The sequence below is a fragment of the Pseudomonas sp. WOUb67 genome (genome assembly GCF_050058005.1).
Taxonomy (GTDB): Bacteria; Pseudomonadota; Gammaproteobacteria; order Pseudomonadales; family Pseudomonadaceae; genus Aquipseudomonas; species Aquipseudomonas putida_R.
Genome location: NZ_CP170112.1, coordinates 1490365 through 1605707, shown reverse-complemented (window position 1 = coordinate 1605707; position 115343 = coordinate 1490365). Strand labels below are relative to the sequence as shown.

Genomic DNA, 115343 nt, shown 5'->3' with positions numbered 1-115343 from the left:
CGGTTTCCAGTGCAGGCCGGTAGCGGCCCAGGGTGCGCAGGTAGCTGCGATAGCCCTGCGGGCCTTCGGCACCGCGGTTCAGGCCGTCGAGCAGCAGGCGGTCGAACGCACGGTCCTGCTCGTGCTTGAGGGCAAGGCTGTGCACATCGGCCGGCGGTTTGGCCAGGAGGTTGCGCGCCGCGTGGGAATCCTGGCGGTTGACCAGCCGCGCCAGCTGGCCAATGCCGCTGCCTTCACCGAAGCGCCGCGAAAAACGCAGCATCACCAATTGCTGGGCCAGTGGGTTGCGCTGCTCATCACCGGCCTTGAGGCCGCTGGCGGCCAGCGACTCGCCACTGATCTGCTCCAGCCACGCTGCAGTCGCTGGCGAGTAATAGCCCTCTTCGGCATCCCGGCACAGGTCGCCCAGTACCGCACCGGCTTCGACCGAGGCCAACTGGTCCTTGTCGCCCAGCAGCACCAGGCGCGCGCGCGGTGGCAGGGCATCCAGCAGGTTGGCCATCATTTCCAGGTCGATCATCGACGCTTCGTCGACCACCAGCACATCCAGCGGCAGCGGGTTGCCGGCATGGTGGCGGAAGTGCCGCGAGCCCGGGCGGCTGCCGAGCAGGCGGTGCACGGTGCTGACGTCAGTGGGGATTTGCCCGCGTACTTCGGCACTGACTTGCAGGCGCTCGACCTGCTGGCCAATGGATTCGGTCAGGCGCGCAGCAGCCTTGCCGGTCGGCGCGGCCAGGCGGATGCGCAGCGGCCTGCCCTGCTCCACTGCCGGCCCTTGCAGCAAAGCCAGCAGGCGCACCACGGTGGTGGTCTTGCCCGTGCCGGGGCCGCCCGTAATGATGCTGAAACCGGCGCGGGTCGCCAGCGCACAGGCGAGCTTCTGCCAGTCCACCTGGCCATCTGGCGCACCGCCCTCGAACAGTTGCGCCAGGCGATCTGACAGGTCGGGGAGCGGTGCTTCGGCCTGGGTCAGGCGCTGGCGCAGGGTATGGTCGATCCGCCGCTCGTAGCTCCAGTAACGGCGCAGGTACAAGCGCTCGCCGCTGAGTACCAGTGGCCGGGCTTGCTGGCCCGGGGTATCGCCAGCGGCCACCAGCGGGCTGGCGGCGATGCGCTGGCGCCAGGCATTCAAATCGAGGTTGGCCAGCAACTGCGACGGCAGCAGCAAGGGCCCGATCAGGGCATCGCCTTCAGGCGGCAGCGACAAGGCGAAATCGGGCTCCGCCAGGGTTTGCTGCAGGTCGAGGCAGACATGCCCGTGGCCCAGTTGGTGGCTGGCCAGTGCTGCCGCCAGTAACAACAAGGGATCGCTGCCAGGGGCGCGCTCTTCGAGGAACGAGACGAACGCGCGGTCCAGGGCCCGCAGCCAGCCTCGCTCGACCCAGCGATCGAGCAGTTGCAACAGGTCACCGCTGTCGTGCTGTGGCGCCAGCGCCAGCAGGTGCTCGGCGTGCAACGGGGTGGGCAACAGGTCAACCAGGTTTCGGCTCATATCTCGGCTCCGGCAAACAGGTCCTGCTGTGCCGGCGGGTGCTCGCCACGGAACAGCGCATCAAGGCTTTCGATCAGCTCGCGCGGTGGCTTGGTGTGGTACACGCCGTGGCCGCTGCTGCTCGCGCCGCGCAGGAAGATGAACAGGGCGCCGCCTACATGGCGGTCGTAATCGTAGTCCGGCAGGCGGGCGCGCAACTGCCGGTGCAGGGCCAGCAGGTACAGCACGTATTGCAGGTCGTAGCGGTGCTCGATAATGGCCTTTTCCATGGCCATGGCGTCGTAGGCCTGAATGTCCGGGCCCAGCCAGTTGGACTTGTAGTCGGTCACGTAGTAACGCCCGTCCAGCTCGAACGCCAGGTCGATAAAACCTTTGAACATACCGTTGAGCACGGTCGGCTGCGCTGCCGGGCGCGCCAGGCCAGGGTGGGTGTGGCGTGCCACCAGGCGGTCGAGTTGTTCGGCGTCGACCCGGTGGCTGGCGAACCAGAATTCCATTTCGATCTGGTAATGACGCAACTGCCCCAGCGTCACGCCCTGGTCGCTGCCCGGCAACGGCAGGGCCTCGCCCAGCAAGCGCTGCATCCACTGGCTGAGGGTGGGGATCCAGCCGGTCCAGTCGCGGCGGTTGCAGCGCTGGCCAACGGTGCGCTCGATCAGCTGCGGGTTGCCACTGACCTGGCTGAAGCCTTCGCGGCCCGCCCATTCCAGCAAGCCATGCAGGAAGGTGCCGGGGTTCGGCCCCCGCGGGAAGCGGTGAATGTCGCCACTGTCGGCCGGCACCTCGCGCAGTACCTGGGCATCGACCACTTCGTCATCCAGCAGTTGCTGGGCCTGCGAACTGTCGGCAACCAGCGCCTGATCGCCGATACGCAGGGCGCTGTACGAAGCGATCCACCAATGCTCGGCCGCTGCGCGGCGCGGCTTGCGTGCGGGCAGCAGCTCACGGTGGGCATGGGGCATGCGATACACCTGCTCATCTGCCGGCGGCAGGCCCGGGCAAGTGATGTGCGGGCATGTCGCCGCCAACGCCTGCAACCACTGGGTAAGCTGCTGCGAGCCCGCCAAGGCAAGGCCGCCTCCCAGCAGGTAGCCGAATGCCGAGCGGTGCAGTTGTGAACGCTTCTGGTTGCCGCGCTTCAGGTCGGCAACACCCAGCCAGCAAGCATGCTGGGCGCGGGTCAGGGCCACGTAGAGCAGGCGCAGGTCTTCGGCCAGGCGCTCATCGTCGGCGCGCTCGATCTGCGCCTGGTCCGGGGTAAGGGTGAGGTGGGCGTTGCCGTGGCTGTCATGCCAGGCCAACGGCAGGCGGCTGCCGTCCACCGGTTTGCTGGTGCAGATGAACGGCAGGTAGACCAGGGGATACTCCAGGCCCTTGGACTTGTGGATAGTCACCACCTTGACCAGCTGTTCGTCGCTCTCCAGGCGCAGGATCTGCTCTTCACCGGCCTGACCGGAGCTGGCCAGGTGCTCGGCCAGGTGGCGGATCAGCGCCTGCTCACCGTCCAGCTCACCTGCCGCCTGCTGCAGCAGTTCGGCCAGGTGCAGCAGGTTGGTCAGCACACGTTCGCCGTCACTGCGGCGGATCAGCGTGCGCGGCAGCTGGAAGTCATGCAGCAGGTGCCGCAGCATGGGCAGCACGCCTTGGCGTTGCCAGGTATCGCGATAATGGCGAAAACGCATGACCCAGCCTTCCCAGACCCGTTCGTCCTGGTTCAGCCGATCCAGCGCGGCCAGCGACAGCCCCAAGGTGAGGCTGGCCAGTGCGGCCTTGAGCAGGCGCTCCGAGTCTGGCTCGGCGCAGGCCTTGAGCCAGGCCAGCAGGTCGTGAGCCTCCTGGGCGGAAAACACCGAGTCCTTGTCGGACAGGTACACACTGCGCACATCCCGTGCGGCCAGCTCGGCGCGGACCATCTGCGCTTCATGGCCGTCACGCACCAGGATGGCGATGTCCGAGGGCAGGCACGGGCGCAGTTCGCCTTCGCCATTCTGGAAGCCCGCCGTGCCCTGCTGGCCGCCATTGAGCACGGCGACGATATGGCTGGCGCAACTGGCTGCCAGCTGCTGGCGGTAGACACTGCTGGAGACGGGTTCATCGCTTTCCAGCTGCCAGCATTGCAGAGCTGCACTGGCTTCCCCGTCAATCATCAGCTGTTCGCCACGGCCCTTGGCACGGACTTCGATGAACGGCAGCGGGTTGTCGTCGGCCTCGCGAAACAGGAATGCACCGCGCCCCGCTTCACGCGCCTCGGCCTGCAGAAACACCTGGTTGACCGCCGCGACCATGGCCTTGCTGGAGCGGTAGTTGGTGTCCAGGCTGTGCAGGCGGCCGCTGGTGGCGCGCCGTGCCGCGAGGTAGGTGTAGATGTCGGCACCGCGGAAGGCGTAGATCGCCTGCTTGGGGTCACCGATCATGAACAGGCCGGTTTCTGCGCGGTTTTCGCTGATCTGGTAGATGCGCTCGAAAATGCCGTACTGCACCGGGTCGGTGTCCTGGAATTCGTCGATCAGCGCTACCGGGAACTGCTCGCGGATCAGGCCGGCCAGGCGCTCGCCGGCCTCGCTGGCCAAGGCGTGCTGCAGGCGCACGAGCATGTCGTCGAAGCCCATTTCCGCACGCCGGCGCTTCTCCACTTCGAACCGTGCCGATACCCAGTTGGCAGCGTGCTCGAGCAAGGGTGCATCCGGGCTGTCCAGCGCCTGCAATTGTTGCTGCAGTGTCTGCATCGCGTTCAGGGCCGGGTGCTCGGGTGGCTCGCCCTTCCAGGCTTCGGCCATGCCATCTGGCGTCAGGCGGGTGAAGCCGGTACCCAGGTCGAGCTCCACGAGTTGCACGTCGCCGGCCCAGGCGCAGAGCTTGTCGAACCAGGGCTCGAAGTAACGGGCCTGCATCTTGCGGCCATCGACCTGCTTGGCGGCCAGCGCATCGCGGCAAATTTGCCGCAGTTCCTCGGCCCACTGCGCCCAGGGCGCCTTCAGCTGGGCCAGCTGTTCGCCACGTTGCTGCAGCGATGCCTGGATCAGTGCTTCGGGCTCTGGCCCGTCCTGCAGGGCGCGCACGCGGCCAAACAGTGGGCGAATGCGCGGCAGCAGGGCATCGGGGCTGCCCCAGTTGCCACGCACCCAGACCAGTGCGTCACCCTGCATGCCGTAGCAGAAGCGCCGCCAGTAATCGCGCATGACCTGGCCGAGCAGTTCGCTGTGGTCGGTTTCCAGGGTCTGGGTGAAGAGGCTGCCGCTGTCGAAGGCATGCTCGCGCAGCATGCGCTGGCACCAACCATGAATGGTCGATACCGCCGCTTCGTCCATCCACTGCACGGCGATTTCCAGGCGGCCTGCACAACGCGGCCAGGCCTCTTGCGGATAATCGTCACGCAGCTGATGCAGCAGCGGGTCGGCGCCTTCCAGTTCGCCACGGAAGAACCGTGCAGCCTCTGCCAGACGGGCGCGGATACGTTCGCGCAGCTCCTTGGTGGCGGCGTCGGTGAAGGTCACCACGAGGATCTGCGGTGGTAGCAGCTCGCGATTGAATCCCTGCTCCCCTCCGTGACCGAGGATCAGGCGCAGGTACAGCGCCGAAATGGTAAAGGTCTTGCCCGTGCCGGCGCTGGCCTCGATCAGCTGGCTGCCGTGCAGGGGAAAACTCAGTGCCAGGGGACGGTCCTGGGTCATGCGCCTTTCTCCGGGTTGCCCAGGGTTTGCCAAGGGGCGGTGAACAATGGGCGGTACAAGGTTTCGCACCAGCCTTCAAAGGTTTCGTCAGCGGTAAGTGCGGCAAAGTCGCGGTACTGGCGGGCCAGGGCGATGCTTTCACTGCGCTCGCCGAAGCTGGTGCGCTCGTCGCCTTCATAGGCACGGGCAGCCGCTGCCAGGGCTTTGTCGGCATCGTCCTGGGCCAGCCAGGCGAACGCGGTCTTGGCTGCAACCGGCAGCGGCGCGTTCATCGCCGCCTGGCGGGCCACCAACAGGTCGCCCAGCAGTTGTGCGGCCTGGTCTTGGGGCAGCGGTGCGAGCAGCAGAGTCAGGTCGCTGGCCACCAGCGCACTGTTGTAGCGGTAGCCCGCCGCGCAGGCCGCCAGGTGCGTTACCCAGGGCGCTATCAGGCGGTGCCACTTGAGGTTGTTGCGCCCGGCGCTGATGGTGTTGGGCACGGTGGTGATGCTGAGCAGGCTTTGGTCGTCCGCCTGGAACACCCGGCCCAGCCAGCCTTCGAGCCGATGCTGGCCGTGCTCGAAATGCACCGGCAACGCGCCCTCGACCAGCTGGGGCCAGCGTTGCAACAACTGGCGGTGACGTTGCAGCAGATCGGGTAGAGGTTCGATCAACTCGCTTTGCAGCAAATCGCCGAAGCCGGCCAGCGGCAGCAAGCCACAGGCCTGCAGACGTCGGGCCTGTGCCTGCAAGGCTTGCTCGGCATTGTCCGGCTCGGACAGTGCCGCACCCAATAGGCTTTCGCTGGCGCCGTAGCGTTGCAGGGTATCGAGAACGAACGGTTCTTCGTCCGGGGTTGGCGCTTCCAGCGCTTCGAAATACACCTTCAGCCGCTGACTGAAGAAATGCCGCACCGGGTGGCGCAGGAAGTCATTCAATTGGGTCAGGCTCAAGGATTCATCGTCCTGGTAAGGCGGCAGGGCAGAGTCACCCTGCTCGTCTTCCTGGCTCTGCTGGTGCAGCACCTGCCATTCGTGGGCAAAGCTGAACAGCGGGCTGCCCTTCTCGAAGTAACGCGAGCTGAACGGTTGCAGCGGGTGCTCCTGGGTCAGGGCGTGTAAAAACTGCTCGCCCGGTTGCGCTGGCTCCCCTTGTTCTGTGCCGGCAAGATGCCAACCGGCAGCGAGGTGATCGCGCAACTGACCGATCAGTACCGAGGCCGGGCGTTCGCTGTTGTCGCGGATACTGCGCCCGATCCAGCTGATATACAGCTGGTCACGTGCCGACAGCAACGCTTCGAGCAGCAGGTAGCGGTCATCTTCGCGGCGCGAGCGGTCACCGGGGCGGTAGTCGCTGGCCATCAGGTCGAAGTCCAGCGGTTGCTGGGCACGGGGGTAGTCGCCATCGTTCATGCCCAGCAGGCAGACCACGCGGAACGGGATGGCGCGCATGGGCATGAGGGTGCAGAAGTTCACCGAACCGGCGAGGAAGCGTTGCGACAGCTTGCCCTGATCGAGGCCCGACAGCCAGGCTTCACGGACTACGGTCAGCGGCAGTGGGTCTTGCAGGCCAACGGTTTCGCACACCTCAAGCCAGTTATCGCGCAGGTCCTGCAACTGCATCAGCAGAAATTCGTCGCGCTCACCCTCGGCGAGGAAGAACACTTGCAGCAAGGCATTCAGGCGCTCCCCCCACTGGCTGACGGTGGCAGGCTCGGACAAGGCCTGATAGGCCACTTCGAGCGCGTCGAGCAGCGCGGCCAGCGGGCCGATCAATGCCGCGTCCAGGCCACCGATTTCATCGTAGGGTTCAATGCCATCACACGCTTCACCCACACCCACCGCGTAGCCCAGCAGCATGCGCCGCAAGCCGAAACGCCAGCTGTTCTGTTCAAGCCCTGCGGGCAAGCCCAAGCTGGCCCGCTGCTCGGCATTGAGCCCCCAGCGAATGCCGGCGCCCTCGATCCAGCGGTGCAGCGTGGGCAGGTCGTTTTCGCGGATGCCAAAGCGTGCACGCACGGCTGGTACGTCCAGCAGGTCGAGCACTTCGCTGACCGCGAAGCGGCTGTCCGGCAGCTTCAGCAGGTGTTCGAGGGCGATCAGCAAGGGCTCGCGACCACGCTGGCCCTGGTCGGTGAGGGTGAACGGAATGTAGCGCGGGTCATTGCGTTGCAACTGGCCGAACACCGCGCGGATATGCGGCGCGTAGGTGTCGACGGCCGGCAGCATGACGATCACGTCACGCGGGCGTAAGGTAGGGTCGGCGCTGAAGCGGGCCAGCAGCTGGTCGTGCAGGATCTCCACTTCGCGTTGCGGGCTGTGGGCAATGTGGAAGCGCACCGAGCGGTCTTTCGCCGTGTCGACTGCCGGCCACAGCTCGCGGGTTTCGGCGAGCGGGCGCAGTTCGAGAATGTCGTCCTGCAACTGGTTTAGCAGCGTTGTGGGCGAGCCGTCACTGAACAGGTCGATGCGGCCATCGCTGAACACACCCTGATAGCTGCCCGGGTCGTCATAACTGTCGAGCAGGTTGATGTAGTCGCGGCCTTGTTTGCCCCAGGCTGCCAGCAACGGGTGGGCATGTTGATGCAGCGACTGGTCGTCCAGTTGCAGGGGCATGCCCTGCTTGCGCTGCTGGCGCTTGTACTGATGGCGCAACAGATCCTTGTCGGCAACGATATCGGCCCAATGGTGGCGGCAGGGGTTGTGCACGCACAGCAGCACCTGACTGAAGCGCGCCAGGCCCGCCAATGCTTCCAGTGCCTGGGCTGGCAGCGAAGAGATACCGAACACGATCACCCGCGGTGGCAACCCGGCAGGTGCCTGCTGCAAGCTATTGATACGCTCGATGAAGCGCTGATGCACCCCGGCGCGGCTCTGTGCCATGCCCGCTTCGCCGACATCATCCAGCAGCGCACGCCACAGTTCGGCCTGCCAACGGTTGCCCGGGGGCAGCGCTTTGCGCTCGCCGCGGGCGGTGTTGAGAATATGCTCGCCCGCCGCCCAGTCCTTGAGCCAATCAGCGCGGTAGACCTGGTACTGGTCGAACAGGTCGGCCAGCCGCTCGGCGAGCTGGTAACGCTTGCGCAGGTCGCTGTCGTCGGTAAGGAAGCGCCGCAGCGGTTCGAAATGCGGTCGTTCGATCAGGGCCGGCAGCAGGCGCATCAGGCGCCAGGTCAGCGGGGCCTTGTCGAGCAGGGAAACTTCAGGAATTTCGTCGCGGCCCAGCACGCTTCGGTACAACTGCCACATGAAGCTGCCGGGCAGTTGCACATCGATTGCGGCGGCGATGCCACAACCGCCCTGGTCGTCTTCAAGCGGGTCTTCGGCCAGGGCCAGCTTGAGCCACTGGGCGATGCCATTGCTTTGTACCAGGGCGATTTCGTTTTCCAGTGGCGCCAAGGGGTAGCGACGCATCCAGCTCACCACCAGGCTGCGCAGGTCGTCGAGGCGGTTGCCGTGGACGATCATGAAGCCGGGGTGGAGATGGGTGGTGTTGGGCATCGGAGGATCTCTGGCAGGCGCTGGTGGCTAAGGGGGAACCATATCACGCCAATATGAAAGGGCCGAATGCCATCATTTTGAGCGCCCCTGGCTGGCGTTGCACCATTCACTGTAGGAGCAGCCTTGTGCTGCGAAGAGGCCATTGCAGCCAAAGATAATCTTTAGCCTTACCGGCCTCTTCGCAGCGCAAGGCTGCTCCTACAGGGGTTCGGGCAGGACTGGGGATTTTCTAGCCACAAAGACAAAACCCCTACCTGCATGCGCAGATAGGGGTTTTGCGAAATGAATCTTGACGATGACCTACTCTCACATGGGGAAACCCCACACTACCATCGGCGATGCATCGTTTCACTACTGAGTTCGGGATGGGATCAGGTGGTTCCAATGCTCTATGGTCGTCAAGAAATTCTGTAGCCAGAATGTCCAGATGGACAGCCCAGCGAATTCGGATATGCGATATTTGTGGTTTGTTGCGAACTTTCGGTTCGTATCATCTTCACCACCGCAATCTGCGTTAGCAAATTGCTTGGGTGTTATATGGTCAAGCCTCACGGGCAATTAGTATTGGTTAGCTCAACGCCTCACAGCGCTTACACACCCAACCTATCAACGTCGTAGTCTTCGACGGCCCTTTAGGGGATTCAAGATCCCAGTGAGATCTCATCTTGAGGCAAGTTTCCCGCTTAGATGCTTTCAGCGGTTATCTCTTCCGAACATAGCTACCCGGCAATGCCACTGGCGTGACAACCGGAACACCAGAGGTTCGTCCACTCCGGTCCTCTCGTACTAGGAGCAGCCCCTCTCAAATCTCAAACGTCCACGGCAGATAGGGACCGAACTGTCTCACGACGTTCTAAACCCAGCTCGCGTACCACTTTAAATGGCGAACAGCCATACCCTTGGGACCGGCTTCAGCCCCAGGATGTGATGAGCCGACATCGAGGTGCCAAACACCGCCGTCGATATGAACTCTTGGGCGGTATCAGCCTGTTATCCCCGGAGTACCTTTTATCCGTTGAGCGATGGCCCTTCCATACAGAACCACCGGATCACTAAGACCTACTTTCGTACCTGCTCGACGTGTGTGTCTCGCAGTCAAGCGCGCTTTTGCCTTTATACTCTACGACCGATTTCCGACCGGTCTGAGCGCACCTTCGTACTCCTCCGTTACTCTTTGGGAGGAGACCGCCCCAGTCAAACTACCCACCATACACTGTCCTCGATCCGGATAACGGACCTGAGTTAGAACCTCAAAGTTGCCAGGGTGGTATTTCAAGGATGGCTCCATGAGAACTGGCGTCCCCACTTCAAAGCCTCCCACCTATCCTACACAAGCAAATTCAAAGTCCAGTGCAAAGCTATAGTAAAGGTTCACGGGGTCTTTCCGTCTAGCCGCGGATACACTGCATCTTCACAGCGATTTCAATTTCACTGAGTCTCGGGTGGAGACAGCGCCGCCATCGTTACGCCATTCGTGCAGGTCGGAACTTACCCGACAAGGAATTTCGCTACCTTAGGACCGTTATAGTTACGGCCGCCGTTTACCGGGGCTTCGATCAAGAGCTTCGCTTGCGCTAACCCCATCAATTAACCTTCCGGCACCGGGCAGGCGTCACACCCTATACGTCCACTTTCGTGTTTGCAGAGTGCTGTGTTTTTAATAAACAGTCGCAGCGGCCTGGTATCTTCGACCGGCATGGGCTTACGGAGCAAGTCCTTGACCCTCGCCGGCGCACCTTCTCCCGAAGTTACGGTGCCATTTTGCCTAGTTCCTTCACCCGAGTTCTCTCAAGCGCCTTGGTATTCTCTACCTAACCACCTGTGTCGGTTTGGGGTACGGTTCCCAGTTATCTGAAGCTTAGGAGCTTTTCTTGGAAGCATGGTATCAACCACTTCGTCGCCTAAAGGCAACTCGTCATCAGCTCTCGGCCTTGGAATCCCGGATTTGCCTAAGATTCCAGCCTACCACCTTAAACCTGGACAACCAACGCCAGGCTGGCCTAACCTTCTCCGTCCCTCCATCGCAATAACTGGAAGTACAGGAATATTAACCTGTTTTCCATCGACTACGCTTTTCAGCCTCGCCTTAGGGACCGACTAACCCTGCGTCGATTAACGTTGCGCAGGAAACCTTGGTCTTTCGGCGTGCGAGTTTTTCACTCGCATTGTCGTTACTCATGTCAGCATTCGCACTTCTGATACCTCCAGCAAGCTTCTCAACTCACCTTCACAGGCTTACAGAACGCTCCTCTACCGCATCACCAAAAGGTGATACCCGTAGCTTCGGTGCATGGTTTGAGCCCCGTTACATCTTCCGCGCAGGCCGACTCGACTAGTGAGCTATTACGCTTTCTTTAAAGGGTGGCTGCTTCTAAGCCAACCTCCTAGCTGTCTAAGCCTTCCCACATCGTTTCCCACTTAACCATGACTTTGGGACCTTAGCTGACGGTCTGGGTTGTTTCCCTTTTCACGACGGACGTTAGCACCCGCCGTGTGTCTCCCATGCTCGGCACTTGTAGGTATTCGGAGTTTGCATCGGTTTGGTAAGTCGGGATGACCCCCTAGCCGAAACAGTGCTCTACCCCCTACAGTGATACATGAGGCGCTACCTAAATAGCTTTCGAGGAGAACCAGCTATCTCCGAGCTTGATTAGCCTTTCACTCCGATCCACAGGTCATCCGCTAACTTTTCAACGGTAGTCGGTTCGGTCCTCCAGTCAGTGTTACCTAACCTTCAACCTGCCCATGGATAGATCGCCCGGTTTCGGGTCTATACCCAGCGACTAAACGCCCTATTAAGACTCGCTTTCGCTACGCCTCCCCTATTCGGTTAAGCTCGCCACTGAATATAAGTCGCTGACCCATTATACAAAAGGTACGCAGTCACCTAACAAGTAGGCTCCCACTGCTTGTACGCATACGGTTTCAGGATCTATTTCACTCCCCTCTCCGGGGTTCTTTTCGCCTTTCCCTCACGGTACTAGTTCACTATCGGTCAGTCAGTAGTATTTAGCCTTGGAGGATGGTCCCCCCATATTCAGACAAAGTTTCTCGTGCTCCGTCCTACTCGATTTCATTGATAAGAGATTTTCGTGTACGGGGCTATCACCCACTATGGCCGCACTTTCCAGAGCGTTCCACTAATCTCAAACCAACTTAAGGGCTGGTCCCCGTTCGCTCGCCACTACTAAGGGAATCTCGGTTGATTTCTTTTCCTCAGGGTACTTAGATGTTTCAGTTCCCCTGGTTCGCCTCTTGCACCTATGTATTCAGTACAAGATAACCAGCTTATGCTGGCTGGGTTCCCCCATTCAGAGATCTCTGGATCACAGTCTGTTTGCCGACTCCCCAAAGCTTATCGCAGGCTACCACGTCTTTCATCGCCTCTGACTGCCAAGGCATCCACCGTATGCGCTTCTTCACTTGACCATATAACCCCAAGCAATCTGGTTATACTGTGAAGACGACATTCGCCGAAAATTCGCACGTTGCTCTTTCGAGCAGAACTCACAAATTTTACCTTAGCCTGATCCACCAGCAGTGAAACTGGTGTTCAGTCTATTTCTATCACATATCCGAATTTTTAAAGAACGATCTGACAAAAGTCAGAAATCAACATTCATCAACGAATGCTCATTTCTAAATTCTGATCAAGTAATGCAAATGGTGGAGCCAAGCGGGATCGAACCGCTGACCTCCTGCGTGCAAGGCAGGCGCTCTCCCAGCTGAGCTATGGCCCCGCATATTTGGTAGGTCTGGGCAGATTTGAACTGCCGACCTCACCCTTATCAGGGGTGCGCTCTAACCAACTGAGCTACAGACCTATATAGGGTCTTGATCGTCTTCGACAATGAATCAAGCAATTCGTGTGGGAGCTCATCAGCAGGCTGATGTCGTCGATTAAGGAGGTGATCCAGCCGCAGGTTCCCCTACGGCTACCTTGTTACGACTTCACCCCAGTCATGAATCACACCGTGGTAACCGTCCTCCCGAAGGTTAGACTAGCTACTTCTGGTGCAACCCACTCCCATGGTGTGACGGGCGGTGTGTACAAGGCCCGGGAACGTATTCACCGCGACATTCTGATTCGCGATTACTAGCGATTCCGACTTCACGCAGTCGAGTTGCAGACTGCGATCCGGACTACGATCGGTTTTGTGAGATTAGCTCCACCTCGCGGTTTGGCAACCCTCTGTACCGACCATTGTAGCACGTGTGTAGCCCAGGCCGTAAGGGCCATGATGACTTGACGTCATCCCCACCTTCCTCCGGTTTGTCACCGGCAGTCTCCTTAGAGTGCCCACCATAACGTGCTGGTAACTAAGGACAAGGGTTGCGCTCGTTACGGGACTTAACCCAACATCTCACGACACGAGCTGACGACAGCCATGCAGCACCTGTGTCAGAGTTCCCGAAGGCACCAATCCATCTCTGGAAAGTTCTCTGCATGTCAAGGCCTGGTAAGGTTCTTCGCGTTGCTTCGAATTAAACCACATGCTCCACCGCTTGTGCGGGCCCCCGTCAATTCATTTGAGTTTTAACCTTGCGGCCGTACTCCCCAGGCGGTCAACTTAATGCGTTAGCTGCGCCACTAAAATCTCAAGGATTCCAACGGCTAGTTGACATCGTTTACGGCGTGGACTACCAGGGTATCTAATCCTGTTTGCTCCCCACGCTTTCGCACCTCAGTGTCAGTATCAGTCCAGGTGGTCGCCTTCGCCACTGGTGTTCCTTCCTATATCTACGCATTTCACCGCTACACAGGAAATTCCACCACCCTCTACCGTACTCTAGCTTGCCAGTTTTGGATGCAGTTCCCAGGTTGAGCCCGGGGCTTTCACATTCAACTTAACAAACCACCTACGCGCGCTTTACGCCCAGTAATTCCGATTAACGCTTGCACCCTCTGTATTACCGCGGCTGCTGGCACAGAGTTAGCCGGTGCTTATTCTGTCGGTAACGTCAAAACACTAACGTATTAGGTTAATGCCCTTCCTCCCAACTTAAAGTGCTTTACAATCCGAAGACCTTCTTCACACACGCGGCATGGCTGGATCAGGCTTTCGCCCATTGTCCAATATTCCCCACTGCTGCCTCCCGTAGGAGTCTGGACCGTGTCTCAGTTCCAGTGTGACTGATCATCCTCTCAGACCAGTTACGGATCGTCGCCTTGGTGAGCCATTACCTCACCAACTAGCTAATCCGACCTAGGCTCATCTGATAGCGCAAGGCCCGAAGGTCCCCTGCTTTCTCCCGTAGGACGTATGCGGTATTAGCGTTCCTTTCGAAACGTTGTCCCCCACTACCAGGCAGATTCCTAGGCATTACTCACCCGTCCGCCGCTGAATCGAAGAGCAAGCTCTTCTCATCCGCTCGACTTGCATGTGTTAGGCCTGCCGCCAGCGTTCAATCTGAGCCATGATCAAACTCTTCAGTTCAATACTGCTTGGGTTTTTAAGAAACCCTAAACTTGGCTCAGCAATCTCAAATGACTATGTGATTTCTCGCATGGTCACTTGTGATGCTGATAATCTTTTTGACTATCAGTCCATACTCACAAGCACCCACACGAATTGCTTGATTCAATTTGTTAAAGAGCGTTTGGTTAAGAGCCTTTCGTCTCAACCGAGGCGCGCATTCTACGCTTTCCTCAGAGCCTGTCAAGCGTTTATTTTGAAGTTTTTTCCGAGAAACTCGTTTAGCTTCAAACACTTAACTCGCTGCGATCTCTCGTAGCGGGAGGTGAATCATACAGCGTTTAGAAGCGCTGTCAACCACCATTTCAACCGCTTGCAATCTTTCGATCGTAGCCCTTACAACACCACCTTAACTACCTAACTCATTGAATCTCAAGGAGTTTGTCGTTCCGATGTCGCTGGAAGTGGGGCGCATTATAAGGGGATTCGAAAGCGCGTCAACCCTTATTTTCAAGAAAGTGAAATATAAGGGGAAAAGACCCTGTAAAGGCCACCAGGTGTCCGCCACAACACATTCAGCGCCTGGGAGATCGAGCGCCGCCCGCGCGACGCAAGGCCGCTCCTACATCTGTTTCGGGCCAGTTATTCCTGCGCCATCGGCGCGCGTACCCCTGGGTGCACGACGCGATATCGAAGGGGACAAGCAAGGGACCGCGCGCCAATGGATCAGGATTGATTGGCCCGAAACAGATGTGGGAGCGGCCTTGCGTCGCGATGCGCCGCGCGGGCGGCGCTCGATCTCCTAGGCGCTGAAGGTGTTGTGGCAGGCACATCTCCAATCCAACTCGATCGCCAGACAACCCGCCCCCACCTTCAAACCGCCCTGCCCTGCTTTCTAACAACCCTGGGCAGAACCCGCGCAACGACCGGGATACGCAGCACCATCAGCACAGCACCAATAACCGCATAGACAGCCCACTCCCTCAGATCCGAGCGCACGATCCACAGGAAATGCAGCAACCCCAACCCAAGCACCGCATACACCAGCCTGTGCAGCTTCTTCCACCGCGCGCCCAGCCGCCGCTGGCTATACCGGTTCGAGGTGACCGCCAACGTCAACAACCCGAGAAACCCCAGCGTCCCCACAATAATGTAGGGCCGCTTGCGCAACTCCACCGCCAGCTGCCCCCAATCCAGCCCGAGAATAAAGAACAGGTAACAGAGGATGTGCAGCACTATATAAGCAAATACCCACAACCCCAGCTGCCGGCGCACCACGATCCAGCCCGACCAGCCCGTCAGCTTCTGCAGCGGCGTCATGCTCAAGGTCACCAGCAGGAAGGTAAGCGCCCCAAGCCCAAGGCGGTCCATCATGATCTTGCCGGGGTCCGGCCCCAGCAGATTCATTGCCGCCTCGTACAGCCACCAAGCCGGAAACAGGCACCCCACGACGAAGATGGCCAGGCGAAACATGGGGTAGCGCATCAGTAGTTCTTCCGCAGATCAAGCCCGGTATACAGCGACGCCACTTCATCGGCGTAACCATTGAACATCTGCGTCTCCCGCACATTGGGGCTGAACAACCCGCTGGGCAACCGTCGTTCGCGCGCCTGGCTCCAGCGCGGGTGATCGACCGTCGGGTTCACATTGGCATAGAAACCATATTCATCCGGCGCCAAGCCTTCCCAGGTCGTGCCGGGCTGCTCAGCCACCAGGCTGATGCGCACGATCGACTTGATGCTCTTGAAGCCATATTTCCACGGCACCACCAGGCGCAACGGTGCGCCATTCTGATTGGGCAGTTCGCGGCCATACATGCCGACCGCCAGGATTGCCAGCGGGTGCATCGCTTCGTCCAGGCGCAACCCTTCTCTATAAGGCCAGTCGATCAAGGCGAACCCTGAACGCTGCCCAGGCATATGCTGCGGATCTTTCAACGTTTCGAAGCGCACATAGCGCGCCTTGGACGTCGGCTCGACCTGCTTGAGCACCTGCGCCAGCGGGAACCCCAGCCACGGGATGACCATCGACCACGCCTCTACACAACGCAGCCGATAGATCCGCTCTTCAAGCTGATAAGGTTTGACGAAGTCTTCCAGCGCATAGCGCCCAGGCTTGCCCACCTCACCATCCACCACAATCGACCACGGCTCGGTCTGCAGGCTGTCGCCATTGGCTGCCGGGTCGCCCTTGTCGGGCCCGAACTCGTAGAAGTTGTTGTAATGGGTAGCATCTTTGAACGGCGTGATTGCCTCGTCCTTCACCGTCACCGCCTGCCAGCGCGTGGCAGCGAGCTTGTCAGTGAACCAGGCCGGTGCAGCGCCGGCCTGCACATCGGCATAGCGCGAAACCTCCGCAGCGCTCACCCTGCCGGGCAATGCGCCCAGCGCCAGGCCGGCCAACGAGCCACCCAGCAGGGTACGACGGGATAGGTAGATGCCTTCGGGGGTGATCTCCGACGCCTTGCACTCGGAAGACCTGGGAAGCTTGATGAGCATGGGCGGCTCCATAGCACTGGGTAACGGATGTACCAGTAAGACTATGGAGCCGGAGGGTTATTCCAGCGTTAAGCAATTTTCACGCTTTGCGCCGGCGTGCCTTCAACAGGAACTGGATCGGCCCCGACGCCGCATAGGCGAGGAAGATCAGCAGCAGGATGCGCGGCGGGTCGCTGAACACGACGGCAAACACCAGCACCACGGCCAGGATGGCCACGAAGGGCACGCGCCCCTTGAGGTCCAGCTCCTTGAAGCTGTTGTACTTGATGTTGCTGACCATCAGCATGCCGGCAGCAGCCACCAGCAGCGCCACCAGGAACGACAGCTTGGAGCCCTGAATACCGTAATCGCTGAACGCCCACACGGTACCCGCCACCACACCTGCGGCCGCCGGGCTGGCCAGGCCGATAAAGTAGCGCTTGTCGGCGGTGCCGACCTGGGTATTGAAGCGTGCCAGGCGCAGTGCAGCACCGGCCACATAGATGAAGGCGACCATCCAGCCGACCTTGCCCATGTCACCCAGCGCCCAGCCAAAGGCCAGCAACGCAGGGGCCACGCCGAAGGCGACCATGTCCGACAGCGAGTCATACTCGGCACCGAAGGCGCTCTGGGTATTGGTCATGCGCGCAACGCGGCCGTCCAGGCCGTCGAGCACCATGGCCACGAAGATGGCGATGGCGGCAAAGGCGAAATACTTGCTCGCCTCGCGCGGGTCACCGGCACTCAGGGCGCTCTGTGCGCTCATCGAACTGATGATGGAATAGAAGCCGGCAAACAGGTTGGCGGTGGTGAACAGGTTGGGCAGCAGGTAGATGCCGCGGTGGCGCACCTTGCGGCCTTCGGCGTCATGCCCTTCTTCAACGTGCTCATCGACAGGTAGCAGGCTTTCGGCGTCGGAGGGCTTGTTCGGCTCTTCGGGACGTTCGCTCATAAAGGGTACCTTGCAACAGGATGGAAAATGTTCGACACGGGCCCGCGAAACAGGTTCTGACAGCAGGCCACTGGTCTGCTTTATACCAGAAGCTGACTGCCAGAACGAAAAAACGCGGCCGAAGCCGCGTTTTTCATGTTGCGATGTTACTTAGTTCTTGGCTTTGTCGACGATCTTGTTCGCCGAGATCCAAGGCATCATCGAGCGCAGTTGCTCGCCGATGATTTCGATGCCGTGCGAAGCGTTGTTACGACGCTTGGCGGTCATCGACGGGTAGTTGGTAGCGCCTTCGGAGATGAACATCTTCGCGTACTCGCCGTCCTGGATGCGCTTCAGAGCGTTGCGCATGGCCTTGCGGGATTCTTCGTTGATGACTTCCGGGCCGGTGACGTACTCACCGTATTCGGCGTTGTTGGAGATCGAGTAGTTCATGTTGGCGATGCCGCCTTCGTACATGAGGTCAACGATCAGCTTCAACTCGTGCAGGCACTCGAAGTAGGCCATTTCTGGCGCGTAGCCAGCTTCGACCAGGGTTTCGAAACCGGCTTTGACCAGCTCGACGGTACCGCCGCACAGAACGGCCTGCTCACCGAACAGGTCGGTTTCGGTCTCGTCCTTGAAGGTGGTTTCGATGATGCCGGTACGGCCGCCACCCACGCCAGCAGCGTAGGACAGGGCGACGTTCTTGGCGTTGCCGGAAGCGTCCTGGTAGATAGCGATCAGGTCAGGGATGCCGCCGCCTTTGACGAACTCGGAGCGAACGGTGTGGCCCGGGGCCTTCGGCGCGATCATGATCACGTCGAGGTCGGCACGCGGAACAACCTGGTTGTAGTGGATCGAGAAGCCGTGGGAGAAGGCCAGGGTAGCGCCCTTCTTGATGTTCGGCTCGATCTCGTTCTTGTACAGCGCGCCCTGGAACTCGTCCGGGGTCAGGATCATCACCAGGTCAGCCGCAGCGACAGCGGTAGCAACGTCGGCAACTTTCAGGCCGTGGGCTTCCGCCTTGGCAACGGTGGCCGAACCTTTACGCAGACCGACGGTAACGTCTACACCGGAGTCTTTCAGGTTGCACGCTTGGGCGTGGCCCTGGGAACCGTAACCGATGATGGCGACTTTCTTGCCCTGGATGATGGAAAGGTCGCAGTCTTTATCGTAGAAAACTTTCATGAAATACCCCTGGTTATATCTCGGCCCCTGCGGAGCCATCGCTAATTTTTGAATTTAGATGCTGAGCACTTTGTCGCCACGGGCAATGCCGGTAACGCCGCTGCGCACGGTTTCGAGAATCGATGCAGTGCCGATCGCCTGGATGAAGCTGTCCAGTTTGTCGCTGGTGCCGCTCAGCTGCACGGTGTACACGCTGGCGGTCACGTCGACGATCTGGCCACGGAAGATATCCGTGGTGCGCTTGATCTCGGCGCGCTGGGCACCGGTGGCCTTGACCTTGACCAGCATCAGCTCGCGCTCGATGTGAGCACTTTCCGACAGGTCGACAAGCTTGACCACTTCGACCAGCTTGTTCAGGTTCTTGGTGATCTGTTCGATCACTTCGTCATGGCCAACGGTGGTCAGCGTCAGACGCGACAGGGTCGGGTCTTCGGTCGGCGCCACGGTCAGGCTTTCAATGTTGTAGTTGCGCTGGGAGAACAGGCCGACCACACGGGACAACGCACCTGGTTCGTTTTCCAGCAGCAGGGAAATGATGTGCCGCATATCAGGTACGCTCCGTCTTGCTCAGCCACATGTCACGCATCGAGCCATCCTTGATCTGCATCGGATAGACGTGCTCGCTGCGGTCAACCGCGATGTCGATGAACACCAGACGGTCCTTCATCGCAAACGCCTCTTCCAGCTTCGGCTTGAGGTCCTTCAGGCTGGTGATGCGGATACCCACATGGCCATAGGCCTCGGCCAGCTTGATGAAGTCAGGCAGCGACTCGACGTACGAGTGCGAGTGACGACCGTTGTAGGCCATGTCCTGCCACTGGCGGACCATGCCCAACACACCGTTGTTCAGGTTGACGATCTTCACCGGCAGGCCGTACTGCATGCAGGTGGACAGCTCCTGGATGTTCATCTGGATGCTGCCTTCGCCAGTCACGCAGGCAACGTCCTGGTCCGGGAAGTTGAGCTTGACGCCCATCGCCGCCGGGAAGCCGAAGCCCATGGTGCCCAGGCCACCGGAGTTGATCCAGCGGTTCGGCTTGTTGAAGCGGTAGTACTGCGCCGCGAACATCTGGTGCTGGCCCACGTCGGAGGTGACGAAGGCATCGCCATGGGTCACTTCGCACAGGGTTTCGATGACTTTCTGCGGTTTGATGACAGTGCCGTCGCCCTTGTCGTAAGGGAACATCTCGCCATCGCCACGCCATTCGTCGATCTGCTTCCACCAGGCATCCAGCGTCGCCTTGTCAGGCTGCTCGCCGATTTCCTTGAGGATGCCGAGCATTTCGCTGAGCACGCTGTCGACCGGGCCGACAATTGGCACGTCGGCCTTGATCATCTTGGAGATCGACGCCGGGTCGATGTCGATATGGATGATCTTGGCGTTCGGGCAGAACTTGGCCGGGCCGTTGACCACACGGTCGTCGAAGCGTGCGCCCACAGCGAGGATCACGTCGGCGTTGTGCATGGCCATGTTGGCGGTGTAGCTGCCGTGCATGCCGAGCATGCCGAGGAACTGGCGATCGGTACCCGGGAAGCCACCCAGACCCATCAGGGTATTGGTGACCGGCAGGTTCAGCGACTTGGCGATTTCGGTCAGGGCTTCGGAGCCACCGCCGAGAATCACGCCACCACCGGAGTAGACGATCGGGCGCTTGGCAGCCAGGAGCATCTCGGCAGCCTTGCGGATCTGGCCGGAGTGGCCACGGACAGCCGGGCTGTAGGAGCGCAGCTTGACCTTTTTCGGGTAGACGTATTCGAACTTCTCGGCCGGGTTGGTCATATCTTTTGGAATGTCGACCACGACCGGGCCTGGGCGACCGGATTGCGCCAGGTAGAAGGCTTTTTTCAGGACTTCAGGGATCTCGGTCGGGTTCTTGATCATGAAGCTGTGCTTCACGATCGGCCGCGAGATACCAATCATGTCGGTTTCCTGGAAGGCATCGGTACCCACCATGGTGCTAGGCACCTGGCCGGACAGGATGACCATCGGAATCGAATCCATGTAGGCGGTGGCAATGCCGGTGATGGCATTGGTCGCGCCCGGGCCGGAGGTTACCAGCACCACACCGGCCTTGCCGGTGGCGCGGGCGTAGCCGTCCGCCATATGGGTTGCCGCCTGCTCGTGACGAACCAGGATGTGTTCCACTTCCGGTTCTTTGAACAGCGCGTCGTAAACATGCAGGAGAGCACCACCAGGGTACCCGTAGATGTGCTTAACGCCTTCGTCACGCAAGAAGCGGACGACCATCTCAGCGCCAGATAAAAGCTCCACGTTGTTCACCTCTAAAACGCCAGAATACCGTCCCTAGTGGACGGGTCTTAATAGGTTTACTGCCAAGCAGAGCATGAGCGAAAACGTCAGCACTGACTGAGCAAGTATTGGGAGGACCCCAGAGTGTTGCGGGGTTTTCCCACCCAGCGCGAGGTAACGCGTTGCGGGGTGTAACAGGTCGGCGCGGGTGTGCACCTCATGATCTGCTTAGCGGGTCTGCTTCTGGCAGTCCCTCTACAGCGGAAGTTGGATTCTTGTGATTCGGCGCCAACATGTCAAGAAAAATTATTGCCAATTTTTCCCCAAGATGAATTCCTGCCACCACTAAAAATCGCTTCAGCAGCAGAATAAATAAGATTTCCATAAAAAAGGGCCACAATCTGCGGCCCTTGAAGGAAAAACTGAAGAAATCAGGCGGAAGGAGCGATCAATTGGTCAAATGCTGCCAACAGGCGGCGTAGCTCACGACTTTGCTCCGGCCGGTCGGTAAACACGGTCTCCGCCATGACCAGGATGCTGGAGGCGTTGGGCAACGGCTGGCCCAGCTCGATGATGATCTTCATGCGCGGCAGGAAGATCCATTGCAGCCACTGCTCGAAGCTGAGGGTATCGACCGCGAACGGCACGGTACTGGCCAGCGCCTCGTCGCTGGGTGGCTCGTCATCCCACCACCCTTGCACCACCAGCTCACGCTCGATCAGCAACAGGTGGTCGGCAATGTCCAGAATGCGTTGCTCGATCATCACGAATTGACCCGTGCCTTTTGCCGGGCCAGTGCTGCGCCAGCGCTGTCACCCTGTTTTTCGCGGGCCTGGGCGATGGTATTCCACAGCTCGGCCTGCAGGCTTGGGCGGCCGTTGGCGTAAGTCAGGGCGCGACGCGCCAACTGCTCGGCCTGCGCCGCATCACCTTGCGACAGACGCACCTGAGCCAGGCGATACAGCACTTGCGGCTCGCGCGGGGCAATGCGCTGTGCACGCTCCAGGCTGGAAGCTGCGCCGTTGAAGTCACCACTGCCCTGCTGGGTCTGCGCGGTGGTCAGCAGTGCCAGCACCGGGCCGTCCAGTTGCTCGTCGGCCGACAGGCCACCCGCAGGGATGCTGCTACGCGGAATGCCGGTTGGCGCGCTGGTGCTTGCCGGGGTGCTGTTCATTGCCGCGATGTCGAACGGTTCGTCGGCAATCGGGTTGGGGTTGGTGGTCATCGGCGCTGAACTGACCGGGCCAGGGGTAATCGGGCCCGGCGTGATTGGCGAGGTGCTGATCGGCGCCGCGCCATTGGCAGCCGGGAACGTCTGGATGCCAGAAGCGCCAGCGCCCTGCGGGATCATCACGGTCACGCCGGAGTCTTCGGGCAACGTCTGCGCTTGCGCGGTGCCCGTGTTATAGCCACCCGCCGAGCGGTTGGCCGTCACGCGCTCGCTGTTGGACACGCGAGTGCTCGAATCGACCACCGGAATATTACCGCGCGGGACGCTGGAGCACCCCTGGAGCACAGCCAGCGCCGTCACGGCAGGAAACAGCCACTTGTTCACGTCACACCTCATCAATGCAGCCTGTGCTTAATTCATCCAGCCTTTGACCCAGTCCATGACCGACTCTGCTGGATTCTGCTCGCCGCCACAGGTCGCGCCGGCGGGCGGTTCACTCCCGCGAATATACGGCATCTGCACCGCTCCCGGACAGCTGCCATCAGACCCATGGCCAGTGTACGGGTCGATCCAGGCCTGCACCACGTTGTCCGGCTGCGGCATGTCCAGCGGCAGCGGGTCGGCCTTCTTCATGAAGCTGGTCCACACCTGCAGGGCACCGGTGGCACCGGTAAAGGGCGTCTTCCCGTTATCGTCACGGCCCATCCACACCACGGCCAGCAGGTCCTGGCTGAAGCCGGAGAACCAGCTGTCGCGCGAGTCGTTACTGGTACCGGTCTTGCCCGCCAGGGTCAGCGAGCGCGGCAAGGTGTTGTACACCGAGCGCCCGGTACCTTCGCGCATTACCCGCTGCATGGCGTTCTGCACCAGGTAGATGGCGCCCGGGTCGAAGGTTTGCTGGATCTGGAACGGGTAGCGCTTGAGCGGCTCACCCTCGGCGGTCAGCACACTGCGGATACCGCGCATCGGGGTGTTGAAACCGCCGTTTGCGATGGTCTGGTACATGGTCGCAACCTGCATCGGCGACATGCCGCCGGCCCCCAGCAGCATGGCCGGGAAGGCTGGCCAGTCGACATTCACCCCCAACCGGCCAATGGTCTTGATCACATTGGGCACGCCCACTTCCAGGCCGAGCTTGGCGGTGGACAGGTTGTACGAGTTGGCAAGCCCCTGGTACAGGTAGATGGTGCCATGCGGTCGACGGTCATAGTTTTGTGGGCGCCAGACCTGGCCATCGGCACCCTTGACCGAAAATGGCTCGTCCTGCACCCAGCTGGTCAGGGTGTACTTGCTCGGCTGCTCCAGCGCAGTCAGGTACACCGACGGCTTGACCAGCGAGCCGATCGGCCGCACAGCATCGATGGCCCGGTTGAAACCGGCGAAGCCTGCCTGGCGGCTACCGATCAGCGCCTGAACCTCACCGGTTTCCGGGTTGGTCACGACCATGGCCGATTCCACCTCGTCAGCACCTTTGCGCCCCGACAGGCGCTTGAAGGTCTCGCTCATCGAAGTTTCGGCCTTCATCTGCAGGATCGGGTCGAAGCTGGTGAAGATACGCAGGCCTTCTTCGGTCAAGTCTTCGTCGCGGTAGTCCTGGCGCAGCTGACGCTTGACCAGGTCGAGGAAAGCCGGGAACGAGCTGTCGGCCAGGCTGCCGCGCTTGGTCACGCCCAACGGCATCTTCTTCGCAGCATCGACTTCCGCCTGGCTGGCCACACCCTGCTCGGCCACCAGGTCGAGCACCAGGTTGCGGCGGGCCAGGGCGCGGTCAGGGTAACGCCGCGGGTTGTAGTAGGACGGCCCCTTGACCATGCCCACCAGCAAGGCGATCTGATGCAGCTTCAGCTCCGAAAGCGGCTGGCTGAAGAAGAACTGGCTGGCCAGGCCGAAGCCGTGCACTGCACGCTGGCCATCCTGACCGACGAACACCTCGTTGAGGTAGGCCTCGAGAATCTCGCGCTTGTCGTAGTGCAACTCAAGCAGCATGGCCATCATCGCTTCGGTCAGCTTGCGGCTGAGGCTGCGTTCGCTGCTGAGGTAGAAGTTCTTCACCAGCTGTTGGGTCAGGGTGCTGCCGCCCTGGCGCATCGAGCCGGACGAGGTGTTGACCCACATGGCCCGGGCGATGGACTTGGGCGACACGCCGTAGTGGCTGTAGAAGTCGCGGTCTTCGGTCGCCACCAGGGTTTCGAGCAGGTACTTGGGTACCTGGTCGATCTTGATCAGGATGCGGTCTTCGAGGTTTTTCGGGTAGATACCGCCGATCATCAGCGGTTCAAGCCGCACCACGTCGAGCGCCTTGCCGTTGGCTGCCGAAAGGCCCGCCACGTAATCGCCGGAGAAGCGCACGCGTACGAACTGTGCCGGCTCCATGCCCTCGTAGAACTGGAAACCACGGGTATTGAGGTCGACGGTATTGCCGTTGACGGCCGCCGCACCCGGGCCATTGGCCGCGCTTTCACGCCGGTAGCCGAGCGCGTCGAGTTCGGTAAGGAAGTCGTTCTTGCTCAGTTTCTGACCAGTGAACAGCTCCAGCGGCCGGGCATACACCTTGGCAGGGATGGTCCAGCGCTTGCCGGAGAACTTCTCCTGGACAACGGCATCGAGGTAAACCGCGAAGCCGGCAACGATCACCAGGCCTACCAGGCTGAGCTTCAAAGCCCAGCCCAGCCAGGCGCGAGAGCGGCCGGTCGGGCGTTTCTGAGGGGTACGGGGATTTCGGGTTCGGGTCATGGCGGCGGATTATACGCACTTTATAAAGGCTGGGCAGGCGGCCCAGCGGTAGGCAGGGACGGCACCATTGACCATAATGGCGCATTCGAATTCCCTGCCCCCGGAAGGATTTCCCGTGAGCCAAGCACTTATCACTGCATTGCAGAACCCAGCCCTGTACCCCCACCCCGTGGATGGGTTCCAGCTCATCGAGACGCATATCTCCTGGGTGCTGCTCACCGGCGAGTACGCCTACAAGATCAAGAAACCGATGAACTTCGGCTTCCTCGACTTCACCGAACTGGGCCAGCGCCAGCATTTCTGTAACGAAGAGTTGCGCCTGAACCAGCGCCTGACCGACGGCCTGTACCTGGAAGTGCTGCCGCTCACCGGTAGCGTCGAAGCGCCACAGATCGGTGGCGACGGCGAGGCCATCGAGTACGCGCTGAAGATGCGCCAGTTCCCCCAGGAGCAGATGCTCAGCACCCTGCAGGCCAATGGCGAACTGAATGCCGCGCACATCGACCAGATGGCCCGGCAGATCGCCGAGTTCCACCTGCAAACCCCCAAGGTATCCGCCGAGCAGCCCTACGGTTCGCCGGAAAGCGTCATGGCCCCGGTCGAGCAGAACTTCGAGCAGATCCGCCCATTCCTCAGCGACAAGGCCGACCTGCTGCAACTGGACAACCTGCAGGCGTGGGCGCGCAGCAGCTTCGAGCGCCTGCAAGGCCTGTTCGCCTCGCGCAAGGCCAATGGCTTCACCCGCGAGTGTCATGGCGACATCCACCTGGGCAACGCCACCCTGATCGACGGCAAGGTGGTGATCTTCGACTGCATCGAGTTCAACGAACCGTTCCGCATGACCGACGTCTGGGCCGACACCGGCTTCCTCGCCATGGACCTGGAAGATCGCGGCCTCAAGTGCCTGGCACGGCGTTTCATCAGCCAGTACCTGGAGCTGACCGGCGATTATGAAGGCCTGGAAGTGCTCAACTTCTACAAAGCCTATCGCGCCCTGGTACGGGCCAAGGTCGCGCTGTTCAGCATGCCGGCCAATGCCGATGGCGTGCAACGGGCCACTACCCTGCGCACCTACCGCAACTACGCCAACCTGGCGGAGAGCTACAGCGCCATCCCTTCGCGGCTGCTGGCCATCACCCATGGCGTCTCGGCAGTAGGCAAGAGCCACGTGGCAATGCGTCTGGTCGAGGCCTTGGGCGCCATTCGGGTGCGCTCCGATGTCGAGCGCAAGCGCCTGTTCGGCGAACAGCCGCAAGACAATGCCGGCCAACTGACTACCGGCATCTATGGCCAGGATGCCAGTGCCGCCACGTACCAGCGTCTGCACGACGTTGCAGCAACCGTTTTGCGCGCCGGCTTCCCGGTGGTGCTGGATGCCACCTACCTCAAGCATGAACAGCGTCAGGCTGCGGCAGACGTTGCCAGCCAGACCGGTGTACCGTTCCTGATCCTCGACTGCCATGCACCAGAGGCAGTGATCGCCAGCTGGCTGGAGCAGCGTCAGGCCGAAAACAGCGACCCGTCGGATGCCACCCTGGACGTGGTCAAGGCCCAGCAGGCCAGCCGTGAGGCGCTGGATGCGCAGGAGCTGGTGCAGAGCACCCGGGTCGATACCCAGGACGCTGGCAGCATGAACCAGGTGATTGAGCAGATTCGCCAGCGTTTGCCTGGGCTCTAAGTTCGCCGTTTTCCTGTACCGGCCTCTTCGCGGCTAAAGCCGCTCCCACAGGTAATACGCCAGCCTTGAGGCTTGCATAGGACCTTGTGGGAGCGGGTTTACCCGCGAAGAGGCCAGCACATGCTCCTCAAGCCATCTCGTCACCCCGATGGCAAAAGGCCGCGCATTTCTTAACCCCCGCTACACTCCTCTCTGACCTGCTCGCGATTTATCCTCCAATCCACGTTCAGCCATCGCAAGGAGGCTCGATGAACGATGAATTGCAGCACCTGAAGAACCTTGGCAAGACCTCTGCGCAGTGGCTGCATGCCGCGGGCATCCACAGCGCATCGGATCTGCGGCGCCTGGGTGCGGTGGGTGCATACCAGGCCGTAAAGACACGAGGGTTCCGCGCTTCCAAGGTGCTGTTATACGCCATTGAAGGCGCACTGCTGGACATGCACTGGAACGATCTGCCGCTCGAGCGCAAAGAAGCGCTCAATCAACAACTGGACGCGAAAAACCCTACGCAAAAAAATCCAAAATAATCGTGGGAAGGGGATTGACTACGAAATGAGAATCGTTATGATTATCACAACTGGTCGCGAGACTGGTTGGATAAGCTAAGAGCCCCTGGTTCGGACTCTCAGATTATCTCCTCATCAGGCTAATCACGGTTATTGACCCGGCTCTTTGCCGGGTCTTTTTTTGCCTGTGCTTTTTGTGCCGCCTGGCTTGGCCCTGCCAACGGTCACACTACTGGCGAAACTGCGCGCAGTAATCCTGGTCCGGCATCGCCGCCGTGTACCACACGTAATCAGCCTCGCCTGGCTCAACCTGCTCGCCCACCTCGGCCAGCAACAATACCTTGCTCTCCCCCGTCGCCCCCAGATCAGCCAGGTGCAAGGGTATGCCCAGGTCCTTGCGCACGTGATAGGCCCCGGCAAACAGCAGCGCCGGCTGCGGCGCCTGCAGCAAACGCTCGGCCATGCGCCGGTCGCGCTGCTGCTGCACGGCCAGCATCGCCGGCAACTGGCTTTCCGGCAGCATCCCGCAATGCCCGGCGCGTACCTGCTCCAGCAAGGCAGCCTTTACCGCCGGCGCATTGGACTTTTCGCCCGTCAACGAGGCGGGTTGTCGATAGGCTTGGCGCATCTCCCCAGGCGACAGGTTGGCCGACAGCAGTGGCACTCGCTGCTGCAAGGCCTCACGCACTATCGGCCCATACAGCTGCCAATCCCAACCGTCCTGCCAGGCCAGCGCCTTGGGCAAGTCTGCCGGTATGGGCTGCCCCTGAACCTTGTCGACCAGCGGTTGCTGTTCGGGCTGCAGCATTTCCAGCAGGAGGCTGCCTTGGGCACGCTGGGCTTGCAGTGCGCGCAGCAGCCAAAGTTGCAGCGCATGATGGTCCGGGTTGTCGTGTTTTTCGCCCACCAGCACACGGGGGGCGCCTGCCAGGCGCTGCACCAGTTGCTCAGGGCTGACCACTTGCCCGCTGGCAAGGTCGATGATGTGCCCCAACTCGGCATGCGTACGCCCCTCACTGCTCTGCCAAGGGGGCAGCGGCGGCAGGCTGGCCTGGCAGCCACCCAGTGACAACATCAGGCAAAGCGAGAAACCGGACAGCAGCGGATGACGCATCGGCAATGCCTCCTAGCGGGCGATGATCAGCGGATGCCCACGCTCCGGGTGCGCCTGCACCAATACATCGATGCCGTACACCGCCCGCAACGCCGCGGGTGTCAGCACCTCTTCAGGCGAGGCAAACGCATGGCTGCGCCCCTGCTCCAGCAACAGGATACGGTCACAGTAGCGCGCTGCCAGGTTCAGGTCATGCAGGATCACCAGCACCGCAGCGCCGCGGTCGGCAAAGCGGCGCACGGATTCCAGGGTGGTGTGCTGGTGCAGTGGGTCGAGCATCGAGGTCGGTTCGTCCAGCAGCAGCGTGGCGCCCTCTTCACCTGGCCATAGCTGCGCCAGCACGCGGGCCAGGTGCACCCGCTGCCGCTCGCCACCGGATAGCGCCAGATAACTGCGCTCCAGCAGGTGCCAGGCATCCGCCGCCTGCAACGCCGCTTCGACAATTTCCGCATCGCGCCGCTGCCCGGAGCCATGAGGCATACGCCCCATGCCCACCACTTCTTCGACCCGGAACGAGAAACCCAGGCTGGATACTTGTGGCAATACGGCCAGGCGCCTGGCCCGCTCCTGTCCAGGCCAATCGGTCAAGGGGCGGCCCTGCAGCGTGACCCGCCCACGGTCGGGCGCCAACTCGCCACACAACACACCCAGCAGGCTGCTCTTGCCGGCACCGTTGGGGCCTAGCACGCCCACCACCTGCCCCGGGCTCAGTTGCAGATTGATGTCGTGCAGCACCTCATTGCTTCCCCGCCGCAGGTGCAGGCCTTCGACTTGCAACATCAGCTGCGCCCTCGTATCAGCAGGAACAGAAAGAACGGCGCACCGATAAAGGCCGTGACAATACCAATCGGCAACTCGGCAGGTGCCAGCAGCAGCCGCGCCGCCAGGTCGGCGAACAGCATCAGCACGCCCCCCGCCAGCAACGAGGCGGGTAGCACCACGCGGTGATCAGGCCCGGCCAGCAGGCGCACCAGGTGCGGCACCACCAGGCCGATGAAACCGATCAGCCCCGCAGCAGCCACGGCCGCACCCACGCCCAGCGCCGTGCATAACACCAGCTCGCGCTTGAGCCGCTCCACGTCAACGCCCAGGTGGCGCGCCTCCGACTCCCCCAGCAACAGGGCATTCAGCGCCTTGGCCCGACGTGGCAACCACACCGCCACCCCCGCAGCCACCAGCAGCAATGGCCACAGCCGGTCGTAGCTGGCACCGTTCAGGCTACCAAGGTTCCAGAACGTCAGCGTGCGCAGGGTGGCGTCGTCGGCCAGGTAAGAGAACAGCCCCACGGCCGCACCACCCAGCGCAGTCATGGCCACGCCCGCCAGCAGCATCGTGGCGACGTTGGTCTGGCCATCGCGCCGGCCCAGGCGGTAGACCAGCGCGGTTACCCCTAGCCCCCCGACAAACGCGCAGAACGACAGCAGATACGGCGCGAAAGCCTCCGGCATGCCGCCAAACCAGGCACCACCGACAATGGCGACCGCAGCCCCCATCGCCGCCCCGGCGGCAACCCCCACCAGCCCCGGGTCGGCCAGCGGGTTGCGGAACAGCCCCTGCATGGCCACGCCGGACAGCGCCAGCACCGCGCCCACCGCCAGCCCCAGCAGGGTACGCGGCAGGCGGATCTGGCCCAGGATCATCTCGGCCTGCTGCAGGCCGTCAGCCGCAATCGGCAGCCCCAACAGGCGCAAGCCGGCACGCAGGGTGTCGAACAACGGCAGGCTGACCGGCCCCAGGGCCAGCGACAGCCAGACCGCCAACAGGCACAGCAGGCTCAGGCAAATGAACAACGTACGTGGCTGGACCCGCTGTTTCATTGCGCGAAGCTGGCCTGGGCTGCCGGGTAGAAGGTGGCTGCCAGCGACTGCAAGGTCGATGGCAGGCGGGGGCCGAGCCCGCCCACCAGCAGTGTCGGGTCCAGTGACACCAGGCGTTTCTCGCGCACAGCCCGCGAGGCCGCCAGCGCGGGGTTTTCTTTCAACAGCGCCTGCAAGGCCTGCTCATCGGCCAGCGCCCGGTCGGAAAACACGATCACATCCGGGTCCAGCGCCGCCAAGGCTTCGTTGGAGAAGTTCTTGTAGCCCTGATGCTCAGCCAGGTTACGCCCGCCTGCCTGGCCCAGCAGCCAGTCACCCGCAGTGCCCTGCCCGGCGATCAGCGGCTTGGCCCCGGCATGGCCGACCAGTAGCAACACCCCAGGTGCCTTCTGCCCGGCCTGAGCCTGCTTGACCTTGGCCTGCACAGCCTCAAGCTGCTGGTGGTAACCCGCCGCCAACGCTGAAGCTTGCTGCTCTGCGCCGAGCAACTGCCCCAGATGCTTGAGGTTTTGATCCACCGCCGCCAGTTCGGCCTTGCTGGAGAACAGCTCGACCTGCACGCCGGCTTTGCGGATTTGCGCCAGTACCGGCGGCGGGCCCATTTCCTCGGTGCCCACCAGTACATCCGGGCGCAGGCTGAGAATGCCTTCAGCCGACAACTGCCGCTGGTAGCCCACGCTGGGCAATGATTTCAGCGATGCCGGGTGTTGGCTGGTGGTGTCCACACCGACCAGCCGCGCTTCACCGCCCAGTGCGGTGATCCACTCGCTCAGGGCACCACCCGCGCTGACCCAGCGCTGCGGCAACTCGGCCGCCAGGGCCTGGGAGGAGAGCACAAGGCTTGCGCACAGGGCGAGCAAGGCGACTGGACGGCGCATCATCGGGTTCCTTCTGAAGGCGAGCCGCGCGCCTTGTGGCGGGCGGCAGAACTGCGCACCATAGGTAGCCAGGCGCAGCGAATGCGAGCAATTTGATAATTATTCGCATTGAAGCGTCAAGTCATCATCTGTTTCTTGAGTCGTCCTTGCCATGCACTTCCTTTGTACCTCCCACGCTCTGGCCGAAGGCCAAAGCCGCGCCTTCAGCGTAGACGGCCTCGAACTGTTCGGCGTGCGCCGCCATGGCCAGGTGTACCTCTACCGCAACCGTTGCCCGCACCGGGGCATCCCGCTGAACTGGGCGCAAGATGCATTTCTCGATGATAGCGCCAGCCTCATCCACTGCGCCCACCATGGTGCGCTGTTCCTGATTGAAAGCGGCGAGTGCGTGGCGGGGCCCTGCGAGGGTGAGCAATTGCAGGCCCAAGGCTGTCACGAAGACAGCCAGGGCATCTGGCTCACGGTGTAAGCAGTACCGGCAGGCGGCGATCAATCACAATGCCTTCGGCGTCCAGTCGGGTGCCGTAGGCCAGCACCTCTACCCCGTCCGCCACTGCAGCACGCAGGGCCTGGGCATAGGCTGCGTCGATTTCCTCGGCAGGGCGCACGGCGTCGATTCCCGTCAGGTTCACGCAGTACAGTTGCACCGCCCGCACACCTTGCCGGGCCAGCTTCGCCAGCTCCCGCAGGTGCTTGGCACCACGCTGGGTCACTGCATCGGGGAAGGCGGCCACTGTGCTGTCGGGGTAGCCCAAGGTCACGCTCTTGACCTCGACATACGCTGGGGCACCGTCGAACTCCAGACGAAAGTCGATGCGGCTGCTTTCCTCACCGTATGCGACCTCGCGCTTTAGCGCGGTGAAACCGGCCAGTTCGGCGATGGCCCCGGCCCGCAGCGCCTCTTCGACCAGCGCATTGGCCCGCCCGGTGTTCACACAGGCCAGCCGCCCCTGCGGGGTTTCACTGATTTCCCAGGTGCCCGGCAGCTTGCGCTTGGGGTCGTTGGAGCGGCTGAACCACACCTGCCCGCCTTCACGCATGCAGTTGAGCATGGAGCCAGTGTTCGGGCAGTGAATGGTCAGCTGTTCGCCGCTGGCCAGTTCGATATCCGCCAGAAAGCGCTTGTAACGGCGCAGCAGGCGGCCCTGTTCAAGTGAAGGAGAGAAACGCATCAGCCTTGCCAGCTCCGCAGGCCGCGGGCAATGCGCTGCACCGCCTCTTCCAGGCGCGGCAGGCTCTGGGTGTAGGCAAAGCGCACATGTTGCCCGGCCAGGTGGCGGCCAAAGTCCAGGCCCGGGGTAAAGGCCACGTGCTCGGTTTCCAGGAAGTGCCGGCAGAAGGCAAACGCATCACCGCCAAAGGCACTGATGTCGGCATACAGGTAGAACGCCCCCTGCGGCTCGACGGCAATGCGGAAGCCCAATTCGCGCAGGGCGGGCAACAGATAGTCGCGACGGCGGGCGAACTCGGCCCGACGTTCTTCGAAAATGGCCAGGCTCTCGGGCTGGAAGCATGCCAGCGCAGCATGCTGGGCCATGCTCGGTGCACTGATGTACAGGTTCTGCGCCAGCTTCTCCAGGTCAGCCACCGCGCCGGGTGGGGCTACCAGCCAGCCAAGGCGCCAACCGGTCATGCCGTAATACTTGGAAAAACTATTCAGGACGAACGCCGAGTCGTCGACTTCCAGCACACTTGGCGCGTCCACGCCATAGGTGAGGCCATGGTAGATCTCGTCCACCACCAGGTGGCCATGTCGCTCATGGGTGGCCTTGGCAAGGCTGGCCAACTCCTCGCGCCCCAGCACGGTGCCCGTCGGGTTGGCCGGCGAAGCGACCAGGGCACCGACGGTGTCCTGGTCCCAGTAACGCTCGACCAGGTCGGCGGTCAGTTGGTAATTCACCTCCGGGCCCACCGGCACCAGCTGCGCCCCGCCCTCGACCAGGCGCAGGAAGTGGCGGTTGCACGGGTAACCCGGGTCGGCCAGCAGCCAGTGCTTGCCCGGGTCGACCAGCAGGCTGCTGGCCAGCAGCAGCGCACCCGAGCCACCCGGGGTAATAAGGATGCGCTCCGGGTCGATATTCAGGCCATAACGCTGTTCATAGAAGCCGGCAATCGCTTCACGCAGTGCCGGCAGGCCGCGTGCGGCGGTGTAGCGGGTGTGCCCGGCAGCCAGCGCTGCCTGCCCGGCGGCGACGATCGGTGCGGCCGTGGTGAAGTCCGGCTCGCCGATTTCCAGGTGGATCACGTCGTGCCCGGCCGCCTGCAGCTCGTTGGCCCGAGCCAGCAGCGCCATGACGTGGAAGGGTTCGATGGCGCGGCTGCGCGCACTGTAGGGGTGGGCCATGACCTTCTCTCAATTGGGTCTAAACTGGAGATTCTACCTCTGCACGCCACCGAACGTACGGCTCGCGCCGGTGTCAACAAGCAGGATCGGGCGGGGTAGCGCACCCCCGATCTATCTGGTAAGTTCGGCGGCTCGCAGTCGCAGGACCGGCGGTCGCCGGAGATGGAGCATCCTGCGCATTGGATCAGATGAGTGAGAGGCGGTCTATTCATGTCCACCGTAGAAAAGCAAAAAACCGGTCAAACCATGTACGGTGTCGAGCCCTATAAAGAGACCAAGGGCGAAGAGTACATGGGTGAGCCCATGAAGAAGCACTTCACCAAGCTTCTCAATGCCTGGAAAGGCGAGCTCATGCAGAGTGTGGATCGCACCGTAGACCACATGAAGGATGAAGCTGCGAACTTCCCGGACCCGGCCGACCGTGCCAGTCAGGAAGAAGAATTTGCTCTGGAGCTGCGCAACCGTGACCGGGAGCGCAAGCTGATCAAGAAAATCGACAAGACCCTGCAGAAGATCCAGGACGAAGATTACGGCTGGTGTGAATCGTGCGGTATCGAGATCGGCCTGCGCCGTCTGGAAGCCCGTCCGACCGCCGACCTGTGCTTCGACTGCAAGGAAATCGCCGAGAAAAAGGAAAAAACGGTCGGCAAAGGCTGATCTTTCTTCCACCTGAACGGGGCGCTTGATGCGCCCCGTTTCATTTATATGCCCAGCCTGACCATGACCGACTCCAGCTACATCGGGCGCTTCGCCCCCACCCCCAGCGGCTTCCTGCACTTCGGCTCGCTGGTTGCCGCCCTCGCCTCCTGGCTCGATGCCCGTGCCGTCAACGGCCGCTGGCTGCTGCGCATGGAAGACACCGACCCACCCCGGGAAATGCCCGGGGCCCGTGATGCGATCCTGCAAACACTGGAGCGTTACGGGCTGGAATGGGACGGCGAGGTCGTGTTCCAGAGCCAGCGGCACGATGCCTATGCCGCAGTCGTCGACCGCCTGTTCAACCTGGGCCTGGCCTATGCCTGTACCTGCTCGCGCAAGCAGCTGGAGGGTTACAACGGCATCTACCCAGGCTTGTGCCGCAACGCCGGTCATGCCCGAGAAGGTGCGGCGATCCGCTTGCGCGTGCCAGAGCTGATCTACCGCTTTACCGACCGGGTACAGGGCGAGTACCAGCAACACCTGGGGCGTGAGGTGGGCGACTTCGTCATCCAGCGCCGCGACGGGCTGTATGCGTACCAACTGGCGGTGGTGCTGGACGATGCCTGGCAGGGTGTTACCGACATCGTGCGGGGCGCCGACCTGCTCGACAACACCCCGCGCCAGCTGTACCTGCAGGAGTTGCTGGGGTTCTCACAGCCGCGCTACCTGCATATTCCGCTGATCGTGCAGCCGGATGGGCACAAGCTGGGCAAATCGTACCGTTCGCCACCCCTGCAGGCGGAGCATGCTACACCGCTGCTGTTGCGGGCATTGCGGGCGCTGGGGCAGGAAGCAGACCCCGACTTGCTGCTGGCTACGCCGGCTGAAGTGTTGGCCATAGCCCGCAAGCAGTGGCGCCCGGAGGCGATTGCGCAGCGGACCACGGTGCCAGAGGCTGATTTGCGCTGAGGCAGGCCCGGCCCTTTCGCGGGTAAACCCGCTCCCACAGGAACGGCACCGCCTTCGAAGTCTATGAAGGCCCTGTGGGAGCGGGTTTACCCGCGAAGAGGCCGGCACAGGCAAACAAACTCTCAGAAACAAAAGCCCAATACTTTCAAAACCTTGGCTAACGCAATGGATTCCCGCTAGCATCCCCCCCGCCATTTGCGCCAATAATAAGTCCAAGCCCGCAGCGCCCAACCATCGAGGCCAGCATGTACATCTATCGTTTGGTCCTGCTTCTGGTCGTGGGGATCTACCTGTTCTCCCCGGCCATCATGGACTGGTGGATCGAACCGACCGGAGCCTGGTATCGCCCTTACCTGCTCTGGCTGATCCTGATCGTCGTCACCTTCATCCTGCAGAGCCAACGAGATGCCGATGAGCTTTAGCCTGACCCAGATGATCCTGATCAGCGCCGGGTACCTCATGGTGCTGTTCGGCGTGGCCTGGATCAGCGAACGGGGGTTGATCCCGCGTTCGATCATTCGCCACCCGCTCACCTACACCCTGTCGCTGGGCGTGTACGCCAGTGCCTGGGCTTTTTATGGCTCGGTGGGCCTGGCCTACCAGTACGGTTACGGCTTCCTTGCCTGTTACCTGGGGGTGTCCGGCGCGTTCCTGCTGGCACCGGTACTGCTCTACCCGATCCTCAAGATCACCCGCACCTACCAGCTGTCATCGCTGGCCGACCTGCTGGCGTTCCGCTTCCGTAGCACCTGGGCCGGGGCATTGACCACCATCATCATGCTGATCGGCGTGCTGCCGTTGCTGGCGTTGCAGATCCAGGCGGTGGCCGACTCCATCAGCATCCTCACCGGTGAGCCGGTCAAGGCCAGGGTAGCCTTCGCCTTCTGTGCGCTGATCATCCTGTTCACCATCTTCTTCGGCTCGCGGCACATCGCCACGCGTGAAAAACACGAAGGGCTGGTGTTTGCCATCGCCTTCGAGTCGGTGATCAAGTTGCTGGCCCTGGGCGGCATCGGGCTTTACGCCCTGTACGGCGTATTCGGCGGCCCGCACGAGCTGGAAGTGTGGCTGCTGCAGAACCAGACCGCCCTGGCCGCCCTGCACACCCCGCTGCAGGAAGGCCCGTGGCGCACCCTGCTGCTGGTGTTCTTCGCCTCGGCCATCGTCATGCCGCACATGTACCACATGGCCTTCACCGAAAACCTCAACCCGCGCTCGCTGGTCAGTGCCAGCTGGGGCCTGCCGCTGTTCCTGCTGCTGATGAGCCTGGCCGTGCCGCTGGTGCTGTGGGCCGGGCTGCGCCTTGGCGCCACGACCAACCCCGAGTACTTCACCCTGGGCCTGGGGATTGCCGCCAACAACGAAGCATTGGCACTGCTGGCCTACGTCGGCGGCTTGTCGGCCGCCAGCGGCCTGATCATCGTCACCACCCTGGCGCTGTCGGGCATGGCCCTCAACCACCTGGTGCTGCCGCTGTACCAGCCACCGGCCGAAGGCAATATCTACCGTTGGCTGAAGTGGACCCGCCGCGCGCTGATCGTCGCCATCATCACCGCCGGTTTCATGTTCTACCTGACCCAGAACAACCACCAGAGCCTGGCCAACCTGGGCATCGTCGCCTTCGTCGCCACCCTGCAGTTCCTGCCGGGTGTGCTGTCGGTGTTGTACTGGCCCACCGCCAACCGCCGCGGCTTCATTGCAGGGCTGCTGGCCGGCACCCTGGTGTGGATGGTGACCATGTTGCTGCCGCTGCTGGGCAACCTGCAGGGCTTCTACATCCCGCTGCTGGACATGATCTATGTGCTGGACGATACCAGCTGGCACATGGCGGCCATTGCCTCGCTGGCGGCCAACGTGCTGCTGTTCACCCTGATCTCGCTGTTCACCAACGCCAGCACAGAAGAAGTCAGCGCGGCCGAAGCCTGCGCCGTGGATAACGTGCGCCGCCCGCAGCGCCGCGAGCTGCATGCAGCCTCGCCGCAGGAGTTCGCCACCCAACTGGCCAAGCCGCTGGGCGCCAAGGCCGCACAAAAGGAAGTGGAACAGGCCCTGCGTGACCTCTACCTGCCGTTCGACGAGCGCCGCCCCTACGCCTTGCGCCGCCTGCGCGACCGCATCGAGGCCAACCTGTCCGGCCTGATGGGGCCAAGCGTGGCCCAGGACATGGTCGAGACCTTCCTGCCGTACAAGTCCGGTAACGAAAACTACGTGACCGAAGACATCCATTTCATCGAAAGCCGCCTGGAAGACTACCACTCGCGCCTGACCGGCCTGGCCGCCGAACTCGACGCCCTGCGCCGCTACCACCGCCAGACCCTGCAAGAGCTGCCCATGGGCGTCTGCTCGCTGGCCAAGGACCAGGAAATCCTGATGTGGAACAAGGCCATGGAAGAGCTCACCGGCATTGCCGCCAAGCACGTGGTCGGTTCGCGCCTGCTCACCATCGCCGAGCCATGGCGCGGCCTGCTGCAGGGCTTCATCAACGTGCCTGACGAGCACCTGCACAAGCAACGCCTGGCGCTGGACGGCCAGCCGCGCTGGCTGAACCTGCACAAGGCGGCCATCGACGAACCACTGGCACCCGGTAACAGCGGCCTGGTACTGCTGGTGGAAGACCTTACCGAAACCCAGGCACTGGAAGACAAGCTGGTGCACTCCGAGCGCCTGGCCAGCATCGGCCGCCTGGCCGCCGGCGTGGCCCACGAAATCGGCAACCCGATTACCGGCATCGCCTGCCTGGCGCAGAACCTGCGCGAAGAACGCGAAGGCGATGGCGAAATCATCGAGCTGTCCAGCCAGATCCTCGAACAGACCAAGCGTGTGTCGCGCATCGTCCAGTCGTTGATGAGCTTCGCCCATGCCGGCGGCAGCCACCAGAACAGCGAAGAGCCGGTGTGCCTGGCCGAAGTGGCGCAGGACGCCATCGGTCTGCTGGCGTTGAACCGGCGCAATTTCGAAGTACAGTTCTTCAACCTCTGCAACCCGGACCACTGGGCCGAAGGGGACCCGCAGCGCCTGGCCCAGGTGCTGATCAACCTGCTCTCCAACGCCCGCGACGCCTCACCGCCTGGCAGCGCCGTGCGCGTGCGCAGCGAAGCGAGCGAGCACACCGTCGACCTGATCGTCGAGGACGAGGGCAGCGGGATACCGAAGAACATCATGGACCGCCTGTTCGAACCCTTCTTCACCACCAAGGACCCGGGCGAGGGAACCGGACTGGGGCTCGCTCTGGTCTATTCCATCGTGGAAGAGCATTATGGGCAAATCACCATCGACAGCCCGGCCGATATCGAACGGCAACGTGGCACCCGGATCCGCGTGACCCTGCCCCGGCATGTCGTAGCGACGTCCCCTGAAATTCGAGACCGTCGAGAGAATTGAATCAATGCCGCACATTCTGATCGTCGAAGACGAAACCATCATCCGCTCGGCCTTGCGTCGCCTGCTCGAACGGAACCAGTACCAGGTCAGCGAAGCCGGCTCGGTGCAGGAAGCCCAGGAACGCTTCAGCATTGCCACCTTCGACCTGATTGTCAGCGACCTGCGCCTGCCTGGCGCGCCCGGCACCGAGCTGATCAAGCTCGGCCAGGGCACCCCGGTGCTGATCATGACCAGCTACGCCAGCCTGCGCTCGGCGGTGGACTCGATGAAAATGGGCGCGGTGGACTACATCGCCAAGCCTTTCGACCACGACGAGATGCTGCAGGCCGTGGCGCGCATCCTGCGCGACCGGCAGAACGCCCCGGCCGCCGCACCGGCTGCCGAGCCACGCGCCACCAATGGCAAGGCCGCCCCGGCCGAAAAAGGCAGCGCGGCTGCGGCCAATGGCGAAATCGGCATCATCGGCTCGTGCCCGCCGATGCAGGACATGTACAGCAAGATCCGCAAGGTGGCGCCTACCGACTCGAACGTGCTGATCCAGGGCGAGTCGGGTACCGGTAAAGAGCTGGTGGCCCGCGCCCTGCACAACCTGTCGCGCCGGGCCAAGGCACCGATGATCTCGGTGAACTGCGCCGCCATCCCCGAGACACTGATCGAGTCCGAACTGTTCGGTCACGAGAAAGGCGCGTTCACTGGCGCCAGCGCCGGGCGTGCGGGCCTGGTGGAAGCCGCCGACGGCGGCACGCTGTTCCTCGACGAAATCGGCGAACTGCCGCTGGAAGCCCAGGCCCGCCTGCTGCGTGTGCTGCAGGAAGGCGAGATTCGCCGGGTGGGTTCGGTGCAGTCGCAAAAGGTCGATGTGCGCCTGATCGCCGCGACCCACCGCGACCTGAAGAACCTGGCCAAGGCCGGCCAGTTCCGCGAAGACCTTTACTACCGCCTGCACGTGATCGCCCTGAAACTGCCTGCCCTGCGCGAGCGCGGCAGCGACGTCAACGAGATCGCCAGCGCCTTTCTCGCCCGCCAGAGCGCGCGCATCGGCCGCGACGACCTGCACTTCTCGGCCGAAGCCGAGCAGGCCATTCGTCACTACAGCTGGCCGGGTAACGTGCGTGAACTGGAAAACGCCGTGGAGCGCGCGGTGATCCTCAGCGAGAGCGCAGAAATTTCTGCCGAGCTGCTGGGCATCGACATCGAGCTGAGCGACCTAGAGGAGGACGAGATCCTCAACAACGCCCTGGTGGTGGCCAGTGCTGCCAATGCCAGCCACGAGCCGACCGAGGACCTATCGCTGGAAGACTACTTCCAGCACTTCGTGCTCGAGCACCAGGACCACATGACCGAGACCGAACTGGCACGCAAGCTAGGCGTCAGCCGCAAGTGCCTGTGGGAACGCCGTCAGCGCCTGGGCATCCCACGGCGCAAGAGCAACGCTACCAGCGAATAACTCAGCCTGCCCACCGTACGCCGCAGCATTTGCGGCACCGGTGAGATCGAGCGCCGCCCGCGCGGCGCTTCGCGGCGCAAGGCCGCTCCTACATCTGTTTCGGGCCAATCAATTCTGATCCATTGGCGCGCGCCCCTTTGTCTGTCCCCTTCGATATCGCGTCGTGCGCCAAAGGGTACGCGCGCCAATGGCACAGGCATAACTGGCCCGAAACAGATGTAGGAGCGGCCTTGCGCCGCGAAGCGCCGCGCGGGCGGCGCTCGATCTCATAGGCGCTGAATGGGTTGTGGCGAACACATCTGGCCTTGCGCACACCCCAGGTAACACATCAGTTCCCGCAAAAATCTGTTACCCAACCTTTCCGCCGTAACAGTTCCCGAGGCGTAAGGTAACGAAATTGCGACATTTTGGCCGTCGTGAAAACTGCCATAAACCCTCAACCCCTTGATTTTACTGGCTTTGCAAAAGTTGGCACGGCACCTGCTATATGCTTAGTACAAAAACAATAACAAGCACTGCAACCTAAAATAAGAACAAGACGAAACGGCTCACGCACAATAAAAACAAGACGGCGGAGGCGCAGCTAACTGATTCTTTTGGAGAGGATGCGTGTTTGGGGCTTGCCCCACGACCAGGCAGAGAACAACAAAAACTGCACTAAAAAGCAGCGCCTGAACTGGTTGGATCGACAGATCAACGTGACATCAGCGGCCAAAGCAATCCGTTTGCTCTTAACCCCTGGATTGGGGGTCGTCCACAAGCTTCGAGATTTGTGGACAGGGCACTCAACAAAAACAAAAAGCCCGGCAAAAAAACAATAAGAGCACGCAACGACTTCTTGGGGAGCTTAGGCTCCCCTTGTCGTTTCTACCCTTCTGGCAGGCATCCTGCTACCCGCCTACACCATTCCCCGAGTAAATGCTAGAATCCCCGCCCATCATGCGGCCATTCTCCTATTCTTGGCCGAACATTCCTTCACACAGTGCATCCCATGCTGAAGAAGCTGTTCCAGTCTTTCCGCCCGCCCGTACCGGGCCCGCACCACAGGCGCACCACGCCTGAGGTGATCAACAAGAGCCAGCACTCGCTGCAGCGCCACCAGTTCAGCCGCCACGCGGTGAACATCGTGGAACGCCTGCAGAGCGCCGGTTACCAGGCTTACCTGGTCGGTGGCTGTGTCCGCGACCTGATGCTGGGCATCACGCCGAAGGACTTCGACGTCGCCACCAGCGCCACCCCCGAGCAGGTCCGTGCCGAGTTCCGTAACGCGCGCATCATTGGTCGCCGCTTCAAGCTGGTCCACGTGCATTTCGGCCGTGAGATCATCGAAGTTGCCACCTTCCGCGCGCCCCACTCGGAAGACGACGGGGGCGACAGCCACCGTTCGTCGCACAATTCCAGTGGCCGCATCCTGCGTGACAACGTATACGGCACCCTGGAAGAAGACGCGCAACGTCGCGACTTCACCATCAATGCCCTGTACTACGATCCGGTCAGCGAGCGCATTCTCGATTACGCCAACGGCGTGCACGATGTGCGCAACCGCCTGCTGCGGCTGATCGGCGACCCGACCCACCGCTACCAGGAAGACCCGGTGCGCATGCTGCGCGCGGTGCGTTTCGCCGCCAAGCTGGACTTCGGTATCGAGAAGCACACCGTCCAGCCGATCCGCGAACTGGCCCCGCTGCTGCGCGAGATCCCGCCGGCACGCCTGTTCGAGGAATGCCTCAAGCTGTTCCTCTCCGGCCAAGGCGCCATCGCCTTTGAAATGCTGGTCGACCTGCAGCTGTTCGAGCCGTTGTTCCCGGCCAGTGCACACGCCCTGGACGAGCGCCCGACCTACGCCCACACACTGATCAGCCAGGCGTTGCAAAACACCGATTTGCGCGTGAAGCAGGGCAAACCGGTAACCCCGGCGTTCCTGTTCGCTGCGCTGCTGTGGCCAGCCCTGCCGGCCCGTGTACTGCACCTGCAGAACCAGGGCGTGCCGCCGATCCCGGCCATGAACGGAGCGGCACACGACCTGATCGCCGAGCAATGCGCGCGCATCGCCATTCCCAAGCGCTTCACCCTGCCGATCCGCGAGATCTGGGACATGCAGGAGCGCCTGCCACGGCGCAGCGGCAAACGCGCCGACCTGCTGCTGGACAACCCACGCTTCCGCGCCGGTTACGACTTCCTGCTGCTGCGTGAAAGCGCCGGGGAAGAAACCGACGATCTCGGCCAGTGGTGGACCGACTATCAGGATGCCAACGACAGCGAGCGCCGCGAGATGATCCGCGAGCTGGGCAGCCGTGACGAAGGCACCGGTGCCGGCCCGCGCAAACGCAAACGCAGCGCCAGCAAACGCAAGCGCGGTGGTGACGAGGCGTCCGAGTGAAGACTCGCGCCTACGTCGGCCTGGGCAGCAACCTGGACGCACCTGCCGAGCAACTGCGCAGTGCCTTGCAGGCGCTGGACCAGCTCGAGGAGACGCGCCTGGTGGCGGCTTCCGCCCTGTACACCAGCGATTCGCTGCTACCTGGCCAACCGCGTTACACCAACGCTGTCGCCGCCCTGGACACCGCACTGCCGCCACTGGCGCTGCTCGATGCGCTGCAAGCCATCGAGAACGGCCAGGGCCGCGTGCGCAAGGAGCGCTGGGGCCCGCGCACGCTGGACCTGGACATCCTGCTGTTCGGTGACCAGGTACTCGACGAGCCACGCCTGAAAGTGCCGCATTACCACATGCATGCCCGGCCTTTCGTGCTGTACCCACTGGCCGAACTGGTACCGGAAGATTTCCATCTGGCCGATGGCCGCGCCCTTGCGCAATTGCTCGACGAGTGCCCATTCGTCGGCCTTGAACGCCTGTAAACCGGGCGTTCCAGCCTTGCCCGCCGGCACGGTAACGCCAGTAACACCCTGATCGTAACAATGCGGTAACAGGGTGATTGACTTCCCCCACCTCGCTCACGACTATAGGCGTCCCGTGTGGCACCAAAGTGCCGCATACCCGTATTTAGGCCCGGACGGACCTGTGCCCGAACATCACGCGCGATGATGTGCCGCTCCGGAAGATGACTACACGCGTTGAATGCAGTCGTTTTTTACAGCGCCTGAACGAGGATTTTCCTACATGCCTGAAGTAACCCTTACCACCCTCAATGGCCTCAAGGCCAAGGGTGAAAAAATCACCATGCTGACCTGCTACGACGCGACCTTCGCCAAGGCCGCCAGCCAGGCCGGCATTGAAGTGTTGCTGGTGGGCGACTCGCTGGGGATGGTCCTGCAGGGCCACGACAGCACCCTGCCAGTTACCACGGCGGACATGGCCTACCACACCGCCAGCGTCAAACGCGGCAACGACGGCGCGCTGATCCTCGCCGACCTGCCGTTCATGGCGCACGCCACCCCAGAGCTTGCCTTTGCCAACAGCGCCACGCTGATGCAGGCCGGCGCCCACATGGTCAAGATCGAAGGCGCCGCCTGGCTGGCCGAAACCATCCGCCTGCTGGCCGAGCGCGGCGTGCCGGTGTGCGCGCACATGGGCCTGACCCCGCAGACCGTCAACGTGCTGGGCGGCTACAAGGTGCAAGGCCGCCAGGAAGCCCAGGCCCGGCAGATGCGCGCTGACGCCATCGCCCTCGAACAGGCCGGTGCAGCCATGCTGCTGCTCGAATGCGTGCCCAGTGAACTTGCCGCTGAAATCACCAATGCCGTGGGCATTCCGGTGATCGGCATTGGCGCCGGCAGCGCCACCGATGGCCAGGTACTGGTGCTGCACGACATGCTCGGCCTGTCGCTGAGCGGCCGGGTACCGAAGTTCGTGAAGAACTTCATGCAAGGCCAGCCGGATATCCAGAGCGCCCTCGTCGCTTACGTCGAGGCGGTCAAGCAAGTCAGCTTCCCTGGTAGCGAACACGGGTTCAGTGCATGAATACAGTCAAGACCGTCCGCGAATTGCGCGCCGCCGTCGCCCGCGCCCGCGGTGAAGGCAAGCGCATCGCCTTCGTGCCGACCATGGGCAACCTGCACAGCGGCCACGCGGCCCTGGTGACCAAGGCTGCGCAGCGCGCCGATTTCGTGGTGGCCAGCATCTTCGTCAACCCGCTGCAGTTCGGCGCCAACGAAGACCTCGACAAGTACCCGCGCACCCTGGCCGCCGACCAGGAGCGCCTGCTGCAGGCCGGCTGCAACCTGCTGTTCGCGCCCAGCGCCGAAGAGATGTACCCCGACGGCATGAGCGTGCAAACCCGCGTCAGCGTGCCCCACCTTTCCGAAGGCCTGTGCGGCGCTAGCCGGCCCGGGCATTTCGAAGGCGTGGCCACCGTGGTCAGCAAGCTGTTCAACATGGTCCAGCCTGACCTTGCCGTGTTCGGTGAAAAGGACTTCCAGCAGCTGGCGGTGATCCGCGCCATGGTGCGCGACCTGAACATGCCGGTGCAGATCATTGGCGAGCCCACTGTGCGCGCCGAAGATGGCCTGGCGCTGTCGTCGCGCAATGGCTACCTCACGCCGGAACAGCGTGCGACCGCGCCAGTGCTGTACCGCACGTTGCAGCACATTGCGGCTGCCATCGCTCATGGCCAGCGCGACTTTGCCGCGCTGGTCGCCGACGGCCAGACGCAGTTGAGCGCAGCGGGTTTCCGTCCGGATTATCTGGAAGTGCGCCATGCCGTGAGCCTGCGCCCGGCAATGATCGATGATCGCGATTTGGTGGTGATTGCGGCGGCTTACCTGGGTAACACGCGGTTGATCGACAACCTTTACCTGCACGTGGAAGAAAAGACCGCGTAAGCAGCAACTGTAGGAGCAGCCTTGCGCTGCGAAGGGGCCAGTGCGGCAAACGGCTACTTTATGGCCGCCCACGGTCTCTTCGCAGCGCAAGGCTGCTCCTACAGGAACACGATTCAGCCACCTCAGAAATCACCGTGCCATACCCATTCCCAGCGCGTGGCCTTTGCCTATAATGATGCCTGCCTGAACCCGGCAATGACTGCCGTGTCCAAGGCATCACCACGCACCAAGGGAACCCCGCGCAATGGCGTATTACCGTACTCCCCACGATGTGACGGCCCTGCCCGCCTGGCAGGCGCTTCAGCAACACCGCGACGCCATGCAAGGCTTCAGCATGCGCGAAGCCTTCGCCGCCGATGCCCAACGCTTCGACCAGTTCTCCCTGAGCTGCTGCGGCCTGTTCCTCGACTACTCGAAAAACCTGATTACCGAACAAAGCCGCGAGCTGCTGGTCAACCTGGCCAACGAAGTGGGCCTGCAAGACGCCATCAAATCGATGTTCGCCGGCGAAATCATCAATGCCTCCGAAGGCCGCCCGGTGCTGCACACCGCCCTGCGCCGGCCCGTGGGCGACAAGCTCAGCGTCAACGGCGTGAACGTCATGCCGGAAGTACACAAGGTACTCAACCAGATCACCGAACTGGTCGGGCGCATCCACGACGGCCTGTGGCGCGGATACAGCGAAAAGCCGATCACCGACGTGGTCAACATTGGCATCGGCGGCTCGTTCCTTGGCCCCGAGCTGGTTTCCGAAGCGCTGCTGCCCTACGCCCAGCGTGGCGTACGCTGCCACTACCTGGCGAACATCGACGGCAGTGAGTTCCACGAGCTGTCGGCCAACCTGCGCGCCGAAACCACGCTGTTCATCGTCTCGTCGAAGTCGTTCAACACCCTCGAGACCCTGAAGAACGCCATGGCCGCGCGCACCTGGTACCTGGCCCAGGGCGGTTCGGAAGCCGAGCTTTACCGCCATTTCATCGCGGTTTCCAGCAACAAGGCCGCCGCCGTGGCCTTTGGTATTCGCGAAGAGAACATCTTCCCGATGTGGGACTGGGTGGGTGGGCGCTATTCGCTGTGGTCGGCCATCGGCCTGCCAATCGCCCTGGCCATCGGCACAGCCAACTTCAAGGAACTGCTGTCAGGTGCCCACACCATGGACCAGCACTTCCAGACCGCGCCGTTCGACAAGAACATGCCGGTGCTGCTGGCCCTGCTGGGTGTGTGGTATGGCAACTTCTGGGGCGCGAACAGCCACGCGATCCTGCCGTACGACCACTACCTGCGCAACATCACCAAGCACTTGCAGCAGCTGGACATGGAGTCCAACGGCAAGAGCGTGCTGCAGGACGGCACCCCGGTGAAGATCGATACCGGCCCGGTGATCTGGGGCGGGGTCGGCTGTAACGGCCAGCACGCCTATCATCAGCTGTTGCACCAAGGCACCCAGCTGATTCCGGCCGACTTCATCGTACCGGTGGTGAGCTTCAACCCGGTGGCCGACCACCACCAGTGGTTGTACGCCAACTGCCTGTCGCAGAGCCAGGCGCTGATGCAGGGCAAGACCCGCGAAGAAGCCGAGGCCGAACTGCGCAGCAAAGGCCTGAACGAAGCGGACATCGCCAAGCTGGCCCCGCACAAGGTGATCCCGGGCAACCGCCCGAGCAACACCCTGGTAGTGGAGCGCATCAGCCCACGCCGCCTGGGCGCACTGGTGGCAATGTACGAGCACAAAGTGTTCGTGCAGAGCGTGATCTGGGGTATCAACGCCTTTGACCAGTGGGGCGTGGAACTGGGCAAAGAGCTGGGCAAGGGTGTTTACCAACGCCTGGTCGGCACCCTGGAAGACAGCGCCGAAGACGGCTCTACCCAGGGCCTGATCAACTACTTCCGCGGCCGTCACCGCGGTTGACCTGAAGCCTGTAACGGCCTCTTCGCGGGTAAACCCGCTCCCACAGGTACTGCACAAGTTTCAAGAATTGTGCGATACCTGTGGGAGCGGGTTCACCCGCGAAGAGGCCAGCAAGGTTGAACACCTCTCCCAGCTACACTGTCCTATCGAATAGCCGTTGCAGTCCATCGCCCCTTACAAGAGCAGGACCACCCGCCATGTTCGATATCCGCAATTACCCCCAGGCCCTGGCCGTCAGCCAGTCCGCCGCCCTCACCCCCGACGAATACCGCCGCCTCTACCGCCAGTCGGTCGACGACCCTGACACCTTCTGGGCCGAACAGGCCAAGCGCCTTGACTGGATCAAGCCCTGGTCGAGCGTGCAGCAATGCGACCTGAACACCGGCAAGGCCCGCTGGTTCGACGGTGCGCAACTGAACGTCAGCTACAACTGCATCGACCGTCACCTGGCCCAGCGCGGCGAGCAGACCGCCCTGCTGTGGGAAGGCGACGACCCGAAAGATTCCAAGGCCATTACCTATCGCGAGTTGCATCGCCAGGTCTGTCGCCTGGCCAACGCACTGAAGGCACGCGGGGTTAAAAAAGGCGACCGGGTATGCATCTACATGCCGATGATCCCCGAGGCCGCCTTCGCCATGCTCGCCTGCACCCGCATCGGTGCCATCCACTCGGTGGTGTTCGGCGGTTTCTCCCCCGACGCCCTGCGTGACCGCATCCTCGACGCCGACTGCCGCACCGTGATCACCGCCGATGAAGGCGTGCGGGGTGGCAAGCGCATCCCGTTGAAACAGAACGTCGACAAGGCGCTGGCCAGCTGCCCTGCGGTCAGCAGCGTATTCGTGGTGCGCCGCACCGGCGGCGATGTCAGTTGGGCCGAAGGCCGCGACCTCTGGTACCACGCGGCAACCGAAAAGGCCGGCGACGACTGCCCTCCAGAACCGATGGAATCCGAAGACCCGCTGTTCATCCTCTACACCTCCGGCAGCACCGGCAAACCCAAGGGCGTGCTGCACACCACCGGCGGCTACCTGTTGCAGGCGACGATGACCTTCAAGGTGGTGTTCGATTACCGCGACGGCGAAGTGTTCTGGTGCACCGCCGACGTCGGCTGGGTCACCGGCCACAGCTACATCGTCTATGGCCCGCTGGCCAATGGCGCGATCTCGCTTATGTTCGAAGGCGTGCCCAACTACCCGGACACCTCGCGCTTCTGGCAAGTGGTGGACAAGCATCAGGTGAACATCTTCTACACCGCCCCGACGGCCCTGCGCGCGCTGATGCGCGAGGGCTCGGCGCCACTGCAGGGTACTTCGCGCAAAAGCCTGCGCCTGCTGGGCAGCGTCGGCGAGCCGATCAACCCCGAAGCCTGGGAATGGTATTTCGAGGAAGTCGGGCAAAAGCGCTGCCCCATCGTCGATACCTGGTGGCAGACCGAAACCGGCGGCATCATGCTCACCCCGCTTCCCGGCTCGCAATCGCTCAAGCCCGGTTGCGCCACCCAGCCCATGTTCGGCGTGCAACCGGTACTGCTGGACGAAAAAGGCAAGCTGATCGAAGGCCCCGGCGCCGGCCTGCTGGTGATCAAGGCCAGCTGGCCGGGTCAGATCCGCAGCGTCTATGGCGACCACCAGCGCATGGTCGACACCTACTTCAAGCCCATGCCCGGCTATTACTTCACCGGCGACGGTGCCCGCCGCGACGCCGATGGCGAATACTGGATCACCGGGCGCATCGACGATGTGATCAACGTGTCGGGGCACCGCATCGGCACCGCCGAAGTGGAAAGCGCGCTGGTGTTACATGACAGCGTCGCCGAAGCAGCGGTAGTCGGTTACCCCCACGACCTCAAGGGCCAGGGCGTCTACGCCTTCGTCACGACCATGAACGGCGTGACCCCGGACGACGCGCTCAAGGCCGAACTGCTGGCCCTGGTCAGCAAGGAAATCGGCAGTTTCGCCAAGCCCGAGCTGATTCAGTGGGCCCCGGCGCTGCCCAAGACCCGCTCAGGCAAGATCATGCGGCGTATACTGCGCAAAATCGCCTGCAACGAGCTGGACAACCTGGGCGATACCTCGACCCTGGCCGACCCCAGCGTGGTACAGGGCCTGATTGATAAACGCCTCAACCAGTAACCGGCGGCCACTGTCCATGGCCGCCCTGAACCACAGGTCGCCATGGAAGCCCTTCGCCGCCGCATCGAAACCCAGGTCATGAGCCTCACCGGGCTGGCCCTCGGCCAGCTCGACCTGGAATCGCCCAAGGGCGACCCCGGCCTGTTCGGCCCGCACAGCATCAGCTGGCGGGTACATGGCGACTTCCCGAGCATGCTGGTGGGCGGCATCAGCGCACTCATGCTGCAGCTGTTGCACCCACTGGCCCTGGCCGGCGTGTGGGACCACTCCAATTTCCGTGAAGACCTGCTCGGCCGCCTGCGCCGCACCAGCCAGTTCATTTCCGGTACCACCTTTGGCGCCACCGGCGATGCCGAGTGGCTGATCGACAAGGTGCGCACCATTCACCTGCAGGTCACCGGCACCGCGCCGGACGGCCGCCCCTATGCCGCCAGCGACCCGGACCTGCTGACCTGGGTGCATGTGGCGGAGGTCAGCAGTTTCCTCGCCGCCCACCTGCGTTACCGCAACCCGCACCTGCCGCGGGCCGAGCAGGATGCCTACTACAAAGAAATATCCCTGATCGCCGAGCGCCTTGGCGCCCGTGACGTGCCACGTTCGTGCCAGCAGGTCGAAGACTACCTGCAACGCATGCGCGCGCAACTGCACTGCGATACGCGCAGCCATGAAGTCATGCAGATCCTGCTCGACGCCCCGGCCCCCAGCCGCCTGGCACAACCGGTAGGCAAGCTGATGCTGCACGCCGGCATCGACCTGCTGCCAGGCTGGGCCCAGGCCATGCTCGGCCTGCAGCACGGGCCCTTGCAACAGCGCCTGATCCGCCTGGGCCTGCAGCGCACCGCGCCTATACTGCGCTGGGCAATGCGCGATGGCTCGGCGCACCGGGCCAAGCGGCGCATGGGCATCGAGTGAGGGCAAATGGTTGCCCCGGCGGAACTGATTTAACGTGCCATACTCCAAGCACTCCTGCTTAGACAGACGAAGCGACACATGTACAAAGGATTGACTCGCGCCGCCGGCGCAATCGTGGCCCTCGTAGCCCTCTACAGCCTGCTCGGCTTTCTCATTCTTCCCGGTGTCGCGCTGCGCGTCGCCAACCAGCAGTTGGCCCAGTACGCGACCGTGCCGGCCCACCTCGAGCGGATCGAACTCAACCCCTTCAGCCTCGAACTGACGCTGTGGGGCCTGCAGATCGGTGAGCCGGGCAAGGAGCAGGTCGGTTTCGAGCGGTTGTACGCCAACCTCTCGCTCGACAGCCTGTGGACCAAAGCCCTGCACCTGGAAGCCGTGGAACTTGAGAAACCCCGCAACGAGGTGCTGTTCGCCAAGGACGGTACCCTCAACCTGACCAGGTTGTTCAAGCTGCCCGCCAGTGAAGCCAAACCCGACGAGCCGCCCAGCGATCCGTTCCCGCTACGCATTGGCAGCATCAAGCTGGTCGATGGCTACCTGCACTTCGAGGACCAGCGCCCCAGCGAGCCGATCGAGTTCCTGTACGACAACATGAACCTGGAGCTGAAAAACCTCAGCACCCTGCCCAACGACAATGCCGACATGACGCTGGTGGCCAACGGCCCCAACGGTGGCCGGGTCGACTGGAAAGGCACCTTGAGCCTGTCGCCGATCGCCTCCGAAGGCACCCTGAAAGTCACCGACGCCAAGATGAAGCTGTTCTGGCCCTACGTACGCGATGCCGTGCCACTGGTGCTGGAAGACGGCGTGGTCAGCCTCGATACGCATTACAAGCTCAACCTCGCCAAACAGACCGAACTGCTGCTGGATAACGCCTCCCTGCGCATCGCGCCATTCGCCATCAAGGCACCGGACGGCCGCCCGTTGGCGCGCCTGGCCAGCCTGGATGTGAGCGAAACCTCCGTCGACCTGGTCAAGCAAGTGGTCAGCGTGGGCAAGATCCGCAGCGAAAAACTGGAAACCTGGGCGGCGCTGGAAAAAGACGGCCAGCTCGACTGGCAGAAGCTGTTCGCCAGCCAACCGGCCAAAGCCACGCCGAAGGAAAAGGCCGAGCCTGCCGCCGCCGAGCCTACGCCTGAAGAGAAAGCCGCCAAGGAGCCCGGCAAGCCTTGGCAAGTGCTGCTCAAGGACGTGCAACTGCGCAACTACCTGGTGCACCTGGCAGACCGCAGCCAGAAAGAACCGGTCGCCCTGGACATCGGCCCGCTCAACGCCGACCTGCAAGGTTTCGACAGCCTCAACCAGTCGCCCTTCACCCTCAAACTCGATACCGGCGTAGGCAGGCAGGGCAAGCTGCAGGCGGCTGGCCAGGTCAACCTGGCGCCGATATGGGCCAAGCTGGATGTGAGCACCCGCGACATCGACCTGCGCGTTGCCCAGCCCTACATCAGCCCGTTCATCCTGCTGGAGCTGCGCAGCGGCATGCTCTCCAGCGACCTCAAGGTCGACCTGAAGAACACCGCGCCGCTGGCTTTCAACGTGACCGGCAAGGCGCAGGTCAACCAGTTGCATACCCTCGACACCATCAAGAGCCGCGACTTCGTCAAATGGCAGCAGGTGGATGTTGACGGCTTGTCCTACGTTCACGGCGATGCGCTGTCGATAGACAAAGTGACCCTGCTGCAGCCCTATGCGCGTTTCATCATCAACGAAGACCGCACCACCAACGTCAACGACCTGCTGATCCCGCAACCGGCCGGCGCCCCGGCGAGCAGCCAGGCCAAACCGACCTCGGCCAGCAGCGACAAGCCGCTGGGCATCCACATCGGCCAGATCGACATCAAAGACGGCTCGGCCAACTTTGCCGACCTGTCGCTCACCCCCAACTTCGCCACGGCCGCGCAGCAGCTCAATGGCCAGATCGGTACCATCGACAACCGCAAGCCGGTGCCGGCCAAGGTCGATATCAAGGGCAAGGTCGACCGCTACGCACCGGTGACCATCAAGGGCGCCCTCAACCCGTTCAACCCGCTTGCCAGCCTGGACATCGCCACCAGCTTCAAGCGCGTCGAGCTGACCACGTTGACGCCCTACTCCGGCAAGTTTGCCGGCTTCCGCATCCGCAAGGGCCGGCTCAACCTCGACCTGCACTACCTGATTACCAACGGCCAGCTCAAGGCCGAGAACAAGGTGGTGGTGGAGCAGCTGCAACTGGGCGAGAAAGTCGACAGCCCGGACGCGGTCGACCTGCCGATCCGCCTGGCAGTGGCGCTGCTGAAGGATACCGAGGGCAAGATCTCGATCGAGCTGCCGGTGACCGGCGACCTAAACAACCCGCAATTCAGCGTGATGCCGATTGTGTGGCAAACCCTGCGCAACCTGGTGCTGCGCGCGGCTCAGGCGCCGTTCAAGTTCATTGGCGGGCTGATTACCGGCGGTGGCTCGGAAGACCTGGGTAACGTGGCCTTCGCCCCGGGCTCCAGCGAACTCACTGGCGATGCCCAGTCGTCACTGGACAAGCTGGCGTCGGCGCTGAAAGAACGCCCCGAACTGCGCCTGGAAATCGAGGGCACCAGCGCCCAGGCCAGCGACGGCCCGCTGATCGCCCAGCAACGCCTGGAGCGTGAGTACCAGGCCACCTGGTACAAGATCCTGCAGCGCCGCGGTGACAAAGTGCCGGCCAATGCCTCGATGCTGGTAGTCGACGACAGCGACAAGCCGGCAATGCTCGAAGGCATCTACCGCACTCGCCTGAAACAGCAACCGCCTGCCGAATGGGAGCAACTGGGCCGCGACGAACGCACCACCAAGCTGCGTGAGGCAGTGATCAAGTCGTGGGCAGAAAGCACTGCCCTGCTGCGTACACTGGGCCAGGAGCGGGCCAGCAGCATCAAGGATTACCTGGTGGACAAGGGCAAGCTCGAAGATGACCGGGTGTATTTCATCGACACCAGCCTGGGCCAGCCTGAAAGCGATGGCCGGGTGGTGACGCCGATGCACCTGGATGCCGAGTAGTCGTTCAGACTGACACTTACCCTTGTAGGAGCAGCCTTGTGCTGCGAAGAGGCCAGAGCTGGCAAGCACTTGTATCTGCCTGTACCGGCCTCTTCGCAGCACAAGGCTGCTCCTACAAGGTGATGTGGTTGCCTACTAGACCAACCGCTGCCCTGACACCGCCGGGTGATACAGCGGCTGCACCTTGTTCCCCGCCGGGTCCAGCAGGTGGAAGCTGCGCGCCCCGTCACCATGGTTGAATGGCCGGTCCAGCAAGGTCACGCCATGGGCCTTGAAGTACTGGTACCAGGCCTCCAGCTCCTCCACGCTGTCCACAATGAACCCGTAGTGGTCCAGGGTCTGCAAGCCGTTGGCCGCCCCTGCCCCGCGCCCCAGCGAAAGGTTGTCGTTACCACAGGTGAGGTACACCAGGTCTTCGTTGGCGCGGTTCAGCACTTGCATGCCCAGCACATCGACGTAGAAGCGTTCGCACTCCTCCAGGTTGGGCACCAGCAAGGCGATGTGGCGCAGGCCATTCAGGCGGCCGGGACGTGCAGGCAATTCAGACATTGGCGAGGCTCCATTTTTGTATACAATTCATAATCGAATTTAAAACAAAAGGAGCGACTTGTGTATAGCCTGTTCATCAAGACTCGTGTAAAGCCCGGTTGCGCGAAGGACTTTCTGGCAGCCATCACGGTCAATGCCGCCGCTTCCGTCGCCAGCGAGCCAGGCTGCCTGGTGTTCGATGTGTCGCAGGACCGGGTCGACCCGGAGCTGATCTACCTGTACGAGATCTACCGCGACGATGCCGCGTATGAAGCCCATACCCAGACCGCGCACTTTCGCGACAGCCGCCCACTGGTAGAACCGCTGATCCTGGAGCAAGAGTGCTTCGAGAGCGATGTAATCGCCCGCAACCCAGTCTACTGAGCCCCAAAAGCAAAGCCCTGGCACAAGACCAGGGCTTCGGTAGAGGTGGCCAAATCCTTATGGCCGACGGGACATCCCTTATTCGGACTTCAGGCCATCAGCCGACACGGCCTGAACGCCTTTGATTTTCTTGGCGATGGCGACTGCCATCTCTTTCTGCGAATCGGTAACGGCAACATCAGACGACAGCGACACAACGCCTTTGTTGGTTTCAACCTTGATGTCGCTGCCTGGCACGCCTTTCTCGGTCATCAGGTCAGCTTTGACCTTGGTGGTGATCCAGGTATCAGAGGTAGCTTCCTTGGCTTTGGTCACCTCACCGGCCGCCAGCGTCATGGGGGCCTGGGTGGACTGTTGGGCGAATGCCGCGTTAGCCATGGTCAGGGTCAGAGCGGTAGCAGTAGCGGCAGCAATGGCGAACTTCTTCATGTGGGTCACTCCTGTTTTTTCGAAAGGTCTGCGCCCATGTCCTGGCGGCAGGTATGAAGGTAGTTGCATGTGCTGTGCCAGCTTTGATACTCCAATTTAACCCTTATAAATCAAATAGTTAGCATACAGCCATCATTTACGCGGTCGTGCATTTTGCAATCAGCGCGGTAAACCTGCATGCAAGATGCAAGTCCGCAAAAGGTTCCCGCCACCCATAAAAAAAGGGCCCCGAAGGGCCCTTTTTCTGTTGCGGTGCAGTCGCTTAGACGCCCGAGGCCTTGGCCGCGGCAACGTCTTTGATCGACAGCTTGATACGGCCGCGGTTGTCCACGTCCAGTACCAGCACTTCAACTTCCTGGCCTTCTTTCAGGATGTCGGTGACTTTCTCGACGCGAGCATCGCTCAGCATCGAGATGTGCACCAGGCCGTCCTTGCCAGGCAGGATGTTCACGAAGGCGCCGAAGTCGACGATACGCTCAACCTTGCCCACGTAGATCTTGCCGATTTCGGCTTCGGCGGTGATGCCCAGGATGCGCTGCTTGGCAGCCTCTGCCGCTTCCTTGGTTTCGCCGAAGATCTTGATCGAGCCGTCGTCTTCGATATCGATCGAAGCTTTGGTCTCTTCACAGATGGCGCGGATGGTGGCGCCGCCTTTACCGATGACGTCACGGATCTTGTCGGTGTCGATCTTCATCGCGATCATGGTCGGGGCGTTGGCCGACAGTTCGGTACGCGACTGACCAATGATCTGGTTCATCTGGCCGAGGATGTTCAGGCGCGCTTCCAGGGCTTGGCCCAGAGCGATTTCCATGATCTCTTCGGTGATGCCGTTGATCTTGATGTCCATCTGCAGCGCGGTAACACCTTTGGCGGTACCGGCTACCTTGAAGTCCATGTCGCCCAGGTGGTCTTCGTCACCCAGGATGTCGGTCAGAACGGCAAACTTCTCGCCTTCCTTGACCAGGCCCATGGCGATACCGGCAACCGGTGCCTTCATCGGCACACCGGCGTCCATCAGCGCCAGGGAAGCACCACAGACCGAAGCCATGGAGCTGGAACCGTTGGATTCGGTGATTTCCGAAACCACGCGGATGGTGTACGGGAACACGTCAGCAGCAGGCAGCATGGCCTGGACCGAACGACGGGCCAGACGGCCGTGGCCGATTTCGCGACGGCCAGCACCGCCCATACGGCCACACTCGCCCACCGAGAACGGCGGGAAGTTGTAGTGCAGCATGAAGGGGTCTTTCTTCTCGCCTTCGAGGGTGTCCAGCAGCTGGGCGTCACGGGCAGTACCCAGGGTCGCAACGACCAGTGCCTGGGTTTCGCCACGGGTGAACAGCGCCGAACCGTGGGTCTTCGGCAGAACACCTACTTCGATGTTCAGCGGGCGAACGGTCTTGGTGTCGCGGCCGTCGATACGTGGCTTGCCGTTTACGATGTTTTCGCGAACGGTGCGGTATTCGATTTCGCCGAAGATTTCTTTCACTTCGGAAGCCGATGGCTGGCCTTCTTCACCGGAGAACTTGGCGATGGCCTGATCACGCAGCTCGCCCAGGCGCGCATAGCGGTCAGCCTTGACGGTAATGGTGTAGCCCTGCGAAACGCCCTCGCCGAATTCGGCGCGGATGGCGTTGAACAGTTCGGTGTTGGCAACGGCTGGTTTCCAGTCCCAGGTCGGCTTGGCAGCTTCGGCAGCCAGCTCTTTGACAGCCTGGATAACGGCCTGGAATTCGTCGTGGGCGAACAGTACAGCGCCCAGCATCTGGTCTTCGGTCAGCTCTTGGGCTTCCGATTCAACCATCAGTACGGCGTCGGAGGTACCGGCAACGACCATGTCCAGGCTCGAGGCAGCCAGTTGCTCGTAGGTCGGGTTCAGCAGGTAGCCGGTGCTTTCATGGAAGGCAACGCGGGCGGCGCCGATCGGGCCTTCGAACGGAATACCCGAGATGGCCAGGGCAGCCGAGGTACCGATCATCGCAGCGATGTCCGGGTCGGTCTTCTTGCTGGTGGAAACCACGGTGCAGACGACCTGCACTTCGTTCATGAAGCCTTCCGGGAACAGCGGACGGATCGGACGGTCGATCAGGCGCGAGGTCAGGGTCTCTTTCTCGGAAGGACGGCCTTCACGCTTGAAGAAACCACCTGGGATCTTGCCGGCGGCGTAGGTCTTTTCCTGGTAGTGAACCGACAGCGGGAAGAAGCCCTTGCCTGGATCAGCCTGCTTGGCGCCTACCACAGTCACCAGCACGGTGACGTCGTTGTCGACGGTAACCAGCACAGCGCCGGTTGCCTGACGGGCAATACGGCCCGTTTCGAGAGTAACGGTCGACTGACCGAACTGGAATGTCTTGATTACCGGGTTCACGGTTTCCTACCTTTTTCAGTGGCTCTGGGGGAACTGGTTTCTTGCGAATGTGTGGGCAGAACGGGGAATCGGCCCCATTGACCGTCCAGATACAACACGAGGCTGGGAGCCTGGTTGAAGAGCGGAAAACCGCTCCACTTCACCAGGCTGCCAACCTCGGAGATACGCATGGCGTGCCCATAGACAACGCTGCCAGGCAGCGCTGCCAATGCATGAGACACGCCATGCACACCACTGACCAGGCCGCTATTAGCGACGCAGGCCCAGGCGACCGATCAGGGCGCTGTAACGAGTGGTGTCTTTGCCCTTCAGGTAGTCCAGCAGCTTACGACGCTGGTTAACCATACGGATCAGGCCACGACGCGAGTGGTGGTCTTTACCGTTGGCCTTGAAGTGGCCTTGCAGCTTGTTGATGTTCGCGGTCAGCAGAGCAACCTGAACTTCCGGGCTACCAGTGTCGCCAGCGGCTTGCTGGAAGTCGGTAACGATTTGAGCTTTTTCTTCAACGCTGAGGGCCATTTGGCTTCTCCTGATAACGGATCCCGCAAGCGGGGTCCAATAGGCCAGGGACAAATCCCTGTATTAATAAGAAAGGTGTGACCGTGCCTACTGACAGCCACCCTTGATTCCGTAGGGTTCGGCCAAAGCCTCACCCTGCGGTTTCGGTCATTCCGACCGAATCAGCCGACGCGGCGCAATACGCCCGTCTTCGCTCACTTCACCGATACCGATGAAGCGCGCATTGTGATCCTGTACCCGGACCATGCCAAATTGTGGCGCGTCCGGCGCGCGTACCGCCTGCCCATGCAGCCAGTAGAACGCACTGTGCTCGGACAGGCTCACCATGGGCCAGTCCTGCAGACCGCTGTCCGAGGGCATCAGGAAGCGATCGAGCGCTTCGTTACCGCCTTCGGCATGGGCCTGTTCAAGCGCTTCGAGCGTGACCGTCTGTGCCAACGCGAAGGGCCCGGCCTGGGTCCTGCGCAGCTCGGCGACATAGGCGCCGCAACCAAGGGCCTCGCCGATATCCTCCACCAGGGTGCGGATATAGGTGCCTTTGCTGCATCCTACGGTCAACCGTGCCCGGGTGCCTTCGCACTCCAGCAACTCCAAGCGGTTAATAGTAACAGAACGCGCCTCGCGCTCCACTACCTCTCCTGCACGTGCCAGCTTGTACAACGGCTGGCCGTCACGCTTGAGCGCCGAGTACATCGGCGGTATCTGGCTGATCGGGCCACGAAAACGTGGCAGCACCGCTTCGATGTCGGCACGACCAACGGTCACTTCGCGGGTCTGCAGCACCTCACCTTCGGCATCGCCGGTGTTGGTAGTCTGCCCCATCTGCATGACGGTTTCGTAGCCCTTGTCGGAATCGAGCAGGTACTGCGAAAACTTGGTCGCCTCGCCGAAGCACAGCGGCAGCACGCCGGTTGCCAACGGGTCGAGGCTACCGGTGTGGCCGGCCTTTTCCGCGTTGAGCAGCCAGCGCACTTTTTGCAGGGCGGCGTTGGACGTGAAGCCCAAAGGCTTGTCGAGCAGGATGATGCCGCTGACATTGCGGCGGATACGTTTGACCTGGGCCACCGCTTACTCCTTGGTGTCCAGCTCGTCGGTATCCTTGTGCAGGCGGTCTTCGGCCACTGCACGCTCGATCAGCGCCGACAGGTGCACACCGCGGCTGACGCTTTCATCGAAGTGGAAGTGCAACTGCGGCACGCTGCGCAGCTGCATCGAGCGGCCCAGGTGCAGACGCAGGAAGCTGGCAGCACTGTTCAGTGCCTTCAACGACTGCTTCACGGCGTCTGGCGTTTCCTCGCCCATGACGGTGATGAACACCTTGGCATGGCCCAGGTCACGGCTGACGTCCACGGCGGTGATGGTGACCAGACCGACACGTGGATCCTTGACTTCGCGACGGATCAGCTCGGCCAGCTCGCGCTGCATCTGATCGCCGATACGTTGGGTACGGCTGTATTCTTTGGCCATTCTTGCTACCTGTAACTTAAAGCGGCAAACGCCCGGTCAGACGAATGCCTGACCGGGCGCTACCTGAAGAGGTGCCGCAAACCGCCCTGTAGCGGGCGTTTGCGGCTAGCTCGCCCTTAGAGGGTACGAGCCACCTGGACTTTCTCGAACACTTCGATCTTGTCACCGACCTTGACGTCGTTGTAGCTCTTGACGCCAATACCGCACTCCATGCCGTTACGCACTTCGGCGGCGTCGTCCTTGAAGCGACGCAGCGATTCCAGCTCGCCTTCGAAGATAACCACGTCTTCGCGCAGTACGCGGATCGGACGGTTACGGTACACGGTACCCTCGATGACCATACAGCCAGCGATGGCGCCGAACTTCGGCGAACGGAACACGTCACGTACTTCGGCGACACCCAGGATGTTCTCGCGAACATCGCTGCCGAGCATGCCGGTCAGGGCCTTCTTGACGTCTTCGATGATGTCGTAGATCACGTTGTAGTAACGCATATCCAGACCTTCCTGCTCGACGATCTTGCGCGCGCCGGCATCGGCACGCACGTTGAAGCCGAACAGTACTGCATTCGAAGCCAGCGCCAGGTTGGCGTCGCTCTCGGTGATACCACCGACGCCGCCACCGATCACACGGACCTGCACTTCGTCGTTGCCCAGACCGCCGAGCGAACCGTTGAGCGCCTCGAGCGAACCGCGAACATCGGTCTTGAGAACGATGTTGAGGGTTTTCTTCTCGGCCTGGCCCATGTTCTCGAAGATGTTTTCCAGCTTGCCGGCGTGAGCACGGGCCAGCTTGACCTCGCGGTACTTGCCTTGACGGAACAGGGCAACTTCGCGGGCTTTCTTCTCGTCGGCCACTACCGACAGCTCGTCACCGGCTTCCGGCGTGCCATCCAGGCCGAGGATCTCGACCGGGATCGACGGGCCAGCTTCCTTCACAGGCTTGCCGTTCTCGTCGAGCATGGCGCGAACGCGGCCATAGTTGGAGCCGCACAGGACCATGTCGCCCTGACGCAGCGTACCGTCCTGAACCAGGATGGTAGCAACCGGACCACGGCCCTTGTCGAGGCGCGATTCAACCACGACACCACGGCCTGGGGCGGTCGGCGTAGCGGTCAGTTCGAGAACCTCGGCCTGCAGCAGGACGGCTTCGAGCAGTTCGTCGACACCGGTACCCATCTTCGCCGAAACCTTGACGAACGGCGTGTCACCACCCCATTCCTCGGAGGTAACGCCTTCGACGGACAGTTCGTTGCGGATACGATCGAGGTCAGCACCTGGCTTGTCGATCTTGTTCACCGCGACCACCAGCGGAACGCCAGCTGCCTTGGCATGCTGAACGGCCTCGCGGGTTTGCGGCATCACGCCGTCGTCCGCCGCCACCACCAGGATGACGATGTCGGTCGCCTTGGCACCACGTGCACGCATCTGAGTGAAAGCTGCGTGGCCCGGGGTGTCGAGGAAGGTGACCATGCCGCGGTCGGTTTCGACGTGGTAGGCACCGATGTGCTGGGTGATACCACCGGCTTCGCCAGCGGCAACCTTGGCACGACGGATGTAGTCGAGCAGCGAGGTCTTACCATGGTCAACGTGACCCATGACAGTCACCACCGGCGCACGCGACTCGGACTGGCCTTCGAATTTCAGCGATTCGGCCAGGGAGTCTTCCAGGGCGCTATCGCTGACCAGGGTGACCTTGTGGCCCAGCTCTTCTGCGATCAGCTGAGCGGTTTCCTGGTCAAGTACCTGGTTGATGGTAACCGGGGTGCCCATCTTGAACATGAACTTGACAACTTCGGCGCCCTTGACGGACATCTGGTTGGCCAGTTCGGAGACCGTGATGGTCTCGCCGATGGTCACGTCACGAATGACGGGGCCGGTCGGGTTCTGGAAGCCGTGCTGATTACGCTTCTTCAGCTTGCCCTTGCCACCACGACCGCGACGAGCGCCATCGCTCTCTTCGTCGGTGGTACGCGGAGCAGCACGCGGAGTCGGCGCCTTTTCCTTTTCCTTCACCTTGACCTTGATCGAAACACGAGGCGCCTCGCCACGACGACGATCGTCATCGCGAGTACGGCTTTCGTTGCGACGGGTCTCGTCCTTCTTGCGCTCGGCAGCACGGGCTGCAGCGTCTTCGGAGGCCGGGGCGTCGGCGACTACCGGAGCCGGGGCAGCGGCAGGAGCCGGCTCTGGCTTGGCGGCAGGCGCAGGAGCGGCTACAGCAGAGTCGGCTGCCTGACGGCGGGCCTGATCTTCGTTGCGCTGGCGGACTTCGGCATCAACCTTGTCACGAACGGCGTTTTCAGCCGCGCGGCGCTCTTCCACTTCACGCTTCTGCTCAGCCTGGACTTCTTCCGGGCTGCGCTGCACGAATACTTTCTTCTTGCGTACTTCTACGCTAATGCTCTTGCTACCGGCGACACGCAGGGTGCTGGTGGTTTTGCGCTGCAAGGTAATCTTGCGCGGCTCTTCCGCCTTGCTCTTGTGGCTGCTTTTCAAATGAGTCAGCAGGGTCTGCTTCTCATTGTCGGTCACTACCTGACCGGCGTCGGTGTGCGGCAGACCTGCCTCACGCATCTGCTGCAGCAGGCGCTCTACCGGTGCCTCGACCTCTTGGGCCAGTTCTTTCACCGTGACTTGCGTCATGCACTTCTCTCCTCAGGCCGCGCCTAATTACTCGAACCAATGGGCTCGGGCGGCCATGATCAACTTGCCGGCACGCTCTTCGTCGATGCCGTCGATGTCGAGCAGATCGTCGATCGACTGCTCGGCCAGGTCTTCGCGGTTAACCACGCCGCGCACCGCCAGTTCAGCCGCCAGGTCCTTGTCCATACCCTCAAGAGAGAGCAGGTCTTCGGCCGGGTGGGCGTCTGCCAGTTTTTCTTCGGTAGCGATGGCCTTGGTCAACAAACGGTCCTTGGCTCGAGCGCGGAGCTCATTGACGATATCTTCGTCAAAGCCATCGATGTTGAGCATTTCTTCCAACGGTACGTAGGCAATTTCTTCGAGGCTGGTGAAGCCTTCGTCGACCAGCACTTGGGCCAGCTCCTCGTCGACTTCCAGTTCATCGATGAAATTGCGCAGGATGTCACCGGTTTCGGCCTGCTGCTTGGCCTGAATGTCCTTCTCGGTCATCACGTTCAGGGTCCAGCCGGTCAACTGACTGGCAAGACGAACGTTCTGACCGCCACGGCCAATGGCCTGGGCCAGGTTATCCTCGGCGACGGCGATGTCCATGGCATGGGCATCTTCATCAACGATGATCGCCGCGACTTCAGCCGGCGACATGGCGTTGATGACGAACTGCGCCGGGTTATCGTCCCACAGGACGATATCCACACGCTCACCACCCAACTCCCCGGATACAGCTTGGACGCGCGAACCACGCATGCCGATACAGGCGCCTTGCGGGTCGATGCGCTTGTCCTTGGAGCGGACGGCGATCTTGGCTCGCGAACCCGGATCACGGGAGGCAGCCATGACTTCAATGAGGCCCTCGGCAATTTCCGGCACTTCAATGCGGAAAAGCTCGATCAGCATCTGTGGCGCGGTGCGCGACAGGATCAGCTGAGGACCACGGTTTTCAGTGCGAATTTCCTTGAGCAGTGCACGCAGGCGCACACCCACACGGAAGGTTTCACGCGGAATGATATCTTCGCGGGCCAGCAAGGCCTCGGCGTTGTTGCCCAGGTCAACGATGACGTTGTCGCGGGTAACTTTTTTAACGGTACCGGAAATGATCTCGCCTACGCGTTCGCGGTAGGCATCGACCACCTGGGCACGCTCGGCCTCACGGACCTTCTGTACGATGACCTGCTTGGCGGTCTGGGCGGCGATACGACCGAACTCGATGGACTCGATCTTCTCCTCGATCACGTCACCAATCTTGGCTTCCGGATGAGTGTCCTTGATCTTGTCCAGCCAGGTTTCGATCGCCGGATCATCAAGGTCGGCTTCATCGACCACGGTCCAGCGACGGAAGGTCTCGTAGCTACCGGTGTGACGGTTGATTTCCACACGCAGATCGACTTCATCTTCAAAACGTTTTTTGGTCGCAGTGGCCAGGGCCACTTCCAGCGCTTCGAAAATGACGCCGGGCGGTACACCTTTTTCGTTGGATACCGATTCAACAACCAGCAGTACTTCTTTGCTCATCGTACGCCTCGCCTTGCGCAAGCCATTGGGCCCGGATAGTCCGCCGGGCCCGGCACGTCTCAGTCAAAACTGGGAATAATATTGGCCTTGTCGATCGAGTCGATCGGCAACAGGAACTCTTGATCGTCCACCTGGACCACCACATCCTGCTCCTCCACACCGCGGAGAAGGCCCTGGAAGTTACGACGACCCTCGAAGGGTGAGCGCAGCTTGATCTTCACTTGTTCGCCGGCATGCGAGGCAAACTGTTCAAGCGTGAACAGCGGGCGTTCCATGCCAGGAGAAGAAACCTCTAGGGTATATTCAGAGCTGATCGGATCTTCCACATCGAGAACGCTGCTGACCTGACGGCTGACTTCTGCGCAGTCGTCCACCAGAATCCCGCCTTCCTTGTCGATGTAGACACGTAATACCGAATGCTTGCCCTGGGAGACGAATTCAATCCCCCAGCATTCGAAGCCCAGCCCCGTGACCACCGGGGCCAACAAGGCCTGCAACTGTTCTAGCTTGCTCGACACCTGAACCCCCTCGTGCATGCTGTGCAAATGAAAAATGGGCGAAGCGCCCATCCCTGAAAGCGCCGTTGGACAACGACGCCGAAAACTGTTCGGTTAGCAAAAAGCCCCTGAAAAGGGGCTCCGCTGAAGCTGGTTGCGGGGGCTGGATTTGAACCAACGACCTTCGGGTTATGAGCCCGACGAGCTACCAAGCTGCTCCACCCCGCGACAAAGCTGGGGCGAAAGTATAAGACCGAACCCCATTGAGGGTCAAATCCAAACGTTCACCTACAAGAAAGCCCGCTAAAGCGGGCTCTCAAGCTTCAATTGGTACCGAGAAGGGGACTCGAACCCCTACACCCTATGGGCACAACCACCTCAAGGTTGCGTGTCTACCAATTCCACCACCTCGGCAATACTACTATTTGAAACCCGTTACTTCTGCTCTTGAGCCGGAGGAGGTACATCACCGGTATTATTGGTGGTTTCGCTCTTCTGCTGTTGGAGCACCGGTACATCATCATTAACTGCCGGCTTCTGCTGCTCTTTCACTTCTAGCACTGCTGGATCTGGAAGACCTGCTTGGCTAAGCTGGTGAGCTTGTTGCTTCGCGAAGTATCCTAACCCAAGTGCTGTCAAAAAGAAAGTGGCAGCGAGTATAGCAGTGAATTTACTTAGGAACGTTGCAGAGCCCTGGCTCCCGAACACGGTATTTGAAGCACCCGCGCCGAAAGATGCACCTGCTTCGGCACCCTTACCCTGTTGCAACAGTACCAGCACTACAAGCGACAGCGCTGCCAACAGATGAAAAACAACGATGACTGTTTCCAGCATTTGTTCAGTTTCCTGCGGCGCGACAAATTGCACCGAATTCGTCTGCGTTCAGGGAAGCCCCACCAATGAGACCCCCATCGATATCCGGCATGCCGAACAGTTCGGCCGCATTGGCCGCCTTCACGCTGCCGCCGTAGAGCAGCTGCACCTTCGCAGCTACTTCAGCATCTTCTGCCGCCAGCTGGCCGCGGATGGCGGCGTGCACATCCTGGGCCTGCTGTGGCGTGGCCGTCAGGCCGGTGCCGATGGCCCATACAGGCTCATAGGCAATTACTGCATTGGCAAAAGCCTTAACACCGAATGCTTCGATGATACTGCTTAGTTGACGCCCGACAACTTCAAGCGTTTTGCCTGACTCGCGCTCTTCAAGGGTTTCCCCGATGCAAAGCACTGGCTTCAAACCTTTGGCCTGGGCCGCTGCAAACTTGCGATTGAGCACTTCGTCGGTTTCACCAATGATCTGGCGACGCTCCGAGTGACCAATCAACACCAACTTGCAACCTGCTTCAACCAGCTGATCCGGAGCAACTTCCCCGGTCAGCGCACCCTGTTCGGGTTGTACAGCAGAATTCTGTGCGCCGACAGTTATTTCTTTACCTGCCAGGCCATCAATCACCTGATTGATGAACAAAGCCGGTGGAAACACCGCGACTTCCACTCCGCTCGGCAGGGCGAGATTGCTCAAGCCTTCGGTCAGCTCAGCGACGCTAGCGCGGGTACCGTGCATCTTCCAGTTACCAGCTACCATAGGGCGACGCATGCTTTACCTCGTCGGTCAAAGTGGGCGCAGATCTTACCCAACCAGATCTGCGCTGGCAAGCGCCTTCAGACACAAACTTCGCCTACCAGTTTGGCCAACGCTTCAGCGTGCGTGCGCACCTGGCTTTCGTCTTCGCCCTCGACCATGACCCGCACCAGCGGCTCGGTACCGGACTTGCGCAACAGAACACGGCCGCGACCAGCCAAGGCTTCGGTCACATTGGCACTGGCTTCCTTGACTGCAGGGTGCTCCAGCGGATCGACCTTGCTCGCGCCGAAGCGCACGTTGATCAGCACCTGCGGGCACTTGCGCAGGGCCTGACGGGCCTGCGCGAGGGTTTCGCCACGGCGCTTGAGCGCCATTAGCACCTGCAGCGCGGCAATGATCGCATCACCGGTGGTGGTGTGGTTGCAGCACACGACGTGGCCGGAGTTTTCACCACCGACCAGCCACTCACGCTCCAGCAGTTCGGCCATGACGTAACGGTCGCCGACCTTGGCCCGCACGAACGGGATATCCAGGTCCTTCAGCGCAAGCTCAAGGCCCAGGTTGCTCATCAGCGTACCCACTACCCCGCCCTGCAGCTTGCCACGGTCGTGCAGGTCGCGGGCAATGATGAACAGCAGCTCGTCACCGTCGACGATGGCGCCGGTGTGGTCGACCATCAACACGCGATCGCCATCACCGTCGAAGGCAATGCCGAGGTCGGCATGGCCAACCAGTACGGCGGCCTGCAGCGATTCGATATGGGTCGAGCCACAACCTTCGTTGATGTTCAGGCCGTCCGGCTGGGCATGCAGCACGGTCACGTCAGCACCCAGCTCGCGGAACACGCTTGGCGCGACCTTGTACGTGGCACCGTGGGCACAATCGACCACAAGCTTCAGGCCATCGAAGCTGGTGCTGCTAGGCACGCTGCTCTTGCAGAATTCGATGTAGCGGCCGGCAGCATCGTTGATGCGCGAAACCTTGCCCAGCTTGCCCGAATCGACAACCGTCATCGGCTGGTCGAGCAGCTCTTCGATCATCAGCTCGACTTCGTCCGGCAGCTTGGTGCCCTGGCCCGAGAAGAACTTGATGCCGTTGTCTTCGTGCGGGTTGTGCGAAGCACTGATGACAATACCCGCCTGGGCATGGAAGGTGCGTGTCAGGTAGGCAATGGCCGGCGTAGGCATTGGCCCCAGCAGCATGACGTCGGCACCTGCCGCGGCCAGACCGGCTTCGAGTGCGGACTCGAACATGTAGCCGGAGATACGCGTGTCCTTGCCCACCAGCACGCGGCAATGCCCCTGCTTGCGGAAGGCCATGCCGGCCGCCCAGCCAAGTTTCAGCATGAAGTCAGGCGTGATCGGGAATTCGCCGACGCGGCCACGAATGCCGTCGGTACCAAAGTATTTTCTGCTCATAGGGACTCCAATGCTCTTATTCGGCGTTTTGTACCGCAGCGATCATGCGCACCACATCGACAGTTTCGGCCACGTCATGGACACGAAGGATGCTCGCCCCCTTGGTCATGGCCAACGCTGCCAGCGCAAGGCTGCCGTACAAGCGCTCGCCGACCGGACGTTCCAGCGTCAGGCCGATCATGCTCTTTCGTGAAACGCCCACCAGCAGCGGGCGCCCAAGGCGATAGAGCGCTTCCATGTGCTTGAACAGGCTCAGGTTGTGCGCCAGTGTCTTGGCGAAACCAAAGCCTGGGTCAAGGATGATTCTGTTCGCGTCGATGCCCGCTGCAGCGCAGGCGGCCATCCGCTGTTCAAGGTAACGCGTAACGTCGGCTGTCACATCTTCGTAATGCGGGTCGTCCTGCATGTTACCCGGCTCGCCGCGCATGTGCATGAGGCACACCGGCAGCCCGGTATCCGCAGCGGCGTCCAGGGCGCCATCACGCTCCAGGCCCCGGACATCATTGATCAGCCCGGCACCGAGGCGCGCCGATTCACGCATGACGGCAGGCGTCGAGGTATCGACCGAAATGACCACGTCGAGGCGACTGTTGATTGCCTCGACCATCGGCGCCACACGCTCCAGCTCCTCGGTCACCGATACCGCCCGAGCGCCGGGGCGCGTGGACTCACCGCCGATGTCGATCAGCGTGGCGCCAGCAGCAGCCATCGCTTCGGCATGGCGCAGGGCCTCGTCGCGCTGACTGAAGCGGCCGCCATCGGAGAAGGAATCGGGGGTGATATTGAGAATACCCATGACATGGGTACGCGACAAATCAAGAACCCGGTTGCCGCAAGGCAACCGGGTCGGGTACTGCACTGAGCTCATAGACGCCCTTAGATTTGAGCGGCCGGGCCGCCAATTGGCGATTCAGGGCGATCATCCTGGGCAGCAGGAGTGCCCGAATGCTTGTCATCGTCCCAGTCACGCGGTTCGCGTGGCGTACGGCCAGCCATGATGTCATCGATCTGATCGGCATCAATGGTCTCATACTTCATCAGTGCCTCGGTCATCGCTTCGAGCTTGTCGCGATTCTCGATCAGCAGCTGCTTGGCAGTGGCGTAGCACTGGTCGATGATGCTGCGCACTTCGGAGTCGATCAGCTTGGCAGTCTCGCCGGACACACTGGCGTGCTGGCTGCCGGCGCTGCGGCCGAGGAACACTTCACCCTCTTCTTCTGCGTACATCAGCGGGCCGAGCTTTTCCGACAAGCCCCACTTGGTGACCATGTTGCGAGCGATCTGGCTGGCCCGCATGATGTCGTTGGAAGCCCCCGTGGTGACGCCGTCAAAGCCCAGGGTCATCTCTTCGGCGATACGGCCGCCGTACAGCGAGCAGATCTGGCTGATCAGCGCACGTTTGGACAGGCTGTAGCGGTCCTCTTCCGGCAGGAACATGGTCACGCCCAGGGCGCGGCCGCGCGGGATGATGGAAACCTTGTAGACCGGGTCGTGCTCAGGTACCAGGCGACCAACGATGGCATGACCTGCCTCGTGGTAGGCCGTGTTGCGCTTTTCTTTTTCGGACATGACCATGGTCTTGCGCTCGGCGCCCATCATGATCTTGTCCTTGGCCAGTTCGAACTCTTTCATTTCGACCAGGCGCTTGTTGGAACGCGCAGCAAACAGCGAGGCTTCATTGACCAGGTTGGCCAGGTCGGCACCGGAGAAACCAGGTGTACCACGGGCAATCACAGCCGGGTTGACGTTTTCGCCAATCGGCACCTTGCGCATGTGCACCTTGAGGATCTGTTCACGACCGCGGATGTCTGGCAGGCCCACCACCACCTGGCGGTCGAAACGACCAGGACGCAGCAGTGCCGGGTCGAGTACGTCGGGACGGTTGGTGGCGGCGATGACGATGATGCCATCGTTCATTTCGAAGCCGTCCATCTCTACCAGCAACTGGTTGAGGGTTTGTTCACGCTCGTCGTGACCACCGCCCATGCCGGCGCCACGGTGGCGACCAACGGCGTCGATCTCGTCGATGAAGATGATGCACGGGGCGTGCTTCTTGGCCTGTTCGAACATGTCGCGCACACGGCTGGCACCGACACCGACGAACATCTCCACGAAGTCCGAACCGGAAATGGTGAAGAACGGTACTTTCGCTTCGCCCGCAATGGCCTTGGCCAGCAGGGTCTTACCGGTACCGGGCGGGCCGACCATCAGCACACCGCGCGGGATACGGCCACCCAGGCGCTGGAACTTGCCCGGATCACGCAGGAACTCGACCAGCTCGCCCACTTCTTCCTTGGCTTCGTCGCAACCTGCAACGTCGGCCAATGTGGTCTTGACCTGGTCTTCTGACAGCAGGCGCGCCTTGCTCTTGCCGAAACTCATCGGCCCGCCCTTGCCACCCGCACCGCCTTGCATCTGGCGCATGAAGAACATGAACACGGCAATGATCACCAGGATCGGGAAGCTGGCGACCAGCAACTGCGTCCAGATGCTCTGCTGCTCTGGCTGCTTGCCTTCGACAACCACGTGGTTGTCGACCAGGTCACCGATCAGGCCATTGTCGGTGATGGCCGGGCGCACGGTCTTGAAGTTGTCGCCGTCGGCGCGCTTGCCGGTAATGATGTAGCCGTCGACGGTCACACGCTCGACCTTGCCATCCTTGACCTGCTGGATGAAGTCGGAATAGTTGAGGGTCTGCGGCTCGTTAGGGCTGGAGAAGTTGTTCATCACTGTCACCAGGACAGCTGCGATGATCAACCACAGGATCAGATTCTTTGCCATGTCGTTCAATTCGCTACCCTCTGAGGCCGGCGCACGACGCAGCCGTGCCTCGCATGATATTCATCGCCCTAACTTACTACATTACCTACGCAGCCGCAGGCACCGTCTGTAACCCTTTGTGAAAGCTAGACTACACGAAGTTCGGACGATCCTGACGCAGCGGCCGATTGGAATTAACTATCGGCCACCCCGCTTCACACCTTTCATGCCCCTTTGAAGCCCCTGCCCAACAGGTATTGCTCACGGGACCGGTCCCGCGACGACGATGGCTTGCGCATCTGCACTTTGTCGAACTTGCTACGCACGTCCTTCAGGTACACGTCAAAACCTTCGCCCTGGAAAATCTTGATCAGGAAGTCACCGCCGGGCTTGAGCACGCGGGTCGCCAGATCGAGGGCCAGTTCGCAGAGGAACATGGCACGCGGTATGTCCACCGCGGGCGTACCACTCATATTGGGGGCCATGTCGGAAATCACAAGGTCCACGTGCGAATCGCCGACAGCCTCGAGAATGCGCTGGAGCACTTCGTCATGGGTGAAGTCGCCCTGAATGAAGGTCACATCAGCGATCGAGTCCATTTCCAGAATGTCTGAAGCGATCAACCGGCCCTGACCACCAATCAGACGACTGGTCACCTGAGACCAGCCACCGGGGGCCGCGCCGAGGTCGATGACACTCATGCCCGGGCGGATCAGACGGTCCTTTTCCTGGATCTCCAGCAGTTTGTAGCTCGCACGCGAGCGGTAGCCATCCTTCTGCGCCTGCTTCACAAAAGGGTCGTTAAAATGCTCTCGCAGCCAGTTTGCGCTGCTTTTGGAACGTTGTACCACGGGGCACCTCGATGATATGCGTCGTGATTGACTGGGCGGAGCCGGTGGCCCTCGGGTAAAATGCCGGTCAATTTTACAGAATCAGACGGAAAGGGTCAGATTATGCCGCTCAATAACGAGCAGAAGAAGCAGTACAAGTCCATTGGTCATGACCTGAAGCCGGTTTTGATCGTTGCTGGCAACGGTTTGAATGAAGGCGTAGTCGCCGAACTGGAACGCGCCCTGGTCGACCATGAGCTGATCAAGGTTGAAATTCGCTCGGAAGACCGCGAAGAACGTGCCGCAACCATTGCAGAACTGTGCAAGGCCGGCCGTGCCGAGCTGGTGCAGACCATCGGCAAGAAAGCGCTGATCTACCGCAAGAACCCACAGCCTAACAAGCAGCTGTCCAATATCCACCGCTACAAGTAACGGTGGCTCCGATCAGTGGCGCGGTTTGCGCGCCCTGACCGGTACCGGCTGGGCCACCAGCACGATGCCGGAAAAACCCAGCACCAGGAAACAGAACATCTGCCAGCGCTCGCCGACCGAAATGCCGTAGCGCAAGGTGTAGTACCCCACGCAGGCTGAAAACCCCAGCAACAGCATCTGGCCGCGAAATTGCCGCCACCAGGCTGCCAGGCCGTCCACCCTCGCCAGTACCGCCAGCTGAGTCAACAGCCCAAGCAGCGCCACGCCAATCAACCAGCGGTCGATCTGCCCGGCAATGTCTTGCACCAGCAAGGGTGCCAGACCACTGACCTTGAGCGCAGGCACCAGCCCCACATGGAACACCCACAGGCCACCAACCCAGAAAACCTGGGCCAGTTGCCAGAGGATCCCCTCAAGGGATGGCGCCCGCAGGCGCCGGTCAGATGTGCTGGACTTCGACAATCTCGTACTCGACCGTGCCGCTTGGCGTCTTGATGACGACGATGTCGCCTTCTTCCTTGCCGATAATGGCACGGGCAATCGGTGCGCTTGCCGAAAGCTTGCCGAGCTTGATGTTGGCTTCATCCTCGCCAACGATCTGGTATTTCACCCGCTCGTCGGTTTCGGTGTTGGCCAGCTCTACGGTAGTGCCGAAGATGACCTTGCCGGTATGGGCAATGGTGGTCACGTCGATCACGACCGAGTTCTGCAGACGGCCTTCGATATCGCGGATACGCGCCTCGACCATGCCCTGCTCTTCGCGGGCGGCATGGTATTCGGCGTTTTCCTTGAGGTCGCCCAGTTCGCGTGCTTCACCGATCGCCTGGCTCAGGCGCGGGCGCTCGGTCTTGCTCAGGAACAGGTGCTCCTCTTCCAGGGCGCGAGCGCCCTGGACGGTCATCGGGTACTTGGTAATGCTCATGCTTTAAGTCCTGCATGCAGATCTTGCAGGCGACGAACGGTCTTTTCAGGACCAAATTTCAGCGCCTCGCAGATGGCTTCACCGGCCGCAATGGTGGTGGTGCAGTAAATCTTGTGCTGCAGCGCATTGCGACGAATCGAGTAGGAATCGGCAATCGACTGGCGGCCTTCGGTGGTGTTGATGATCAGCGACACTTCGTCGTTCTTGATCATGTCGACCACGTGCGGGCGACCTTCGGTCACCTTGTTCACGCGGCGCACTTTCAGGCCAGCCGCTTCGATAACCTTGGCGGTGCCAGCAGTTGCAACCACTTCGAAGCCCAGGGCGATCAGGTCGCGGGCAACGCCAGCCACTTGTGGCTTGTCGTCGTCACGCACGCTGATGAACGCGGTACCACCGGTCGGCAGCACTTCGCTGGCACCCATCTGGGCTTTGGCGAACGCTTCACCGAAGGTGTCACCGACACCCATGACTTCACCGGTCGATTTCATCTCAGGGCCGAGGATCGGGTCAACCCCCGGGAACTTGGCGAACGGGAAGACGGCTTCCTTGACGCTGTAGAAGTTCGGGATGATTTCCTGGGTGAAGCCCAGCTCTTTCAGGGTTTTGCCGGCCATTACGCGGGCGGCGATCATGGCCAGGGAAGTGCCGATGCACTTGGACACGAACGGCACGGTACGCGAGGCGCGCGGGTTGACTTCGATCACGTAGATCTTGTCGCCCTGCAGGGCCAGCTGCACGTTCATCAGGCCGACAACGCCCAGCTCCAGGGCCATTTTGCTGACCTGTACGCGGACTTCGTCCTGCACTTCCTTGCTCAGCGAGTAAGGTGGCAGCGAGCACGCCGAGTCGCCGGAGTGAACGCCGGCCTGTTCGATGTGCTGCATGATGGCGCCGATCACCACGTCAGTGCCGTCGCACACCGCATCCACGTCCATCTCGATGGCGCAGTTGAGGAAGTGGTCGAGCAGGACCGGGCTGTCGTTCGACACTTGTACCGCTTCACGCAGGTAGCGCTTGAGTTCGTCCAGTTCGTAGACGATTTCCATCGCGCGGCCGCCCAGTACGTACGACGGGCGAACCACCAGCGGGTAGCCGATGCCGCCAGCAGCGCGGATGGCTTCTTCTTCGCTACGCACGGTGGCGTTTGGCGGCTGCAGCAGGTTCAGGCGCTGAACCATCTGCTGGAAGCGCTCACGGTCTTCGGCACGGTCGATGGCATCCGGGCTGGTACCGATGATCGGTACGCCGGCTTCTTCCAGGGCACGCGCCAGTTTCAGCGGGGTCTGGCCGCCGTAGTGGACGATCACGCCTTTCGGCTTCTCGACGCGGCACACTTCCAGCACGTCTTCCAGCGTCAGCGGCTCGAAGTACAGGCGGTCGGAGGTGTCGTAGTCGGTGGAGACGGTTTCCGGGTTGCAGTTGACCATGATGGTCTCGTAACCGTCTTCACGCAGCGCCAGGGCGGCGTGTACGCAGCAGTAGTCGAACTCGATACCTTGGCCGATACGGTTCGGGCCGCCACCCAGGATCATGATCTTGTCGCGGGTCGACGGGTTGGCCTCGCACTCTTCCTCGTAGGTGGAGTACAGGTAGGCGGTGTCGGTGGCGAACTCGGCGGCGCAGGTGTCGACGCGCTTGTACACCGGGAACACTTCCAGCTTGTGGCGGTGACGGCGCAGGTTCTTGTCGGTGATACCCAGCAGTACGGCCAGGCGTTGGTCCGAGAAACCTTTGCGTTTGAGACGCAGCATCAGGCTCTTGTCGATCGACGACAGGGCCAGGGTCTTGACCTTCTCTTCTTCCTTGATCAGATCTTCCATCTGCACCAGGAACCACATGTCGATGCCGGTCAGGGCAAAGATTTCTTCGCAGGTCATGCCCGAACGCATGGCGTCAGCGACGTACCAGATACGCTCGGCGCCCGGCACGGTCAGCTCGCGCTTGAGGATACCGGCAGCTTCAGGGCTGGCCAGGTCGACTTTCGGGTCCAGACCGCAGGCACCGACTTCCAGGCCGCGCAGGGCTTTCTGCAGGGATTCCTGGAAGGTACGGCCGATGGCCATGACTTCACCCACGGACTTCATCTGGGTGGTCAGGCGGGCGTCGGCTTTCGGGAATTTCTCGAAGGCGAAGCGCGGCAGCTTGGTGACGACGTAGTCGATCGACGGCTCGAAGGAAGCCGGGGTGCGGCCGCCGGTGATGTCGTTCTGCAGTTCGTCGAGGGTGTAACCAATGGCCAGCTTGGCGGCGATCTTGGCGATCGGGAAGCCGGTAGCCTTGGAAGCCAGGGCGGACGAACGCGATACGCGCGGGTTCATCTCGATAACGACCATACGGCCGGTGTCCGGGCAGATACCGAACTGCACGTTGGAACCGCCGGTTTCAACACCGATTTCACGCAGCACCGCCAGCGAGGCGTTGCGCATGATCTGGTATTCCTTGTCGGTCAGGGTCTGCGCTGGAGCAACGGTGATGGAGTCACCGGTGTGCACGCCCATCGGGTCGAAGTTTTCGATCGAGCAGACGATGATGCAGTTGTCCTTTTTGTCACGGACCACTTCCATCTCGTACTCTTTCCAGCCGATCAGCGATTCGTCGATCAGCAGCTCTTTGGTCGGCGACAGGTCCAGACCACGGGTGCAGATTTCTTCGAATTCTTCACGGTTGTAAGCGATACCACCGCCGGTGCCACCCATGGTGAACGACGGGCGGATGATGCACGGGAAGCCGAGCTTTTCGAGGACCGCATAGGCCTCTTCCATGCTGTGGGCGATACCCGAGCGCGGGCACTCCAGGCCGATGTCTTTCATGGCCTTGTCGAAGCGCGAACGGTCTTCAGCCTTGTCGATGGTGTCGGCGTTGGCACCGATCATCTCTACACCGAACTTCTCCAGAACGCCGTGGCGCTCCAGGTCCAGGGCGCAGTTCAGTGCGGTCTGGCCACCCATGGTCGGCAAAACGGCGTCAGGGCGCTCTTTCTCGATGATCTTGGCCACCGACTGCCACTTGATCGGCTCGATGTAGGTGGCGTCGGCCATGGCCGGGTCGGTCATGATGGTGGCTGGGTTGGAGTTCACCAGGATGACGCGGAAACCTTCCTCGCGCAGGGCCTTGCAGGCCTGGGCGCCGGAGTAGTCGAATTCACAGGCCTGGCCGATCACGATCGGGCCGGCACCGAGAATCAGGATGCTTTTGATGTCTGTACGTTTTGGCATGGTGGTCACTCAAATCCGGGGTCAGTCGGCAAGCCGCTTTGAACAATCTGGGTCAGGCGCTTCCGGGCGCGGCGCGAGCCGGCCCGGGGCCTTGAAGCAGGATGCTCAGCGGCGCTTGGCCATGGCATCGGTGAAACGATCGAACAGTGGCGCGACGTCGGTCGGGCCAGGGCTCGCTTCAGGGTGGCCCTGGAAGCTGAACGCGCTCTTGTCGGTGCGCTCGATACCCTGCAGGGTGCCGTCGAACAGCGACTTGTGGATGGCGCGAACGTTGCCCGGCAGGGTGGCTTCGTCAACCGCAAAACCGTGGTTCTGGCTGGTGATCATGACCACGCCGCTGTCCAGGTCCTGGACCGGATGGTTGGCACCGTGGTGGCCATGGCCCATTTTCACGGTCTTGGCGCCCGAGGCCAGGGCCAGCAGCTGGTGGCCGAGGCAGATGCCGAACACCGGAATCTCGGTTTCGAGGATTTCCTTGATCGCCTGGATGGCGTAGTCGCACGGCTCAGGGTCACCCGGGCCGTTGGACAGGAACACGCCGTCCGGGTTGAGTGCCAGCACTTCGCTGGCCGGGGTCTGGGCCGGCACCACGGTCACGCGGCAGCCACGGGCAACCAGCATGCGCAGGATGTTCAGCTTGACGCCGTAGTCGAAGGCGACCACGTGGTAAGGCAGGTCGGCAGCTTCGATGGTCGGGTGGCTGTCGGTTTTCAGTTCCCACACGCTGGAGCGCCACTCGTAGCGCTCTTTGGTGGAAACGACCTTGGCCAGGTCCATGCCCTTCAGGCCCGGGAAACCACGGGCAGCGGCGATGGCGGCTTCTTCGCTGATGTTGTCACCGGCAAGGATGCAACCGTTCTGGGCGCCCTTTTCACGCAGGATACGGGTCAGGCGACGGGTGTCGATGCCAGCGATGGCAACGACGTTGTTGGCCTTGAGGTATTCAGGCAGCGACTGGGTGTTACGCCAGTTGCTGGCCAGCAGCGGCAGGTCACGGATGACCAGGCCAGCGGACCAGACGCGGTTCGACTCGGCATCTTCCGGCGTAGTACCGGTGTTGCCGATGTGCGGGTAGGTCAGGGTAACGATTTGCTGCGCATAGGAAGGGTCTGTAAGGATTTCCTGGTAGCCGGTCATAGCGGTATTGAATACCACCTCACCAACGGTCTGACCGTCGGCACCGATGGCTTCACCGCGAAAAATACTGCCGTCGGCAAGGGCGAGTATGGCTGGCTTTGTCAAGAAGACCTCCCGTAAATCAAGCATGAAAGGGCGATCGCAGGTTGCAAAAAAGCGGAGTGACGTATGGACACGTCACCCCGCTTTCATGTGCTGAATTCAATTCGCTGCGCGCTTTTAGTGGACACACTAAAGCTGTAGCTTACAGAAAAGTGCGTTTTCGGTCTACCGTAGATGTGTCTCTAAAACACAAGATTGCGACAGGCTGACATCGGCGGTGGCTTCTTCGCGGGCTCGCCCGCTCCCACAGGAACACCACAGGCCCGGAGACCGGCGCAATACCTGTGGGAGCGGGCAAGCCCGCGAAAAAGCCAACACCGCTCGAACGGTTTAACGCAGCTCGAGCACATCCTGCATGTCGTACAGGCCAGGCTCGCGCCCATCCAGCCACAGCGCCGCACGCACGGCGCCCTTGGCGAAGGTCATGCGGCTGGAGGCCTTGTGGGTGATTTCCAGGCGCTCGCCTTCGGCAGCGAACAATACGGTGTGATCACCCACCACATCACCGGCACGTACAGTCGCGAAGCCGATGGTCTTGCGATCCCGCGCACCGGTCTGCCCTTCGCGGCCATACACAGCCACTTCCTGCAGGTCTCGGCCCAGCGCATTGGCAACCACTTCACCCATGCGCAGCGCAGTGCCCGACGGCGCATCGACCTTGTGCCGGTGGTGCGCCTCGATGATTTCGATATCGACATCGTCACCCAGCACCCGCGCTGCCATATCCAGCAGCTTGAGGCTGAGGTTGACGCCGACACTGAAGTTGGCGGCGAACACGATTGGAATGTCCTTGCCCGCCTCGGCCAGCAGCTGCTTCTCTTCGACAGAGAAGCCCGTAGTACCGATGATCATCGCCTTGCCGTGCTTGCGGCAGAACGCCAGGTTCTTGAGGGTGACCGAAGGGTGCGTGAAATCGATCAGCACGTCGAACTCGTCGGCAACCTTGGCCAGGTCATCGGACAGCAGCACACCGATCCGGCCGAGGGCAGCCAACTCACCGGCGTCAGCCCCTACCAGCGAGCTGTCAGGGCGATCGATCGCCGCCGTCAGGCCGGCACCCGGGGTTTGCTGCACGACCTCGATCAGGGTCTTGCCCATCCGCCCTGCCGCGCCCATCACTGCAATACGTCGCATAGCCTTTTCCTTGTCAGAGATCGCCGAAGAAGCGCTTCACGCCATCGAACCAGCCGCTGGCCTTGGGCGAGTGGGAGCTGTCGCCTTCCAGCGAGTCACGCAGCTCTTCGAGCAGCTCGCGCTGACGGCGACTGAGGTTGACCGGGGTTTCCACCGCCACACGGCACAGCAGGTCGCCCGCACCACCACCGCGCACCGGTGCCACACCCTTGCCACGCAGGCGGAACTGCTTGCCAGTCTGGGTGCCTTCCGGAATCTTCAGCTTCACGCGACCATCGAGGGTCGGCACTTCCAGCTCGCCACCCAGGGCGGCATCGGTGTAGCTGATGGGCACTTCGCAGTACAGGTGCTTGCCATCGCGCTGGAAGATCTCGTGCTCACGCACACTGATCACCACGTACAGGTCGCCAGTCGGGCCACCATGGGTACCGGCCTCGCCCTCGCCCGAGAGACGGATGCGGTCGCCGGTATCGACACCTGCCGGCACCTTGACCGACAGCGTCTTGTATTCCTCGACACGGCCTTCGCCGTGGCACGAGGTGCACGGGTCGGTAATGATCTTGCCCTGGCCATGGCAGCGCGGGCAGGTCTGCTGCACCGAGAAGAAGCCTTGCTGCATGCGCACCTGGCCGATGCCGCCGCAGGTCGGGCAGGTCGACGGGGTCGAACCCTTCTTGGCGCCGGAACCGTCGCAAGGCTGGCAGTTGACCAGGGTAGGCACGCGGATGCTGACCGTGGTGCCACGCACCGCTTCTTCCAGGTTCAGTTCCAGGGTGTAGCGCAGGTCGCTGCCGCGCTGAGCACCGCCACGTCCACCACCACGGCCGCCGCCGAAGAAGTCGCTGAATACATCACCGAAGATGTCGGAGAAGTTGGCGCCACCGAAGCCCGCACCGCCACCACCCATGCTTGGGTCGACACCGGCATGGCCATACTGGTCGAACGCCGCGCGCTTGCTGGCATCAGACAGTACTTCGTAGGCCTCGTTGGCCTCCTTGAACATGTCTTCCGACTCTTTGTCACCCGGGTTGCGGTCCGGGTGGTACTTCATCGCCAGACGGCGGTAAGCCTTTTTGAGGTCAGCTTCACTGGCGCCGCGCTCGACACCCAGAACCTCATAGTAATCACGCTTGGACATAGGTCATTTGCACCTTGTTGGGCGTCTGGCATCTGCGCCGCGCCGTCAACACCTGCCTGCGCCACCAAGGGCCGCTGACAGATGCTGTAAAAATTCTCGAATTCCAGATACGCCAACGCGGGAGCAAGCCCCCGCGCGGCGACATCCTACCAGTTCACCGCCAAACGGCGGTGAACTGGCCGACAACATGCAACGATTACTTCTTGTCGTCGCCTTTTACTTCTTCGAACTCGGCGTCAACCACGTCATCGTGCTTGGCTTCCGGCTCGGCCTGCTGCGCGCCACCCTGAGGCTGTTCGGCCGACTGCTCGGCGTACATCTTCTGGGCAACCGGGGCAGAGACCTTGGACAGCTCTTCGACCTTGGCATCGATGGCAGCCTTGTCGTCGCCTTTGACAGCAGCTTCCAGGGCAACCACGGCCGCTTCGATGGCAGTCTTCTCTTCAGCGGTGACCTTGTCACCCGCGTCAGCGACCATCTTGCGAGTCGAGTGCACCAGCGCGTCACCCTGGTTACGGGCAGCGGCCAGCTCTTCGAACTTGCGGTCTTCCTCGGCGTTGGCCTCGGCGTCACGCACCATGCGCTCGATTTCGTCGTCCGACAGGCCGGAGTTGGCCTTGATCACGATCGACTGCGACTTGCCGGTGGCCTTGTCTTTGGCGCTGACGTGCAGGATGCCGTTGGCGTCGATGTCGAAGGTCACTTCGATCTGAGGCACGCCACGTGGAGCCGGTGGAATGTCCGCCAGGTCGAACTTGCCCAGCGATTTGTTCTGCGCGGCCTGCTTACGCTCACCTTGCAGCACGTGAATGGTCACGGCGCCCTGGTTGTCATCGGCAGTCGAGAACACCTGCGACTTCTTGGTCGGAATGGTGGTGTTCTTCTCGATCAGCGCAGTCATCACGCCACCCATGGTTTCGATACCCAGGGTCAGCGGGCTGACGTCCAGCAGCAGCACGTCTTTCACGTCACCGGCCAGAACGGCAGCCTGGATGGCAGCGCCCATGGCAACAGCTTCGTCCGGGTTGACGTCCTTGCGCGCTTCTTTACCGAAGAAGTCGGCAACGGTTTTCTGCACCAGCGGCATACGGGTCTGGCCACCGACCAGGATCACGTCGTCGATCTTGCTGGCGTCGATGCCGGCATCTTTCAGGGCGATGCGGCAAGGCTCGATGGTGCGCTGTACCAGCTCTTCAACCAGCGACTCCAGCTTGGCGCGGGAGATTTTCACGTTCAGGTGCTTAGGACCGGTGGCATCTGCAGTGATGTACGGCAGGTTGACGTCGGTCGACTGAGCAGACGACAGCTCGATCTTGGCCTTCTCGGCCGCTTCCTTCAGGCGCTGCATGGCCAGAGGGTCGCCCTTCAGGTTCATGCCGGACTCTTTCTTGAACTCTTCGACCAGGTAGTCGATCAGCAGCATGTCGAAGTCTTCGCCACCCAGGAAGGTGTCGCCGTTGGTAGCCAGTACTTCGAACTGGTGCTCACCGTCGACTTCGGCGATTTCGATGACCGAAACGTCGAAGGTACCGCCACCCAGGTCATAAACGATCACAGTGTGGTCGCCCTTGGCCTTGTCCATGCCGTAGGCCAGCGCAGCAGCGGTCGGTTCGTTGATGATGCGTTTTACGTCCAGACCGGCAATGCGGCCGGCGTCTTTGGTCGCCTGACGCTGGCTGTCGTTGAAGTAGGCCGGAACGGTGATGACCGCTTCGGTCACTGGCTCGCCGAGGTAGTCTTCGGCAGTTTTCTTCATCTTTTTCAGCACTTCGGCGCTGATTTGCGGCGGTGCCATTTTCTGGCCGTTCACTTCAACCCAGGCGTCACCGTTGTCAGCCTTGGCGATTTTGTACGGAACCAGTTGGATGTCTTTCTGCACGACCTGCTCTTCGAAGCGGCGGCCGATCAGGCGTTTTACCGCGAACAGGGTGTTGTGCGGGTTGGTAACAGCCTGGCGCTTGGCCGACTGACCTACCAGGATTTCGCCATCGTTGGCGTAGGCCACGATCGAAGGGGTGGTACGCGCACCTTCGGCGTTTTCGATGACTTTGACGTTACCGTTTTCCAGGATGGAGACACACGAGTTGGTGGTCCCCAGGTCGATACCGATGATTTTGCCCATGTTAACTCTCCCGAAACTTGAATTTGGTAGCAGCGACTACTTTGGCCAACTGCGGTAATACTTGAAGGCTTGACACCTAGATGGGGTTGCCCCGACGGATTTCAAGCCTTTTCATTGATCGAGGGTTGCGCCGCGCTCGGCGCCTTGCTGACCACCACCATGGCGGGGCGCAGCAGACGGCCGTTCAGCAGGTAACCCTTCTGGAACACGTTCAGCACGCTGTTCGGCTCGACGTCGGCGCTTTCCTGCATGGCCATCGCCTGGTGGTGCTCAGGGTTGAACGGCTCACCGTGCGGATCGACGACTTCGAGGTTGTAGCGCTTGAGGGTGTCCTGGAACATCTTGAGGGTCAGTTTGACGCCCTCGCGGATGGCCTTGACCTGATCGTCTTCATCATTGGAGTGCGCCAGGGCCAGTTCCAGGCTGTCGATCACCGGCAGCAAGTCGTTGGAGAACTTTTCCAGGGCGAACTTGTGGGCTTTCTCGACATCCTGCTCGGCACGACGGCGCACGTTCTGCACGTCGGCAACGGCGCGCAGCGCCTGGTCCTTGGCCGCGGCCAGCTGCTCCTCGAGCTCCAGAACACGGGCGTCAGCAGCATTGCCTGCACCGGCTTCCTCGACGTTAAGGTCTTTCTCGTTCAGCTGTTCGTCAGCCATTGGGTCTCTCCTGCGCAATTTTGTGGACTGCGAGCCAGGCTCGCCTGTGATGTCGGCTATATGGGGCCGGAAAAACCAGCTTCAAGGGGCAAGGTGGTTTTCCCGGTTGCAACAGAATCTGCCAAGGGGCATTGGCAGGCCAGAAAAAAGTACTGTATAAATAACCAGATCAGACTTTCGGGAGCCGCCCTCATGCTGGTGCACCTGTCCATTCACAACTACGCCATCGTCGAGCACCTCGACCTCGAAATTGCCCGCGGCATGTCCGTCATCACGGGCGAGACCGGTGCCGGCAAATCGATCATGCTCGACGCCCTCGGCCTGGCCCTGGGCGATCGCGCCGACAGTGGCGTGGTGCGCCCTGGCACCGACAAGGCAGACATCCTCGCCACCTTCGACCTGGTGGACATCCCCGAGGCCCATGCGTGGCTGACCGAACGCGACCTGGACAACGACGGCCCGTGCATCCTGCGCCGGGTCATCACCGCCGAAGGGCGTAGCCGCGGCTACATCAATGGCACGCCGTGCCCGCTGGGCGACCTCAAGGCGCTGGGCGAGCTGCTGATCGATATCCACAGCCAGCACGAGCACCAGTCGCTGCTGAAAACCGACACCCACCGCCGCCTGCTCGACGAGTACGCCGGCGCCGTCGACCTGGCCCGCCAGGTGCATCTGGCTGCCAAGCGCTGGAACCAGACCCGCCTGGAGCGCGAGCGCCTGTCCAATTCAGGTGACGAGCAGCGTGCCCGCCATCAGCTGCTCAGCTACCAGCTTGAAGAGCTGGACAACCTCGGCCTGGGCGAGCACGAACTGGAGCAGTTGGAGCAGGAGCACAAGAACCTGACCAGCGCCGAAGCCCTGTTCGGCATTTGCCGCCAGGTGATCGACCAGTGCAGTGAAAGCGATTCGGGCAACGTACTCAGCGCCCTCACCTCCAGCCTCAACCGGCTGGGCGCAGCCACAAACTCGCCCAAGGCGTTGGGCGAAGCGGCCAACCTGATTGCCAGCGCGCAGATCCAGGTAGAAGAAGCCGTGGGCGAACTCAACCGCTTCCTCGACAACTTCGACGCCGACCCGATGCGCCTGCAAGCCCTGGAAGAGCGCCTCGACACTATCTATACGCTGGCGCGCAAACACCGCGTGCACCCCACCGAACTGCCTCACCTGCAGCAACAGTTGATGGAAGAGATCGAAGGCCTGAACGCCAGCGACGAGTCAATCGAGCGATTGGGCGAAGAGCTTGCCGCCTTTGCCCAGCACTATAAAGAGAAGGCTCGCGAACTCAGCGGCCTGCGCCAGCAAGCGGCGCAGCAGCTGGCAGGCGCGGTGGAGCAGGAAATCCAGCGCCTGGGCATGCCCGGCGGGCGCTTCTGCATCGAGCTGACGCCCACCGAAGGTACAGACCTGTCACCGCATGGCCTGGAGCAGATCGAACTGCTGGTCAGCGCCAACCCCGGCCAACCCCTCAAGGGCCTGGCAAAGGTGGCGTCGGGTGGCGAACTGTCGCGTATCAGCCTGGCGATCCAGGTGATTACCGCGCAGACATCGCGCATTCCTACCCTGGTGTTCGACGAAGTCGACGTGGGTATCGGCGGCCCTACTGCCGAAATTGTCGGCCAGTTGCTGCGCCGCCTGGGCGAACGCGGCCAAGTGCTGACCGTGACTCACCTGCCGCAGGTGGCTGCGCAAGGGCATCACCACCTGTTCGTGCACAAGGTGCGCAACAGCGACACTACCCACACCGCCGTGGCCAGCCTGGGCAAGCGTGAGCGGGTAGAAGAAGTGGCACGGATGCTCGGCGGCATTGACCTGACCAAGGAATCCCTGGCGCATGCGCGCAAGATGGTGGTTTCTGGCAAAGCCTGATACTGCCCTACAGACCGATGCGGTCATTGTAGGAGCAGCCTTGTGCTGCGAAGAGGCCGTTGCAGCCGGAGAAAATCTTTAGCCTTACCGGCCTCTTCGCAGCACAAGGCTGCTCCTACAGGGTGATGCTGTAGCCTTGATGATGATGCAGGACAAGGCCCAGCGTTGCGCTCATCACCCCAGAAAGCACAAAGGCGACCCTAAGGTCGCCTTTGTCATTCATAACGATAAAAAATCGTTACTTCTTCTTACGTACGTACAGGACCAGATTGTGGTCCACCAGCTCAAAGCCATGCTCGGCTACGATTTCGCGCTGGCGCTTCTCGATTTCGGCATCCATGAATTCGATGACTTCGCTGGTATCCACGTTCACCATATGGTCATGGTGACCGCCATCGGCCAGCTCGAACACTGCGTGGCCGCCGTCGAAGTTGTGGCGAACCACCAGACCCGCCGCTTCGAACTGGGTCAGTACGCGATAGACGGTGGCCAGGCCTACGTCCTCGCCTGCTTCCATCAGTGCCTTGTAGACATCCTCGGCACTCATGTGACGCTGCTCGGTGGAATCGAGCATCTGAAGGATCTTGACTCGAGGCAGGGTCACCTTGAGACCGGCTTTGCGTAATTCGCTATTTTCAACCATGGTCAGCTTTCTCGCCGATGCTGCTTCGCAGCTTCTCTTAATACGGGTATGATCGGGGTTTACGTTGTCCAGCCAAGATAGTGGAAGTCGCCCACCGATGCAAAACACCAAGCTCTTGCTAACCAGCCTCACCCTAGTGGGACTGCTCGCACTCGCCGGTTGCTCGTTTCCCGGGGTTTACAAAATCGACATCCAGCAGGGCAATGTCGTCACGCAGGACATGATAGACCAATTACGCCCGGGAATGACCCGACGGCAAGTAAGGTTTATCATGGGCAACCCGCTGATCCAGGATACCTTCAACACCAATCGTTGGGATTACCTGTACAGCCTGCAGCCTGGTGGCGGTAAACGCCAGCAAGAGCGCATGAGCATCTTCTTCAACGAAAGCGACCAACTGGTCAGCTTGTCTGGCGACTTCATGCCAGGCGTCAGCCGCGACCAGGAAATCCTGGGCGGCAGCGGCGACACCTCGGTCAGCCCGGCCACCGAGCCAGGCCAGACAGAGCAACCAGCGGCTCAGCCCGAAGAAAAACCAGCCAAGCCAGGCTCGGTGGAAGAATCTATCCAGCGCGAAATCGACACCATCGAGACCACCCCGGTCCCGACCCCCGCACCGCTGGAAACCCGCTAAACGGGAACAGCAGATGCAAAAAAGCCCGGACCTGGTCCGGGCTTTTTTGTTTGCGCCTTATGCGTCAGGCATTCAATTGCTTGGCACGCTGGCAGAAGGCATCGACCAGGGTGTTGGCGGCCTGATTGAACAGCGGGCCCAAGGTGGCGCGCACGATCGGCCCGGCATAATCGAAGGACAGGTCCAGGCTGATCTTGCAGGCTTTTTCACCCAGCGGCTTGAACACCCACACGCCATGCAACTGCGTGAACGGCCCTTCTTCAAGGTTCATCTCGATGGACTGCCCCGGCACCAGCACGTTGCGCGTGACGAAGTACTGGCTCATGCCGCCCTTGGCCACCTCGAGCTTGGCGTGCATGTGCGTGTCGCTGGCGTCGATCACCGTCGAGGCCGAGCACCACGGCAGAAACTCTGGGTAGCTGGCCACATCGTTGACCAGATCGTAGAGCGCCTGGGCGGGGTATGGCAGCAGGGCGGAGCGTTGAATATGGGTAGTCATCCAGGCGTCACTTCCAAGGCTGGGTGGCGGCGCTTCGCAGCGTGCCGAAAACAGGTTCTGTCACCAAGACAGGCCCGTATTGTCCGGTATTCATTGCAGTGGCTCAAGCACACCGAAATCCCATAGCGGACGACGCACGGACTTGCCTATAATGCCGCCCCTATGGCTAAGCAAAAAAAACATCCGACCGGGACCATCGCGCAGAACAAGAAAGCGCGACACGATTACTTCATCGAACACAAGTTCGAGGCCGGGCTGGTCCTGTCCGGCTGGGAAGTAAAAAGCCTGCGAGCTGGCAAGGCGCACCTCGTTGACAGTTACGTGCTGCTCAAGGACGGTGAAGCCTGGCTGTTCGGCAGCCACATCACCCCGCTGACCACTGCCAGCACCCACGTCATCGCAGACCCTATCCGCACCCGCAAGCTGCTGCTGAACAAGCGCGAGCTCGAACGGCTGGAAGCGGCTGTGGCGCAAAAGGGCTACACCTGCGTGGCGTTGTCGCTGTACTGGAGCAAGCACCTGATCAAGTGCGAAATTGCACTGGGCAAGGGCAAGAAGGAATTCGACAAGCGCGACACCGTGCGCGAACGCGATTCCAACCGCGAGCTGCAGCGGGTCGTGCGGAACAAAGGCAAGGAAGACTAATTACTCCTTAAGCCTGTTCCGGCCTCTTCGCGGGCGCGCCCGCTCCCACAGGTATATCACTGCCCTTAAAGGCTGTGAGAACCCTGTGGGAGCGGGTTCACCCGCGAAGAGGCCAGCACTGCCACCACAAATCTCAACGCCCGCTACGCCGCTCCGCCCGCGCCACCCGCTGCGCCTCTTCGTGCGCCTCTTGCAGCACCTCCTGCACATACAGAATGTGCCGGCTGGACACCTCCCGCGCATCCTCCGCCCTGCCCTCGACAATCGCCAGGTACAGCTCCCGGTGCTGGCTGATCAGCATGTCCCGGGTTTCGGTCCGTTGCTGGTACATGCCGCCAATGTTGGTCACCACGTTGCGCTTCAGCAGGTCGAACAAACCACGAATGGTGTGCAGCAGCACCGCGTTATGGCTGGCCTCGGCAATGGCCAGGTGAAAGCGCGCATCGGCCACCCCCTCCTCCGCCCGAGTGACTTCATCGACCCTGGTGTAGCAGTCCTGCAACGCATCGAAGGCCGCCTTCAAGCGCGCCCGGTCCGGCTCGGTAGCACGCTGGGCGGCGTAATAGGCACACGACGCCTCCAGGGTATGGCGGAACTCGAGCAAGTCGCGCTGCGCCTCGGCACTGTGCTCAAGTAACTGCAGCAGTGGGTCGCTGAAGGTAGAGCCCAGTGACTCGGCAACAAAATTGCCTCCGCCCTGGCGGCTGACCAGCAGCCCTTTGGCCACCAGCTTCTGGATCGCCTCACGCAGTGACGGGCGGGACACGCCGAACTGCTCGGCGAGGGCGCGCTCGGCCGGCAGCCGCTGCCCCGAGGTCAGCGTGCCTTCCAGAATCATCCCTTCCAACCGATCGACGATGTCGTCGGACAGGCGCCGTTGGCGGACCTGATCAAAAACCATCACATGCTCTCCACAAACCCCCGGCAGATTTCAGGGGGCGCCTATTCTCGCCGATCCACGCCGCGCAAACACCCATCAAGCCACGAATTTCCCCGCGCATCAGGCGCCCGCTCATCGGCACGCGACCAAAGTTTTGCACAGGACAAATTGACACACCCACGACAGCGCTTTTAACCTAGCGACCAGCCATTGTAAATTGGTCTTACCAATTATCCAATGCCAGTGCTGACCAACAACAATTAGGGGCCACCCCATATGCAAACCTGGCAACAACTCTATAGCCCGCTTGGTAGTCTTGGCCTGTCCGCACTGGCGGCGGTCATCCCTATCGTGTTCTTCTTCCTTGCCCTCGCCGTGTTCCGCCTGAAAGGCCACGTAGCGGGCAGCATTACCCTCGCGCTGTCGATCCTGGTGGCGATCTTCGCCTTCCAGATGCCTGTCGACATGGCCCTCGCCGCCGCGGGTTATGGGTTCCTCTATGGCCTTTGGCCAATTGCCTGGATCATCGTTGCCGCGGTGTTCCTGTACAAACTCACGGTCAAGAGTGGCCAGTTCGAAGTGATCCGCAGCTCGGTGCTGTCGATTACCGATGACCAGCGCCTGCAAGTGCTGCTGATCGGTTTCTGCTTCGGCGCCTTCCTGGAAGGCGCGGCAGGCTTCGGCGCCCCCGTGGCAATCACTGCCGCGCTGCTGGTGGGCCTGGGCTTCAACCCGCTGTACGCCGCCGGCCTGTGCCTGATCGCCAACACCGCACCGGTGGCCTTCGGCGCCCTGGGCATCCCGATCATCGTGGCCGGCCAGGTCACCGGCATCGACGCCTTCCACATCGGCGCCATGACCGGCCGCCAGCTGCCGCTGCTGTCGCTGTTCGTGCCGTTCTGGCTGGTGTTCATGATGGATGGCCTGCGTGGCGTGAAGGAAACCTGGCCTGCCGCCCTGGTCGCCGGCCTGAGCTTCGCCGTCACCCAGTACTTCACTTCGAACTTCATCGGCCCGGAACTGCCCGACATCACTTCGGCACTGGCCAGCCTGATCTGCCTCACCCTGTTCCTGAAAGTCTGGCAGCCAAAGCGCGCGTTCAGCGAAGCCAAAGGCAGCGTCGGCGCAGCCGTCGTGCAGCCAAGCGGCAGCCAGCCTAGCCCTTACAGCTTCGGCGAAATCTTCAAGGCCTGGTCGCCGTTCCTGATCCTGACCGTACTGGTCACCATCTGGACCCTGAAGCCGTTCAAAGCTGCGTTCGCCCCCGGCGGCGCGATGTACAACTTCGTGTTCAACTTCGCCATCCCGCACCTCGACCAGCTGGTGATCAAGACCGCACCGATCGTTGCCGCACCGACTGCCATGCCAGCGGTGTTCAAGCTCGACCCGATCTCTGCCACCGGTACTGCGATCTTCCTCTCGGCGCTGATCTCCATGGCGGTGCTGAAGATCAACTTCAAAACTGGTCTGACCACTTTCAAAGAGACCTTCTGGGAGCTGCGCTGGCCGATTCTGTCGATCGGCATGGTGCTGGCCTTCGCCTTCGTCACCAACTACTCGGGCATGTCTTCGACCATGGCCCTGGTACTGGCCGGCACCGGCGCCGCGTTCCCGTTCTTCTCGCCGTTCCTCGGCTGGCTGGGCGTGTTCCTGACAGGCTCGGACACCTCGTCCAATGCCCTGTTCAGCTCGCTGCAGGCCACCACTGCACACCAGATCGGGGTCAACGACACCCTGCTGGTAGCGGCCAACACCAGCGGCGGCGTGACCGGCAAGATGATCTCGCCACAGTCCATCGCCGTGGCCTGCGCCGCCACCGGCCTGGTGGGCAAGGAGTCCGACCTGTTCCGCTTCACCGTCAAGCACAGCCTGTTCTTTGCCACCATCGTCGGCCTGATTACCCTGATCCAGGCTTACTGGCTGACCGGCATGCTGGTTCATCACTAAAGTGAAAGGGGCCGGGCGCCATCGCGCGCCCGGCAATCCCCACAAGCAACGCTGCGAGAATCCATGATCATTTCTGCCTCTACCGACTATCGCGCCGCGGCCCAACGCAAGCTGCCTCCCTTCCTGTTCCACTACGCCGACGGCGGCGCCTACGCCGAGCACACCCTGCGCCACAACGTGTCGGACCTGGCCGGCATTGCCCTGCGCCAGCGCGTGCTGAACAACATGTCCGAGCTCAGCCTGGAAACCAAGCTGTTCGACGAAACCCTGAGCATGCCGGTGGCCCTGGCCCCGGTCGGCCTTACCGGCATGTACGCCCGCCGTGGCGAAGTGCAGGCGGCGCGAGCAGCGGCGGCCCACGGCATCCCGTTCACCATGTCCACCGTCTCGGTCTGCCCGATCGAAGAAGTGGCCCCGGCGATCAACCGGCCGATGTGGTTCCAGCTGTACGTGCTCAAGGACCGCGGCTTCATGCGCAACGCCCTGGAGCGGGCCAAGGCCGCCGGGGTCAAAACCCTGGTGTTCACCGTCGACATGCCCGTACCCGGCGCCCGCTACCGCGATGCGCACTCGGGCATGAGCGGCCGCAACGGCCCGCTGCGCCGCGTGCTGCAAGCCATGACCCACCCCGAGTGGGCGTGGGATGTCGGCGTGATGGGCCGCCCGCACGACCTGGGCAACATCTCCAAGTACCGGGGCAACCCCACGGGCCTTGCCGACTACATCGGCTGGCTGGGCAACAACTTCGACCCGTCCATCTCCTGGAAAGACCTGGAGTGGATCCGCGAGTACTGGGACGGCCCGATGATCATCAAGGGCATCCTCGATGCCGATGACGCCCGCGATGCGGTCAAGTTCGGCGCCGACGGCATCGTGGTGTCCAACCACGGCGGCCGCCAGCTCGATGGCGTGCTGTCCAGCGCCCGTGCCCTGCCGGCGATTGCCGATGCGGTAAAGGGTGACCTGAAGATTCTCGCCGACTCCGGCATCCGCAGCGGCCTCGACGTGGTGCGCATGATCGCCCTCGGCGCCGACACCGTACTGATCGGCCGCGCCTTCCTCTACGCCCTGGCCGTGCACGGCGAGGCCGGGGTGAAGAACCTGCTGGAGCTGTTCGAGAAGGAAATGCGCGTGGCGATGGTGCTGACCGGCGCCAAGTCGATCAGCGAGATCACCCGCGACTCGCTGGTACGCGAACTGGGCGCCTGAACGCCTGCAAGAAACACCGCCTGATTGACCCGGGGCATGTGGCGCACAGACGCCACAGCCCCGCGAGGAGACTGCATGAGCTTGCCCGCCGCGTTCCTGCGTGATGCCGAGCGCCTGATACCCGCCGAACGCCGCTTCGACGACCCCACCTCCACCCTGGCCTTCGGCACCGACGCCAGCTTCTACCGGCTGATCCCCAAGCTGGTGGTGCGCGTCGAGTCCGAGGACGAAGTGGTCGGCCTGATCAAACTGGCCCAGCGCGAGCGGGTGCCAGTCACCTTCCGCGCCGCGGGCACCAGCCTGTCTGGCCAGGCCATCAGCGACTCGGTGCTGATCGTGCTCGGCGACAACTGGAACGGCCGCGAAATCCGCGGCCAAGGCGAGCAGATCCGCCTGCAACCCGGCGTGATCGGTGCCCAGGCCAACGCCTGGCTGGCCCCCTTCGGCCGTAAGATCGGCCCAGACCCGGCCTCGATCAACGCCTGCAAGATTGGCGGCATCGTTGCCAACAACGCCAGTGGCATGTGCTGCGGCACCGCGCAGAACACCTACCACACCCTGGCGGGCCTGCGCCTGGTGCTGGCCGACGGCACGCGCCTGGACAGCGAAGACCCGGCCAGCGTCGCCGCCTTCGAAAGCAGCCACGCCGAGCTGCTGGAATCACTGGCCCGCCTGGCCCGCGAGACCCGCGCCAACACCGCGCTGGCCGAGCGCATCCGGCACAAATACCGGCTGAAGAACACCACCGGCCTGTCACTGAACGCACTGGTGGACTACGACCAGCCGCTGGACATCCTGCAGCACCTGCTGGTCGGTTCCGAAGGCACACTGGGCTTCATCAGCGCCGTCACTTACGACACCGTGCCCGACCACCCGCACAAGGCCAGCGCCCTACTGGTGTTCCCCAGCGTCGAAAGCTGCTGCCGCGCAGTACCCGTGCTGAAGCAGCAGCCGGTTTCTGCCGTGGAACTGCTCGACCGCCGCAGCCTACGCTCGGTGCAGAACATGCCCGGTATGCCGCTGTGGGTTAAAGGCCTGTCGGACAACGCCTGCGCCCTGCTGATCGAGTCCCGCGCCGCCAGCCAGAGCCTGCTGCACGAGCAACTGCGCCAGGTGATGGCCTCGATTGCCGATTTCCCGCTGGAACAGCAGGTGGACTTCAGCGAAGACCCGGCCGTGTACAACCAGCTGTGGAAAATCCGCAAGGACACCTTCCCCGCCGTCGGCGCCGTGCGCCAGACCGGCACCACCGTCATCATCGAAGACGTGACCTTCCCCGTCGAACAACTGGCCGAAGGCGTCAATCGCCTGATCCTGCTGTTCGACAAGCACCGCTACGACGAAGCGATCATTTTCGGCCACGCGCTGGAAGGCAACCTGCACTTCGTTTTCACCCAAGGCTTCAACAGCGCCGAGGAAGTCGCCCGTTACCAGGCCTTCATGGACGACGTGGCGCAACTGGTGGCGGTGGAATTCGGCGGTTCGTTGAAAGCCGAGCACGGCACCGGGCGCAACATGGCACCGTTCGTGGAGCTGGAGTGGGGCCATGACGCCTACCAGCTGATGTGGAAGCTCAAGCGCCTGCTCGACCCCAACGGCATCCTCAACCCCGACGTGGTGCTGAGCGAAGACCCTGACATCCACCTGAAAAACCTCAAACCGCTGCCTGCCGCCGACGAAATCGTCGACAAGTGCATCGAATGCGGCTTCTGCGAACCGGTGTGCCCGTCCAAGGGGCTTACCCTCAGCCCGCGCCAGCGCATCGTCATGTGGCGTGACATCCAGGCCAAGCAACGCGCCGGCATCGACACCCGCGAACTGCGCCGCACCTACCAGTACCAAGGCCTCGACACCTGCGCCGCCACCGGCCTGTGCGCCCAACGCTGCCCGGTCGGCATCAACACCGGCGAGCTGGTGAAAAAGCTGCGCAGCCAGGCCGCCGACCACGACAAGACTGCCAACTGGCTGGCCGAGCACTTCCACACCGTATTGGGCGGCGCCCGCCTTACCCTCACGGCCGCCAACACTGCACGCAAGCTGCTCGGTGCCCCGCGCCTGGGCCGCGTGAGCGCCACGCTGAGCAAAGCCAGCAAAGGCCGCCTGCCACAGTGGACCCCGGCCATGCCACAACCCCTGCGCCCGATCAGCTTCGGCCCGGCCAGCAACGACGCCCGGCCCCGCGTGGTGTACCTGGCCGCCTGCGTTTCACGGGTGATGGGCCCTGCCTACGCCGACCGCGAGCAAAGCTCGCTGCTGGACAAAACCCGCGCCCTGCTGGAAAAAGCCGGCTACCAGGTGGTGTTCCCCGACAACGCTGACAGCCTGTGCTGCGGCCAGCCTTTCGCCTCCAAGGGTTACCCCGAGCAGGCCGAGCACAAACGCCAGGAGCTGATCACTGCCCTGCTGCACGCCAGCCGCGGCGGCCTTGACCCGATCTACTGCGACACCAGCCCCTGCACCCTGCGCCTGGTGCAAGACCTGGGCGACACCCGCCTCGACCTTTACGACCCAGTGCGCTTCATCCGCACCCACCTGCTCGACCGCCTGGAATTCACCCCCCAGGACGAGCCGGTAGCCGTGCACGTGACCTGCAGCACCCAGCACCTGGGCGAAAGCCAGGCGCTGATCGACCTGGCCCGGCGCTGCAGCAAACAAGTGGTGATCCCCGAAGGCATCCATTGCTGCGGGTTTGCCGGTGACAAAGGCTTCACCACCCCCGAGCTAAATGCCCACGCGCTGCGCAGCCTGAAGGATGCGGTGCAGTATTGCAGCGAAGGCATCTCCACCAGCCGCACCTGCGAGATCGGCCTGTCGAGCCACAGCGGCATCGACTACCACGGCCTGGTCTACCTGGTAGACCGCGTCACCCGCCCACGCAGCATCTGAACGCTAACGCAAAGCCCTTGGGCAAAATCTGCCGGCTGCTGCAATCTCTGTGGGAGCGGGCATGCCCGCGAACACCGGCGCAGCCGGTGCCATAAACCGCGGCGCCTGTTTCGCGGGCACGCCCGCTCCCACAGGTTTTGCGCTGGCTTCGGGCCGACGCAGTACTTGTGGGAGCGGCTTCAGCCGCGAACACCGGCATAGCCGGTGCCATCCCCCCCTCATATCGCCCCGCCACCATCCCGATTGAACCCCCGCCAATCCCCCACAGTCCACCCTACAGGCCCACCTTCGAGAGGCCCCAGAGGAGACACCCATGAAAGGTACCGCGCTTTCGGCCCTGTTCGCGGCCGCCACCCTGCTGGCTTCGCCGGTGTTCGCCGCCGATGACCTCTGCACCACCAACCTGCAAAAGATCGACGACAGCATGGCCACCGCCGGCGCCACCTCCGAAGGCCTGGACAAGGCCCTCACCGAGCACGTCGACAAAGCCAAGGCCGCCCAGGCCTCGGGCGACACCAAGGAATGCATCGCCATCACCAGCAAAGTGCTGGAGCGCCTTGAGAAAACCGAGAAAGGCAGCGGCTCCGGCAGCGGCGGCGCGTGAGCCTGAAAGCGGGCGACAGGACCGGCTGTCGACGTCGCCCGCGCAATGGCGTATACTCCACCCCACGTGCCGTAAGGTGCGTTAGCGTAACGCTAGTGTGGGGCCGATTAGGATTCGACGCCGGTAGCGAAACTCTAGGTGCATGCCGAGTTGGTAACAGAACTCGTAAATCCACTGTTGCAACTTTTATAGTTGCCAATGACGAAAACTACGGCGCGGAGTTCAAGCTGGCTGCGTAAGCGGCCCTCTTGACCCGTTGCTTCTGGTAGCTTCGGCTCCAGCAATCACTAGGGGATGCCTGTAAACCCGAACTGATTGTCATACAGAACAGGATCGTCGCGTAGCACGTTGTGGGCGAAGTGACTAAAACTTACACAACTCATCCAAAGCACCCTGCCCGTCGGGCGGCTGCGGATTAAATCAATAGACACGGCTACGCATGTAGTACCGACAGCGGAGTACTGGCGGACGGGGGTTCAAATCCCCCCGGCTCCACCAAATCCTAAAAAGAAGACGCCCTCGGGCGTCTTTTTTTGTGTCTGAAATTTGGGATCTGCGGGCCAAGAAATCAGATTTAGCCCCTTTCTTGTAGGGCGTTTCCCAAAGATACTCCGAGCGCCTGTTTTCCGTTGCGGTCACTTTTTCAGGGTTTTAGTCTCGGTGGGTCGTTGCTCATCAACGGCATGACTTTGACAGGTCGCGACGGTAAACAACAAAACGGCTCGTCCTTATGGCGGCTGTACGTGCGGGCACGCTTGCGTGCGCCGGAACTTGTTGTTTCCGCCGGTCTGTCAACCCGCGTACAGCTGCCACCCACTGTTTGACAGCAGATGGTGACGGCCCTGAAATGGAAGCAATCATGTTGAAGATAGTTCCCGACCCACCCCACCACCTCCACTCCCTGGAAGACACGATCATGATGGCCTCGGACTACGCACTCTGTGCAGAAGCCGTAGCCCAGCAGGCGATGCTGATGCAGCCGAGATCGCCCGCCTCGGTTTTGATCATGGCCTCGATGCACGAGCTTGAAGCCCTGCGGGGATTGCTTGAATCAGCGCTGGCACAAATACAGACGCCCGCGAACCCGCAACCGATGCATTGATTCGCATACCGAGCAAAAAACCTGTGGGAGCCCGGCTTGCCGGCGATAGCGCCAGCCCAGGCAACCACAAGACCAGGGAAATTGATCAATGACAACCGAAACGCCCGCGAGCAGGCTTCTGAGCTGATGGGCTACGCGCGGGACCTGACCATCGACGGACTGATGGAAGACAAACCGAGGCTGATCTGGGCCGCGCATTACCTGTGCGCCTTGGGCAAGGCACTGCTAGATGATGCAGAGCTCGGCATGATGCGCTAGCACCTGAGTGGCTCGCCAGGCGAACCTGTGGAAGCTCGCCAGCGAAGAATGCGACGCGGTGAATGGCACCGGCTTCGCCGGTGTTCGCGGCTAAAGCCGCTCCTACAGGTATTGCATAAGCCTGAAGCCTGCGCGATGCCTGTGGGAGCGGGCGTGCCCGCGAAGAATCCAGCGCGGTAGATGGCACCGGCTGCGCCGGTGTTCTCGGGCTCGCCCGCTCCCACAGTGATCAAGCAAACGCTTGGAGTTGAACAAGACAGTTGCCCCCACAGGTACTGCATAAGCCTGAAGCCGACGCGATACCTGTAGGAGCGGGTTTACCCGCGAACACGGGCGCAGCCCGTGCCTTCCCGCACGGCCTTACCAGCTATAACTCACCTTGGCCGTAACCTCACGCCCCGGGTTGTAGTAATTCGCCGTCCCCGACCCCACCACATGCTGCTCATCAAACAGGTTGCTGACATTCAGGGCAAGGTCAGTCCCTTTGGCAATCTTGTAGTTCAAGGCCGCGTCAAACAGCGTGGTGCCGTCGCTTTTCTTGGTGTTGGCCGCATCCATGTAATAGCCACCCACGTACCTGGCACCCAGACCAACGCTCACATCCGTGTTGGCAATGTCGTAGTAGCTCCACAGCGAAGCCGTATGCTTCGGTGCCACTGTGAATTCCTTGCCCTTGAGGGAACTGCCGTCATACAGCGCACCGCGCAGCACCTCGGTTTCCATGTAGGAATAGGCACCGATCAGGCTGAGGTTTTGCGTGACTTGCGCCTTGGCTTCCAGGTCCAGGCCACGTGCACGTGACTCGCCCACCGTCTGCTGCTCGATGATGCCGCTCGGCAGCACCACGGCGATGGTGACGTTTTCCTGGGTCAGGTCATAAACGGCGGCAGAGAACAACGCATCCATGCCCAGTGGCGAGTACTTCACGCCCACTTCGTACTGCCTGCCGGTCTGCGGCGTTACGCCAACCTGCGGAGGCGAAACCGATTCCACCATGCTCACGTAAGTGGAGACTTCATCGTTCACGATGTAAGTCAGCGCGCCCCGGTAGGACGTTTCAGAGAAGTTGTCGCTTTGCTTGCTCTGCCCGCCGACGTACTCCGTGCTGGACAGGTCCATCGAGTCATTTCGCACACCCGCTGTAGCGATCAAGCGGTCATGGAAAGACAGGTTCTGTTGCAGGAACACGGCCTTGGTGGTGGCGTCGTTCTTCTTGCGGGTATAGGGCGTGACGCCGCCCGGCACGCCGGTGAACACCGGGTTGGCGATGTCGATGGAGGGCGCCAGGCCGTATACGGAGCTCTGTTTGGTGGTCGAGTCGAGGTACTCCACACCCACCAGGGTGCTGCTGTCGATGTGCTCGAACTGGGCATCGTATTGCAGCATGAGGTTGCCGTTGAGCTGATCGGCATCGCTGTCAGTGCCGAAGACATAGCGCGGGATGGTGGTACCCACCCGCGAAGCGCTGTCACTCAGATAGACATAGCCAAAGTCATCGCTCAACTCGCTGTAGCGCAGGTTGCCGCGCAGCGTGAAGCCGTTATCGAAGTCGTGGGTGATGTTGCCGCTGAGGCTGGTGCGCTCGACATCGTGGAAGTTGTAGCCGGGCTCGCCGTAGAAATCGCTGCGGTCGTATTCCTTGTCCAGTGGGTAGCCACCACTGTTTGGCGAACTGTTGGTCTTCAGGTAGTCGAGGATCACCGTGGCCGAAGTGAAGTCGGTAGGCGCCCAGGTCAGGCCGCCCATCACGAACCGGTTATCGTCCTGCGAGTGATCGTACTCACGGTCGCTGTTCTGCATCTTGGCAGTGAAGCGGCCCGCCAGCGTTTGTTCGTCGTTCAGGGCGTCGCCGACATCGATCCCTGTCTCGGCGTGGTCATAGGAGCCGTAGGTAACGTAGCCCTGGCCAAACTTCTCGAAGCGCGGCTGCTTGGTCACAAAGTTGACCGAGCCGCCCGGGTCTGCCGGGCCGAACAGGGTGGAGTTGGCGCCTCGCAGAATTTCGATGCGCTCGTAGGCGAACGGGTCTTCGCGCACACCGCGCATCGAGCTCAAGGTCAGGCCGTCACGGTAAGTGGTGGCCTGGAAGCCGCGGATCTGGAAGTAGTCGTTGCGGTCGTCCGAGCCGTAAAAGTCGCTGACCACACCTGGGGTGTATTGCAGCGCCTCTTCCGTGGTGCTGACGCTACGCTGCTGCATTTCCTTGTTGGTCACCACAGACACGGAAGCTGGCGTGTTGAGGATGCTGGTCGCTACCTTGCCACCGACCCACAATTCCTTGGCAACCACCGAGTTGGTGTCATCGTCGGCACTGGCCTTGACCTTGGCGTTGATGATGACCGGCGCCAGGCGGTAGTCCTCGGTCGCGCCCAGCTCCAGCGGGCCGGCCGGCTTTGGCTGCGGTACCACCAGGTAAGCACTCGGGCCTTGCTGCTCAGCCTGAAGCTCGGTCCCCTGCAACAACGACGAGAGTGCCGCCGACGTGCCCAGCACACCCTGCACGCCCGCCGTGTTGCGGTTGGCCACGCTCTGCGCATCGAAAGACAGGCTGATACCCGCCTGGCGTGCAAAGTGGTCAAGCGCCGGGGCCAGCGGGCCCCCAGGAATGTTCCATTGCTGGACCTGGTTGCTGTGCTCAGCGTTTGCAGCTTGCGCAAGCGCAGGCAGTACAGAGCTGCTGACAACCAGGCCCAGGAAAGCAGCGTGCACAGCACGGCTCAATGGATGGCGCTGTGAAACCGGGGTCGAACTCATTTTCTCGCTCCGTAGAGGGGTCGGCGGGCTGGCCTGTATTCCGGCCTTCTCTACAAGCCGAACGAGAATGAGAAAACACCTCATTTATTTTTACGCAGCTTCTCTCACCCCGACAGCACCAATGCGAGCTTGGGCGCAAGGACTAAAGCGAATCGCTCATTCGACACGGTAGGTGGAGACAGAATCTTCGTCGCTTGGCGCCGATATCATGAATTCCCTGATCTGCGGTGTTTCGATGATCGCGTGCATCCGTTGCCTAACCTCATCCATGGATTTGGCCCATTCGCACAAGTCCAGGTAATGGCGGCAGATACTCTCGTAACGCTCATCGAGATATGCCTCGGCGCCTGCACACCCGTCAGCGCACTCAAGGTCGAAATACCCGAGGAAGTGATGCACCAAATCGTTTCGTAAGCCTACCAACTCCTTGAGCGCTGCATTGGTCTGCGCGTACTGCACCTCGGGCAGCTCCATACTGAAACGAATGCTCACCCAACACCGTTCGTCTCGCACGCCATCGTCCTCCGGGTCGTCGGGTAAATCTGATGGCTTCAAGTAGTTTTGGGTAAAAGCTCCCACCAGCGAACCAAGGGTCTGCCTGTGGTGTTCAGCCGCCTTCTTTTCACGAGCGACCTCAAGTTGATCAGGAGCGCCGCTCAACTCGGTTGAAGCGACCATTTTCTTTAACAGCATCTCGTACGCCTGCAGTTTCAGCATGCAGCGCCCGAGTTTCCGCTGCACATCGCGCTGACAATCAGGCACAGGACGCGAAGGATGCGAGGTGGGTTCTTCCATGAAAAATCTCCGTGAATCTACACGCCAGGCATGTCAAAAAGTTGATACGCCATAATTTTTGATACAGAATAAGAAACAGGATGCATTTTAGCGTATTTCAGTATGCTTTAAGCGAGTGCAGGGAATGGACGAATACACAATCTCCGAAGCGGGCACACCGCCTATCGACCAGCTTGACCTCACGGCGCACGGCGTTCTGGGGCATTTTGCCAAGTCGTCGCGCAACGCCCAGCTGGTGCGTTTCCTGATGAGCATGGATCGGCTTGACCGCTGGGCGGTGGATTTCGATGAAGATGCCCCTGCGCACCAATTCGAAACCCAACTGCTGATGCAAGAGATCCAGGTCTTCGTCGAGGCCTACGCACTCGTCCTGCACCAGGTTCCACAACCCTTCACCGAGCTGCTGGCCCACCTCACCTCGTCGCGCTGCATGTACCTGGTGCGGTATGTGGCACAGCGCAACGACGCATTCACCGGCGCACTGGCACCCCTGCTGGCTGGCGACTTGTCGCAGCCCGCAGAGCTCACGGCATTTCGCCGCCGCCTGGATGCCTTCAGCAAGGCTCACCTGCTCAGCGAGATCTTCTCCGGGGAGCGGCTGCGCGAGATTTCACAGATCATGGAGAGTTACGCAGATGTATGACGGACGACTGAACCCTGTCGCTGTGGCGGTGGGCAAATCTGTGGGCAAGCGTGCGCTGATGGGTGGTGTCCTGGGTGCCTTGCTGTTGCTGGCCGGGCCGGCATTCGCCGCCACCAGCAGCCTGGGGTCCACGTCGAGTACGTTGCTCTCGGAGCAGAGCTCCGTGGTGGCCGAGGCCATCAAGGCCGATGCCCAGGACTGCGCCGACGGCACCAAGGAGGGGACGATCGGAGCCTCCATCAACAACGCGTTGAGAATCCATACCGAACTGGCTGCGGCAACACCCAATGTCGAGTCGCTGTTCAGCGCCACGGCGGATTGCTTTGGGGGCCTGGGCAGCCTGTTCGACCTCTCTGGCTCCATCCCGAGCCTGGGCGCCATTTTCGCGGCAGCCCAGGAAGCGGTGTTGAAATATGCGCAGAAAAAGGTCTGTACCGCGGTACAGCAGGTTTCTTCGATGGTCACCACCCCTATCAACCAGGCAATCGGCAAGGTCAGCAGCGGCACTTCCCTGGGGGACCTGAACGGGCTGACCAATGGCCTGGTCAGCAAGGGCATGAGCACGCTCGACCCGGAACTGGGTAGCAGTTACCACAGCACCCCTGCCGGCTACGAGGCCACCTACACGGTCGACGTCAACCCGTTCAACTACGTGCAGACGGACTTCGGCGGCGGCGCCAGCACTGGCACTGGCACTGGCACCACCACCAGCAGTGCAGCCACCACCAGCACCGTGGCGCCCGCAGCGAGCACCTCGTCTTCAAGCACTTCGAGCAGCACCAGCAGTTCCTCGTCCGGATCAGGCAGCGGGTCGTCCGGCTCGGCGGCTGGCCTGTTCAACTAAAGGGGGGCTGACGATGAAGAAAGTCGCAGCAGTTCTGGCCGTTGGCCTTGGCCTGGGCGCTACGGCGCTTCCGGCCCAGGCACTGACCTGGGCTTCGGTGCTGACATTCATCAGTACCATGCAGAGCGAGATGAGTGCCTGGTCGGTGACCGTCAAGCAGACCGCGTTGTCCGCCAACGTGATCTCGCAAATGGACAACGATTCGAAAAAGCAGCTTGCCAACGCAGTTGGCGCCATCGACATGTCCGATCGGGCGATGGCGGCGGTGACCTCGTTCGACGCTGCGGTGGGGCAACCGGTCACCAGCAAGTGCATTGCCCAGCAGCAGGGCAAGCTGATGGTCGAAGCGGTGTCACAGCGTGACAAGGACGCAGCGCGCCTGATGGCGACCTATGCCTCCCAGCGGGTGGGCTCCAGGGCAGCGGCCGATCAGGAAACCCTGGCCATGCACCGCGACAACTACTGCAGCGTGTCCGAAGCCAGGCAAGGCATGTGCACGCTCAACGCCAACGGCATGCAGGGCTGGGATGTGGACTACGCCGGGCCGTTCAGCGAAATGACCCTGGCCCCGGAAGGCGAGACCGCAGCGTATGCGTACACCGCAATGATCACGGATCAACGCGCGGAAGCAAACATCGACTGCACCACCGTCGCCTGCAATGTTGCCCAGTCGCAGCAACTCGCCGCCTCGGCCATGACCGCGATGGCTGCCAACTCTCTCGTAGGGCAAGTGACGGACCGTCGCGTGCCAATGCTCACAGGGCAGTGATATGAATTTTCGGCTCAAGCTAGCCAGCATTGTCGTGGGTTCGACAATGCTCTCAGGTGTTTCCTACGGTGCGCTTTACGGTTTCGGCCCCGCCGAGCTTTGGACCACGGGGCAGATCACGGCGCTGTCAGGATCCGTGGGCGCCAACATCACTTCGTTCGGCACGACCTTCGGTACTCAGATGACCAGGAAGTTCGAGCAGATCATCTCGGCTGTGGCCATAGCCACCAAGCAAGAGGCACTGTCAGCGAGTGTGGTCGCGGACAACAGCAGGCAAACCGCCGAGCAACTGATCAACGCCAGCCGCGCGCAGCAACAGAACGCGGCCGCGACCAAGGCCTACCTCGACTTCAACGCAGCGACCGGCCAAGGTTTCGACCCTTGCGGCACCGTGATCAAGAACAAGTCGATGGACATCGCATTCACCAGCATGGCAGCCAAGGCCAAGGCAGCTGTGGGTGAGCTGGATGCCTCCCCAGGCCGCCTGGTGGCCTCCACGGGCCAGGCGATGCAGCAACGCCTGCAAGAGCACCGCGCCAAGTTCTGTACCGCCGCAGAGGCAGACGCCGGGCTGTGCACGCTCAGCGCGCTACCCGGTGGTGACACCAACGCCGCCCTGCTGTTCGAAGCCGCGGATGCCGATTCGCTGGCTACCGAAGCGCGTACCGCCTACATCCAGCACGTGATGGGCGCGCCGGACGAAGCCCTGGCCAAGGCAGCCGGCGCTTCGCCCGCCGGCGAAACCTACATGGTGCAGAAAAACCGCAAGGACTCGATGCTGTCTGTACCCGCCTACAGCCTGTCGATGATCAACGCAGCCAACACCCGCAGCAACGCGTTCGGCGGCAAATCACCCAATGAAGTGCTCAAGCTGCGGGTGAACCAGTACTTCGGTGGCAAGGAAGCGCAGGAATGGTCGGGCAACCTGGCACGCCAGACCCAACGCGGGCTGCTGGTGGAGGCTGCCAAGATGGGCGGCCTCGAAGTCTGGATTCATCAGCAGCAGTACGAGCAGAACCAACGGCTGCTCGCCAACCTGGCAACGCTGGTAATCGCCTCCGCTGACGGCCTGGAGGCCCCGCTGGAAGCGCGCTACCAGAAAGTATTGTCTGAAACAGCAGCGCAGTCGGTACAGTGAGGTGCCCATGAAAAAGGATTTCGACGAAGCGCGTGAAGCGCGCAAATGGAAGGTTTCGCTGGGTGCTTCGCTTGTGCTGACCTCTACGCTGGCTTGGGCCTATTGCCCGCCCCAGTATCAGGAAACCACCGTAGCGCCGGCATTCACTGCCGCCACCCAGTCACTCAACGGCCTGGTGTCCGGGGTGGATGCTTCGCTGTCGGCTCTGCTTGAAACCGAGAGCCAGCGCCTGACCTCGGCCATCGCGATCCTGACCAAGCAGAAAGCCCTGGCGGCAAACCAGATCGCAGAAGCAGGGCACAATGCCGCCCAGCAAACGGCGACGGGGCTCAAGGTGCTGGCCCAGACCCAGCGGGTCAAGCAGTCACGCTTCGACTACGGTGGCGAATTCGGCCAAGGCTATTCGCCTTGCTCGGTGTACGCGACGCGTACGCTGATCAGTGCCCGCGATGCCGACATGGGCACCGAGGTGCGCCAGCGGGTCAAGTCCGAGATCGTGGCTGCACCAGGCACCTACGCCGAGCCCATCAGCGCCCAGGCTGCACTGGTCAAGGCACGCAAGCAGTTCTGCACCCAGGACCAGACAGATTCAGGCATGTGCGAATCGGTCGGCTCGCTGCCGGGCGCCGACCTGACCGTGGCCACCTTGTTCGAACCCACCATGGAGAACGAGCCGCTGTATCAGGCGAAAGTCGGGTTCGTCAACAATGTGGCCGGCCTGCCGGACGGCCCGGTGCCGGCATCGGCGGGCAAATCCGCCGCCACCGAAGACTACGCGCTCTCCAAGGCCCGCAAGGATGCGCTGGTGTCGCCGGCACTTGCCAGCCTCAAGGCCATCCAGCTCGACTATTCCGGCGTGGAAGGCAAGGAAACAGGCACCGACCTGCCACTGGCCGTGCACTTTCGCACCGAGGTCAAGCGCTATTCGGGAAACACCCCTCAATATGACAGCTGGGCCCGGGTCATGTCCGCACAGAACGAACGAGGTGCGCTGGTCGAGATTTTGAAGATCAAGGCGCTGGACCTGGCCATCCAGGAAAAACAATACCGGCAGTACGAAAGCATGGAAGCCCAACTCGCTTCGCTGGTGTCCATGTCTGTAACGGCCGCGGGTGCGCAAACCCAGACCAGCCAGGCAGCGGCAAAGGCCGCCAGGCAGAACGTGCAGCAGAGCGTGCAGTGACGGAGCGCAAGGGATGAACAGAGTGATCTTGCGTGGCCTCGCCGGCCTGAGCCTGCTGACGTGTGCCCACGTCGCCATTGCGGACACCTGCATGGTGTCCCCCACCGACAAGGAAATTGTTTCCGGTCGTTTCGGCAAGTTCCGGGGCGGCGGCGCGGCCAACCATGGCTCGGCCAACCAGAAGGCGCACATGCACGATGGCCTGGACTTTTCCACCAGCGGTACATCGCAACCGGTGTACGCCACCACCGAGGGCAAGATCACCTTCGCTGGCTCTCGAAGGTCTGCGGGTAATGCGATACTGATCCAGCGGGCCAATGGCGATATCGTCGCCTACTACCACCTCAGCGGCTTCGCCAACGGCATCAAGCAGGGCGTCACGGTCAAGCCGGGGCAGCAGCTGGGCCTGTCAGGCAACACCCCCAGCACGAGCATGGCGAAACACTTGCACTTCACCTACGGCACCACGAAAAAAGACGACGCCAGGGCCAAGGCGTTCCAGGAAAATGCTCACCGGGGGCCCTTCAACCCGGCGCAGTTGCCTTCCCCCTTGGTCAAGCCGCAGGTTGACATTGGCTGGAAGACTGACCCGGCCCCCTATTTCTGCCAAACTTACGCCATTCAGGATGGTCATCCCGAGCATTACCCAATCCTCGGCAAGGACACCAAGGCGCAGCACCAGATCCTTTTCGGTAATGTACCTTCGGGCGGGGTTGCGCCAGACTCCACGGCTGAGCCTGTCCAGGTGGCAGCAGCCAACGCCGATGCAGCGCTGGCCGAAGCGGATGGCAAGACGCCCGCGATGTACTTGTCCGACGCTGATGGCTATGGTGCCTTGCCCACCGCTCCGATCGGTGGTTACGACACCATGTCGGTTTCAGAAATGCTGGCGACCGAAGCCTCCCGGCGCTTCAGCGATGCCGAATGGAACAACAGTATCACCCATGTTTCCAGCCGAGCCCTGTGGGTCGACTACAACCGGGCGGTCGGTGTCGGCAATTATTTGTCGGAAGCGATTTATCGCAAGAAGGAAAAAGTTGAAGCATTGCTTGCCGTTTACGCGTCGCAGAAATTGGCAGGTCAACGGATGCAGACCGACAGGGCCCAGCAGCGAGCCCAAAGAGGAGCTGTTTCCAGATCCATTGAATAACGCGGCGCCCACGAAAGGTAAACACAGATGGAACCCAAAGAACTCGATAAGCCTGATCAAGCCGTCGCTGATTCTGCTGCCGGGCAAACAGCCCGGCCAGGGCGGAGTTATGCAGGCATCCTGGTCCATCATGGCGCAGCACCCTATCAAAATGACCCTGCCAACCAGGGTAGCTATTACGTGACCCTGCAAACACCTGCCGGCCAACAGACCCTGTGGGGGGCAGGCCTCGAACAGGCCATGCGCGAAACCGCGCCTGCCGTCGGCAAACCCGTGCAACTGGATTACCAAGGGGGCGCCGAAGCAGGCAGCGCACAGTCGGCACAAGGTAGCTGGAGCGTGCATTCGATCGATGCGACTGCCCTGCAGGCCAGGCCGTCGCCAAGCGCTGCGCCAGATATCGACCCCAGCGCATTTGACGCCATCATGAAGGTTGCCGGAGAGGTGAAACCCAAAGGGTCCTCCCTCGACCCTGATGAAGTTCGGCGCATCAACGCAGCCCTTCTCGATACCAACGCGAGCAACGCTGCAGAACCACCCAGGCCCGCAGAACCCGCGGAGCAGGAGCCACAGCACCCGCGGGAAGCCAGCGGTGCCGAATCCCTGCTCAGGGGCGGTGCCGAGCTCGTAGGGGGCGTAGCCTCGCTCACCGGCGCCGCCATGCAGGGTATCGGCAAGGGCGCGAGCGCCCTGGCCAGCGCCCTGCGCCGGGACGGGCAAACTCAGGATGCACAGGTGCCCTCGGCGCAATCGGCCACAGCAGAAAAACACAGCACGTCGGTAGAGCCCGGCTCGGCGGACGAAATGATCGGACGCGTGCAGGTGTTGCCGCGCCTTTCCGAGTACCGGGTCGATCAGGTTGAAAAGGCCGCGAACAACTACGAGAAAGCCCACGCGGCCTTCTGGAACGCGGGGAATATGCCTCAGGTACGCGAGCAGATCGAAACCCGCGCCGAGCAAACCGGCCTGAGCGTTCCCGAAGTGATCGAGAAGATGAAACCCGACGGCGAATACACCGACCTGCACGAAAAATTCGTCGAGGCCGTAGGCGAGTCCGCCGACGCCCAGAACAGCAAAAAAGCCATGGACAAGGCCCTCACCGGCTGGGCCCGGCAGTATGGTCGCGCCCAGGAAGAACTGCTGAACCCGGAAACCGAAGACAACCCGCACTACGACAAACTGAAGAACCGGCTGGAAAGCTCCAGCGAAAGCATGCACCGCAATGCGGGCAACACGCCGGCTTTCGAGGGCGAAACGCAATCGCACCTGGAGCGCCTGAGAGATGTGATGCAGCGCATTGGCGAACGCCTGAAGGAAATGGTGCAAGGCATCGTCAGCCTGGTTCGCGGCAAGCCTTCGGGCCCTTCACAGGGCAATGACTTCACCCCTTGAGGCAGCCGTCCAGAACACCCGCCCGCAACTCAGCCGGTGCCCAGATGGAGCCATGAAGGCGCACGTAATTATCCAAGCAAGGAGAACGGAATGACCGAGTACAGCAGCTGGAAAGAAATCACCGCCACGCCGCAAGCCCACCTGGATTTCCTGCGCGTGATCGACGGCAAGCTGGAAGAAGGCCTGGGTGGCCGGAACCTGTATGAAAAGCTGTCCAAGGACATCACGGTGGAAGGCAAACCCTTTAGCCAGTCCTTCCACCTGAACAAACTCGAAGCCAGCTCGACCAACTGGGATACCGACGAGACGCCTGACCCGGTGAAGCTGGAAATCGTCGAGCTAACCTCCAGGATCAAGGAAGCCGACCCAGGCTACGACCTGGCCCACTTCATGGTCGGCTATGAGTACATGATCAGTGAGATGAAAGAGCGCGGCGTGGAAGTGAATGCCGGCCTGGACCACAGCGACCCTGTGCCAAAGAACCGCAGCGGCTCGGACTACGAGCCTGGCATGTGATGCCTGGAGGTGCCTGTGAAACCGACCCTGTCACTCATGCTGACATTCAGCGCGTTGGCACTGGCGGGCGCGGCCCATGCCCAGCAAGCCCCCGCAGCGGCCGAGGAGCAATGGCGCGAGCTACCGCGCAATACCACCATCTACGTGCCGGTACCCAAGCAGGTAACGCCGGTTTCGGCTTACCGTTCGTGCTCGAACCGCTACGAAGGCGAGCGTTGTGATTTCTCTACCCCTCGCCAGGGCGTGGTAGAAGGGACGTGCCAGGCACCGGAAATGCGCCAGCCGCCCGCCTATGGCTACGAGACGCAGCAATACCCCGCCCAGGTGCGCACTGCCCTGGTCTGTGTTCCTGTCGAGGACCCGGCTTCAGCAAACCCCGGCACGCCAGACGGCAACCCCGCCAACCCAGGCCACGAATCACCCTACCCGCCACCGGGGGCCCCGCCAACGGATCAGCCGAACCCATAGCCACCGGTGCAATGCCTGCAGGCGCGGTCTTGGGTGCGATGCAGCCGACCTCGGTTGGCGCATGTCATTCAAGGCGTCGGGGCAGAATCGTCAGCATCCGGGCGCGGCGCTGCCGGCTGCAGCATGCCCAGGATGAACCGCTGCATTTCCGGCAGCTGTTTGCCGAACGCCTCATCCAGTTCCGGGGCTAGCTGTATGTCTCCCTCGCGCAAACCCAGCTCGACCTCCTGCTGATAGCGCGCCACGAAACGCTCACGTATCAAATGCGCATCAGGTGTGTCCTCGCCAACCAGCTCTTCCAGCACCCCCTGCGCCGCATGCGCGAAAACCAGGGTTCGGTGGTACTGCTGCGTCTTCAGGCCGGACTGGGCAAAGGTGGACTGGAACTGCGTCTCCATCGCTTCAATGGTGGCGTGCAGCAACCGGTTGGCCTCCCTGAGCGCGACGACCTCCTCGGCGAGGCCTGACTCGCGCTCACCCTGGCCTGCCGGTGTGCGGACCGCTTGCGCCATCTGTGACATCTGCCCGTGCATCAGCTGGATCAGTTCGCGCAGACGCTCCGTTTCGCCCCTGAGCTGCACGGTTTCTTCAAAATACTGCCGAACATACCCACGCAGTGGCTCCATCTTTTCGTTTGCACGCGCCACGCCGGCATTCCAGCCTTCCGAATAGCCTTGGGAGCGACCTTTCCTGAAGCCCTCCTGGCGGCCACGCCCCCTGCCTTCCTGGTAGCCCTCCTGATAGCCCTCCTGCCGCCCTTCCTGCCGCCCCTGGTCGCGGCCTACATGGAGGTTGGCAATGGCCTGCTGAACAGAGCCGTTGTAGCCGCCATCCAGGCTCATGTTGCCCTTGCGTGCAGCCCAGTTATCGTCCATCTCGCCGTCTCCCCTGATCGGCGCGGCCCCGGAACATGCGCCGCTAGATTCTGGTGAATGCCAAACCCGATACTGTCGACCGGGTTCAACCCGTGGTCTTGACCTCGCTCCCAGCTGCTTGCTGGGCGTCGGCCTGAGGCAAGGCAAAGCTGGCCAGCCGATGCAGCGCAACCGCTACCCAATCGCCACCGAAATGCTTGTCCTCCAGCACCGACTTCAGCGCCAGGATCGGTACACAGTGCCTTGCCTGGCCTTGGACATAAAAAGCAGCCACCCATTCGGGCAGCAAGTGTTTTATATCTTCGTGGGTTTCCACGCTGAACACCAACGCAAGCATACCAGGCAGGGTTTTGACTTCCCGGCTGGGCAGCGCATCAGCCAGCCAGAAGGCCACCTCGCCAAGCTGGCCGGCCTGGATCGGCAACAGGGCAACGACCTTGTGCCCGTCATGATCAACGACAATGCCCGGCTCAAGATCGAGCATTTGCGCGCCATAGCCGATCGTTGCCTGGCGAATGGGCAGCGACTTGAGGAAATGCTCCAGCAGCGTGTACATCTCGAAAGCTGCCGGAATGTCCTTCTGGATGGCCGGTGCACTCTTGGCCATCACGCTGACGAAGCCGCCCCCCGCCTGGGCGAGAACATCCCCACTGATGGCCTGCGCCACGAAAGCCTCAAGTTCATACAACGAATACATGGTCCCACTCCCGCGCAACGGCTCGACTAGACTGAACTTCAACCTGCTGCCAGGTCCAAAACCTCAGTCGTTCGTGTTTTGTATGTTTGCAGCCCAAACTTCAAGGATGTACCAATGACCCATCAGTTTCACTGTGCATTTCATCCCGCACCGGGCAATGACGGTGGCGTGCTGAACATCGGTCCCGCCGCAGTCAGCATCGACTTGGAAAACCTCTGCCTGTTTGCCAATGTGGTCGGGCAGATCGAAAAGCGACGGGCCACCGGCGCAGACAGGTCGGAGATCCTCGGCGAGTGGGTGGGCAATGAAGACATCGACTGGGCGCATATCGGCTTTCACCCCTGCCGCGAGAGCTACAGCCTGCGTTACAACGGGGTAGCCTGGGAGGCGCCTGCCGACGCCACCATCGCTGCCGCCGCCGAGGCACGCTTGTTCCTCGACAACATGCGCCTGCAGGCCTGACCCGACGGCGCGGCCCTTGCCGCTTAGCGTGCGAGGGCCGTGCTCGCCTGGTACTGACCGAAAAACTCGAACTCAACCCGGCGATTGGCTGCACGGCCACCGGGGGTGTCATTCGCGGCGATGTAGTCGCCCTCCTGCCCCTCGGCGCTGATTTTCGCCGCTGCCACGCCCCGCCGAACCAGGTACATCTTCGCCGCCTGCGCCCTTAGCAAGGCGACCCGGCGATTCGCATCCACCGTGCCCACATTGTCGGTAAAGCCGACGATCTTCACCTGCAGCGCGTCCTGCGCCGAGCGCACCAGCACATCGCCATCCTCGGCGCTGGGGCTGAAGCGTGAGTGGCCGAAGGCAAAATTGAGCGTCATGTGGTTGATCGAAGACTGGATCTGCTCCTGCCTCGCCCTGATTGCCAAAAGCTCCTGGCGGCTGCCATTGGCGTCGGCTTCGGCTGCGGCCAGCCGAACCCGCAAGCTCTGGATCTCGCTGTTCAGCGCGTTGATGGTCTGCTGCATTTGTGCGGTGTTTTGCCCTGGCGCCGAGGGTGCTACATAGGGCACCGTCGCGGCGGGGCTTTCCACCAGCTCGAACCCGGCGAAAGCCTTCGGTGCAAGTGCCACCGAGAAGGCGGCCATTACCAGCGGCAGCAACCTGCGAGGGGTGAAAACGGGGGTGCTCATACATCTCTCCAATATCGCAGGATCACGAAAACGATGGCCGACCAGGCATACCCCAGCAGCAATACAAGGATGCCTGCCAGGAAATAGGTACGCAGCGGGTCCATTGCATCCTGACCCAGCGGCTGAAGCCCGGGAACCAGCGTGGCCGGAAACCAGGCGAACAGCAGCCCCACCAGCGGTGCCAGCCAGAGGCCAAGGCGCAGTCGGCGATGGTCGCGCTCACGCGTCCACCATGCATACCAGCTCAGGCTGAGCAGGTAGGCAGGCAGCAACATGACGCTCAGCAACAGTGCTGAATAGGACAGTGCGGCGGCGTAGAAGCGCGGTGACCCCTGGGCCATTTCACCCATCAGGGTTGCAACCACCGCGATGGCGAAAGCGACCAACGCTACCAGCAGGGGCACCGAAAGCAGCCACAGGGCTGCGCGACGATCGCCCACTGCCCTGAAGCCCGGCGCCACGGCAAGGGGAGGTACTGCGTAGGACATGCCTGGAAACTCCTTGTAAGGGTCGACCGCGCGGCCAGGTTCAGGTCAACCCTCGCTGCGCTTTAGCCAACGTCCAACACCCTGTCATTTGTCAAAACGACTTGTTAGAAAAATGTTGATATTGATGGTGAGTATGAATTTGAAGGCTTTTGCCGTCAAGGTTTGAGTCTTCGCCACGCACGCCGACTCACTTGACCGGGCGCACAGCGTAGCGCACACTCAAGGCATGCAAAAAACGTTTTTCTAACAACCTTAATTGATAGAATTCTGTCACCCAGAAGGATCTGACGCATGAAAGCCCTGCAACTCGCCCTGCCTCTGTTGGTTTCGCTCGCTTGCACGCCGGCATACGCCGCGAAGATCGATCAGGCCGAAGCCAATGCACGCATCACTCAGGCCCTGACCTGCAAGCGCAACGTTTCCCCTGAGCAATTCGAGGCGCTGGTCAAGGCCGCCAACGGCAAGGCCATCGTGCAGGCCTCGGACCTGTCCGACGGCGAGTACACCGTGCCGAACCCGCTCGACGTTTTCGGCCGCGCCGTGACCAAGCTTTCAATGCACCCAGGCTCCAATGGCGAAGGTGACTTCGACACCTACTCCGGGGCATTCACCGGCGAAAGTATCCAGGCGGTGGCCAAGCTGGCCGACATTCCCCAGAACGAGTTTGGCCAGTACAAGAAAGAAGTCGGTAACCACGACCTGTGGCTGTATGAGGATGGCAACGATACCTACATCAGCTGCTCGTACGACATGCGTACCGTGGTGAAGACCATCAAGAGCACAGCCCGCAAGGCAGCGGACGCAGTGCAGCGCGCCACGCAGTAACGCCACGCGAGCGTGTAAGGGCTGAAGGGAGTCACGCCATGAGCTTCAGGACACTGGCTGCAAAGTTTCTGGAAACGGTCAAGGACGACCTGGGCATCCCTGCCCGTTTACGCCGGGTCATCGCCGACACCCCCACCTTGCGCATGCGGGTGGATGACACCGCCGCCGTCATCGCCTCATCGAGCGTGGTGCGCTGGCATGAGTGGTCACAGCGTATCGGTTTCGGCCAAGGCAGCGAACAGGACGGTGAAGTCAGGGGCTGGCGCGCAAGCGACGGCCACTACCAGAGCGAACATCGGCAGATCACCGCACTGGCGCGGCTGGGCAAGACCGAAACCCTGCATGAATTTACCTGTGACATCCGTGATGTAACCGGCCTGTCCGCCTCCAAATCCGAGCTGTACAGGTTTTTCTCCCTGCAGCAGATGGCAGAGCAGGCCTGCCAGGCATTCACTCGCGACTTGAGCCAGGAGGGGCTTGCGCAGAACTTGCGCTGGCCGGAGATCGGCATCGTGCATGGCGGCAACGACTTCATGGTGCGCTACGACTGGGATGATGGCCTGTACCTGGCCAACAGCGGCGGCTCGCACCACTTCGTCGCCGCCCGGCATATCGCCACGCAGTTGCAACAGCCGGTTGCGCTACAGGGTCGCCTGGTGCGCAACGGCCTTGATGCCGAGGCCGCCTCGCAACTGAACGAGGCGTACGCCGTCTATGCCGTGAACAAGGACGTGTTCTTCACTGAGGCACTCGATGCCTTGCGTGACTTCAAGGCCACTCACTATTGGGGCGACCTGCCGCAGCCGTACGACAAGGGTATGGCGCTCTTCCTGCCCAGAGAGGAAGCACGCTCACGCAAGGTGGCGCAAATCTTCGCCAGCGAAGGCTTTACCAATGTCGGTGAAATGCTGATTGAACTGGCGTCGCCGGATGCGGCTGCGCAGCGCCGGGCGCGCCAGGAAAAGATGCGCGCGCGCATTGAGGCCCTGCCAGGGCTGGAAGCAAAAGCCGGCGTGGCACACCTCTTCGGCAAACACGCGGCAGCGGCCCTGCACGACGAGCTGGCGACACAAGTGGACTGGCAAACCGTGGAGCAGGCCACCCTGGATGAAGCCTTCGGCGTGCACCAGCTCGACGCCCAAAGTGTGTACGAAGCACTCGCCCAACATAGCCCCGGCGCCGTTGCCAGGCATTCACTGCAAACACTGCGCGCCACAGTCGATGGCTACGCGGCGCTTCATGAGCGCCAACTGGCCAACCTTTCTACGCCTGACGCACCAAGCCCCGACTGACTGCGGGGCAAGCGTCGCCTTCTCAGTCAGCGCAATACTGCCCAGCCAGTTGATGAATACGGGCAGCGGATTGCTCCTGGGCACTGGCCTGCTCGCAAGCCCACAGCAGGGTTGCCTCATCAGCAGCACCGCCAGCCCCGGCAGCCTTCTGTGCCACAAACCACAGCGCACGCATTACGAACAGCGGGTCAGCATTCAGCCGCGGATCCCCGGCTGCCTGCAGGTGACCGACCAGCGCCTGGGTCGCGCTGGCCAAGCCCTTGTCTTGACTGAACTGGACCAAGGTACCCAGTGCCTGCGGATTCATTGAAGGATGAATCGTCAGCGGCGTGCAGCGCTCGGCATCGAGCAAATCCCAAAACGTCACGCCGTCCTTGCAGACCATACCCACACGGCGACCACCCGCCATGTCATCAACCTCGATGAAGCTGCCTGGCTGGTATTTGTGGATTTTCATCTTCTAACCCTTACCGATTGACTGGCCGACCCTCGCCGGCAACAGGTGCATTCTAAGCAAGCAGGTTGCAAAAAGCGTTACTGCAGTGTTTGCCATCGCCCGTATTGCGTAACAGCCTTGACTCACTCAGGGCTCTGGGGCCTCCCAGGTAACGGTTCGCTGCTGCTCGGGCACAACAGGGCAGTCAACCATGGCACGAACCCGTGGCCTGCCATCTGCCCCGGCAATTTCGTACTCGTCCTTCAAGCTGCCTTCCGGCCGTTCGACAATCCATTGCGCAACCTGAGTGAGACCATCGCGAATGAACCCCGCCTGCGCACCCGGCGCCACGTCCTGTATGTCTATCGCGACCAGGAATCCGCGCTCACCCGCGAATGTCGGCGCCTCATGCACAGCCTCCAGGCTGCCCACCACATTGCCATTGGTATCATGGAGCGCGATCGGGTCATCGACACTCAGCGATCCTCGATTGCGGGTGAAATCACCGGCATCGGCAACAATGCGGGCGGCCTCGTAGCCAAAGCCCAGGTCAGCGAAGGCAGAAGAACCTTCGGGGTCGACCCGAAGCACTGCATACTTCGCCGACGCGCTCGCGCCGGGCACGGGAACTTCCTTCAGGGCCAGACGCTGGATATGTTCGACCTCAGGCTTTGAGCCCGCGAGCAATGACGAGAGCTCTGCCACTTGCTTGCGCGACTCGGCAGCATTGGCATCAAAGTCGTCACCGATCAGCGCCATGGTGCTAGCCATGCTTTCTGAAGGGTTATCCGGCAGGGACGAAGGGTTGCTGACCTTGCTGTTCCACCCTGCCAACGTCTGCCCCACATGCCTGCCTATTTGCTGGATGAGAGGAGCAGCGAGCGTGCGATCATTTTCGAAAATGACTTTACGACCGGCCACTGGATGGTCGAATGGTTTTTGTTGCCATGCCAGAAACCCGATCGCGGTTTCCCACCCGATAAAATTCCATGTGCCGCTCTCAGCAGGAAACGGCCGGTTATTGATACGGGTGTAAGACCCATCCGCTTCCCGCTTGAATGCTTCATTACCCTTGAGCAACCGAGAGTCAATCAAAGCATCCTGCAAGCGCTCAGGGTCTTTTATCAATGCATTGTATTGCTCGATACGTTCGAGCTCTTTGGCCGGAAAAGCCCCCAACTCCACGCCTGCCGACTTGAGGCGGTCATACATGAATGCCAGCGGGCCAGCGGCCAGCAAGTCATTACGATAGCCACCCCCCACCTGCGAATGGGCCCCTGCAAACTTGACCTCTTCGATGCGCGAGTTGTCGTCATTGCGCAGCGCGCTGGTCAGGGGGAATGTCGCACGGTATTCATGCATCGCCACCAGGTGTGTGGTGGACCTGACGTTCTTGCTGATCTCCAGGTTTTTCCTGACGTGGCTTTCAGTAGTAGGAATGCCGTACGAGGCAACCGTGTCAAAAATGGCAAGCTTGTTGATTTCAGCCTGGCCAGGCGGGATCAGGTAATCGTCCGTGGCCTTCCACTGGCTGTCGAGCCTGGGCACGCCACGGTCGATCACCTCGTTGGTAAAAGCACGGGCCTGCGCCGCCCCTCGACTGAAGCCGATCACATTCAATTCAATGTTCAGATCAGGGTTCTTGTTGCAGAACGTGACGAAGGCATCATAGGCCTGCTCGATCCGGTTCTGGCTGCCGCGCCCTGTACCTCGCTCGATCAAGGCGATTGGCGTATTACCCTTCTGGCTCCCCACCCCATCAAGATAAATTTTCTCCGACTGACCAGTAAGGCCGCCAGGGCCATACGTGCCGGGCGCCGCGCTGGAGTTGAAGGCAAGGTTGGTACCGTGTGCGGTGTCGTATTCATAAAGCCTGGCCACATTGGTATGGCCACCGAGCGGCGTATCCCTGTCCTTGTTGTTATCGGTGCCATCCATGTAGACACTAAAATAAACTGTATTATTCACTTCATATCCCTATGAACAAACTGCCGACATCAGCCTTGATTCAACTTCAGAATATGCGTCTTTATGGCCTGCCCGGCTGCATCGACAAGGCTCAGGTAGAACGCCTTGCCCAGGCCGAGCAACGGTGATCCCTTCAAAGATTCAGCCGTCGCCTTCAGGGTGATGACGCCGAATTGCTCTGCGATGATCTCGATGCTGCGCTGGCGCTTCCCAGGCTGGTCATAGGGCTTTTGATACCACGTGGCAATCTGGTACTGGGCGTCCTCTCTTTCGAGTGCCGCGTACAAGTGCTGGGCCAGCGCAATCACCGTTTCACGAATCAGCCCAGGGTCGATATCGTGGTTTTCCAGCAATGCCTCGAACGGGGCATTGGCTACCGCCAGAAGCTCTCCGATGGTGTAGCCCGCCATCGGCGGAAACACACCAGGCGGCAACTCGACGGCTGGGCCATACCCTTCATTTGAACTGTCTTCGTCGTGCATAAAAACATCCTTGCGCGAAATGTGGAAAAGCGCTTGCGACCTGTTGATATTGTCCAATACCTGGCCAAACACCGAACAACACGTTCCGGTTACTTACTGCAATCGCAGCACAGCAGCATGGTAGAGCAGGCTCAGATCCTGCCTGGCATTCAGCACTTCACTGTGAAAAACCGCAGACACAAACGGCGCCACCCTGAAAAAGTCCGGCAGCACCTGCGGAGGGCTTGCATGGATCGGAAAGATCGGGTTGGCCGGTGCTGCCAGCTGGAACTGATAACCAAACCCGCCCAACCCGGCGCGCTCGGACAGCGCCTGGGCAATGCACAGCACGGCAACCAGCCCGATTTCCGCCACGTCGTCCGCGTAGAGTTCACCACCATCGTAGATAAACTGCTCACCACGCACGATGGCCTGGTCTGCCAGGCCGGTCAGAAGCCGTCGAAGCTGCTCTTCCAGTTGATTGTCATCCATGCCAAGCCTCCGCCAAGCGATCCGAGTCAGGTATCAAGATACGCACACGATTGCGCGTTACCGTCCAAGACAACCTGGGGCGGGTAAAATTCCGCCCACACTGGCAAATTGCCAGACCATTGTTCCAGCCGTTCAGCGCCAAGCCATGTGCGGCATGACAGCGCTGTTGTTCACCGGCCTTCGTCATCGCCGTCTTTGCCGCCTGCCGAGTTGCTTCCGGCTGGAAGCGCAGCGTCGTTGAACGCGTGATTCTGGCTCGCAGAATTCTCTGCACCCCCATCTGACGAGGCTGGCTGCTCCTGGGCCGTGTCGCTACCGGCAGGTGCCCCCCCACCTTTCAGCGAGGCCTTGAACGCGTCGATTCGGGCGTCTGCACCTTCATGGTAGGCCGCCTTGCCTTCCGACATCGCTGTCGAAAAGGCTTGCTTGTAATCGGTCCCGGCGGCACTTGCAGTAGCGGCTAAACCCGCACCTGCAGACAGCGCGCCAGCCGATACAGCGTCACGCAACCGGCCACCCAGGGACGCGGAACGAGAGTTACGCATAGACTCCACGCCAGACCGCCCCGCAGACAATGCTGCACTGCCCGCGCCACGCATGGCCCTGCCTGTTGCAGCGGTACCCCCGGCGACCGCACGCCCGAGGGCGACACCAGCCGCTTCGCTGCGCTTCTCGCCGAGGGTGCGATTGTCAGTCGAGGCAGTCTCACCCTTGGCACCGCTGCCCTGGCTTGCACCGCCCGCACCCTGACCGTTCGCGCTGAGCAGCGGCGTCTTGCCCCCGGGCCCACCGCGCGGCCCACCCCCTCTCGGCCCACCACCCTCGGGGCCGCCATCAGGAGAGTTGCCATCCGGGGGTGTCAGTCTCTTCTGTCCCCCGCCCAGGCGCATGCCCGAGCCACTACCTTGCACCTTCGAGCCCACAGAGGCGACGCCACCACGCATTTCTGCGGTTGCGCTCGTTTCACCCATGCTGCCGAGGCCGCCGCCGATCCACCTCAGCACCTCGTCAGGCAAGGTCTGAGGCAGACCGAAGATCATGTACAGCACGGGCAGAAGTGTCAGGCCGAACACCATGAACCACCAGGCAAAGGTCAGGAACTCGGCAATGACCCCAACGCCACCGCTCGAAGACACCACCGCCCCCCGCATGGCGAAGAAGCCCTGCGCTATGTAGTCGATCACAGGGTCGGATACCAATATCGCGGCAAACAACCCCAGAACGGCCAGTGCCGGGCGAGCGAACAGCGACAGCAGCAACAGGTAGCCCTGGGTTTGCGAACCCACGAACGTCCGGTCCGGGGTCATGTGCATCACGGCCCATAGCGGGGCAGCAATGATGGATTGCAGCACGGCGAGCACCCAACCGACGAACACGATCATGAACAGCGTATAGGGCAAGCTGGGAAGGAATACGCCAAAGTAGAAGGCCAGAGGTTCGATATAGCTTGCCAGCAGCGCAAGCTGCTTGACTGGCACCTCCATGACCCAGTCCCACAGCGGGATGACAATCTTGTCGAGATCCAGCCCGTTCCCCAGCGCCTTGACCGAGGAAATAGTACCGGCCAGCACCCGTACCGTCGTCGCGGCACTCTTGATGGCAACATCGGCGAGCAGTATGCCGCCGCGGGCAACACTGAGATAATCACCCACGCACTTCATGCGGTTGAGCGAGCCGCCCATCTGCCCCGCCGTGCCACACAGTGGCGTCTGCCC

At 61.7% G+C, this 115343-nt stretch carries 94 protein-coding genes, 4 tRNA genes, 3 rRNA genes and 1 other RNA gene (2 of these 102 only partly in view); 40 read left to right on the top strand and 62 right to left on the bottom strand.

Annotated elements, in window-relative coordinates; translation table 11 throughout:
- The 17 genes from recD to mrcB form a co-directional block, all read right to left on the bottom strand.
- On the bottom strand, nucleotides 1–1492 hold the 5' portion of the coding sequence (gene recD / locus ABOC32_RS07140) for an exodeoxyribonuclease V subunit alpha (RefSeq protein WP_426810549.1). It extends 584 nt beyond the left edge of the window; only the first 1492 of its 2076 coding nucleotides appear in the window; the start codon lies at nucleotides 1490–1492; the stop codon falls past the left edge of the window.
- Nucleotides 1489–5163, bottom strand: coding sequence for an exodeoxyribonuclease V subunit beta (gene recB / locus ABOC32_RS07135; RefSeq protein ID WP_426810548.1), 3675 nt, complete (start codon nucleotides 5161–5163; stop codon nucleotides 1489–1491). The genes recD and recB overlap by 4 nt, the downstream gene beginning before the upstream one ends.
- Nucleotides 5160–8642 carry an exodeoxyribonuclease V subunit gamma gene (gene recC, locus ABOC32_RS07130; protein WP_426810547.1) on the bottom strand — a complete coding sequence of 1161 codons (3483 nt, stop codon included), beginning with the start codon at nucleotides 8640–8642 and terminating at the stop codon, nucleotides 5160–5162. The genes recB and recC overlap by 4 nt, the downstream gene beginning before the upstream one ends.
- A 287-nt stretch (nucleotides 8643–8929) precedes the next feature.
- A 5S ribosomal RNA gene (gene rrf / locus ABOC32_RS07125) occupies nucleotides 8930–9045 on the bottom strand.
- A 134-nt stretch (nucleotides 9046–9179) separates the two neighbouring features.
- Nucleotides 9180–12071, bottom strand: a 23S ribosomal RNA gene (locus ABOC32_RS07120).
- A gap of 235 nt (nucleotides 12072–12306) precedes the next feature.
- A tRNA-Ala gene (locus ABOC32_RS07115) sits at nucleotides 12307–12382 on the bottom strand.
- Nucleotides 12383–12389: 7 nt separating this feature from the next.
- Nucleotides 12390–12466, bottom strand: a tRNA-Ile gene (locus tag ABOC32_RS07110).
- Nucleotides 12467–12543: 77 nt separating this feature from the next.
- Nucleotides 12544–14080 (bottom strand): 16S ribosomal RNA (locus ABOC32_RS07105).
- Together the 16S, 23S and 5S rRNA genes with 2 tRNA genes alongside form the textbook arrangement of a ribosomal RNA operon.
- An 852-nt stretch (nucleotides 14081–14932) precedes the next feature.
- Nucleotides 14933–15544, bottom strand: a complete 612-nt coding sequence (gene msrQ / locus ABOC32_RS07100; RefSeq protein ID WP_426810546.1) for a protein-methionine-sulfoxide reductase heme-binding subunit MsrQ — start codon at nucleotides 15542–15544, stop codon at nucleotides 14933–14935.
- Nucleotides 15544–16557 carry a protein-methionine-sulfoxide reductase catalytic subunit MsrP gene (gene msrP, locus ABOC32_RS07095; protein ID WP_426810545.1) on the bottom strand — a complete coding sequence of 338 codons (1014 nt, stop codon included), beginning with the start codon at nucleotides 16555–16557 and terminating at the stop codon, nucleotides 15544–15546. Before msrP ends, msrQ begins: the two co-directional genes overlap by 1 nt.
- A 79-nt stretch (nucleotides 16558–16636) precedes the next feature.
- Nucleotides 16637–17488: a CDP-diacylglycerol--serine O-phosphatidyltransferase gene (gene pssA, locus ABOC32_RS07090; protein WP_003250045.1), complete on the bottom strand. Its 852-nt coding sequence runs from the start codon at nucleotides 17486–17488 to the stop codon at nucleotides 16637–16639.
- A gap of 150 nt (nucleotides 17489–17638) precedes the next feature.
- Nucleotides 17639–18655 carry a ketol-acid reductoisomerase gene (gene ilvC / locus ABOC32_RS07085; RefSeq protein WP_056795202.1) on the bottom strand — a complete coding sequence of 339 codons (1017 nt, stop codon included), beginning with the start codon at nucleotides 18653–18655 and terminating at the stop codon, nucleotides 17639–17641.
- A 54-nt stretch (nucleotides 18656–18709) separates the two neighbouring features.
- The gene (gene ilvN, locus ABOC32_RS07080) at nucleotides 18710–19201 is read right to left on the bottom strand and encodes an acetolactate synthase small subunit (protein WP_003250040.1); all 492 of its coding nucleotides are present in this window, start codon (nucleotides 19199–19201) and stop codon (nucleotides 18710–18712) included.
- Between the two features lies 1 nt (nucleotide 19202).
- Complete coding sequence (locus ABOC32_RS07075) at nucleotides 19203–20927, bottom strand: acetolactate synthase 3 large subunit (protein ID WP_043203662.1); 1725 nt, start codon at nucleotides 20925–20927, stop codon at nucleotides 19203–19205.
- A gap of 410 nt (nucleotides 20928–21337) precedes the next feature.
- Entirely contained in the window at nucleotides 21338–21670 is a 333-nt protein-coding gene (locus tag ABOC32_RS07070) for a YqcC family protein (RefSeq protein ID WP_041167876.1), read from the bottom strand.
- Entirely contained in the window at nucleotides 21670–22473 is an 804-nt protein-coding gene (locus ABOC32_RS07065; protein ID WP_426810544.1) for a tetratricopeptide repeat protein, read from the bottom strand. The genes ABOC32_RS07070 and ABOC32_RS07065 overlap by 1 nt, the downstream gene beginning before the upstream one ends.
- 15 nt (nucleotides 22474–22488) lie before the next feature.
- Nucleotides 22489–24810, bottom strand: coding sequence for a penicillin-binding protein 1B (mrcB, locus tag ABOC32_RS07060; protein ID WP_016501609.1), 2322 nt, complete (start codon nucleotides 24808–24810; stop codon nucleotides 22489–22491).
- 115 nt (nucleotides 24811–24925) lie between these two features.
- On the opposite strand from mrcB, the gene ABOC32_RS07055 reads away from it, so the two are divergent.
- Together ABOC32_RS07055 and ABOC32_RS07050 are read left to right on the top strand one after the other, a co-directional pair.
- The gene (locus ABOC32_RS07055; RefSeq protein ID WP_426810543.1) at nucleotides 24926–26488 is read left to right on the top strand and encodes an AAA family ATPase; all 1563 of its coding nucleotides are present in this window, start codon (nucleotides 24926–24928) and stop codon (nucleotides 26486–26488) included.
- 248 nt (nucleotides 26489–26736) lie between these two features.
- The gene (locus ABOC32_RS07050; RefSeq protein ID WP_016489141.1) at nucleotides 26737–27015 is read left to right on the top strand and encodes a TfoX/Sxy family protein; all 279 of its coding nucleotides are present in this window, start codon (nucleotides 26737–26739) and stop codon (nucleotides 27013–27015) included.
- 208 nt (nucleotides 27016–27223) lie between these two features.
- On the opposite strand, the gene ABOC32_RS07045 is transcribed toward ABOC32_RS07050, so the two are convergent.
- Genes ABOC32_RS07045 through ABOC32_RS07030 form a run of 4 tightly spaced genes read right to left on the bottom strand, consistent with a single transcriptional unit; the run spans nucleotide 27224 to nucleotide 30806 of the window.
- Nucleotides 27224–28108, bottom strand: coding sequence for a ChaN family lipoprotein (locus ABOC32_RS07045; protein ID WP_426810542.1), 885 nt, complete (start codon nucleotides 28106–28108; stop codon nucleotides 27224–27226).
- Nucleotides 28109–28120: 12 nt separating this feature from the next.
- Nucleotides 28121–28888, bottom strand: coding sequence for a heme ABC transporter ATP-binding protein (locus ABOC32_RS07040; protein ID WP_426810541.1), 768 nt, complete (start codon nucleotides 28886–28888; stop codon nucleotides 28121–28123).
- Nucleotides 28888–29871: a FecCD family ABC transporter permease gene (locus tag ABOC32_RS07035; protein ID WP_426811576.1), complete on the bottom strand. Its 984-nt coding sequence runs from the start codon at nucleotides 29869–29871 to the stop codon at nucleotides 28888–28890. Before ABOC32_RS07035 ends, ABOC32_RS07040 begins: the two co-directional genes overlap by 1 nt.
- 50 nt (nucleotides 29872–29921) lie before the next feature.
- The gene (locus ABOC32_RS07030; protein WP_426810540.1) at nucleotides 29922–30806 is read right to left on the bottom strand and encodes a heme/hemin ABC transporter substrate-binding protein; all 885 of its coding nucleotides are present in this window, start codon (nucleotides 30804–30806) and stop codon (nucleotides 29922–29924) included.
- Between the two features lie 148 nt (nucleotides 30807–30954).
- Between ABOC32_RS07030 and ABOC32_RS07025 the strand changes: the two genes are divergently transcribed.
- Nucleotides 30955–31272 (top strand): Rieske (2Fe-2S) protein, encoded by a 318-nt coding sequence (locus ABOC32_RS07025; RefSeq protein ID WP_086974313.1) that lies wholly within the window; start codon nucleotides 30955–30957, stop codon nucleotides 31270–31272.
- Here ABOC32_RS07025 and sfsA read toward each other — a convergent pair.
- Entirely contained in the window at nucleotides 31262–31975 is a 714-nt protein-coding gene (gene sfsA, locus ABOC32_RS07020; RefSeq protein WP_426810539.1) for a DNA/RNA nuclease SfsA, read from the bottom strand. The two genes, ABOC32_RS07025 and sfsA, sit on opposite strands and share 11 nt — an antisense overlap.
- Nucleotides 31975–33147 carry a pyridoxal phosphate-dependent aminotransferase gene (locus ABOC32_RS07015; protein ID WP_426810538.1) on the bottom strand — a complete coding sequence of 391 codons (1173 nt, stop codon included), beginning with the start codon at nucleotides 33145–33147 and terminating at the stop codon, nucleotides 31975–31977. The genes sfsA and ABOC32_RS07015 overlap by 1 nt, the downstream gene beginning before the upstream one ends.
- Before the next feature lie 210 nt (nucleotides 33148–33357).
- On the opposite strand from ABOC32_RS07015, the gene dksA reads away from it, so the two are divergent.
- The 13 genes from dksA (at nucleotide 33358) to ABOC32_RS06950 (ending at nucleotide 52330) form a co-directional block, all read left to right on the top strand.
- Nucleotides 33358–33804, top strand: a complete 447-nt coding sequence (gene dksA / locus ABOC32_RS07010; protein ID WP_016501618.1) for an RNA polymerase-binding protein DksA — start codon at nucleotides 33358–33360, stop codon at nucleotides 33802–33804.
- A gap of 63 nt (nucleotides 33805–33867) precedes the next feature.
- Nucleotides 33868–34755, top strand: a complete 888-nt coding sequence (gene gluQRS / locus ABOC32_RS07005) for a tRNA glutamyl-Q(34) synthetase GluQRS (RefSeq protein WP_426811575.1) — start codon at nucleotides 33868–33870, stop codon at nucleotides 34753–34755.
- A gap of 245 nt (nucleotides 34756–35000) precedes the next feature.
- Complete coding sequence (locus tag ABOC32_RS07000; RefSeq protein ID WP_003250005.1) at nucleotides 35001–35177, top strand: hypothetical protein; 177 nt, start codon at nucleotides 35001–35003, stop codon at nucleotides 35175–35177.
- Nucleotides 35161–38136, top strand: coding sequence for a sensor histidine kinase (locus ABOC32_RS06995; protein ID WP_426810537.1), 2976 nt, complete (start codon nucleotides 35161–35163; stop codon nucleotides 38134–38136). The genes ABOC32_RS07000 and ABOC32_RS06995 overlap by 17 nt, the downstream gene beginning before the upstream one ends.
- Nucleotides 38137–38140: 4 nt before the next feature.
- Nucleotides 38141–39583, top strand: coding sequence for a sigma-54-dependent transcriptional regulator (locus ABOC32_RS06990; protein ID WP_426810536.1), 1443 nt, complete (start codon nucleotides 38141–38143; stop codon nucleotides 39581–39583).
- A gap of 991 nt (nucleotides 39584–40574) precedes the next feature.
- Nucleotides 40575–41963 carry a polynucleotide adenylyltransferase PcnB gene (locus ABOC32_RS06985; RefSeq protein ID WP_234229031.1) on the top strand — a complete coding sequence of 463 codons (1389 nt, stop codon included), beginning with the start codon at nucleotides 40575–40577 and terminating at the stop codon, nucleotides 41961–41963.
- A complete protein-coding gene (gene folK, locus ABOC32_RS06980) occupies nucleotides 41960–42439 on the top strand; it encodes a 2-amino-4-hydroxy-6-hydroxymethyldihydropteridine diphosphokinase (RefSeq protein WP_426810535.1) in 480 nt (159 codons plus the stop codon). The genes ABOC32_RS06985 and folK overlap by 4 nt, the downstream gene beginning before the upstream one ends.
- A 262-nt stretch (nucleotides 42440–42701) precedes the next feature.
- On the top strand, nucleotides 42702–43502 hold the full coding sequence (gene panB, locus ABOC32_RS06975) for a 3-methyl-2-oxobutanoate hydroxymethyltransferase (RefSeq protein WP_426810534.1): 801 nt from the start codon (nucleotides 42702–42704) through the stop codon (nucleotides 43500–43502).
- Entirely contained in the window at nucleotides 43499–44362 is an 864-nt protein-coding gene (gene panC, locus ABOC32_RS06970; RefSeq protein ID WP_426810533.1) for a pantoate--beta-alanine ligase, read from the top strand. Before panB ends, panC begins: the two co-directional genes overlap by 4 nt.
- Before the next feature lie 244 nt (nucleotides 44363–44606).
- Nucleotides 44607–46271 carry a glucose-6-phosphate isomerase gene (gene pgi / locus ABOC32_RS06965; protein ID WP_426810532.1) on the top strand — a complete coding sequence of 555 codons (1665 nt, stop codon included), beginning with the start codon at nucleotides 44607–44609 and terminating at the stop codon, nucleotides 46269–46271.
- A gap of 197 nt (nucleotides 46272–46468) precedes the next feature.
- Nucleotides 46469–48403, top strand: coding sequence for an acetate--CoA ligase (acs, locus tag ABOC32_RS06960; RefSeq protein ID WP_426810531.1), 1935 nt, complete (start codon nucleotides 46469–46471; stop codon nucleotides 48401–48403).
- A gap of 42 nt (nucleotides 48404–48445) precedes the next feature.
- On the top strand, nucleotides 48446–49315 hold the full coding sequence (locus ABOC32_RS06955; RefSeq protein WP_426810530.1) for an oxygenase MpaB family protein: 870 nt from the start codon (nucleotides 48446–48448) through the stop codon (nucleotides 49313–49315).
- Nucleotides 49316–49393: 78 nt separating this feature from the next.
- Entirely contained in the window at nucleotides 49394–52330 is a 2937-nt protein-coding gene (locus ABOC32_RS06950) for a DUF748 domain-containing protein (RefSeq protein ID WP_426810529.1), read from the top strand.
- 135 nt (nucleotides 52331–52465) lie between these two features.
- Here ABOC32_RS06950 and ABOC32_RS06945 read toward each other — a convergent pair whose 3' ends face one another.
- On the bottom strand, nucleotides 52466–52879 hold the full coding sequence (locus ABOC32_RS06945) for a VOC family protein (RefSeq protein ID WP_410481034.1): 414 nt from the start codon (nucleotides 52877–52879) through the stop codon (nucleotides 52466–52468).
- 60 nt (nucleotides 52880–52939) lie between these two features.
- Here ABOC32_RS06945 and ABOC32_RS06940 point away from each other — a divergent pair, with 60 nt between their 5' ends.
- On the top strand, nucleotides 52940–53242 hold the full coding sequence (locus ABOC32_RS06940; protein WP_426810528.1) for a putative quinol monooxygenase: 303 nt from the start codon (nucleotides 52940–52942) through the stop codon (nucleotides 53240–53242).
- A 78-nt stretch (nucleotides 53243–53320) separates the two neighbouring features.
- On the opposite strand, the gene ABOC32_RS06935 is transcribed toward ABOC32_RS06940, so the two are convergent.
- The 16 genes from ABOC32_RS06935 to rlmE all read right to left on the bottom strand — a co-directional run bounded on the left by ABOC32_RS06935 (nucleotide 53321) and on the right by rlmE (nucleotide 69287).
- On the bottom strand, nucleotides 53321–53671 hold the full coding sequence (locus ABOC32_RS06935) for a BON domain-containing protein (RefSeq protein ID WP_086977097.1): 351 nt from the start codon (nucleotides 53669–53671) through the stop codon (nucleotides 53321–53323).
- A gap of 262 nt (nucleotides 53672–53933) precedes the next feature.
- Nucleotides 53934–56039, bottom strand: coding sequence for a polyribonucleotide nucleotidyltransferase (gene pnp, locus ABOC32_RS06930; RefSeq protein ID WP_043202562.1), 2106 nt, complete (start codon nucleotides 56037–56039; stop codon nucleotides 53934–53936).
- 249 nt (nucleotides 56040–56288) lie between these two features.
- On the bottom strand, nucleotides 56289–56558 hold the full coding sequence (rpsO, locus tag ABOC32_RS06925; RefSeq protein WP_012274241.1) for a 30S ribosomal protein S15: 270 nt from the start codon (nucleotides 56556–56558) through the stop codon (nucleotides 56289–56291).
- 147 nt (nucleotides 56559–56705) lie between these two features.
- Nucleotides 56706–57623 (bottom strand): tRNA pseudouridine(55) synthase TruB, encoded by a 918-nt coding sequence (gene truB / locus ABOC32_RS06920; RefSeq protein ID WP_016501634.1) that lies wholly within the window; start codon nucleotides 57621–57623, stop codon nucleotides 56706–56708.
- 3 nt (nucleotides 57624–57626) lie between these two features.
- The gene (rbfA, locus tag ABOC32_RS06915) at nucleotides 57627–58025 is read right to left on the bottom strand and encodes a 30S ribosome-binding factor RbfA (protein WP_016489165.1); all 399 of its coding nucleotides are present in this window, start codon (nucleotides 58023–58025) and stop codon (nucleotides 57627–57629) included.
- Nucleotides 58026–58141: 116 nt separating this feature from the next.
- On the bottom strand, nucleotides 58142–60670 hold the full coding sequence (gene infB, locus ABOC32_RS06910) for a translation initiation factor IF-2 (protein ID WP_086977099.1): 2529 nt from the start codon (nucleotides 60668–60670) through the stop codon (nucleotides 58142–58144).
- 27 nt (nucleotides 60671–60697) lie between these two features.
- On the bottom strand, nucleotides 60698–62179 hold the full coding sequence (nusA, locus tag ABOC32_RS06905; protein ID WP_016489167.1) for a transcription termination factor NusA: 1482 nt from the start codon (nucleotides 62177–62179) through the stop codon (nucleotides 60698–60700).
- Nucleotides 62180–62238: 59 nt separating this feature from the next.
- Nucleotides 62239–62697, bottom strand: coding sequence for a ribosome maturation factor RimP (gene rimP, locus ABOC32_RS06900; RefSeq protein WP_033702568.1), 459 nt, complete (start codon nucleotides 62695–62697; stop codon nucleotides 62239–62241).
- A gap of 130 nt (nucleotides 62698–62827) precedes the next feature.
- A tRNA-Met gene (locus ABOC32_RS06895) sits at nucleotides 62828–62904 on the bottom strand.
- A 100-nt stretch (nucleotides 62905–63004) separates the two neighbouring features.
- Nucleotides 63005–63090, bottom strand: a tRNA-Leu gene (locus tag ABOC32_RS06890).
- Nucleotides 63091–63111: 21 nt separating this feature from the next.
- The gene (secG, locus tag ABOC32_RS06885) at nucleotides 63112–63510 is read right to left on the bottom strand and encodes a preprotein translocase subunit SecG (protein WP_043202565.1); all 399 of its coding nucleotides are present in this window, start codon (nucleotides 63508–63510) and stop codon (nucleotides 63112–63114) included.
- A gap of 4 nt (nucleotides 63511–63514) precedes the next feature.
- Complete coding sequence (tpiA, locus tag ABOC32_RS06880) at nucleotides 63515–64270, bottom strand: triose-phosphate isomerase (protein ID WP_426810527.1); 756 nt, start codon at nucleotides 64268–64270, stop codon at nucleotides 63515–63517.
- A 65-nt stretch (nucleotides 64271–64335) separates the two neighbouring features.
- Complete coding sequence (gene glmM, locus ABOC32_RS06875) at nucleotides 64336–65676, bottom strand: phosphoglucosamine mutase (RefSeq protein ID WP_426810526.1); 1341 nt, start codon at nucleotides 65674–65676, stop codon at nucleotides 64336–64338.
- 16 nt (nucleotides 65677–65692) lie between these two features.
- Entirely contained in the window at nucleotides 65693–66544 is an 852-nt protein-coding gene (gene folP / locus ABOC32_RS06870; RefSeq protein ID WP_426810525.1) for a dihydropteroate synthase, read from the bottom strand.
- An 8-nt stretch (nucleotides 66545–66552) separates the two neighbouring features.
- Nucleotides 66553–68457 (bottom strand): ATP-dependent zinc metalloprotease FtsH, encoded by a 1905-nt coding sequence (ftsH, locus tag ABOC32_RS06865; protein WP_426810524.1) that lies wholly within the window; start codon nucleotides 68455–68457, stop codon nucleotides 66553–66555.
- A 203-nt stretch (nucleotides 68458–68660) separates the two neighbouring features.
- Nucleotides 68661–69287 (bottom strand): 23S rRNA (uridine(2552)-2'-O)-methyltransferase RlmE, encoded by a 627-nt coding sequence (gene rlmE / locus ABOC32_RS06860; protein ID WP_012274251.1) that lies wholly within the window; start codon nucleotides 69285–69287, stop codon nucleotides 68661–68663.
- A 102-nt stretch (nucleotides 69288–69389) separates the two neighbouring features.
- Between rlmE and ABOC32_RS06855 the strand changes: the two genes are divergently transcribed.
- Nucleotides 69390–69698 (top strand): YhbY family RNA-binding protein, encoded by a 309-nt coding sequence (locus ABOC32_RS06855; RefSeq protein WP_016489174.1) that lies wholly within the window; start codon nucleotides 69390–69392, stop codon nucleotides 69696–69698.
- A gap of 12 nt (nucleotides 69699–69710) precedes the next feature.
- On the opposite strand, the gene ABOC32_RS06850 is transcribed toward ABOC32_RS06855, so the two are convergent.
- From ABOC32_RS06850 to grpE, 8 genes are all read right to left on the bottom strand, one after another.
- Nucleotides 69711–70160, bottom strand: coding sequence for a hypothetical protein (locus ABOC32_RS06850; protein ID WP_016501644.1), 450 nt, complete (start codon nucleotides 70158–70160; stop codon nucleotides 69711–69713).
- Nucleotides 70138–70620: a transcription elongation factor GreA gene (gene greA / locus ABOC32_RS06845; protein WP_016501645.1), complete on the bottom strand. Its 483-nt coding sequence runs from the start codon at nucleotides 70618–70620 to the stop codon at nucleotides 70138–70140. Before greA ends, ABOC32_RS06850 begins: the two co-directional genes overlap by 23 nt.
- Nucleotides 70617–73838 (bottom strand): carbamoyl-phosphate synthase large subunit, encoded by a 3222-nt coding sequence (carB, locus tag ABOC32_RS06840; RefSeq protein ID WP_426810523.1) that lies wholly within the window; start codon nucleotides 73836–73838, stop codon nucleotides 70617–70619. The genes greA and carB overlap by 4 nt, the downstream gene beginning before the upstream one ends.
- A gap of 105 nt (nucleotides 73839–73943) precedes the next feature.
- The gene (gene carA / locus ABOC32_RS06835; protein WP_016501647.1) at nucleotides 73944–75080 is read right to left on the bottom strand and encodes a glutamine-hydrolyzing carbamoyl-phosphate synthase small subunit; all 1137 of its coding nucleotides are present in this window, start codon (nucleotides 75078–75080) and stop codon (nucleotides 73944–73946) included.
- Between the two features lie 327 nt (nucleotides 75081–75407).
- Complete coding sequence (gene dapB / locus ABOC32_RS06830; RefSeq protein ID WP_426810522.1) at nucleotides 75408–76211, bottom strand: 4-hydroxy-tetrahydrodipicolinate reductase; 804 nt, start codon at nucleotides 76209–76211, stop codon at nucleotides 75408–75410.
- A gap of 13 nt (nucleotides 76212–76224) precedes the next feature.
- The gene (gene dnaJ / locus ABOC32_RS06825; RefSeq protein ID WP_016501649.1) at nucleotides 76225–77349 is read right to left on the bottom strand and encodes a molecular chaperone DnaJ; all 1125 of its coding nucleotides are present in this window, start codon (nucleotides 77347–77349) and stop codon (nucleotides 76225–76227) included.
- A gap of 196 nt (nucleotides 77350–77545) precedes the next feature.
- Nucleotides 77546–79471, bottom strand: a complete 1926-nt coding sequence (dnaK, locus tag ABOC32_RS06820; RefSeq protein ID WP_426810521.1) for a molecular chaperone DnaK — start codon at nucleotides 79469–79471, stop codon at nucleotides 77546–77548.
- Nucleotides 79472–79572: 101 nt separating this feature from the next.
- A complete protein-coding gene (gene grpE / locus ABOC32_RS06815) occupies nucleotides 79573–80130 on the bottom strand; it encodes a nucleotide exchange factor GrpE (RefSeq protein ID WP_426810520.1) in 558 nt (185 codons plus the stop codon).
- A 192-nt stretch (nucleotides 80131–80322) separates the two neighbouring features.
- On the opposite strand from grpE, the gene recN reads away from it, so the two are divergent.
- Complete coding sequence (recN, locus tag ABOC32_RS06810) at nucleotides 80323–81996, top strand: DNA repair protein RecN (RefSeq protein ID WP_426810519.1); 1674 nt, start codon at nucleotides 80323–80325, stop codon at nucleotides 81994–81996.
- 238 nt (nucleotides 81997–82234) lie between these two features.
- Here recN and fur read toward each other — a convergent pair whose 3' ends face one another.
- Entirely contained in the window at nucleotides 82235–82639 is a 405-nt protein-coding gene (fur, locus tag ABOC32_RS06805; protein WP_003249922.1) for a ferric iron uptake transcriptional regulator, read from the bottom strand.
- Nucleotides 82640–82736: 97 nt separating this feature from the next.
- Between fur and ABOC32_RS06800 the strand changes: the two genes are divergently transcribed.
- Nucleotides 82737–83273 (top strand): outer membrane protein assembly factor BamE, encoded by a 537-nt coding sequence (locus tag ABOC32_RS06800; RefSeq protein WP_258654067.1) that lies wholly within the window; start codon nucleotides 82737–82739, stop codon nucleotides 83271–83273.
- 64 nt (nucleotides 83274–83337) lie between these two features.
- Here the strand turns inward: ABOC32_RS06800 and ABOC32_RS06795 are convergent, their stop codons facing one another.
- Nucleotides 83338–83772 (bottom strand): type II toxin-antitoxin system RatA family toxin, encoded by a 435-nt coding sequence (locus ABOC32_RS06795; RefSeq protein ID WP_019470439.1) that lies wholly within the window; start codon nucleotides 83770–83772, stop codon nucleotides 83338–83340.
- A gap of 162 nt (nucleotides 83773–83934) precedes the next feature.
- On the opposite strand from ABOC32_RS06795, the gene smpB reads away from it, so the two are divergent.
- A complete protein-coding gene (gene smpB / locus ABOC32_RS06790) occupies nucleotides 83935–84417 on the top strand; it encodes an SsrA-binding protein SmpB (protein ID WP_016489183.1) in 483 nt (160 codons plus the stop codon).
- 133 nt (nucleotides 84418–84550) lie between these two features.
- On the opposite strand, the gene ABOC32_RS06785 is transcribed toward smpB, so the two are convergent.
- The gene (locus ABOC32_RS06785) at nucleotides 84551–85318 is read right to left on the bottom strand and encodes an FCD domain-containing protein (RefSeq protein WP_016501656.1); all 768 of its coding nucleotides are present in this window, start codon (nucleotides 85316–85318) and stop codon (nucleotides 84551–84553) included.
- 255 nt (nucleotides 85319–85573) lie between these two features.
- On the opposite strand from ABOC32_RS06785, the gene ABOC32_RS06780 reads away from it, so the two are divergent.
- The 7 genes from ABOC32_RS06780 (at nucleotide 85574) to ABOC32_RS06750 (ending at nucleotide 93303) form a co-directional block, all read left to right on the top strand.
- Complete coding sequence (locus ABOC32_RS06780; protein ID WP_003249910.1) at nucleotides 85574–87244, top strand: lactate permease LctP family transporter; 1671 nt, start codon at nucleotides 85574–85576, stop codon at nucleotides 87242–87244.
- A gap of 63 nt (nucleotides 87245–87307) precedes the next feature.
- Nucleotides 87308–88453 carry an FMN-dependent L-lactate dehydrogenase LldD gene (gene lldD, locus ABOC32_RS06775; RefSeq protein ID WP_043202589.1) on the top strand — a complete coding sequence of 382 codons (1146 nt, stop codon included), beginning with the start codon at nucleotides 87308–87310 and terminating at the stop codon, nucleotides 88451–88453.
- A 75-nt stretch (nucleotides 88454–88528) separates the two neighbouring features.
- On the top strand, nucleotides 88529–91339 hold the full coding sequence (locus ABOC32_RS06770; protein ID WP_426810518.1) for an FAD-binding and (Fe-S)-binding domain-containing protein: 2811 nt from the start codon (nucleotides 88529–88531) through the stop codon (nucleotides 91337–91339).
- A gap of 313 nt (nucleotides 91340–91652) precedes the next feature.
- Nucleotides 91653–91943, top strand: coding sequence for a hypothetical protein (locus tag ABOC32_RS06765; protein WP_016489189.1), 291 nt, complete (start codon nucleotides 91653–91655; stop codon nucleotides 91941–91943).
- Between the two features lie 99 nt (nucleotides 91944–92042).
- Nucleotides 92043–92441: a transfer-messenger RNA gene (gene ssrA, locus ABOC32_RS06760) on the top strand.
- Nucleotides 92442–92802: 361 nt separating this feature from the next.
- Nucleotides 92803–93045, top strand: coding sequence for a hypothetical protein (locus ABOC32_RS06755; RefSeq protein WP_426810517.1), 243 nt, complete (start codon nucleotides 92803–92805; stop codon nucleotides 93043–93045).
- A gap of 45 nt (nucleotides 93046–93090) precedes the next feature.
- The gene (locus ABOC32_RS06750) at nucleotides 93091–93303 is read left to right on the top strand and encodes a DUF3077 domain-containing protein (protein ID WP_426811574.1); all 213 of its coding nucleotides are present in this window, start codon (nucleotides 93091–93093) and stop codon (nucleotides 93301–93303) included.
- A gap of 360 nt (nucleotides 93304–93663) precedes the next feature.
- Here the strand turns inward: ABOC32_RS06750 and ABOC32_RS06745 are convergent, their stop codons facing one another.
- Both ABOC32_RS06745 and ABOC32_RS06740 read right to left on the bottom strand, forming a co-directional pair.
- Complete coding sequence (locus ABOC32_RS06745; RefSeq protein ID WP_426810516.1) at nucleotides 93664–96057, bottom strand: TonB-dependent siderophore receptor; 2394 nt, start codon at nucleotides 96055–96057, stop codon at nucleotides 93664–93666.
- Between the two features lie 156 nt (nucleotides 96058–96213).
- Complete coding sequence (locus ABOC32_RS06740; protein ID WP_426810515.1) at nucleotides 96214–96852, bottom strand: hypothetical protein; 639 nt, start codon at nucleotides 96850–96852, stop codon at nucleotides 96214–96216.
- Between the two features lie 124 nt (nucleotides 96853–96976).
- On the opposite strand from ABOC32_RS06740, the gene ABOC32_RS06735 reads away from it, so the two are divergent.
- From ABOC32_RS06735 to ABOC32_RS06695, 9 genes are all read left to right on the top strand, one after another.
- On the top strand, nucleotides 96977–97495 hold the full coding sequence (locus tag ABOC32_RS06735) for a type IV secretion protein IcmW (protein WP_426810514.1): 519 nt from the start codon (nucleotides 96977–96979) through the stop codon (nucleotides 97493–97495).
- Entirely contained in the window at nucleotides 97488–98339 is an 852-nt protein-coding gene (locus ABOC32_RS06730) for a hypothetical protein (protein WP_426810513.1), read from the top strand. The genes ABOC32_RS06735 and ABOC32_RS06730 overlap by 8 nt, the downstream gene beginning before the upstream one ends.
- Nucleotides 98340–98352: 13 nt before the next feature.
- The gene (locus tag ABOC32_RS06725; RefSeq protein WP_426810512.1) at nucleotides 98353–99108 is read left to right on the top strand and encodes a hypothetical protein; all 756 of its coding nucleotides are present in this window, start codon (nucleotides 98353–98355) and stop codon (nucleotides 99106–99108) included.
- Nucleotides 99109–99289: 181 nt separating this feature from the next.
- On the top strand, nucleotides 99290–100246 hold the full coding sequence (locus ABOC32_RS06720) for a hypothetical protein (RefSeq protein ID WP_426810511.1): 957 nt from the start codon (nucleotides 99290–99292) through the stop codon (nucleotides 100244–100246).
- Nucleotides 100247–100253: 7 nt separating this feature from the next.
- Nucleotides 100254–101429, top strand: a complete 1176-nt coding sequence (locus ABOC32_RS06715; RefSeq protein WP_426810510.1) for a hypothetical protein — start codon at nucleotides 100254–100256, stop codon at nucleotides 101427–101429.
- Nucleotides 101430–101442: 13 nt separating this feature from the next.
- Complete coding sequence (locus ABOC32_RS06710; protein WP_426810509.1) at nucleotides 101443–102579, top strand: M23 family metallopeptidase; 1137 nt, start codon at nucleotides 101443–101445, stop codon at nucleotides 102577–102579.
- Between the two features lie 27 nt (nucleotides 102580–102606).
- Nucleotides 102607–103971 (top strand): hypothetical protein, encoded by a 1365-nt coding sequence (locus tag ABOC32_RS06705; protein WP_426810508.1) that lies wholly within the window; start codon nucleotides 102607–102609, stop codon nucleotides 103969–103971.
- A 90-nt stretch (nucleotides 103972–104061) separates the two neighbouring features.
- The gene (locus ABOC32_RS06700) at nucleotides 104062–104487 is read left to right on the top strand and encodes a hypothetical protein (protein ID WP_426810507.1); all 426 of its coding nucleotides are present in this window, start codon (nucleotides 104062–104064) and stop codon (nucleotides 104485–104487) included.
- Between the two features lie 15 nt (nucleotides 104488–104502).
- The gene (locus ABOC32_RS06695; protein ID WP_426810506.1) at nucleotides 104503–104955 is read left to right on the top strand and encodes a hypothetical protein; all 453 of its coding nucleotides are present in this window, start codon (nucleotides 104503–104505) and stop codon (nucleotides 104953–104955) included.
- 68 nt (nucleotides 104956–105023) lie between these two features.
- Here the strand turns inward: ABOC32_RS06695 and ABOC32_RS06690 are convergent, their stop codons facing one another.
- Together ABOC32_RS06690 and ABOC32_RS06685 are read right to left on the bottom strand one after the other, a co-directional pair.
- Entirely contained in the window at nucleotides 105024–105830 is an 807-nt protein-coding gene (locus ABOC32_RS06690; RefSeq protein WP_426810505.1) for a hypothetical protein, read from the bottom strand.
- Between the two features lie 85 nt (nucleotides 105831–105915).
- Nucleotides 105916–106527 (bottom strand): hypothetical protein, encoded by a 612-nt coding sequence (locus ABOC32_RS06685; RefSeq protein WP_426810504.1) that lies wholly within the window; start codon nucleotides 106525–106527, stop codon nucleotides 105916–105918.
- A gap of 114 nt (nucleotides 106528–106641) precedes the next feature.
- Between ABOC32_RS06685 and ABOC32_RS06680 the strand changes: the two genes are divergently transcribed.
- On the top strand, nucleotides 106642–106989 hold the full coding sequence (locus ABOC32_RS06680; protein WP_426810503.1) for a hypothetical protein: 348 nt from the start codon (nucleotides 106642–106644) through the stop codon (nucleotides 106987–106989).
- A 23-nt stretch (nucleotides 106990–107012) separates the two neighbouring features.
- Here ABOC32_RS06680 and ABOC32_RS06675 read toward each other — a convergent pair whose 3' ends face one another.
- Nucleotides 107013–107666, bottom strand: a complete 654-nt coding sequence (locus ABOC32_RS06675; protein ID WP_426810502.1) for an OmpA family protein — start codon at nucleotides 107664–107666, stop codon at nucleotides 107013–107015.
- Nucleotides 107663–108154, bottom strand: coding sequence for a hypothetical protein (locus ABOC32_RS06670; protein WP_426810501.1), 492 nt, complete (start codon nucleotides 108152–108154; stop codon nucleotides 107663–107665). The genes ABOC32_RS06675 and ABOC32_RS06670 overlap by 4 nt, the downstream gene beginning before the upstream one ends.
- 291 nt (nucleotides 108155–108445) lie before the next feature.
- Between ABOC32_RS06670 and ABOC32_RS06665 the strand changes: the two genes are divergently transcribed.
- Nucleotides 108446–108979 carry a hypothetical protein gene (locus ABOC32_RS06665; protein ID WP_426810500.1) on the top strand — a complete coding sequence of 178 codons (534 nt, stop codon included), beginning with the start codon at nucleotides 108446–108448 and terminating at the stop codon, nucleotides 108977–108979.
- A gap of 38 nt (nucleotides 108980–109017) precedes the next feature.
- Entirely contained in the window at nucleotides 109018–110271 is a 1254-nt protein-coding gene (locus tag ABOC32_RS06660; RefSeq protein ID WP_426810499.1) for a DUF6685 family protein, read from the top strand.
- Nucleotides 110272–110293: 22 nt separating this feature from the next.
- Here the strand turns inward: ABOC32_RS06660 and ABOC32_RS06655 are convergent, their stop codons facing one another.
- The 5 genes from ABOC32_RS06655 to ABOC32_RS06635 all read right to left on the bottom strand — a co-directional run.
- On the bottom strand, nucleotides 110294–110728 hold the full coding sequence (locus ABOC32_RS06655) for a hypothetical protein (protein ID WP_426810498.1): 435 nt from the start codon (nucleotides 110726–110728) through the stop codon (nucleotides 110294–110296).
- Nucleotides 110729–110854: 126 nt separating this feature from the next.
- Nucleotides 110855–112645, bottom strand: a complete 1791-nt coding sequence (locus ABOC32_RS06650) for a phospholipase effector Tle1 domain-containing protein (protein ID WP_426810497.1) — start codon at nucleotides 112643–112645, stop codon at nucleotides 110855–110857.
- Between the two features lie 59 nt (nucleotides 112646–112704).
- Nucleotides 112705–113157: a hypothetical protein gene (locus ABOC32_RS06645; RefSeq protein ID WP_426810496.1), complete on the bottom strand. Its 453-nt coding sequence runs from the start codon at nucleotides 113155–113157 to the stop codon at nucleotides 112705–112707.
- 93 nt (nucleotides 113158–113250) lie between these two features.
- Complete coding sequence (locus ABOC32_RS06640) at nucleotides 113251–113628, bottom strand: hypothetical protein (RefSeq protein ID WP_426810495.1); 378 nt, start codon at nucleotides 113626–113628, stop codon at nucleotides 113251–113253.
- Nucleotides 113629–113798: 170 nt separating this feature from the next.
- Nucleotides 113799–115343: the 3' portion of a DotA/TraY family protein gene (locus ABOC32_RS06635; RefSeq protein WP_426810494.1), read on the bottom strand. The gene runs 1425 nt beyond the window's last position; 1545 of the gene's 2970 nt are visible here — the last part of the coding sequence; its start codon lies off the right edge, out of view — the gene reads right to left on this strand; it ends in the stop codon at nucleotides 113799–113801.

What these genes read in the sequence shown, in the direction of transcription:
- ABOC32_RS06745 (WP_426810516.1), bottom strand. Translation starts at nt 96,057, where the DNA reads ATGAGTTCGACCCCGGTTTCACAGCGCCATCCATTGAGCCGTGCTGTG.
- ABOC32_RS06660 (WP_426810499.1), top strand. Translation starts at nt 109,018, where the DNA reads ATGAGCTTCAGGACACTGGCTGCAAAGTTTCTGGAAACGGTCAAGGAC.
- recC (WP_426810547.1), bottom strand. Translation starts at nt 8,642, where the DNA reads ATGCCCAACACCACCCATCTCCACCCCGGCTTCATGATCGTCCACGGC.
- ABOC32_RS06770 (WP_426810518.1), top strand. Translation starts at nt 88,529, where the DNA reads ATGAGCTTGCCCGCCGCGTTCCTGCGTGATGCCGAGCGCCTGATACCC.
- ilvN (WP_003250040.1), bottom strand. Translation starts at nt 19,201, where the DNA reads ATGCGGCACATCATTTCCCTGCTGCTGGAAAACGAACCAGGTGCGTTG.
- smpB (WP_016489183.1), top strand. Translation starts at nt 83,935, where the DNA reads ATGGCTAAGCAAAAAAAACATCCGACCGGGACCATCGCGCAGAACAAG.
- dksA (WP_016501618.1), top strand. Translation starts at nt 33,358, where the DNA reads ATGTCCACCGTAGAAAAGCAAAAAACCGGTCAAACCATGTACGGTGTC.
- ABOC32_RS06950 (WP_426810529.1), top strand. Translation starts at nt 49,394, where the DNA reads ATGTACAAAGGATTGACTCGCGCCGCCGGCGCAATCGTGGCCCTCGTA.
- recB (WP_426810548.1), bottom strand. Translation starts at nt 5,163, where the DNA reads ATGACCCAGGACCGTCCCCTGGCACTGAGTTTTCCCCTGCACGGCAGC.
- pssA (WP_003250045.1), bottom strand. Translation starts at nt 17,488, where the DNA reads ATGAGCGAACGTCCCGAAGAGCCGAACAAGCCCTCCGACGCCGAAAGC.
- ABOC32_RS06685 (WP_426810504.1), bottom strand. Translation starts at nt 106,527, where the DNA reads ATGTATTCGTTGTATGAACTTGAGGCTTTCGTGGCGCAGGCCATCAGT.
- carB (WP_426810523.1), bottom strand. Translation starts at nt 73,838, where the DNA reads ATGCCAAAACGTACAGACATCAAAAGCATCCTGATTCTCGGTGCCGGC.
- ABOC32_RS06715 (WP_426810510.1), top strand. Translation starts at nt 100,254, where the DNA reads ATGAAAAAGGATTTCGACGAAGCGCGTGAAGCGCGCAAATGGAAGGTT.
- ABOC32_RS06800 (WP_258654067.1), top strand. Translation starts at nt 82,737, where the DNA reads ATGCAAAACACCAAGCTCTTGCTAACCAGCCTCACCCTAGTGGGACTG.
- dapB (WP_426810522.1), bottom strand. Translation starts at nt 76,211, where the DNA reads ATGCGACGTATTGCAGTGATGGGCGCGGCAGGGCGGATGGGCAAGACC.
- ABOC32_RS06640 (WP_426810495.1), bottom strand. Translation starts at nt 113,628, where the DNA reads ATGGATGACAATCAACTGGAAGAGCAGCTTCGACGGCTTCTGACCGGC.
- ABOC32_RS06785 (WP_016501656.1), bottom strand. Translation starts at nt 85,318, where the DNA reads ATGGTTTTTGATCAGGTCCGCCAACGGCGCCTGTCCGACGACATCGTC.
- panC (WP_426810533.1), top strand. Translation starts at nt 43,499, where the DNA reads ATGAATACAGTCAAGACCGTCCGCGAATTGCGCGCCGCCGTCGCCCGC.
- gluQRS (WP_426811575.1), top strand. Translation starts at nt 33,868, where the DNA reads ATGACCGACTCCAGCTACATCGGGCGCTTCGCCCCCACCCCCAGCGGC.
- ABOC32_RS06690 (WP_426810505.1), bottom strand. Translation starts at nt 105,830, where the DNA reads ATGGACGATAACTGGGCTGCACGCAAGGGCAACATGAGCCTGGATGGC.
- ABOC32_RS07030 (WP_426810540.1), bottom strand. Translation starts at nt 30,806, where the DNA reads ATGATGCGCCGTCCAGTCGCCTTGCTCGCCCTGTGCGCAAGCCTTGTG.
- msrP (WP_426810545.1), bottom strand. Translation starts at nt 16,557, where the DNA reads ATGCTCATCAAGCTTCCCAGGTCTTCCGAGTGCAAGGCGTCGGAGATC.
- ftsH (WP_426810524.1), bottom strand. Translation starts at nt 68,457, where the DNA reads ATGGCAAAGAATCTGATCCTGTGGTTGATCATCGCAGCTGTCCTGGTG.
- pgi (WP_426810532.1), top strand. Translation starts at nt 44,607, where the DNA reads ATGGCGTATTACCGTACTCCCCACGATGTGACGGCCCTGCCCGCCTGG.
- ABOC32_RS06740 (WP_426810515.1), bottom strand. Translation starts at nt 96,852, where the DNA reads ATGGAAGAACCCACCTCGCATCCTTCGCGTCCTGTGCCTGATTGTCAG.
- ABOC32_RS06990 (WP_426810536.1), top strand. Translation starts at nt 38,141, where the DNA reads ATGCCGCACATTCTGATCGTCGAAGACGAAACCATCATCCGCTCGGCC.
- ABOC32_RS06945 (WP_410481034.1), bottom strand. Translation starts at nt 52,879, where the DNA reads ATGTCTGAATTGCCTGCACGTCCCGGCCGCCTGAATGGCCTGCGCCAC.
- ABOC32_RS06710 (WP_426810509.1), top strand. Translation starts at nt 101,443, where the DNA reads ATGAACAGAGTGATCTTGCGTGGCCTCGCCGGCCTGAGCCTGCTGACG.
- ABOC32_RS06755 (WP_426810517.1), top strand. Translation starts at nt 92,803, where the DNA reads ATGTTGAAGATAGTTCCCGACCCACCCCACCACCTCCACTCCCTGGAA.
- panB (WP_426810534.1), top strand. Translation starts at nt 42,702, where the DNA reads ATGCCTGAAGTAACCCTTACCACCCTCAATGGCCTCAAGGCCAAGGGT.
- dnaK (WP_426810521.1), bottom strand. Translation starts at nt 79,471, where the DNA reads ATGGGCAAAATCATCGGTATCGACCTGGGGACCACCAACTCGTGTGTC.
- acs (WP_426810531.1), top strand. Translation starts at nt 46,469, where the DNA reads ATGTTCGATATCCGCAATTACCCCCAGGCCCTGGCCGTCAGCCAGTCC.
- nusA (WP_016489167.1), bottom strand. Translation starts at nt 62,179, where the DNA reads ATGAGCAAAGAAGTACTGCTGGTTGTTGAATCGGTATCCAACGAAAAA.
- rbfA (WP_016489165.1), bottom strand. Translation starts at nt 58,025, where the DNA reads ATGGCCAAAGAATACAGCCGTACCCAACGTATCGGCGATCAGATGCAG.
- ABOC32_RS06725 (WP_426810512.1), top strand. Translation starts at nt 98,353, where the DNA reads ATGAAGAAAGTCGCAGCAGTTCTGGCCGTTGGCCTTGGCCTGGGCGCT.
- ABOC32_RS06985 (WP_234229031.1), top strand. Translation starts at nt 40,575, where the DNA reads ATGCTGAAGAAGCTGTTCCAGTCTTTCCGCCCGCCCGTACCGGGCCCG.
- ABOC32_RS06650 (WP_426810497.1), bottom strand. Translation starts at nt 112,645, where the DNA reads ATGGATGGCACCGATAACAACAAGGACAGGGATACGCCGCTCGGTGGC.
- ABOC32_RS06995 (WP_426810537.1), top strand. Translation starts at nt 35,161, where the DNA reads ATGCCGATGAGCTTTAGCCTGACCCAGATGATCCTGATCAGCGCCGGG.
- secG (WP_043202565.1), bottom strand. Translation starts at nt 63,510, where the DNA reads ATGCTGGAAACAGTCATCGTTGTTTTTCATCTGTTGGCAGCGCTGTCG.
- ABOC32_RS07045 (WP_426810542.1), bottom strand. Translation starts at nt 28,108, where the DNA reads ATGCGTCATCCGCTGCTGTCCGGTTTCTCGCTTTGCCTGATGTTGTCA.
- folP (WP_426810525.1), bottom strand. Translation starts at nt 66,544, where the DNA reads ATGAGCTCAGTGCAGTACCCGACCCGGTTGCCTTGCGGCAACCGGGTT.
- ABOC32_RS06935 (WP_086977097.1), bottom strand. Translation starts at nt 53,671, where the DNA reads ATGAAGAAGTTCGCCATTGCTGCCGCTACTGCTACCGCTCTGACCCTG.
- ABOC32_RS06665 (WP_426810500.1), top strand. Translation starts at nt 108,446, where the DNA reads ATGAAAGCCCTGCAACTCGCCCTGCCTCTGTTGGTTTCGCTCGCTTGC.
- ABOC32_RS06730 (WP_426810513.1), top strand. Translation starts at nt 97,488, where the DNA reads ATGTATGACGGACGACTGAACCCTGTCGCTGTGGCGGTGGGCAAATCT.
- rpsO (WP_012274241.1), bottom strand. Translation starts at nt 56,558, where the DNA reads ATGGCCCTCAGCGTTGAAGAAAAAGCTCAAATCGTTACCGACTTCCAG.
- ABOC32_RS06795 (WP_019470439.1), bottom strand. Translation starts at nt 83,772, where the DNA reads ATGACTACCCATATTCAACGCTCCGCCCTGCTGCCATACCCCGCCCAG.
- recN (WP_426810519.1), top strand. Translation starts at nt 80,323, where the DNA reads ATGCTGGTGCACCTGTCCATTCACAACTACGCCATCGTCGAGCACCTC.
- ABOC32_RS06720 (WP_426810511.1), top strand. Translation starts at nt 99,290, where the DNA reads ATGACCAGGAAGTTCGAGCAGATCATCTCGGCTGTGGCCATAGCCACC.
- ABOC32_RS07000 (WP_003250005.1), top strand. Translation starts at nt 35,001, where the DNA reads ATGTACATCTATCGTTTGGTCCTGCTTCTGGTCGTGGGGATCTACCTG.
- ABOC32_RS07015 (WP_426810538.1), bottom strand. Translation starts at nt 33,147, where the DNA reads ATGGCCCACCCCTACAGTGCGCGCAGCCGCGCCATCGAACCCTTCCAC.
- glmM (WP_426810526.1), bottom strand. Translation starts at nt 65,676, where the DNA reads ATGAGCAGAAAATACTTTGGTACCGACGGCATTCGTGGCCGCGTCGGC.
- ABOC32_RS06765 (WP_016489189.1), top strand. Translation starts at nt 91,653, where the DNA reads ATGAAAGGTACCGCGCTTTCGGCCCTGTTCGCGGCCGCCACCCTGCTG.
- grpE (WP_426810520.1), bottom strand. Translation starts at nt 80,130, where the DNA reads ATGGCTGACGAACAGCTGAACGAGAAAGACCTTAACGTCGAGGAAGCC.
- ABOC32_RS06735 (WP_426810514.1), top strand. Translation starts at nt 96,977, where the DNA reads ATGGACGAATACACAATCTCCGAAGCGGGCACACCGCCTATCGACCAG.
- dnaJ (WP_016501649.1), bottom strand. Translation starts at nt 77,349, where the DNA reads ATGTCCAAGCGTGATTACTATGAGGTTCTGGGTGTCGAGCGCGGCGCC.
- ABOC32_RS06955 (WP_426810530.1), top strand. Translation starts at nt 48,446, where the DNA reads ATGGAAGCCCTTCGCCGCCGCATCGAAACCCAGGTCATGAGCCTCACC.
- ABOC32_RS07025 (WP_086974313.1), top strand. Translation starts at nt 30,955, where the DNA reads ATGCACTTCCTTTGTACCTCCCACGCTCTGGCCGAAGGCCAAAGCCGC.
- ABOC32_RS06680 (WP_426810503.1), top strand. Translation starts at nt 106,642, where the DNA reads ATGACCCATCAGTTTCACTGTGCATTTCATCCCGCACCGGGCAATGAC.
- ABOC32_RS06670 (WP_426810501.1), bottom strand. Translation starts at nt 108,154, where the DNA reads ATGTCCTACGCAGTACCTCCCCTTGCCGTGGCGCCGGGCTTCAGGGCA.
- fur (WP_003249922.1), bottom strand. Translation starts at nt 82,639, where the DNA reads ATGGTTGAAAATAGCGAATTACGCAAAGCCGGTCTCAAGGTGACCCTG.
- ABOC32_RS06675 (WP_426810502.1), bottom strand. Translation starts at nt 107,666, where the DNA reads ATGAGCACCCCCGTTTTCACCCCTCGCAGGTTGCTGCCGCTGGTAATG.
- ABOC32_RS06855 (WP_016489174.1), top strand. Translation starts at nt 69,390, where the DNA reads ATGCCGCTCAATAACGAGCAGAAGAAGCAGTACAAGTCCATTGGTCAT.
- sfsA (WP_426810539.1), bottom strand. Translation starts at nt 31,975, where the DNA reads ATGCGTTTCTCTCCTTCACTTGAACAGGGCCGCCTGCTGCGCCGTTAC.
- ABOC32_RS07040 (WP_426810541.1), bottom strand. Translation starts at nt 28,888, where the DNA reads ATGTTGCAAGTCGAAGGCCTGCACCTGCGGCGGGGAAGCAATGAGGTG.
- ABOC32_RS06645 (WP_426810496.1), bottom strand. Translation starts at nt 113,157, where the DNA reads ATGCACGACGAAGACAGTTCAAATGAAGGGTATGGCCCAGCCGTCGAG.
- ABOC32_RS07070 (WP_041167876.1), bottom strand. Translation starts at nt 21,670, where the DNA reads ATGATCGAGCAACGCATTCTGGACATTGCCGACCACCTGTTGCTGATC.
- greA (WP_016501645.1), bottom strand. Translation starts at nt 70,620, where the DNA reads ATGAGCATTACCAAGTACCCGATGACCGTCCAGGGCGCTCGCGCCCTG.
- infB (WP_086977099.1), bottom strand. Translation starts at nt 60,670, where the DNA reads ATGACGCAAGTCACGGTGAAAGAACTGGCCCAAGAGGTCGAGGCACCG.
- ilvC (WP_056795202.1), bottom strand. Translation starts at nt 18,655, where the DNA reads ATGAAAGTTTTCTACGATAAAGACTGCGACCTTTCCATCATCCAGGGC.
- tpiA (WP_426810527.1), bottom strand. Translation starts at nt 64,270, where the DNA reads ATGCGTCGCCCTATGGTAGCTGGTAACTGGAAGATGCACGGTACCCGC.
- ABOC32_RS07065 (WP_426810544.1), bottom strand. Translation starts at nt 22,473, where the DNA reads ATGAGGTGTGACGTGAACAAGTGGCTGTTTCCTGCCGTGACGGCGCTG.
- msrQ (WP_426810546.1), bottom strand. Translation starts at nt 15,544, where the DNA reads ATGCGCTACCCCATGTTTCGCCTGGCCATCTTCGTCGTGGGGTGCCTG.
- ABOC32_RS06780 (WP_003249910.1), top strand. Translation starts at nt 85,574, where the DNA reads ATGCAAACCTGGCAACAACTCTATAGCCCGCTTGGTAGTCTTGGCCTG.
- ABOC32_RS06655 (WP_426810498.1), bottom strand. Translation starts at nt 110,728, where the DNA reads ATGAAAATCCACAAATACCAGCCAGGCAGCTTCATCGAGGTTGATGAC.
- ABOC32_RS06705 (WP_426810508.1), top strand. Translation starts at nt 102,607, where the DNA reads ATGGAACCCAAAGAACTCGATAAGCCTGATCAAGCCGTCGCTGATTCT.
- mrcB (WP_016501609.1), bottom strand. Translation starts at nt 24,810, where the DNA reads ATGACCCGAACCCGAAATCCCCGTACCCCTCAGAAACGCCCGACCGGC.
- ABOC32_RS07050 (WP_016489141.1), top strand. Translation starts at nt 26,737, where the DNA reads ATGAACGATGAATTGCAGCACCTGAAGAACCTTGGCAAGACCTCTGCG.
- ABOC32_RS06700 (WP_426810507.1), top strand. Translation starts at nt 104,062, where the DNA reads ATGACCGAGTACAGCAGCTGGAAAGAAATCACCGCCACGCCGCAAGCC.
- lldD (WP_043202589.1), top strand. Translation starts at nt 87,308, where the DNA reads ATGATCATTTCTGCCTCTACCGACTATCGCGCCGCGGCCCAACGCAAG.